Below are 115343 nucleotides of genomic sequence, written 5' to 3'. Positions count from 1 at the left end.
AGCTTCGGGCAACTGATGGAGGGGCTTCAGTGGCTTGATGGGATGTTGGCAGTTATTGATAATAGTAACGAACGCCCCGCTGAGTGGGATAGGTGCATGGAACTGTCCGAGTCAATGAAAGCTGAAATTGTGAGCCTCTCTGAAGCAGTAGAAAATAGTGATAATGTGCTCATCGCAGATATCATCCAATACGAGTTTATTCCAATATTTGAATCGGTGGAAATAGAAATCGGTAAAATCATAGATACTGTAGGAACTCGCCATAATCTTAGTTGATAATTCAAATGTATTAAGATCCGAAAATCATAAATTAGTAAAATGATGATTCTATTTTAGAAGAAATGCGGTGTAATAAACATGTTGAAAAATAAAACGATATTAGTAACTGGTGGGACCGGCTCATTCGGCAAGAAATTCATCCGAAAAGTACTCGAAGAAAATATTAAAAAAGTAATCGTCTTCAGTCGCGATGAACTAAAACAATATGAAATGGCGCAGGAATTCAAAGATTCACGCATTCGCTTTTTTATTGGGGATGTACGGGATAAAGAGCGCCTTAGTCGTGCATTTGATGGCGTTGACATTGTCATCCATGCAGCTGCGATGAAACATGTTGAGGCTTGTGAATACAATCCATTTGAAGCCGTGAAAACGAATATTTACGGAGCTCAAAATGTTATTGAAATGGCAATTGACCGTGGTGTTGAAAAAGTCATTGCATTAAGTACCGATAAAGCAGCCGCGCCGGTTAATCTTTATGGAGCAACCAAATTAGCATCCGATAAACTTTTCGTCGCAGCTAATTCGTATGTTGGAGAGAAACATACAAAGTTTTCCGTAGTACGCTATGGAAATGTTGTCGGCAGTCGTGGAAGTGTTATTCCCTTTTTCGCTAAGATGAAGGAAACAGGCAGACTGCCCGTGACAGATGAACGAATGACACGTTTTTGGATTACACTCGATAAAGGTGTAGACTTCGTCCTCGATAGCCTAGAGAGAATGCAGGGCGGAGAAATTTTCGTTCCTAAAATTCCAAGTATGAATATTATGGATCTAGCGAAAGCATTTGGATCCGAATGTGAAATTGACATTGTAGGAATTCGTCCGGGAGAAAAATTACATGAAGTGATGATCACACAGGATGATGCAAGACATACAATTGAGTTCGATGATTATTATACAATTGTTCCGGAATTTTCTTGGTGGGGAAATAAAATACAAAAGGGTGATAAAGTCTCGGAGGGATTTGTCTATTCGAGTGAGACGAACGAGCAATGGCTAACCGTACAACAATTAAAAAATATGATTCAAATCAAGTGATGGGGAAATATAAAGTGGAGGGTGTTATGAATTTCAAAGAAAATGCGAAGCGAATAGAAACTAAACTACAGCCGTTTATACAACAACTAGAACAGCAGCTTGGAAATGTAGATTTTCAAAACTATTTACTCGTAGATACGAGAATGGGTGTCCCTACGCTAGAAATTGAACAAGAAGGTAAGAATGTATTTTTACACAGTAAATACAATCCAATTCAAGAATCAGAAAAGGTTGCAAAAGACTATGAAAACTCAATTGCTGATAAAGAACATATTATCTTTTTTGGAGTAGGTTTAGGCTATCATATTGAAGAAATAATGTCGCAATACCCCGAAAAAAAGTTTACGCTAATCGAAACAAATCCAACTATTTTTGTTCGTTTTTTAGAGAGCCGTTCTTTAAATAAGTTCCCGTTCAATCAAATGAGTAGCCTCTATATACATAGTGAGGAAGTTTCATTAGGGAACTTTCTTACTTTACTTTCACTTCAATTAAAAGGGAATGCATCAGTAGTCGTATTCCCTGCATATGAGCGTCTTTTTGAAAAGGAAGTTAATCAATTTTATAAAGACTATAGAGAAGCTTTAAAAGTGATACAATCAAGTGTTGTAGCAACGGGAGCATTCGGAAAACGCTGGGTATTAAATAGTTTAATGAATGTACCAACGACATTATCGACACAGAATATCAAAGAAAAGGCTATATACTTTAGAGGAAAGCCAGTTATCATTGTTTCAGCAGGGCCTTCTCTATATGAAGATCTATCTCAACTTAAGCATATTAAAGACAATGGGCTTGCTTATCTATTTGCGGTAGGCTCGGCAAATAAAGCCTTATTGTCTTACGACATCACACCAGATGCTGTACTGACCTATGACCCGCAACCTCGAAACGTGAAAGTATTCAAAGAACTTATCGCTTCAGGCCGTACAGATATTCCAATGATTTATGGAACGAGTGTCGGGTTTGAAACAATTGAAGTATATCAAGGCCCTAAATTTCACCTTGTAAACTCATCTGATTCTGTTACGAATTATTACTTAAACAAACAGGCGAATGAATATGACGTGTATGACTCAACAACTATTGCATTAATCGCTATTCAAGTTGCAGAATTATTAGAGGCTGAAATAATTCTCTTAGCGGGACAAAACTTGGCATTTAAAGAAAATCGTTATTATGCAGAAGGAATTGAACATGGGCAGTGGAAGGGTCAAGTTCGCGAAGACAAAGAGGGGCAAGTAATCCAGACGACAAAGGATGTCTATGGTAATCTTATCGATACAAATGCAAGCCTCATTAATATGAAAAAAGATATTGAGTTTCACTTAGAAATGAATTCTCAAATACAAGTAATTAACACAACAAAAGGTGGAGCAGCTATTAAAGGAGCACCTTTTGAACCGATTGAGCAAGTTATAAAAGAACGGCTCAAATCGGCAAAAGTTAATGAGAATTGGTTTGTAAGCGAACAAAAAGATCCTACCGACAATACGGTGAAACAAGTTCTGAAATTGGAGCTTTCCATTGATAAAATGTATGCATTATTTGATGCATGTCGGACGATCTTGCAGCGTTTAGATGGTTTAAAGAGAACGGATAAAGCACAAAAAATTAATAAGCTGTTCATAGATTTTGATAAACAGTTTGACCGCCTCATCAAAAACGATTTTTATTCATGTTTTATTGCTTCAATTCTACAGCGAGAATTCGAACAACTAAATAAAACGATTCGTAAAAGTTATGTAGAAGAGCAAGTAAAGAAAATCGATATTATTACTTCATCAAACATGCTCTATTTAAGAATGGTTCAAGAGACTTTTAGTGAAATGGTTGTGCATGTAAAAGAAACAATGCACCCAAAACTTTTGGAGCAGTCAACAGACTGGAAAGTGTATAAACATAATGATGGCGTCTTTCATTATGAAGGAGATTGGGAATGTGAAACAATGACATTTGACGACTTCAGTAGTGGCAAAGCGATTCGGGAAATTAATAAAACAATTAGCACAATGAGTAAAACAAGCGCATCGAAAGTCTCTTTTAGGTTCCAGGGAACAAAACTCCAACTACTTGCGGCAACTCATGCGGATTTCGCAAGTAAAATAAAAATCACCATCGATGGAATCGAAAGAATGTTCACAACAAAGAATAGACAAATTAAAAATGGTACACCACCGAATCTTCATCAAACTGTCTTTGAAATAAATGCACTATCTAATACAATCCATGATGTTTCAATTGTGCTTACAACAGATGAAAAGATTGCATTTCAAGGTATAAAGATTAACCCAGATGGCCGAATTTATCATGTTGATGAAGTTACGTCTGTCGATGAATTAGAAGTTGGGAAACGAATTCGTTGTCATATACCTAATGTTGTTAATGATGAGATGGTACCAATAATAAATATCGGAGAAGAAACAGTTCATCCTATGTCTTTTCAAACAACTTTTAGGAATACAGATTTTTTTTTAATAAAAGTATTTGAAGAACATAGTGGTAATTCAAAGTTTGTTTGTAATAAAAATTTGGGAATCAGTCAGGTTGACTTGATGATAAATCAAGTTAGGAAGCGGATTACACTGAATGTTATACCTTTAATGGAAGCTAATGAATCAGCAAATGGAAGAGCTTCATGTAGTTCGTATCATGTTAATCATAATAATTGTTGGTCTGCTAACAAGGCATTTAATAAAAAGACAACTGGACTGGTAAATGCGTGGGCAACAGAGAAAGGTATAACACATGGTTGGATTGGATTTGAGTTTACATCACCGACTATATTAAACTCTTATACCATGGTAAACCAAGAAAGATACGGTAACGTCGATACTTTGAAAAGAATGCCAAAAGATTGGGTTTTCCAAGGCTGGAATGGAGAGAATTGGATTGTCTTGGATGAAAGAACTGAGGTAACTGATTGGATAAACAATAGGAAGAAACACTTTACTATATCTAATGAGATTGCCTATAAAGAATATAGGATTTCAATTTCAAGTAATAATGGAGATCCTGAGTTTTTGGCTATTGGCGAAATAGAAATGTTCTAATCTACTTACTAGATACCTTGAAACCTAATAAGTAAATTTAATCATAGGGTAGTGGGAAAAATATGATTTTAGATAGAATAATTACTACGATAATGGATTATGGAAAATCTCTTTTAAATAATAACATCGTAATATTTGGTTCAGGTAAAGGGGGGAAGCTTACCTATTTTGCGCTCACACAAATGGGCTATAAATCCATAAAAATTGTGGATAAAAATAAAGATAAATGGGGAACTTTTTTTGGAACTAGCCCGATTGAAAATCCGACAAAGGTTTTATTACCAAAAAAACACGATGTTAAAATACTTATTGCAAGTGATTATTATAAAGAAATATCTGGGCAACTGAAAAAAATGGGCTATATTGAAATGGTGGACTTTTTCCCGAGCTTAAATACCATTCAAGAAATTAATAAGAAGTATGAATCGCAACTTTTAACAAAACAAAACAAAGTGATTAACGGTGTTGAAGTCGGAAAATATACTTATGGGTATAAAAAGTTCTGTTATTCGGGAAGTTTGGTTAAGAGTATTGGGGCATTTACTTCAATAAACCGCACTGCTGAAATAAGCAACATTAATCATCCGACGGAATATATATCGACTCATGCATTTCTCTACCGAAAAAAGAATCAATTGTCAGGTGCGGAAAAAATCACTGGGATTTTAGATGATGAAGATGTAATGGATCCTACCAAGATTGCTAACAATGGAAAGGTGAAGATAGGTAATGACGTTTGGATTGGATCGGGTGCTATTATACTTCCATCAGTAAATATTGGAAATGGGGCAATTATCGGTGCAGGTGCGGTTGTAACAAAAGATGTCCCTGACTATGCAATCGTAGTTGGGGTGCCCGCAAAAGTTTTGCGTTATAGGTTTTCTAATGAACAAATCACTTTGTTGAATAAAATACAGTGGTGGGATTGGAATGATGAGACTATTAAAAAGAATGCTAAGCTTTTTATTAATAACGATAAGTTTTTTCTGGAACACGCAGATTATTAGGGGGGTAATTGAAAAGGATAAAGTATAAAGAATAAATTGTTCATCTATAAGTAACATGAAAAAGCTATTGAGCAGTTGCGTTAGATAGACAGTCTAGCGATATATGACATATCGGGCATCTGAATATAGAATATATAATAAATTTAATACTTTAGTGGGTATTTAGAGAGGTTTGATATAAATGGAAAAAGAAAAAGTGATTGTTTTTGGTGCTAGTGAAGGAGGGAGAAATTACAAAGAAAAACAAATAGACTATGAGATTCTTGCTTTTGTTGATAATGATAAGAATAAACAAGGTACCACTTTGGAGCAAATTTCAATCATAGCTCCCGAATATATGGTGGAATATGATTATGATTATATTGTAATTGCAAGTGTATTTTACAAAGAAATAAAGCATCAGTTATTGAATGAAGTGGGAATTAACCCGTCTAAAGTAAAGATGGCTCCCAAAGGGCTATTGAAATCCTCTTATAGACCTTTTGAAGATGAAGAAACAATGAAGTTTGCTAGGAAAAGTTTATTGAGAGTAACAAAAGTTTTTTCGGGAAATAACATTAAATATTTTGCTGATTTTGGTACTCTCTTAGGGATTGTTAGAGAAGGGGATTTAATATCTTGGGATGATGATATTGATCTTTCTATATTAATGAATGATTATGATGAAGTAGTTTCTTTGTTTAGGAATAATATTAAGGATTTTGAAATCGATAAAGATATAGAATGTAAAGTTCATGTTACGCATGATAAAATCAGAAAAGAACCAATAAATATAGGAATATCTTTTGCAACTAATGGCAATAAAGTGATTAGGAAATTTCAGATTAATATTGGTGTCGTAACAATAAAAGATGAATTTGCAGTGCAATCTATGAATTGTTCGCCTAAATATCATTTCGAGCAACAACAGAAAATAGATTTTTGGGGAGAAAAAATAAGTGTTCCTTTTGAGTATGAATCTTATTTAGAATTTACTTACGGAGATTGGAAAACTCCTAAAATAAATACAAGTTTTGAAGATTATCCACTAGCTTTTAAAGATAAGGTTGTATCTTTTAGAGAAATAATTTGTTAACCTATCACAGTAAAAATTTCTCGATACTGTAAGCTAAAAGGTTTTTATTTCCTGTGAAACATTTTAGCTGTCCGTGATAACTGGAAATTCCAATGTGAAGAACTCATACTACTAAAACACGAGGAGCAAAAATGATGAAAAAAACAACACAACTAAAACAAATGATTCAATCTGGAAATTTAGAATTTCTAATGGAGGCTCATAATGGGCTTTCGGCGAAAATTGTCGAAAATGCAGGTTTTAAAGGGATATGGGGAAGTGGATTATCCATTTCTGCAGCATTAGGGGTACGCGATAATAATGAGGCTTCTTGGACGCAGGTTCTGGAAGTAATAGAATTTATGAGTGATGCAACAACCATTCCTATTTTGCTTGATGGTGATACAGGGTACGGTAACTTTAATAATATGAGACGCCTTGTTAGAAAGCTTGAGCAACGGGGAATCGCCGGTGTATGTATTGAAGATAAATTATTCCCGAAAACTAACTCTTTCATTGGTGGAGAGACACAACCACTTGCAGATGTCGATGAGTTTTGTGGGAAAATAAAAGCAGCAAAAGACGCGCAACAGGATCCAGACTTTGTCATAGTTGCACGGGTAGAAGCTTTCATTGCAGGCTGGGGATTAGATGAGGCGCTTAGAAGAGCCGAAGCTTATCGTCAAGCCGGTGCGGATGCTATTTTAATGCATAGTAAGAAATCTAATGCTTCGGAAATAAAAGCATTTATGGAAGCATGGAATGATCGCCATCCTGTAATCATTGTTCCAACGAAGTATTATTCAACGCCTACAGATCAATTTAAGGAATGGGGTGTTAGTACAGTTATATGGGCGAATCACAATGTGAGAGCAGCTATCACTGCAATGGAAAGTGTATCAAAAGAAATCTATGAGAATCAAAGTTTAGTGAATGTTGAAGGAAAAGTATCCACCGTAGGACATATTTTTGAATTGCAAGGCGCAGATGAGTTAAAAGAAGCAGAGAAAAAGTATTTACCTACTTATGGACAAAACGTAAATGCAATAATTTTAGCTGCATCACAAGGAAAAGAGTTTGGGAAGTTAACGGAGCATTTGCCTAAAACGATGTTGAAAGTAAATGGAAAACCAATTCTTCATTCGTTGATTGATGAGTTCAATCAAATGGGTATTAAAGATATATCTGTCGTTAGAGGACATGGAAAAGAATTGATTAATCCCGAAAACACGAAATTTATTGACAATGACATTCATGATAAATCAAAAGAATTATATTCACTTTCTTTAGCTTTGGATAAAGTCGGGGATGAAACTGTTATTTCCTATGGGGATATATTATTTAAAACATATGTGTTAAATGAATTGCTAAATAATAAAAATGATATTGTTTTAATAGTTGATTGTGATGTTGAACAAACAGGTGAGTATACTGACTTCGTATCAACTGACTCTGCTTATGATAGAAAACAATTTGAGCAAATATCTCACTTAAATACAATGTCTACAAATTTAAGTACTTCAGAAATTCATGGAGAATTTATTGGTCTATGGAAAGTAAATAAAAAGGGTGCAGAGATTGTTCGAAATGCAATTCATGAACTTGCTAAGAATAATGAGTTCCATAACTTAAGATTGAGTGATCTATTTAATTATTTAACAGAGAATCATGCTGTACATGTGAATTATATTAGAGGCTCATGGTTGGATATTGATAATATAATGGATCTCCAAAAAGCAGGTGAACTGTAAGATGTTAAGTATGGATACATTCGGTAAAGAATTGGATGCTTTAGGCTTTAACTTTTATAGTGGCGTTCCTTGTTCATTTTTAAAAAGTATGATTAATTATGCGATTAATAAAGAACAATTTGTTATGAGTGCAAATGAAGGAGATGCGGTTGCCATTTGTGCGGGGGCTCAATTAGGCGGAAAGAAAACAGTTTTTCTTTGCCAAAACTCCGGTATCACAAATGCGGTATCCCCTTTGACGTCTTTAAATCAAATTTTTGAAATTCCTGTCTTAGGTTTTGTGAGTTTACGTGGTGAAGAAGGAATTGCAGATGAGCCACAACATGAACTAATGGGGAAGATAACCAATGATTTATTAGATACGATGAAGATTGCTAATGAAGTATTATCGACAGATTTAGAGGAAGCTAAACAGCAATTAAAAAGAGCGAATAACCTAATTGAACAAGGTGAATCTTTTTTCTTTATTGTAAAAAAGAATACGCTAGGACCTGTAAAGTTATTATCTAAATCAAAAGAAACCGAAGTGATTTCCGTAACAGTAAAAAGTGAATTTCCTTCAGCTTTTCCGAAGCGAATCGAGGCTTTAAAACAAGTTCAAGACGCATCAGATTCTGACATACTTATTCTTGCCACAACAGGTGTTACAGGCAGAGAACTTTATGAATTGGAAGATAAAGTGAATCAGTTGTACATGGTAGGGTCAATGGGATGTATTAGTTCGTTAGGATTGGGCTTAGCTTTAGCCCGTCCTGATAAGAAGGTAATTGCTATTGATGGAGATGGTGCATTTTTGATGCGTATGGGTTCGATTACAACAAATGCGTACTATTCACCCGATAATCTGTATCATTTATTGTTGGACAATGGCATGCATGAATCGACTGGCGGACAAGAAACTGTTTCAGCAAATGTCGACTTTATAAAAATTGTGGAAGGTGCACGCTATCAGCGGATAGATGCTTTAAGCACTCTGCAAGATTTACAATTATCTTTGAAACAATGGAAACAAAACGCTGGATTAACATTTGGTTACCTAAAAACTAGCCCTGGGATAAAAGAAGATTTGGCACGTCCTAAAGTGAAACCTTTTGAAGTAAAGAATCGGTTTATTAATTATATAAGTGGTGATCAAAATTGATTAAAAAAGCGGTTATTGTTGCAGCTGGATTATCAAGTAGACTTTATCCCTTAACATTAGAAACACCCAAAACGCTTTTAAAAGTAAACGAGGAAGAAATATTGATGAGAAATATTTCTTTGTTAAAAGAACATGGTGTGGAAGAAATATTTATAGTTGTTGGTTATCGGAAAGAAGATATAATGAATAAAGCAAAAGGACAGGCTCAGTTTATTTTTAACCCTTTTTACAAGTATTGCAACAATATGGGTTCTCTCTGGTTTGCCAAATCAGCAGTTAATGATGACCCATTTTATTACTTGCATGGAGATATCATTTTTTCAGAGGAACTATTAAAAGACTTTATTGAGCAAACGAAAGATTCCTTGGCTGTAATTGACTTATCTGTTGATTTTAAAGAAACAAATGAAGAGGCTATGAAGGTACGCGTAACAGATAAAAATACATTAATCGAATCGAATAAAGAAATCGTGCTTGAACAGAGTGATGGTGAATGGATTGGTATTGCAGCGATTAAAAATCCTGACATCGTATTTACTTATATTGAGAAGGCTTTAACTGAAGAACATTATAATGTATATGATACATTTGCTTTTACAAACATGGCTCAAGATGGATTAAGATTATATTGTGTGTCTACTAATAATGAACCGTGGATTGAGGTAGACTTCCTTGAAGATTACGAAAAAGCGAAGGAGATATTTAAGTGAATTTTAAATATTATAATCCGGTTAAGATTGACTTCGGCATAGGTTCATTGGAAAGATTGTCACAATGGATTGGAAATCGAAAAGCACTTTTGATTACTTCCAATGGATTCGAAGAACGGGGTGTCGTTGCTTCGGTAAAAGAGAAAAATCCAATGATTACCCGAGTAATTAACAATATCCAACCAAATCCAACACTTGAGCAATTAGAAGTTTTATATAAGGAGCTAGAATTCGAGTCATTCGATGTAATTGTCGCATTAGGCGGTGGAAGTGTTATTGACATCGCTAAGGCTCTTTCAATTTATAAAGAAAAGTCAAGTGATGAGCCGTTTAAACTCATTGAAAACATGCTATTCAATGGTTACCAATCTGATGAAATTTTATATAAACCAATTATTGCGATTCCAACGACTGCAGGAACAGGTAGTGAAGTGACGCCATGGGGAACAATTTGGGATGATGTGAATAAAAAGAAGTATTCGATTCATACGGATAAACTTTGGTGTGAAGTAGCTATATGTGATCCAGCATTGACGCTGACTTTACCAAAAGAGTTGACGATACAAACAGGATTAGATGCTTTATCACATTGTCTTGAATCTTTATGGAACGTTAATGCAAGTCCTTTAACATCAAATTATGCGACTAATGCGATACTAAAAATAGTGGATGTTCTACCAAGGTTAGTGAACAATTTAGATGATATAAATCTAAGATCTGAAATGATGTTAGCCTCCTTAAAAGCAGGTCTAGCATTTTCAAATACACAAACTGCAATTGCCCATGCAATGTCCTATTATATGACATTGCACAAGGATATTCCGCATGGGATAGCAGCGAGTATTACGCTGCCAGATATATTGAATGTCGCGTTAACTAATGCTGAATTGAAGTTGGATTTGCAAAAATGCTTCGGAGAAAATCCAGTAGAAATTTTAAATAAACTCTTTGGGGCACTCCATGTTACGACAAGTTATACGGAATATGGTCTTACAGAGTTGGATTTTTCTTTGATAAAAGAATCATTATCTCAAACAAGTCGTGCAAAAAATAGTTTGATTGATAGTAATATACTATTTGAGAATATTTCCAACAAGATTCGTAATTAAATATTAAAGGGAATTGATGCAATGAAAATCATAGCAATCATTCAAGCTCGTATGGATTCAACTAGACTACCAGGGAAAGTATTGAAAACTGTCATGAACAAAACATTACTAGAGTATCAGCTAGAGCGCGTGAAGCGCTCTTTACTGATAGATGAAATTGTTGTAGCAACTACGGTAAAAGAAAGTGACAACCCTATCGTAGTGTTATGTGAGCAACTTGGTGTCCATGTATATAGAGGTTCAGAAAATGATGTGCTCTCCCGCTACTACGGAGCTGCTGTAGAATGTAGAGCGGATATCATTGTACGCCTGACATCAGATTGTCCATTGATTGATCCAGCAGTGATAGATGAAGTTATTCAAATCTATTTGGAGAAGCAAGGAACAATCGATTACGCATCGAATGCATTGGAAAGGACTTTTCCACGCGGGTTGGACACTGAAGTATTTTCTTTTGAAGCTTTACAGAAGGCGCACGAACATGCCTCATTAGAAAAGGACCGTGAGCATGTAACGGCATTTTTTTATACGAATCCGGAACAGTTTCAGTATGTTAATCTAAGGTTAGCCAATGATTTGAGCAGTTATCGCTGGACTGTCGATACAGAAGAAGATTTTGAATTAGTTAAAAAAATACTAAAAGCCCTTTATCCAAGCAATCCTCAGTTTACAATGCAAGGTGTCCTCAATCTGCTTGAAGAAAAACCTACTTGGTCTCAAATTAATGCACATATTGAACAAAAGAAATTGTAGGATGTGATTCGAAATGAACATAGTCATTCGCACAGATGCCTCAATTGAAATAGGTACGGGTCATGTCATGCGATGTTTGACATTGGCCAACCAATTCAAACGTCACGGAGCAGAAGTGACGTTTGTTTGTCGTAACCTTGAAGGAAATAGTATCTCTTACTTACAAAGTCAAGGGATGCAGGTGGCTATACTGCCGTCTGTTAAAAATGATGTCCAGTGGAAGAGTGATGCTGAAGCAACCAGAGCGATTATAGAAGACTTGAACATCGAAGTTGATTTAATCATTGTGGATCATTATGAATTAGATAATCGTTGGGAAAGTATACTCCGCCTTTGCACGAAGCAGATAATGGTTATTGATGATTTGGCGAATAGATCGCATGATTGTGATTTGCTTCTGGATCAAAATTATTATTTGAATATGAGGGAACGATATAGAGGGCTTGCTCCGGACCATTGTGTACAGATGCTTGGACCCGATCATGTGCTACTTCGTGATGAATTTTTGCAAGTAGCCAATAAACCACGAGAAAGAACCGGAGAAGTTCATAATATTCTTATCTTTTTTGGTGGAACAGATCCTACTGGTGAAACAATCAAAACATTAGAAGCGATTAGAGAGATAAACATACCTGAAATTGAAATCAATGTCGTTGTTGGAGCATCGAACCCGAAGCGTCATGAAATTGAACAGATGTGCAATAAGATGCAAAATACAAATTTTTATTGTCAAGTCAGTAATATGGCTGAAATGATGTGGAAAGCAGATCTTGCGATTGGTGCAGGTGGGGCGACGACATGGGAGCGATGTTTTTTAGGCCTCCCTACTTTAACGACTGTGATTGCAGATAATCAGTTGGAAGCGACGACCTTTTTAAATGATCAAGAGGTCACTGTGTATGTTGGTGAAAGTAAAGATACTTCCAGTGAAATGATTAAACAGCCACTCATAAAATTATTAAATTGCAGTAAAGAGGTAAGAAAACTATCCCGAAATAGTTTGAGGATTATCGACTCGGTCAGAGTACAAGAGTATATTGTTCTAAATATGATTAAGCAGGTTTTAGGAGGTCTCAAATGATTCGATTCAAAAAGTTAAGAGAAGAACATCTCAAACAAGTTCTTGATTGGAGAACACAAGAAGACGTTACACGGTTTATGAATACGGATATTGAAAAAGATATCAATAAACAACAAGATTGGTTCACTAAAGTTTCGGTATCTTCAACAGATCGATATTGGATCATTGAAATGAAGAACCAGCCTGTTGGGTTAATTTATTTAAGTGATATAGACTTTGTTAATCAAAGAACAAGCTGGGGCTTTTATATTGGGGAAGAAAATTACAGATTATATGGGGGAATAGTTCCTCTTTACTTATATAACTATGTATTCCTAAAGCTTGGCTTTCATAAAATTACGGCTGAAGTGATGAGTGGTAATGAGAATGTTATTAAGCTGAACAAAATGCATGGGTGTCGTGAGGTAGGAATTTATAGAGAGCATATTTATAAAAAGGGAATATTTAATGATTTAGTTGTCATGGAACTCTTGAAGGATGAGTGGATTGCAATAACTAAATATCAAAAATACATAAGTGAATTTGAAGAGTAACTATAGGAGGAGAGACTATGAGTCTGTTACAAATTATTAATGAAATGCGTGAAGAAGCAAGCTATGAGGTGCTTAAAAATCTAGATCCATCTATGCACTTGAAAGATGATTTGGGGTTGGATTCTTTAATGCTGGCAGAATTGACGGTTCGAATTGAAGATGAGTTTGACATTGATATTTTTGAGGATAGCATTGTTCAAACGATTGGTGAAATACAAAGTAAAATTGTTGGTAAATAATATGGAGAAAATATTTCTTGTACATGATGGAACACTCTATACATATGACACGCTGCTAAAAGATTTGAGTGAATTAGATAAATACTCTCCTTTTTTATACATTAAAGACAACGAACCGTATATGATATTTTCAAAGATTATTCACAGCCTAGTTTATGACTTTCCTATTGAAATTCTAGATGGTGATTTTTCTGAAGAAGAACTAAGGGAATTAAATATTGATATAAGAGATTTAACTAAGGTACATACAATAGAGAATCAACTTACCTTTCAAAATATCGATAAAGTAATTAGTAGAATTAATGAAGTAGAAAACTGGCGGTTAACTTTATACACATCAGGAACTACAGGGAAGCCTAAGAAAGTAAGTCATTCTTTTAGTATGCTTGCTAGAAATGTAAAGAAACATGAAAAGTTTGGTTGTGACGTATGGGCATTTGCTTTCAATCCAACTCATATGGCCGGATTACAAGTATTCTTACAAGCATTATTAAATCAAAATACAATTGTCTATGTGTTTGGACAAGCCCTGAAGAAACTGCCTAAATTAATTGATAGCTATCAGGTAACAAGTATTTCCGCAACACCAACATTCTATCGGAACGCAATGCCTTATCTACAAACAGGCGTGTATCCATCTGTTAAGCAGGTTACATTTGGTGGAGAGAAATATGACAGTTCATTGGAAGCGAAGATTCAAAGAGTTTTTAAAAACGCTAAAATAAATAATATCTATGCGTCTACTGAAGCTGGAAGTTTGTTTACGGCTCAAGGCGGTATTTTTAACATTAAGCAAGAACACCAAAACCTCATTAAAATCACCAAGCGAAACGAGTTATATGTTCACCATTCTTTATTAGGGAACTCGTCCTCATTTTTATTGGAAGATGAATGGTTTAATACGGGGGATCTTGTAGAGGTTATTGATGACTCTCACTTCAAATTTGTCTCACGCCAGTCAGATATGATCAATATAGGTGGCTATAAAGTAAATCCATTGGAAGTTGAAAAGGTTTTAATTCAAGTACCTGGCATTAAGGATATTTTAGTAAAAGGTAAAAAGAATAGTGTAACAGGTGAAATTGTTATTGCTGATGTTATTAAAGATGAAGAAGTGGATGATAAAGAACTTAAAAAACTAATTAAACAATTTGCATCTGCCCAACTACAGGAATGGAAAGTGCCACGCATTATTAAGTTTGTAGATGAATTGCCTATGACCCGAACTGGAAAGAAGGTAAGAACATGAAATGGATTATTGTTACTGGCGATTCGAAAGGTGTAGGTAGAGAAATTGTCCAACAAATTTTGAGCGAAACAGACTATGGTGTTATTGGAATTAGTCGTACGAGTAAAGAGTCAGCTCAGGATTTATTAATGGCATACCCAGAACGTTTTAAACCATTATCCTTTGATTTGGAAAATGTAAAGGATATAAAACGGCTATATATAGATGAAATCAAGAAAATAGGGCCAGTGTATGGCATAGTTAATAATGCAGCGCTTGCTTATGATGATATTATTTCAAATCTGAATATAGATCGATTAGAAGCGATGTTTCAAGTGAATGTATTTTCGGCAATGCACCTAACAAAATATGCGATTAGAGATATGTTGTTGCATAAAACGCAAGGTTCAATTGTTCATATTTCATCAATCAGTGCGCATACGGGCTATAAAGGATTAAGCATGTATGCAGCAACTAAGGGAGCGATAGAAGCCTTTTCGAAAAATACAGCCCGTGAATGGGGAAGTAAGGGCATTCGTTCAAATTGTGTTGTTCCAGGCTTCATGGAGACTTCTATGAGTGAGACATTAACAGAAAATCAAAAAGAACGTATTTATCAAAGAACGTCATTAAAAAAAGAAACGGATATCTCAAGCGTAGCGAGCACAGTTCTTTTTTTACTTTCTGAGAAAGCGAATTCGATTACGGGAACTGTAGTACATGTGGATAATGGAACGATCTAATTGAGTGTTAGGAACAGGAGGCTATATGTGAATATTATTATTGCCTACAGTAAACCGGGCTATGAGAATATTGTGTTAGATTTAACACGGAAATATCCAGACATTTGTATTCATGCTATAGAAACTCCAGAAAACCTTACCGTATCTATTTTAGAAGAAATAAGACCTGATTATATTTTTTTCCCTCACTGGTCTTTTCTTGTGAGTGAAAGTATTTATAAAAAGTATAACTGTATTATTTTTCATATGACGGATTTACCATTCGGACGTGGTGGTAGTCCACTTCAAAATTTAATTGCACGTGGGATTTATGAAACGAAAATTTCAGCTATTCAATGTGTGGAAGAGTTAGATGCTGGTCCAGTTTATTTAAAAGCACCTCTTTCTTTATATGGAAATGCAGAAGAAATTTATTTGAGAGCTGCCTCAACTGTTACAGAAATGATTGTCCATATTATTGAAACTAATCCCGAACCGGTACCTCAAGTGGGGGATATAGTTGAATTTAAAAGACGGCAACCGCATGAAGGCAATATATCCGAGCTAGAGACTCTTGAACAAGTTTATGATTATATTCGGATGTTAGATGCTGAGGGATATCCAAAAGCATTTATTGAGATAGGGAAATTTGTTTTTGAATTTGAACGTTCAGCATTAAAAGAAGGCGAGATTTGTGCGGATGTCAGAATCAAACTGAAAGAAGTGGATAAGTAATGAAGACGATACTTGTTATAGCAGCACATCCAGATGATGAGGTACTTGGCTGTGGAGGAACAATGGCGCGACATGCGGCAATGGGGGATAACATTCACTCTGCAATCTTGGCTGAAGGCCTTACTAGCAGGGATAAAGAAAGAAATAGAGAGTTTCATAGTGAAGAGTTTATGATTCTTCAGAGTGCTGCTCAAAAGGCAAATGATATACTTGGTGTGAAGCAGTTAAAGTTATTTGATTTTCCGGATAATCGAATGGATTCAATGGATCGCTTGGATATTGTAAAGGTAGTTGAGGGGCTTATAAATGAGCTTAAACCAGATATTATTTACACGCATCATATTGGAGATGTAAATATCGATCATCGAAGAATTCATGAAGCGGTATTAACGGCAGTACGTCCAATTCCAGGAAATCATCATGTAGAAGAATTACTATATTTTGAAACGGCATCAAGTACAGAATGGATGACAGCGGGATCTGCGCCTCCATTTATACCAAACTGGTACGTTGATATTGAAAAGACCTTGGAACTAAAGCTCAAGGCGCTTGAAGCCTATGCGTATGAGATGAGAGAATGGCCTCATGCCCGATCAATTAAAGCTCTCGACTACTTAGCAAAATGGCGTGGTGCTAATATTGGCGTGGAAGCAGCAGAAGCCTTTATGCTTGGCAGAAAAATTATTAAGTAATAGGGAGGTTATCATGTGGTTGAAATAAATATTGTAAATAGGAAAATTGGAAGTGCACATCCACCGTTTGTGATTGCTGAGATGTCAGGAAATCATAATCAATCTTTAGAGCGAGCATTAGAAATAGTGGAAGCTGCTGCAAAAACAGGAGCTCATGCACTTAAAATTCAAACATATACGGCAGACACTATGACATTGAATATTGAAAGTCCTGATTTTCAAATTAATGATGAGAATAGTTTATGGAATGGTCAAAATTTATATCAGCTCTATCAGCAAGCTTATACACCTTGGGAATGGCATAAGCCGATTTTTGACAGGGCACGTGAACTTGGGATGATCCCATTCAGTACGCCATTCGATGAAACAGCTGTCGATTTTCTTGAAGAGCTGGATGTCCAACTTTATAAGATTGCTTCATTTGAAAATAATGATATTCCTTTGATTAGAAAAGTTGCAGCAACAGGAAAACCGATGATTATTTCAACGGGGATGGCAACGGTTGCGGAACTGGATGAAACAGTACGTGTAGCACGAGAAGCTGGATGTAAAGATTTAATTTTACTGAAATGTACAAGCACTTATCCTGCAACAGCTGATAACACGAATATCTCAACGATTCCACATATGCTTGAATTATTTGATGTGCAGGTAGGGTTATCCGATCATACGATGGGGACTGGCGTTGCGGTTGCAAGCGTTGCATTGGGCGCGACGGTCATTGAGAAGCATTTTACATTATCACGTGCGGATGGTGGTGTGGATTCAGCGTTTTCAATGGAGCCTGATGAGATGGGTGCCCTTGTATTAGAAACAGAACGGGCATGGCAGGCGGTTGGGAATGTTACATATGGTCCGACTGAGGTGGAAAAAGCATCACTGAAATTTAGGCGATCAATTTATGTGGCAAAGGATATGAAGGTTGGTGAAGTGTTAACGAAGGATAATATTAAAGTCATCCGTCCAGGACATGGGCTGGCACCTAAGCATTTAGAGCTGATATTAGGAAAAACCATTAAAGCAGATGCAGCAAAGGGGACTCCTTTGAGTTGGGAGCTATTGCTATGAAAAAAAGAGAGACATTTCTATCCTATGGTCAACAAACCATTAACGAGGATGATATCGCGGCGGTCGTGGAAACATTACGGTCGCCTTTTTTAACACAAGGACCTAAAGTGGAAGAGTTTGAACAAGCTGTTGCAGGCTATGTAGGAGCAAAGTATGCAGTTGCCTTTTCCAATGGAACTACGGCATTACACGGGGCTTGCTATGCTGCGGGAATTAGTGAAGGGGATGAAGTGATTACAACGCCCATTACGTTTGTAGCGACATCAAATGCGGTGTTATATTGCGGTGGCACGCCAGTTTTTGCAGATATTAATGAGCAAACATATAATATTGATCCACTAGAAATAGAGAAGCAAATAACATCTAAAACAAAAGCGATTATGCCAGTGGATTTTACGGGGCAACCGGTTAATCTTGATGCTATCATGGAAATTGCTAGTCGCCATAATTTAATTGTTATTGAAGATGGGGCTCATTCACTGGGGGCCAATTATAAAGATCGTAAAATTGGGTCACAGGCTGATATGGTGATGTTTAGTTTTCACCCAGTAAAACCGATTACGACAGGTGAAGGCGGAATTATTACTACTAATTCAGAAGTGTTTTATGAAAAACTAAAATTGTTCCGTAGTCATGGTATTAGTAAGACACCTTATGCCATTGAGCAGGGGGATTGGTATTACGAAATGACTGAGTTAGGGACTAATTATCGCATGTGTGATATCCAGGCGGCACTAGGCGTGTCCCAGATGCATAAAATTGATGGATTTATTGAACGGCGTCGTGAAATTGCGGCTTTGTATAATGAGAAGCTAGCAACGATTCCAGGTATTATTTTGCCAGAGCAATTGGAAGAAACAGAATCAGGTTGGCATTTGTATATGATCCAATTGGATAGTCAATTGCTTAAAAAGTCTCGCAAGGAAATTTTTCATGAAATGCGTGAACAAAATATTGGTGTCCATGTTCATTATATACCTGTGTATTGGCAGCCTTATTATCGGGAATTGGGTTATGGAAAAGGGCTTTGTCCGGTTGCAGAGAAATGGTATGAACAGGCATTGACTTTGCCGGTTTATCCGGGGATGACGGATGAGGATGTGGAGGATGTTGTAGGGGCATTGTGGGCTGTAGTTAGGTAATTAATCAATATGGTAGTTTGAGGAGAGATTGATATGGAAAAATTGTCGATGTTAAACCGAATCAAAGAAATATACGATAAGAATGAAAATATGATTGCCTATTTGAAGAAAATATATAACAACAAAGAAAATAGTTTGGAAGATATTTTAATTAGCTACGATTTCCAGGCAGGGGCTTATACGAAGGGCTATAAAAATAATCCAGCGAATAAAGATTTATACTGCAGTTATTTAGCAGAGATTATTAATGATATTGGCGAATATACTTCAATTCTTGAAGTAGGTGTCGGGGAGGCAACGACTTTTGCAGTGATGCTGTCAAAGTTAAATCGCCTACCTGAAAAGTCTTATGGATTTGATATTTCATGGTCTAGAATTAAATATGCAAGGAAGTTCATTGACGAATTAGGCATAAAGGATACTGAACTATTTACAGGAGATCTATTTAATATGCCTTTAAAAGACAACTCGATTGATATCGTTTATACATCTCACTCAGTCGAACCGAACGGTGGACGCGAGGAAGAAGCGTTACAAGAATTATACCGTGTAGCAAATAAATACTTGATCTTGTTAGAGCCAGCTTATGAATTAGCAAATGATGAGGCAAGAACTCGTATGAAAGAGCACGGTTATGTTACGAACTTATTTCAAACGGCTCAAAATCTTGGATATGACATTATTGAACATAAGTTATTCGGTATAAGTACGAATCCTTTGAATCCAACTGGTGTGATGATTATAAAAAAAGCGGGTACTCACGATGTAATCAATCCGATTTGCTGTCCAGTGACGAAAACTGATTTTATCATAAAGAATAATACGTATTACTCTCCAGAAAGTTTGCTTGCGTATCCTGTTATTGAAGAAGTTCCTTGTTTGCTCGCGCAGAATGCTGTTGTTGCTACTAAGTTTATGGATTAAATACTGTGAAATCCAAGGTGTATGATAATCCCCGCTGAAGATTTGTTAAAACTGATAAACTTTTAATTGCTTTGACAAATAAAGTGCTATAGTCAAATGAAATTTATAGACATACAGGGTTATCAGTGTATAAAGATGGGTATTTTTTGTTAGGTCTACGATCGATTATGCAATAGAAGTAATCAAGTATAAGTTTTCGTGTCGAGTCAAAAACTATATCAATAGGGGGCATAAATTTAGTGAACCAATCTTACCTTAAACAAACCTCAGTTTTCATTTCAGATAACCTCTCTTTGCGTAAACCCCAAAGGGAGGCACATAAACGATTGGTATCTTCTATTGAAAAAGATGACTCTACACATAAAATTATCGTCCTCCCGACAGGTGCTGGAAAGACGGGGGTCATGGGGATAACACCATTTGGAATTAGCGATGGTAGAGTGCTGATAATAACTCCAAGTCTTGTTGCAAAAACGGTATTTCCGAACAGTCCGCCCCTATATTTCGCAGGAGGATTATTATGAAGCCGTCATTACTCAAAAAAAGCAAGATTATGAGGAGCTTAAGGGGTATCAGCAAACAACCAAATGTTTAATGCGATATTTGACGGTGGCCCTTGATGATACAGATAGTCATTCTTGGATAGGTTACACTTAGTTGGACAATTAAATTAAGGGCTAGTAGAATAATACACAAGAAGTGAGGAGATCTACTATGTCCGTAAAAAGAAGAACGTTTTCTACAGATTTCAAAAAACAAGTGGTAGCCCTATATGAAAACGGAAAAAGCCGACAAGATATTGTCAAAGAATATGAATTAACCGCATCTGCTCTTGATAGGTGGATTACACAATTTAGGCAGTCTGGTTCTTTCTTAGAGAAAGATAATCAATCTCCGGAGGAACAGGAATTGATTGCCTTACGGAAGAGAAATAAGCAACTAGAAATGGAAGTAGATATTTTAAAGCAAGCAGCGCTGATCATGGGACGAAAATAGATGTGATTCAACAAAACCGTCACAACTATTCGGTATCAGCAATGTGCAAAGTCCTAAAAATTGCGCGTAGCACCTTCTATTATGACACTGAAGTATCCGCTCAAAAAGAACAAGTAAAGCAGGAAGAAGAACGCGTATTAAAAGAAAAGATCGCTAAGGTTTTCAATGAAAACCGACACGTTTATGGTACTCGGAAACTAAAAATAGAACTAGATAAAGAGACAGAAGGCCTTACAATCTCGAGACGCCGAATTGGAAGATTGATGAGCGAACTTGGACTTCAATCAAAATACACCAAACCTTCCTATAAACCAATGGCGACAAGACCAAATGAAGAATCTGTTCGAAACGTATTAAATCGAGAATTTGAAGTGGACAAAGAGATGTCCGTGTTAGTAAGCGACTTAACATACGTAAAAGTAGGATACCGCTGGAGTTACGTTTGTTTCTTAATCGATCTATACAATCGTGAAATTGTAGGGTGGAGCGTCGGAGCACAAAAAGACGCTGCTCTTGTTCAGCGTGCCTTCGATTCCGTTAAATCCCCATTGGGAAATGTGAACTTATTTCATACAGATCGTGGTTCTGAATTTAAAAACGTTGGTATTGATGAATTATTAAGTGGATACAAAATTAAAAGATCACTTAGCCATAAGGGGAATCCTTATGATAATGCGGTGGCAGAGGCAACATTTAAGATTTTAAAAACAGAATTAATCAACGGAACGCACTACCAAACCCTTGACCAGCTGTCTCTTGAACTATTCGATTATGTCAATTGGTACAATAATATCCGTACGCACAGTAAATTAGGCTACCTAAGTCCAGTTGCTTATAAAAAAATAGCCCTTAATAATATCGTTTGATTTAGTGTTGACATACCATTATACAGATGATGTCGTAATTAACCAAGATATACAGAATATACAGGAATATTTTTCAGAAACCTTTAATAAATTGAAAGTCAAGATAAGAAGTTCTATTACTAATCGTAATTTGCCATATCGATGTACGGAAGGATTTGCTCTAAGTTATTATCATGAAATTCTTGGACAAGAAGCAAGAAAGGGAAAGTATCAGGATATCGTATTTTCAGATCGTTTAGTGGCAGAATCAATTGATAAAATTAAACGTTATTTAGAAGAAATCAATATTCCAACGAATCAGTTTGTAGTGGTACCTATACCTTCGAATCGTCGACCTGGACTAGTATCATCATTTGCGGAAAAGGTAGCGCGAGGAATCGGGGCAGGGTATGTCGAGATACTTGCCAAAAAAATGAACGAACCAGAGCAAAAAACAATGATAAATAGTAGATTACAAGAACAAAATGTCAGAGATTATTTATATATTCAACAAGATCCGCTTATTGAGTTGTCTAATTACCATATATTATTGGTTGATGACTTTGTTGATTCAGGGTGGACTTTTGCGGTAGCCGCAGATATAATAGGTAGCCGTTATCAGTGCCTATCTATCATCCCATTTGCCCTATCTATCATCCCATTTGCCCTATCCATAACAGGCAAGTGATCAATGAAAGGAGAAGGGTGTTCATGAAGTTTAATGAAAACCAAATCGCTACTTACTTATTATGTGCACAATTACCGAAAACAAAAACTATTCCTCTGACTATCATAGAATGGAATACACTTGTTTTGGGGCTTACAAAAAATAAACTTGAACCACAAATCGTCACAACGATTACATCAAGTGAACTATCTCATATATTAATAGAGGCTAAACCAGTCCAAAGAACTAATATAATAAAAAAGATAGAGGCCAGAAGACAATTAGGGTTGTCAATGTTCGAAATGGAAAATGTGATAAATCAAGGTGTGAAAATTCTATTTCGAAGCCATATGCCAAAAAGCTTAAAAAGATTGACTTCAAAATATTTGCCTCCATTCTTCTACTGTACCGGGGATTTATCTATTTTTGAATATCCAATTCTTGGCGTGGTTGGAGCGAGGAATGCAACTGAAGAAGAGCTAAAAGCTACTATAAAGATTGGTGAAGATGCCGCGGCCCAGGGCGTTGTTATAGCATCAGGTGGTGCGAGAGGAATTGATTCTTCAGCCGTAGAAGCGTACTTGCGTCAAGGTGGAAAGGCAATTGTATTCCCTGCGGATGGTCTTCAAAAATGGTTGAAAAAGAAAGAAATACGAAACTTTATTGAAAGCGAACAATTACTTCTACTTTCCGCACAACGAATTGAAGCGCCATTCTCGGGAGCATATGCAATGCAACGTAATAAATATATACATGTGTCTGGTCATGCGGTATTGGTGGCCTCATCCAGTATTTCAAGAAAAGAAAAGAGAAGCGGGACATGGGAAGGTGTAATTGAAAATGTTCAGGGGAATTGGACACCTATATTTACAATTGGTCAAAGTGAAGGCGTTCAGAAACTAATTAGTGAAGAAAAAGCGCAGGCTTTTGAGTCGATAGTTACATTTCTAAATAGCTGTAATGAGAAAGAAGTAGTGAATTATGACTTTGAAGAGCATTGTGAGCAGCTAATTTTTAATGCATTAAAAAATAATATTGAACCTGGTTATATAAAGAAATATGTGGAACAGCTTATAGAAAAGTCTGTTTCCTCTTCAACGATAGGACAAAATAATAAAACCAAAGAGATGGAGCAACTACGCCTTTTATAACGAATTCCATAATCACTATTTTAAAAAATATGTGGGTCAATCTAATGGTGAGTCCTAAATATAATATTGATGCCTGTTACCATTTTTCGAATAGAAAACAGAACCGGAAATCCATTGCCAAATATCGGCGGGTTTCTGGTGTTTTTTTATTTGATCAAACAATTTAGGCTTTAATTATTTATAAGAAAATTGGCAGGCATACGTAAGGGAAATAAAGCAGTAGTGAGAGGTGAACTATTTACTACGCGGCCAAGTAAATTCGTGACTTTTAAAAGAGTATAGTGGGCTCTCCCGACAGAACCAATGAAAAGTATCGGTGATGGGTGCCAGGTTGTGACACAATTACTTACAAAAGAATAATTAACTTGAACATAATCTTTAATCCTAGCCACATTCATATCACTAGGGAGCTAAAATTTAGTTGAAATAGACGTGATATGGATTTCCAAGACTAAACTGAACAAAAGTTATATGGTCTGTATTCCATACCATATACGTCAACTTAAGCTTTTGGCAAGCTTCATTTTCTAATTTTGTTTCAATAGAAAGTTAAAAAGTTATTGAAGCAGGTTTCATTTTAAGTGAATATGGGGATAACATTTACAAACATTCTAATTGAAGGCACGTTTAATAAGCCTCATTTCATCCCTTTTTAAAACAGTGTGTGTTTGTTTTTTCTATTGGCCAGCGAATTGGAGTGTGTTTTTTCGACCAATCCTGGCCAACATTTTGATTAGATTATTGATTGTCTCGTGCCAATCCAAGGCATCTCTTGCTTGACAAATCTTCCACATCCTCTTGCTTACTTCCCTCATTGCGATTTGTTCGCTAAGAATGATCTTTTTTTCTTCCCAAAAATAGATTCGAAGCTGATAAGTAATCAACATACTAAGGAGTAATAGAATCAATTCCGCATAAAAGTGGCACCCCCATCTTTCCAGTTTCATTTCTCGATAATAATCTACACCCATATCTGTTTTCCATGACTTGAAAACAAGCTCAATCTGCCAACGATAGCGATATAATTCGGCAATTTCTTCCACTGGGACTTCAGACGAAATATTTGTAACGTACGTAGATATACTTGATAGATCATGTGACTTTTGCTTAATCTTTCCTGGCTTTGTTTGTTTACGCCTTTTAATACGTTCTTTTTGCCGCTTTTGTTCCTCGTGAGTCATTCGATAAACCGCTAAACGAGTCGGAAAACGCTCATGTTTTCCTAAGTATACTCTAGGATATTCACGAGTTTCTCCTCGCTTCATCGTTTTCAATTCTTCTTCAAGATAAAGCCTTTCATGGGCATATTTTTTCATAATCTCCCCATTTTTATGGTAGCGTGGATTCGGATGATCTACATAGAACATTGTATCTGACCTGCCGCGCGACACATAAAAAGCTTCTTTTGCGTTCACTTCTTTGAATAAGTCAAATTGGAAATAGCCAAGGTCTTGAAGGATTAAATCATTTTTCTGTACAGTTTCCAATCGTTTCATTCCGGAAGCAGTATCACCAGCTTTTCCAGCTTGAATTTCTACATACATAAATTGTCCCGTAAGATAATCAAATTCCAATTGGCATTTAACACCTGAACCAACAGTGCTCGGATAAACGTGTTGGAAAGCTTGAGGCAGCTTGATTGAGGTGCCATCCAAAATACGAAGGCTCCTAAAATTAATTGTACTTTTGATTTGAGCTTTGTTGAATGATTGTTTAGATTGCCCTTCAAATAAAAGAAGGTAGATTTGTTTTAAAAAAGCGACTATATTTTCATTGATTTTTTTATCAAGTGCTTGTTTAGAGATAACTAAACCTGAATCTTCAAGTATTGAACATAAGCTGGTTAAAGAGTTTTTGGCGATATTCGCTGGCTGACTAAAAAGAAGTTCAAGAAACTTAACAGCTCCCATTTTTCGATTTCTTTGAATGAACTTTGTTTCTAATGCAAGTTTATTAAGGTCAATTGGGAGACAGAATTACAAACAGCTGTTTCAATGCAAAAACAGGATGCTTGCTCTTCATGGTAGATTCCTCCTCACGATTAATAGTATTTATCTATACCATTTTATGAGAAATATTAATCATTTCCCGTTAATTATTTCTTAAGTTGACGTATATGGTCGCCGCTCTCCACTATAATCAACTAGTTCTTACTATAAAAAAGAACTACTTCAGTTGCTTGTTGCAGACAGTCAGGCGTCCAAAATCTATCGTAAATCAAAGAAACGACAGTTATTTTTATTTTTCTTCATAACAATTAACAAAGATGAAATTGTCAATTTAAAACTAAGGGAGTGTGTTGAAAATGATGAAAACTAAATTTGAGGAAATCGCTGATGTTTCAAGGATAGGAAGTGAGAATGCGAAGGAATTCAATGAATTAATGGTCCTTGCGAATGCGGAGAAAATGACACCTTCAAGAGAAGATGTTGAAAAATAAAGGAGGAAAATGAAATGACTAAAAAATATCAAGATGATGGGCATGCACTACACACGGATTTGTATCAAATTAATATGGCGGAAACGTATTGGGAAGATAATATGCACAACAAACGAGCTGTGTTTGAACTCTATTTCCGCAAGTTGCCTTTTGAAACAGGTTACGGTATTTTTGCAGGATTAGAACGAATCATTGAATTTATTCAAGAGTACCGTTTTACGGATAGTGATCTTGCTTATTTACGTGAAGAATTGGGTTATGAAGAAGATTTCCTAGCCTATTTGCAAACGGTGCGCTTTAATGGAACGATTCGAGCAATGAAAGAAGGAGAATTGGTTTTTGCGAATGAACCGATTCTACAAGTCGAAGCAAGTTTGGCAGAGGCTCAGTTGATCAAGACAGCTCTCTTGAATACTGTAAATTACCAAATACTCATTGCGACGAAAGCAGCACGTATCAAACAAGTGGCAGGCGAACAAACGGTAATGGAATTTGGAACGCGACGTGCACATGAGTTTGATGCGGCAGTATCGGGAACAAGAGCAGCGTATATTGCTGGATTTTCCGCAACGAGTAATGTGAGAGCCGATAAGATGTTTGGCATCCCTGTGGCTGGAACACACGCACATTCGATGGTTCAAGCGTATAAAGATGAATACAAAGCATTCCAAAAATACGCTCGTCGTCATAAAGAGTGTACGTTTTTAGTAGATACCTATGATACGCTGCGGTCTGGTGTGCCGATTGCGATTCAAGTAGCGAAAGAACTGGGAGATAGCATTCATTTTAACGCGATTCGTTTAGACAGTGGAGACTTGGCTTATTTATCAAAAGAAGCTCGAAAAATGTTGGATAAAGCAGGATTTAGAAAAACGAAAATCATTGCTTCAAACTACTTGGATGAAAAAACCATTATGAACTTGAAGGCTCAAGGAGCGAAAATTGATGCGTGGGGTGTCGGAACAAAAGTGATTACTGCATTTGACCAACCTGCTCTGGGTGCTGTTTATAAATTGGTGGCGATTGAGGATGATAACGGGAATATGGTTGACACCATTAAAATATCTGGAAATCCAGAGAAAGTAACAACGCCTGGATTGAAAAGAGTGTATAGTATTGTGAATACGGTGAATAATCGTGCTGAAGGTGATTATATTGCTATGATGGATGAGAATCCGCAAGCGGAAGAAAAATTAAAAATGTTTCACCCGACTCATACGTTTATCTCGAAGTTTGTGACGAACTTTGAAGCTATCGAATTACACCAGGACATTTTTGTAGGGGGAGAGCTTGTGTATATGTCCCCAACTATACAGGAAATTCAAGCGTATGCTAAAAACAATTTAAACCTCCTGTGGGATGAATATAAGCGTACCTTGAATCCAGAACAGTATCCTGTGGATTTAAGTCAGAAATGTTGGGATAATAAAATGAGAAATATTCGTGAGGAACAAGAAAAAGTACAGGAGCTAAATAGCTGATGAAGAAATACAAAAATTACACGTTGGAGGAATAAATTATGATGAAAAAAACAGAAAAACTAAAAGCACATCTTCAAGAACTAAATCCTGGGAAAGACATCGAGAAAATGTTTGAAAAAGGCATGAAAATAGGTGTTTACGGTTCTTCTTTCGACCCTGTGACCAACGTTCATTTATGGACAGCCTCAACAGTGGCACATCGTAAAAGATTGGACTATGTTATATTTCTACCTTCATCAAACAAACGGTTAGATAAACAAGTACAAACGCAAAACAAGCATCGAGTGGAAATGGTCAAGTTAGCAATTGACAATAATCCTAAATTTATCTTGGATGATTACGAACTGGAAGTATTACCAGGTGATCACTATACGTATTACACAATGGAGTATTTCAAAGAAACGTTCCCTGATGCAGATTTTTATTTCATTATGGGTGCTGATTTGCTGGTGGATATCGGCAAGGGAGAATGGCGATTGGCGGAAGAGTTAATTAGTCGAAATAAATTTATCGTGATGGCTAGAAATGGGATTGATATTCTGAGCACGATTTCAAAATCACCTATTCTGCGTAATCATGATGATGGTAGATTCCAATTGTTAGATAAAGGATTAGCGATGGAAATAAGTTCGACGTATATTCGACAAGAATTTGCAATGGGGGGAGAACCGCAGTATTTATTGCCAGGCTCCTGCTATGAATACATTAAAAATAATGGTCTTTATCAAAAAGTCGTCTACTAAAAATGGAGGAGTAATTTCGCGTAAACGCTGTGCATTGACAAAGTCTCTTAGTATTTTATTCACATGTATGAACTTTTCGTCATTGTGTCATGCACAGATATTGGTTTTAAGGAGGAAACAACATACATGGGTCAAGACCAACAAGAACAGAAGCAACACCTTGAACAACAGCTTCAATGGACCAAGGAACGGGTTTGTATTTTGGATGAGATGAATGTAAAGCTTAATGAAATGAAAAGGATAGCAGAGTACGCTGTAGAACATACACTTTCAGCAATTGAAATTGATAGGTTGAATGGTGAACTGGATACATTGAAGAATGAATTCAGTACTCTGGAACGACAGCTCTATCCTATACTTCACTAGGAGATCAGCTCATTTCTGTGGAAGTATAAAAATGAGTACGCTGTGCACCGCACAAGTGCGAGTTTCCAAGTTCAAACGTAATTCGGAAAACAAATATGTGATGATAAAATCCGTCAAACGCGCCACTCCTCAAACGGATTATATAGAGGTGAATATGTAGTTTATTCTTTGAATGAAAGATATAGCGGCAAAGCCAACCAACAATCACGAGGCCTACTTCATCTTCTACGCTAATCAGGATAACAAAACACGGCCCGGAAATACCAGACCGCGTTTTGATTAAAGATGTCTGAAAAATGCTAGTACACCACTTATTAATCAAATCACTGTGCACTCAAAACCAAAGCTTTACTTTCTTTCTCAAATATACCTGTCAAATGTTCAAGGACCGTTAAATAAACGAGTCCGTTACCTTCAAGCTTTGGCGACAACCCTAATGGAACGGTCCTTTTAATTAGCTGGGCGTAGAGCTCTGGTTCTGAAAGTTCTCGGCCGAAACTGTTGTTGACGAACCCTTTGATGAGGGCAAGCGCTCCGGAAACATGGGGGGCAGCCATTGACGTTCCACTTAATGTTGCAAATTTCCCGTTTAAATAAGTAGAGAGGATCTTTTCACCTGGAGCAACTAAATCGATTTCATTATGAGAGTTGGTAAAATCAGAAGGGCGACGTTCAAGATTTATGGCCCCTACACTAATGACTTCGTTATAATAGCCTGGGAAGGCGAATTCGTCTGTTGAATCGTCGCCGTCACCTTCGTTCCCAGCCGCACAAACTACGAGTATATTATTAGTTACGGCTTTTTGAATCGCTTCATGAAGTTCAGGCAAATCAGTTGGTCCGCCTAGTGACATAGAAATAATATCCACTTTCTGTTCAATAGCATAATTAATACCGTTGATAATCCAACCATATTGCCCTGAGCCTTTTCTATTCAATACCTTTACGATCAGCAAACTCGCTTCAGGAGCTACTCCAACTACGCCTATATCGTTCTGTTGTGCAGCAATCGTTCCGGCAACGTGAGTACCATGACCATTGTAATCGAGGTAAATATCAGGATTGCTTCCATCATCGTCCGTAAAGTTCCGACCGCCTATAATCTGTTCTTGTAAATCGGGGTGTGTACGATCGCATCCTGTATCCAGGATCGCTACCGTGATTCCTTTTCCTTTTGTATCTTTCCAAATTGCGGGTGCTTGAATTAATGCCACACCCGGTGGAACTTCATTGGCCTCATTTACTTGGAAAACCACTTCATATGGGATTACATGTGCAAAATTATCCACTATATACCTCCTCGTATGATTAAAAATCTAGTTAAAAAGAGATTTCACCAGCATTTAGTCACAGTGGCAGTAAAGATAGTAAACTATTTGTTTCTATTAGTAGTGCTTGCTACATACTATAATTAAATGGAACGTACTTAGTGAGTCGTAGCAGGTCCTATATACGTAACCGTAATCTAGTATTAATAACTAAGTACGAAGAAATATAGATTTGGCTATGAGTCTAGCAGAAAGGTATTGCACTTCCGACGGCAATTCATCATAATATAGAAAATGAGACATAGAATAAAAAAGGACTGGGCGTTTTAGCACTCAGTCCTACACTAGTAAACTGTAAGACAAAATCATGATCGACGTTGCGCATCGTACGATGGTGTAACTGGTTGGGCAGAAAAAGTATTTGGCCGAGAAGAAAGAAGTAATTGTCCACACGTCTGCCGATGGGGGGCGATTACTCCTTTCTTGATAAGAAAAAGATAACTGACAACGACACCGACATAAAAGCAATCCATCCACCAGATAGTGTCATGAGTAAACTTAGTATTTCGTATGTTGTCATTGGTTTTCACCTCCTTTCAATTGGAAGTGCTCAACAATCGGTTATGCATTTTCCGTAAATGAACTGAAATCTAGATGCAATTTCTGTAGGGATAAAAAGTTATATGATTAGCCCTACTATTATGTATATGTACAGTCAGTATGTATATGCTTAATTTTTACAAGAAATGACGGAAAGTTTCTGGGGACTAGCCTTCATACTTTGTGAAGGGAAGATTTACCGCGTTTTTTGATAGCTACCAAAATTTCAGTTATATCATTTGAGCGACATAAAGAAAATCTCCGCTTTATATGTAATACCTTTACACTAAGTAAACTTGCTTCCGTAAATGAGTATTGAATATCCATTAAAAACCAAGGATAATTTTAGGTTACCCTCTTGTGCATTATATCACGGACTGATTATTCAGTCTAATCAATAATGAATAGATTAAATAATCGATTCGGAAGCCTTATAAAAGAGGAATTCTCTTTAGCGCATAATCACTAGAGCGGCTGAGATAATAAGAGGGATTTTTCCGTTAGTAGTACATGTTACATATCATGAGTGAATGTTTCTTAACTATTGAGTTGTAGCAAGTCCTAAATACGCATGCTACTGAAAAAAAATGAGTTAAGTTTAATCACAAGTAAATGTCTAGGTATGAAGGTATATAGGTCAACAAATGCGTGTAGGAGTGAGTTATTGCGCTCTATTTGGCAATCTTTATATATATATATAAGAAGTGTTTGAACATTCAGTCCTATAATGGTAGAATAGGAGATGTACTAATGGTCGATATTGCATATCGTTCGACTGTGTAAATAGTTGGATAGAAAATGCCATTTGACCGAGAAGAAAGAGTAATTGTCCACACGTCTGCCGATGGGGGGGCAGTTACTTCTTTCTTGTTAAGAACACAAATTATGAAATGAAGATCCAGCTCATATAGATAGAAAAATGAAAAACGTATTGGACATAAAAATGTCCAATACGTTTTTTTGAATTACTTAAACCTTAAATCGATTAATCCCCTTTATCACTCTTAAGAACCGGATAAAAGCAATGAAAACAGGTTCCGAATGGCTAAAGTAATATAGTGGATTATTATTGGTTTAAAAATTTCTTGAAAACCACTGATAAAGTAACTTTTAAAAAAATGCACTTAGTGTTAGAATAATCACAACTATTAGAATGTGTTCATTTGGACTTGTGAATACATGTATAAATTTAGCGTAGGCGCCTTACCAGGGAGAGTCGAATCAGATTCAAAATAAATCTTCACTTCAATTTGTATAGCTTGATTTACTAATTTAGGGAGGGTAAACATGTCTATTAAACGACTGGATAAGTTTCAAAGTCTCCATGTGGATCTTGTAGATTTGCACCAACAACAAGCATTAAAGCGTTACATCGCTCGTTCTAGTGAACGTGAACGAATTGCTAGTGAACTGCAAACTAAAAATCCTTTTGAAGTAGATACGCCTGAGCGAGTCGCAACTCGTAAAGCGATTATTGATCCACGTGATGGACTTGCTATAGAACGTATTATTGGGCGAGATGATTTATTTCCTGTTTCTTATCTTGAAGCAGGACAACAAGCAGCCACTCCTGTTTGTAGAATCGAGATTCGTGATCGTTTAGGCAGAGTTCTCGGACATGCTACAGGATTTCTTGTCTCACCTTCCTTATTGCTTACAAATAATCATGTTTTGGAGAATTACAATTCGGCTCAGTTCAGTGTCGCACAATTTAACTATGAAGTTGATCTTGACTTAAATGAAAGGCCGATGAAAAGCTTCCGTTTTACACCTGAACGTTTCTTTATAACGGATAAGAAGCTTGATTTTACATTAGTGGCGATAGAGGAAGTGTCAGCTGATGGTACAAAAGTAAGTGATTTTGGGTTCTTGCCACTCATCTCGCAAACTGGAAAAGGGTTGGTTGGCGAATGTGTATCAATTATTCAACATCCTTCGGGCGCCCCCAAAGCTGTAGCAATCAGAGAAAATCAGATTATGGATGTATTTGAGGATTATATTCACTACTCAACTGATACCATGCCCGGATCATCCGGTTCACCAGTCTATAATGACGAATGGATCGTAATCTCTCTCCACCATGCAGGCGTTCCAGATCCAAAGAACCGAACCGAATTTATCGCCAATGAAGGGATTCGTATAAGCAGTATTGTCCAGTTTGTCGCGGAGCAAGGCAGCAGCTTGAGTAATGATCAAAAGTTGTTATTGTATGACATCGTGAAGGGGTGGGATGTTCCCGATTATACCCCTGAAGAGATGGAAGTCGAGAAGTTAAGCGATTCATGGTATGAATCATCGAGGGGGTATGACACTCAATTTCTTGGTGTTGATTATGAAATCCCACATCCGATATTCCCGTCTGATCTTGAACAGGATATTGCCCAGTTAAAAGACGGGAGTAATGTGCTCCATTATACGCATTTTTCAATTGTCATGAGCAAGTCACGCCGTTTAGCCTATTATACGGTGGTGAATATTGACGGCAATCAATTGATGAAGATTGGTCGTAAGGACAAATGGTATCTAGATTCGCGCATCGAAATAGAATACCAGTGCGGCCCTGAATTATATAAAAATAATTCGCTTGATCGGGGGCATCTTGTCCGCCGGCTAGATCCTGTTTGGGGAGATTCAGCAAAAAAGGCAAATGAGGATACGTTCCATTTTACAAATTGTGCTCCTCAGGAGAGTAAGCTGAATCAAAAAAGCTGGCTGGATCTGGAGAATTATATTTTGCACAATGCCGAAAACTTAAATCTTAAAGTGACAGTGTTTACTGGGCCGGTTTTTCGGATGGATGACATTATTTACAGGGGAGTTCAGATACCAGCAGAGTTTTGGAAAATAGCTGTCATTGTGAAGAAAGATGGAAATCTATCTGCAACCGCTTATTTGCAAACTCAAAAGAATCTGATTGAGGATTTGGAATTTGTTTATGGTGAATATAAAACATATCAAGTACCCATTTCAAAAATTGAAGTGATTACGGGTCTTGATTTTAAAGAATTACGTAATTTTGATCCGCTCAATCAATTAGAATCGACAATAGGATATGTCATTGATGCACCCGGGGATGTAAAACTCTGAGGTTATTAATAAAAGTCCGCTGGGAAATTAGTGGAAATGAAAACCACTTAGGAAAAAGTATCCTAAGTGGTTTTCCAATACTTACACCTTAAACCGATTAACCGCCAAACTCAATTCCTCACTCAACTCCGTCAGCGTTTCTGCAACATCAATTACGGATTGAATCGCGCGAAGTTGTTCGTCTGTTGAAGCACAGGCTGCAGCTGTTTCTTGTGACGTTGCAGCCACTGTTTGGATTGAGTATAACGTTTGGTTACTCTATAATTAAGTTTGAAGTACAGAATTATTTGACTTAGAATAGGTGGAATAGTATATGACAACTAATCATGATTTTATGAATTACTGGTTATCCATAGACTCAATACAAAATAAAGTGAAGAAAGAATTGGAAAACGTTCTGCAGGCTGAGTACAGTCTATCTCTAAAAGAATTCTACGTGCTTTATTATCTTTCCATGGCGCCTGACAAGAAATTGAGATTACAGCAATTGCAAGAGATGATTGGATTGAGTCAGAGTGCACTTTCCAGATTAGTGGGGAAGATGGAAGCGAAGAACTGCGGTGCTTTAGAAAAGCATGATTGTACAGATGACCGTAGAGGAACCTATACGCATCTTACAAACCTAGGTGAGCAAAAGCTACAAAAAAGTCTAGTCTCTTTCCGTGAAATACTTAGATTACACCTCTCTGCTATTGATGTTGAAGGATTGATAAAACAATTAGTAGAAAAGCTATAAACTGCAATGTTCTATCGAAGTGCTTAATAGAAGCACTTTGATTTGACAAGGAGAATAGATAGCACTAATATATATGTATGTGTAATGCATATATATTTTAACGAGGGAGTTTTTGCAATGAAAGATTTGTTTAGTCCATTCAAAATAAAGAATTTGGAGTTGAAAAACCGAGTTGTCATGCCGCCGATGTGTCAATATTCCGTTGAACAGAAAGATGGCATTGCCACTGACTGGCATTATCTGCACTATGTCAACAGAGCAATCGGTGGAGCAGGTTTTATCGTGATTGAAATGACGGATGTCGAGCCTGACGGAAGAATTTCGGATTATGATTTGGGTTTATGGTCTGACGATCAAATCCCTGCGTTGGTGAAGATAGTGGAAGCTTGTCATCGCTATGGAGCTAAGGTTGGGATTCAGATTGCACATGCGGGTCGTAAAGCAGAAGATGCAGCTGTTCCTGTTGCGCCTTCTGCAATCGCATTCGACGAGAAGTCTAAAACACCAAGAGCGCTTTCAACAGTTGAAGTAAAAGATATGGTGGAGAAGTTCCGTAAAGCAGTAAGACGCGCGGTTGAGGCTGGATTTGATTCAATCGAAATCCACGGCGCTCATGGTTACTTAATCCATCAATTTCATTCTCCACTTACAAATAAAAGGGAAGATGAATATGGACAGGATCTGACCAAGTTTGGCCGCGAAATCATTCAAGCAGCTAAAGCTGAAATGCCTGCTGAAATGCCACTATTGATGCGTATCTCTGCAAAGGAATATGTAGAAGGTGGTTATGGAATAAACGAAAGTATAGCGTTCTCTCGCGTTTATCAGGAAGCTGGAGTGGATATGTTTGACGTCTCTTCTGGTGGAGAGGGTCAAATCGCAGCTTGGGGGAGACCAGGCACACATGTAGCTTACCAAGTACCGTTAGCTAGACAAATCAAAGAAGCGCTTCAGATACCAGTCATGGCCGTTGGTAGATTGGATGATCCAAATCTAGCCAATGCGATCATCGGAAATGAAGAAGCAGACCTTATTGCTGTTGGAAGAGGCATGCTGAGAAATCCTTATTGGACATTGGAAGCTGCTAAGCAATTGAAAAAAGAAACTACAGTGCCGAGACAGTACTTAGCAGGATTTTAATGATTTTAATTTTCAACACTTATTTATGATGCTATTCCGTGAATTCACTACAATTGTAAACTAATAAAATGAGGATCGGACATTTAGCTGGATGTCCGATTTTTTTTGTGTTTTTGTTTGCGTGTGTGAATGGTTTGTCAACGGGACATGCACAGGTACGGACTTTAAGTGAACTAGTGTTAGATATTTGAGCGCTAATTAATCTTAAAATATACTGCAATTATATGAAGTGAAAATGGAAGCTAACCAAGTTCGCAAATGGATGGTTATTTCCTGTCTATTCGAGATGAGATATAAACTGTCATCTTATTATCTTCCACAGGCGTTTTTGAGAAAGTATATACGAACACGTGGTATGATTGGAGAAATAAAAAGACTTTTGACATGCATATACACGAAGAAAAGGGGGCATGGATATGTTTCAAGAAGCTGATCGTAAAAAACAATTGCTGGACGGAAAACGTCCTTTGCCGACCTATACATTGAAGAGTTTAAGGGAGAAGTTGCTACTTGAGTGGACATACAACTCGAATGCGATAGAAGGGAATACTTTGACGCTAAAAGAGACAAAAGTCGTTCTTGAAGGGATTACGGTTGGTGGTAAAACCATGCGGGAGCATCTCGAAGTGATCAACCATCGGGATGCGATACTGTATGTAGAAGAAATCGTAGCGAATAATGAGTTGCTAACCGAATGGCAAATTAAGAACTTGCATAGACTCATTTTAAAAGGAATTGACGATGGATACGCAGGAAGGTACCGCGACCAGCGAGTCTTTATTGCAGGTGCAGAGCATGTCCCGCCTGAACCATTTCTCATAAGAGAGAAGATGGAAGAACTGATTTCTTGGCATGATGGCAAGGCACAGTCTTTGCATCCGATTGAGCGTGCTGCTATGCTGCATATTATTTTCGTTGGCATTCATCCGTTCATCGATGGAAACGGCCGGGCATCTAGATTATTACTCAATTTAGACTTAATGAAAGCAGGATATCCTCCAATTATTATCAAGACGGAAAATCGCCTTTCTTACTATGATGCACTAGACAAAGCGCATACTACGAATATATACGGTGATTTCATTGAATTGGTTAATAGTGAAGTAAATCATACGTTGGATTGGTATTTATCGTTGGTGTAAATAGATTGTGTGCGTAGCAAAAAAAGGTGGTAGGGAAATTATTCAGCATTGTGTTATACACAGACACGGGTAATTAGTTAAACAAAAAGCGCTCGAGACAGTAACTGTCTCGAGCGCTTTTGCAGTGTTCTAAACCTTAAATCGATTAACCGCCAAACTCAATTCCTCACTCAACTCCGTCAACGTCTCCGCTGCATCAGTTACAGATTGAATGGCATGAAGCTGTTCGTCTGTTGAAGCACTGACTTCTTCGCATGCTGCGGCAGTTTCTTGTGAAGTTGCAGCCGTTGTTTGGATAGTTTCAGCAACGTCGTCTTTGTGTGTTGCGACTTTCTGAATTTCTTCATACACTGCATCGATTGAATCTTGCATATCAGACATCAATGTTGAAATTTCTCCGAAAGTGATTTCAGTGTCATGTACGACGGTACCTTGACGTTGGAAGTTTTCGCGTGTTTCGTTCATTTGTTGTGAGACGAGTCTTGATTCTGTTTGAAGTTCATGAACTGTCACTTTTACTTCTTCCGTTGAGCGGGCCGATTGCTCTGCAAGTTTCCTTACTTCATCTGCAACGACTGCGAATCCTTTGCCGTGTTCACCTGCACGTGCAGCCTCGATGCTTGCATTTAATGCAAGAAGATTCGTTTGCGATGAAATTTGAGTGATCGTTTCCATGACTCCGCCGATCGCATTTACTTTACCTTCAAGTGTACCGATCACTTCGGACATGGACTGTAAATTGGTTTCCCAGTCATTGAAAGATAGTTTCAGTTCTTGCATTTGACCTTGACCACTTGTATTCATTTCACCGGCTTTGATTGCGATGTCAGACATGACGCTGGCTTTCGTTGTGATTTCGTTAATTTGTTGGCCAAGAAGATAGGCTTTTTCTGTAACGATTTCCGCATCTTCAGCAGATTTTGAAGCGCCATGTGCAATCTCAGTTACTGCATGTGCAACTTCTTCCACTGATGCATTCGTTTCTTCCGCGACAGCGCTTAAACTTTCGGAACTTGCCCGGACGTTCGCTGCAGAACCGTTGACGACAGTAATGATAGCGTTCATATTGTCAATCATTGTATTAAAGTTATCTCCGAGTTCAGCGATTTCGTCATTTGTTTTGATATCAGAGTTGACCGTCAAATCACCTTGAGATACAGAATGCATCAGTGAATTTAATTTCCTAATAGGTTTGATGGTACGGCTAATCATGAAATAGAGAGCAGTGAAGATGACGAGCAAAGTTGCTAGTGCAACAATCAGCATTGAATTACGTAAGTCAGTTGCGATTGCGTTAATATTTTTTTCGTCATAGATTGCTCCAATTTTCCAGCCGAACTTTGGAATTGTGGAGTAGATATTCGCTTTAGTGTTGCCTTCATATTCATAATAAATTTCGCCTTGCTCGTTACCTTCTTCGTACATTTCTGCGATGAACGGAAGATTCATCAAATTTTCCCCGCGTAATGTCGGATGAGCAATTGCTGTCCCTTCCACATCAAATATGACTGGATAGCCATTATAACCAATTTCACTAGCTGAAATCTTGTCTGTTAATGCAGCGAGTTGGATGTCCAGTCCAACTACACCGATAAGTTTACCATTTGCCAGCACAGCTTTTGAAGCACTGATAACAAACTCTCCAGTTGCTTGGTCAACATAGGGTTTCGTCCATTGGACTGTACCGGAATCAGCGACTGCTTGTGAATACCATTCACGTGTCGTTGGATCGAAATCAGCGCCTAAATCGGCAGCAGGCATAATGAATGTTTCTTTAGTAGGGAGTGAAAAATAGATTGCTGATGAATCGTCGTATAATTCCATGAAGTTTTCGAATGCTTTATTAAGCTTAGGAAGAGAATCGTCTGCTGGTTCATTTTCCTTGGCAGTAGAAAATTCCGTTACTAAGGGTGATGTCGACAATTGTGCAAGACCTTTGTCGTATTGATTGAGGTAGTTTTCAATCGCAAAGTTCATCTCGTTAATGAGTGAACCGCTTGACGTCAACACACTTTCTTCAGTCCTATTTTTTACTTGCGTACTGCTGATAGCAGTCATGATGGAAATGCCGATAAGGAAAAGCACCATGACAGTCATGATGATTTTTGTTTTGATGGACCTGAACATTTATGGAGCACCTTCGCCTTCTATTGAAATGTGATTACTATGAATACTTCGGTCTATTCGTTCGTTTCTTTAGAGATAGATGAACAATAGTAAAGTTTCTACTTTTTATTAACTTTACCTTATCAAATCAATTCGATAAATATACTAGATATTATTATAAAACCCGCCCCGGGAACTTGATCCGGGGCGGGTTTTACTAATTCTTACACCTTGAATCTATTAACTGCATTACTCAATTCCTCACTCAACTCCGTCAATGTTTCTGCGGCATCTGTTACAGATTGAATCGCGCGAAGTTGTTCGTCTGTTGAAGCACTTACTTCTTCGCAAGCAGCAGCTGTTTCTTGTGAAGTTGCTGCCATCGTTTGGATTGTTACGGCAACATTGTCTTTATGAGTCGCTACTTTCTGTATTTCTTCATACACTGCGTCGATTGAGTCTTGCATGTCAGACATCAATGTTGAAATTTCACCGAAAGTGATTTCCGTGTCGGTTACGACAGTACCTTGACGTTGGAAGTTCTCGCGTGTTTCGTTCATTTGCCCAGAGACGAGTCTGGATTCTGTTTGAAGTTCCTGGACTGTCACTTTTACTTCTTCTGTTGAACGGGCAGATTGTTCTGCGAGTTTCCTTACTTCATCCGCAACGACTGCGAATCCTTTGCCATGTTCACCTGCACGGGCAGCTTCGACGCTTGCGTTTAATGCAAGAAGATTCGTTTGTGCTGAAATTTGGGTGATCGTTTCCATGACCCCGCCAATTGCTTTTACTTTATCCTCCAGTGTACCAATAACTTCGGACATCGCCTGCAAATTGGTTTCCCAGTCGTTGAAGGACAGTTTCAGTTCTTGCATTTGACCTTGACCACTTGTATTCATTTCACCGGCTTTGGTTGCGATGTCAGACATGACGCCGGCTTTCGTTGTGATTTCGTTAATTTGTTGGCCAAGAAGATACGCTTTTTCCGTAACGATTTCTGCATCCTCAGCAGATTTTGAAGCGCCATGTGCAATCTCAGTTACTGCGTTTGCAACTTCTTCGCCCGATGCATTCGTCTCTTCCGCGACAGCACTTAAACTATCGGAACTTGCCCTAACATTCGATGCGGAGCCGTTAACGACAGTAATGATAGCATTCATGTTTTCAATCATAGTATTGAAGTTAGCACCTAGTTCGCCGATTTCGTCTTTTGTCTTGATATCAGAACGAACGGTTAAGTCGCCTTTTGAGACGGAATCCATCAAAGATTTCAAAATTCCAAGGGGCTTGATTGTATGGCTGATCATGAAGTAGAGGACGACGAAGAATAATAGCAGTGTCGCAATTGCTACAACCATCATCGAGTTTCTGAGATTGATTGCGATTTCGTTAATATCTTTTTTAAGATAAATTGCTGAGATTTTCCAATCGAAATCGGGAATGGATGAGAATACATTCACTCTGTCGCTGCCTTCGTGTGTGTAATGGATGGCCCCTTCATCTAAACCTCCTATGTACATTTCTTCAATATAAGGGAGCGTCATCAGATTTTCACCACTTAACGATGGGTGCACCATTGCAGCCCCAGTGGCATCAAAGAGAACCGGATAGCCATTGTAGCCAATATCACTACCGGAAATAGATTCGGCCAATGAAGCCAATTGAATATCTAGTCCAAGAATACCGATAAGTTTTCCATTTTTCAGAACGGCCTTCATGGCACTGATAACATACTCGCCTGTCGCACGATCGATATGCGGTTCCGTCCAGTAGACGCTATCAGGATTTGCAGCTGCTTCTTGATACCACTCAAAGCTGGTTGGGTCATAATCGTTTCCAAGGTCAGCATGCGGAACGAGGGTCATGTGTTTTGATGGAAGTGCTAAGTAGATTTGCGAAGCTTCATCGTATAAATTTTGAAACTCCTTAAATTCTTTCTCTAATGTAGCATTGCTGTTTTCAATGTCATCGCCGACATTGGTATAATCCGTTAAGGCTTTGGAGTATGACATTTGGATTAAGCCTTTTTTGTATTGCTCTAAAAAGTTCGTAATCGAAGCACCCATCTCGTCGACGAGTACAACACTCTGATCGATGAGGTTTTTCTCTGTTTTATATTGTACTTGCAAACTGGAAATTGCGGTCATTGCAGTCACACCAATGAGGAAAAGAACCATCACTGTTACTATAATTTTTGTTTTTATTGATTTGAACATAGCGCACCTTCGCTTTCTCTATCTGTCTAGTTGAATTGACTCACAAAGTAATATTCGGTCTAATTACTTATTTGTTTAGAGATAGATAAATTAAACAATAAGTGATAATAATCATTCTATATTTATCGTTTTAAAATCAATACAAAGAGCACCTAGAATCATTAATAGGATCCTAGGTGCTCTTGAAGTTTCATCAATTATCAATACGGAAAAGGTGTGCTAAGCAGTGTTTCAAATCTTAAACTTTAAATCGATTAACCGCCAAACTCAATTCCTCACTCAACTCTGTTAGCGTTTCTGCCGCATCAGTTACAGATTGAATGGCACGAAGCTGTTCGTCTGTTGAAGCACTGACTTCTTCGCATGCCGCGGCTGTTTCTTGTGAAGTTGCTGCCATTGTTTGGATAGTTTCAGCAACATCGTCTTTGTGTGTTGCGACTTTCTGAATTTCTTCATACACTGCATCGATTGAATCTTGCATATCGGACATCAATGTTGAAATTTCTCCGAAAGTGATTTCAGTGTCATGTACGACGGTACCTTGACGTTGGAAGTTTTCGCGTGTTTCGTTCATTTGTTGTGAGACGAGTCTTGATTCCATTTGGAGTTCCTGGACTGTCACTTTTACTTCTTCCGTTGAACGGGCAGATTGTTCTGCGAGTTTCCTTACTTCATCCGCAACGACTGCGAATCCTTTGCCGTGTTCACCTGCACGGGCTGCCTCGATGCTTGCATTTAATGCAAGAAGATTCGTTTGCGATGAAATCTGAGTGATCGTTTCCATGACTCCGCCGATCGCATTTACTTTACCTTCAAGTGTACCGATCACTTCGGACATTGCCAGTAAATTGGTTTCCCAGTCATTGAAGGATAGTTTCAGCTCTTGCATTTGACCTTGACCGTTTGTGTTCATTTCTCCAGCTTTAGTTGCGATGTCAGACATGACGACGGCTTTCGTTGTGATTTCATTAATTTGTTGGCCAAGTAGGTAGGCTTTTTCCGTAACGATTTCAGCATCTTCAGCAGATTTTGAAGCGCCATACGCAATTTCAGTTACTGCGTGAGCAACTTCTTCCCCTGATGCATTCGTTTCTTCCGCAACTGCGCTTAAACTTTCGGAACTTGCCCGGACGTTAGATGCAGAACCGTTGACGACAGTAATAATAGCGTTCATGTTGTCGATCATTATATTAAAGTTATCTCCAAGTTCTCCGATTTCGTCATTTGTTTTGACCTCGGAACGAACTGTCAAATCACCTTGGGATACGGAATCCATGAGTGACTTTAGCTGGCCAAGTGGTTTGATGGTGTGACTGATGATGAAATAGAGCGCTGAGAAGATTACAAGCAACGTGACAAGTGCGACGACAATCATTGAAGTACGTAAGTTATTTGCCGCGGCATTGATATTTTTTTCATCATAGACGGCGGCAATTTTCCAACCGAACTTCGGTATTGTGGAATAAACGTTTATATAGGAGTTACTTTCATAATCGTAGTGGATGGCACCCTTTTCATTTCCACCTTTGTACATGTCTGCGATGAAAGGCTGGTCCATATAGTCAGCCCCTTGGCTTTCGGGGTGTGCGAGCACGATGCCTTCTTTATCGAGTAACATTGGGTAGCCTTTATAGCCGACATCACTGGAAGCTATTTTATCAGTCAATGCACCGAGTTGAATATCAAGGCCCATAACGCCAATTAATTTGCCATTTGATTGCACAGCTTTTGAGGCAGCGATGACCAATTCTCCAGTAGCGGAGTCAATGAAAGGACTAGACCATTGGACAACGTCTGGATGTTCAACCGCATTTTTATACCAATCCCGAGTGGTCGGGTCAAAATCTGCTCCGAGATCTGCATTCGGCATGATCATTATTTCTTTAGTCGGAAGGGTTAAATAGACGGAAGTTGTATCTTCGTAAAAGCCGAGGAAGCTCTCTAGTTCAGCTTCCAGTACAGAAATCGAATTGGTTGCTGTAGCATCTTCTTCAGGAAGTGTAAATCCCGTCACTGTAGGAGAGGTGGATAATTGTGCTATGCCTTTCTCGTACTGACCAAGAAAATTTTCGATTGCATAACCCATTTCATTGGTGAGTGCACCACTCGATTCGATAATACTTTCTTCGGTATTATTTTTCACTATCGTATTGCTAATGAAAGTCATAGTGGATACGCCTATGAGGAATAGCACCATTACTGTCATAATTATTTTTGTTCGGATGGATTTGAACATTTATCTTGCACCTTCGCTTTCTCTTACATTAAATGAACTACTTTATATGCTTCGGCAATTATTCTTGTTTATTTAGATAGTAGATGAAATAAATAAGAGAGAATAGTAGTGTTGAACTATTTTCATTCAAACGGGCAAACATGACTTTGGGGGAAATCCAATACTTTTTATTGCCAATTTGCTTAACTTCCTTTTTGGTTTGCCGATATAAATCATAATGGAAGTTCTCAGGAACAGGGAGGTTTGAGGAATGGTAAGTCGTATGGATGGGGGAACTACGATGCATCATGCAAGCGTTTCAGTTGAAAAAGTAGCATCGAACAAGGAAGTTACGGTGGTACCAGTGCAAGCCGTTGTAGAGAAAGTGCAACAGCAAGCTGACCAAGAACAACAATTACCTGCTGATAAAGCAAAGCAAATGACGGACAGCATGAACACATTTTTGGAAAGTGCGAATACGCAATTACGTTTCAAGTTTCATGAAAAGCTCAATGAATACTATGTAACAATTGTAGATTCGAAAACTGACGAAGTTATCCGTGAGATCCCATCAAAAAAATTGATGGACATACATGCGGCAATGCGCGAGTTTGTAGGTTTGTTAGTAGATCGAAAAATATAAGTAGAAGGTGTGAAGGATTATGAGGATAAGTGGACTAGCGTCAGGAATGGATATAGATAAGATTATTAGTGATTTAATGAAAGCAAATCGCATACCGCTTGATAAAATCACACAGAAGAAATCTTATTTAGAATATCAATTGAATGATTACCGTAGCATTAACCGTGAATTGAAAGAAACAAGTAATAAAATAGGAGATACAATGCTACTTCAAAAGACATTTTTGGCGAAAAATGTAACTATTTCTAACCCAGATGCAGTTAGCATAAAGAGCACTAGTTCGATTTCGGAATTTTCGGGGACGATTTCTGTTGAGCAATTGGCTACGCAGTCGACTTGGAATAGTAATAAAGACGCATATACTAAAGGGCTGAGTGATAATGCAACTTTGAAGGCGTTGGGTGTTACTGGAAACTCTATTACGATTACATCACCGGGTGAGACGGTAGGAAAGCCAGTAACTTTCAATCCAGAAACAGATACAATTAAATCCTTTATGGAAAAAATCAATAAAGTGAAGGACGTCAATGCATTTTACGATTCGTTTAGTGGACAAATTGTGTTTACGGCGAAAAATAGTGGTACGGATGTAATTAAAGTAGAAGGACTTGATGGAACGGGCAAACCAGGTCAAAATGCAATGTTTACATTTAACGGACTTAAAACGGAACGTCCTTCCAATTCATTTGAAATAAGTGGTTTTGAGGTAACCTTAAAACAAGCAACGGGCACACCGACAGCACCTGGTCCTGCTATAACATTCAGCTCAACTCCAGATACCGATAAAGTGGCAGAAGCAGTCATCGGGTTCGTGAATGACTATAACAAGATGATAGAAGAATTGAATGCGAAGATTCGCGAGCCTAAATACCGTGATTATCAACCCCTTACTGCTGAACAAATGAAAGACATGAAGGAAAATGAAATTAAACTATGGGAAGAAAAGTCGATGAGTGGAACGCTTCGCAACGATCCAACGATTTCAAGCATGCTGACGAACATGCGAGCTGCATTGAACAGTGAGGTTACTGGGACGGATGGTAAGATTCGTCTAAGTGATATTGGAATCACAACTTCTAACAACTATAGGGATAATGGAAAACTTGTGATTGATGAGACAAAACTTCGTGAAATGATTGCAGAAAATCCAAACAAAGTTTCCGAGCTTTTCACAAAAACGGACGTAGGGCTTGCAACAAAATTCCGTAAAGCTGTTGATGTAGGACAGGCGGCGATTGCGAAACAGGCTGGCAGTGTTGGGGCAGGAAATGATACATTTACGCTTGGAAGCACGATGAAAAGTATGAACGAACAAATTGTTCGTTTCGAAGAACGTATGAAAACGGTTGAAAATCGACTTTGGAAGCAGTTCACCGCAATGGAAATGGCGATTAACCGTGCAAATGCACAATCCGCACAGTTGCAAAGTACACTTGGCGGCGGCATGTAATAATAGTAAGATATTAAAGGAGACAGATCATAAATGGTTATAAAAAATCCATATGCAACTTATCAGAACAACTCGGTGAATACGTCGACACCTGGTGAACTGACACTCATGCTTTATAACGGTTGTTTGAAATTCATAGTCCAAGCAAAAAGAGCGATAGCAGATAACAACATCGAAGAGAAAAACAAGTCGGTTCAAAAAGCGCAGGCTATCATTTCAGAACTGATGCTAACGTTGGACAAGTCATACCCGGTTGCCGCAAACATGCTTGTGCTGTATGAGTTTGTAAATAGCCGGTTAGTAGACGGCAATATTAAAAACGATAGTGCGATGTTGGATGAAGCCTCTTCTATCATTACGGAATTTCGCGATACATGGAAGCAGGTTATTCAAATTAACCGCCAGAAACAGTATGCGAATGTGGATGAAATATGATTCGGCCTGCGCTGATAGCGTGGCGTGATGTGACGGAAAAGTTAGTGAGGTTGTCGCAAGAAACAGCGGTAGATAAGCGGGATGAGACGATTGCGGGTATCGAATCACTTCTCGATGATCGTGATAAGTTGCAACCACATATTACTGCCCCGTTCACGGTCGAAGAGGAAGTGTTCGGCAAAGTTCTTGTCGCGGCAGAAGAGGATGTTCAAAAGAAACTTGCTCAATTTTCACAACTGATTCGTACAGACATCGTGGAATCACAAGCGAAGAAAGACAATATGAAAAACTACGTCAATCCTTACAGCAATGTAGCGCGAGATGGTACATTTTACGATACGAAGCAATAACTACTACCCGGTTGGAGATTAATTCTCTGACTGGGTTTTTTATTGAATAATTAGTTAATTATGCCCGTATGAATGGCGGTTCATTAATGGTACATTTTACATAGAGTGTTTAATGTAAATTTTAGTATGAGAAAAATTGATGGTAAAGGGGAAATATAGGATGAATATTACTCAATTAAAGCGGGAAGATTGGCTTCGGAAAAACTCGATTATGATGATTGGATTTGCACTTGCTGCAGGGCTGGGTTTACTAGCCCAACTTATACAGCGCTCACCGATAGCTATTCAATTGTCTGTTGCCATACCTTTTGCACTCGCAATTCTATTCTATTTTCTCAGTAAAAAAGTTGAGGTATTGTCACTTCTTCTGCCTTATCTATTACTCGTTATGAATTTTGCAATTGCGATGGGTGTCATCTTTTTTTCAGAAGCGAATCTAGGGACAATAGGTATCATCATTCTTATTTTGGTGATAGGTTCAATTCACGGCAAGATGGCCATTATGGCGTTTGGTTTTGCACTGAGTTTCATTGCCATGATAATAAATAATCAATTTTTCATTGCTCCAGAACTCGTCGGAGGAAGCGGGACAAATCTATTACTACTTCATTTCCTAGCAGGGCTTGTCTTATTCTTGCTTGTCCGTCAAAATGGGCGGATGTTCATGCATGTGGAGGAGCTTGTCGAACTAACAGAACTTAAGGTGCGCGAAGAAGGGGCACTTGCTGCAAAGCTTGACGAGGCGGTTGGAAAGATTACATCGAACCTTGCGTATCTTCGTTCAAATTCGGAGACATCTGCCACATCGCAGCTTGAAATGCTTGCAGCTGTTAATGAAGTAAGTGTTGGTAGTCAACATCAAGCGGATCATATTTCAGATATCGCGGAAAATGCGGAACACACTTACGAATCGGTTCAAGTCATTGCAGAAGGCTTAGGTCAGGTCGTGATTCAGGCGAATGAAGCAGGTCGAAAAGCCGAAGATGGAACTATGAAAATTGCACAATTAAAAGAAAGCATTGACTCTTTCAACACTTTTTTTACTGATTTAAATGAAACGTTTGGTATATTATCACGTAAAATTGACGAAACGAACGTTTTCGCAAGTGCAATTAAAGCCATCACAGAACAGACAAATTTACTTGCGCTCAACGCCTCGATTGAAGCTGCACGTGCTGGAGAACAAGGAAAAGGATTTGCAGTAGTTGCGGAAGAAATTCGGAAATTGGCCGGACTCACAAGAGAGACTTTAACTAAAATTGATACAAACTTGATAGAAGTAAACAATTACAACGAAATAGCCGTTAAAAAACTTGGAGATGGATTAGAACAAGTAACGATGCAGACTGCAGTAGCAGACGAGTCTAGTGCGTCTTTTATAGATTTGTTTGAAACGATGACGAAGTTGCAGAAGGTATTATCGATTTTCATCCAAGACTTCGGCAAAATTACGGAAGACAGTGCATTAATTCAGGAACGAACGATGGATTTTGCGGCGATTGTCGAGCAAAGTACCGCGGCTGTGGAAGAACTGAATGCTACGTTGACCGAACTGACTGAAGAACAACAACAAATCGCCACGTATATCAATGAAACGCATGAGGAAGCAGTTCGGATAAGAAACTAATGCGATGTTGCCCCGTTTTTTGGGGAATTATTTGCCGGTCGTGTATTGTATACGATTGATTAGGGTGATATATACTCGGTGTGTGCTGTTTATGATTGGTTGGCGTGTAATATTATCGATTGTGCGTTGTTTATGCTTGGTTGGGATGATATATGATCGGTTGTGCGTTGTATATGCTTGGTTAGGAAGATATATGCTCGGTCGTGCGGGGTTTATGCTTGGTTAGGATGATATATGGTCGGTTGTGCGTTGTATATGATTGGTTAGGATGATATATGATCGGTTGTGCGTTGCTTATGATTGGTTAGCGTGCTATATGATCGGTTGTGCGTTGCTTATGATTGGTTAGCGTGCTATATGCTCGGTCGTACGTTGCTTATGATTGATTAGGGTGATATATACTCGGTTGTGCGTTGTTTATGCTTGGTTGGGATGATATATGATCGGTTGTGCGGGGTTTTTGATTGGTAAGGAAGATATATGCTCGGTCGTGCGTTGCTTATGATCGGTTAGCGTGTTATATGCTCGGTCATGCGTTGCTTATGATCGGTTTACAGTAATATGTTGGATAATTCAATTAACGGCAAGTGAGATAGGTATATAGATAGGAACTTCTAAGGGGGATTATGAATGCACACTGTGGATACCATGCGGCAGAAGGAATTTTCGAATAAGAACTTCATTCTATTTGTGACACTTGGTGGTTCTAGTTTCATCGGTTTGATTTTTTATTTTGTTACGGGGCAAGGTATGCTGAAGACTGTGAGTATGGCGATACCGGTTGTTGTTACGTTATTGTTTTATGCATTGGCGAAAAAGGTCGCTATTTTTGAACGCATGTTTCCATGGATTGTCCTAGGCATGACGGGATTTGCCGCGATATTGAATGGGGTTATAGGGGAACCGTCTGTTGCGACAGCTGGAATCGCGTTTTTCATAGCAGGTATTGCAAGTGTTCATTTATCCATGCGGATTATGACCTATGGTTTTGCGCTGTCCCTTGCTGTTCTGGTCGTATTTTTAATGAACTATCCGTATCAAGAGCAAATTGCAGCGAGCAAAGGAAGTTTGGCGCTTGTGCTGATCTTGATGTCAGTGGGGCTGTTCATCCAAATAAAGCAGACGAAAAAGCTGGAAATGCAAGTCGATTTGTTCACGACTGAGCAGGCAGCACACACGCTTTTAGAAGAGAGCAAGCATCGTTCGTTGAATGAAGGGATTGAACAGGTTGCAGCTGATTTGACGGCGATTGGTGAGACGGCTGGACGACATTTGGAAGCACAGAAGGAACTGTTGACAATTATGGATGGCGTTTCAGCAAGTGTTGAACAGGAAGCATTTCAAATTGCGAACATCGCAAAAAATGCACAACGCACGCAAGATGATGTAGCTGATATGCATAAGGAAACGCATCTTATGAATGAAGACACAGCTAGTCTTCGCGCTGAATCTGCTGACATGGTGGAAGTCATGCAAAACTTGCGTACAGGTATGGAAGAAGTGGAAATTTATCTCACTGATTTGAACGGATCATTTGATGCGCTTACTGAGAATATCGAGAAGACGAATGCGCTTGCCAAGTCGATTGAGACGATTACGGGACAAACGAATCTTCTTGCATTGAACGCGTCGATTGAAGCGGCTCGCGCGGGAGAGCACGGCAAAGGGTTTGCGGTTGTCGCGGATGAAATCAGGAAACTTGCTGGATTAACGGCGGTGACATTGGTTGAAATAAATGGAAATTTGGAAAATGTCAACACGATGAATGATCGCTCGCGTGCCAATTTGACGAACAGTACAGGAAAACTTGTTACACAGGCAGCATTGTCGGTGGACGCTGAAATGAAAATCGGACTCATGCACAACACATTGAGTGACCTTCACCGGAAGTTTGGCATGTTTGACGACAAGATGGCTTCAATTACAAAGGAGACGACGGACATCGGGCGTATGACAAGCTCATTTGCTGACTTACTGACCGAATCGAGTGCATCACTGGAAGAAGTGAACGCTACGATTCATGGAACGGTTGTAGACAATGAGCAGATTGTGACGACGCTGGACGGGACAATGCGAAGAACGGCAAGCTTGGCTGAAGTTCGTTGAAAGTTAAGTAGTCTGCTATAATGAGAGAAACAAATCTTGGTGCGTTAGAACGGAGTGGAGAAGATGCTTTATAAACGGACTGAATATTTTAGGTATACATTTGGGGAACCGCTTGTAGCTGAATTCCGGATTGTCGTTGAAAATGGAACGGATATAGAATCGAGCCCGGGCGAATGTCATTTCTTAGACATCAGTCCAGGTGGTGCAAAGCTTTTTGCGAAGTTCGATATTCCACTTGAACGTGAATCTGTCCGCTTGCATATCAAATTCACACTTTATGAAAAATTAATCGACCTGCAAGGCGTAATTGTGTGGAAGAAGCCATATAGTGGGGGATACATGTACGGTTATGATTTTGATGAAAACGTAGAAATTGAACATTTAATCGTCGAAGAGCTTAAACTTCGAAGACGCTCTGAAAGTGCATTGGGTAGCGCTATAAAGGACGAAAAAAAGTAATTTTTGAACGTATTCGTCACAAATCGACAATATATTTAATTTTCTAAATGTTTTTAGAAGGACTTTATGGGGAATGTGTAGAAGTGTACTGTATAGGTTAACTTAAAGGAGGAGTTCATATGTTAGATTTTAATATTCGCGGTGAAAATATCGAGGTAACTCCGGCAATTCGTGAACATGTCGAGAAGAAATTGCAAAAAATCGAAAGATACTTCGATGAAAATGCGAACGCAACTGCACATGTGAATTTGAAAGTTTACAATGATAAGCAAACTAAAGTGGAAGTAACAATTCCTATGAAAAACTTAACGCTTCGTGCAGAGGAACGTCATAACGATTTATATGCAGCTATCGACTTGATCGTTGACAAGTTAGAGCGTCAAATTCGAAAATATAAAACAAAAGTAAACCGTAAGTTCCGTGAACGTGAAGGCGTTGCAGCATTCTTCGCATCAGTCAATAAAAGCGAAGAGAAAAACAGTGATGCAAATGGGGAAGAAGATCAGGCATTTGCGATCGTCCGAACTAAGAATTTTGATCTAAAACCGATGGACCAAGAAGAAGCAATTCTTCAAATGAACATGCTTGGCCACGATTTCTTCGTCTTCACAGATTCCGATTCTGATGGAACAAACATCGTTTATAAACGTAGCGATGGTAAATATGGCTTAATTGAAACAAGCTGAATAGATAATGGAGTTTGGAAGACCCCTAAGCGGGAATACTGCTTAGGGGTCTTATTTTGATTTCCAATAGTGGGGGACGAGCGGAAAAACCTATTATACCCGCGTATTATGGTCCTCCCATCACGCAATACAAAATTTCCTTAATGTGTTTTGGCTAGACCATTTGCACCGTGCAATTCACAGTGTTAAAATGAAGGGTGAACCTAATGAGGATGTGACCTAAATGCTTAGCGTATTGAATAAAATGTTTGATATGAATAAACGAGATTTGAAGCGTCTTGACAAGATTGCGGACAAGGTCGAAGCGCTTGCAACACAAATGGAACAGCTTACGGATGAACAACTGACAGCAAAAACAACTGAATTCAAAGAACGTTTCTTAAAAGGAGAAACGCTTGATGATCTTCAGGCTGAGGCTTTTGCAGTCGTTCGCGAAGCGTCGAAACGTGTTCTTGGCATGTATCCATTCCGTGTGCAAATTATTGGGGCTGCTGCTTTACACGAGGGCAATATCGCGGAGATGAAAACCGGTGAAGGCAAGACGTTGACGTCAACGCTTTCGGTTTATTTGAACGCACTTGCGGGTCAAGGCGTACACGTTGTAACCGTGAACGAATACCTTGCAAGTCGTGATGCGACGGAAATGGCGCTACTTTATGAGTTTCTCGGATTCTCAGTTGGTCTGAACTTAAATAGTTTATCGAAAGAAGAGAAACGGGAAGCGTACAGTGCGGATATTACGTATAGCACAAACAACGAACTCGGTTTCGATTACTTACGTGATAACATGGTGCTTTATAATGAACATAAAGTGCAGCGTCCGCTGTTCTACGCAGTTATAGATGAGGTTGACTCGATCTTAATTGACGAAGCGCGTACACCACTAATCATTTCAGGGCAAGCTGCGAAAGCGGCAGAATTGTATCGCTTGGCAAATAAATTTACACAATCACTCAAAAATGAAGAAGATTATTCATATGATGAGTCGACGAAAGGTGTCGTCTTGACAGAAAGTGGTATCGAGAAATCGGAAGCTGCATTCAGTATTGATAACTTATTCGATTTGGAACATACGACACTTAACCATGCGATTAACCAATCGTTGAAAGCACATGCGAGTATGCATATTGATGTTGATTACGTCGTTCAAGAAGGCGAAGTCGTCATTGTCGATTCATTTACAGGACGTCTTATGAAAGGTCGTCGCTACAGTGATGGACTTCACCAAGCGATTGAAGCAAAAGAAGGCCTAGAAGTTCAGAATGAAACGATGACTCTTGCAACAATTACATTCCAAAACTACTTCCGTATGTATGACAAACTGTCTGGTATGACTGGGACAGCGAAAACGGAAGAAGAAGAATTCCGTAATATTTACAACATGAACGTCATTGCTATACCGACGAATCGTCCGCTAATCCGTGATGACCGTGCAGATCTTATTTATTCTTCAATGGAAGGTAAATACCAGGCAGTTGCGGAGGACATCAAAGAACGGAATGACAAAGGGCAACCAGTTCTTGTTGGTACAGTTGCGATTGAAACGTCTGAGATTATTTCTAAGCATTTGACAAAATACGGTGTGAAGCATAATGTTTTAAATGCGAAAAACCACAGTCGTGAAGCGGAAATCATTTTGGAAGCCGGTCACAAAGGTGCTGTTACAATTGCGACGAATATGGCGGGCCGTGGTACGGATATTAAACTTGAAGAAGGCGTGCAGGAACTTGGCGGTCTAGCGGTTCTTGGTACAGAACGACATGAGTCGCGTCGAATTGACAACCAGCTACGTGGACGTTCTGGTCGTCAAGGGGATCCGGGTGTGACGCAGTTCTATTTATCGCTTGAAGATGAATTAATGCGCCGTTTCGGTTCGGACCAAATGAAGTCGATGATGACGAAACTTGGTATGGACGACACGACGCCAATTCAGTCGAAAATGGTATCGCGTTCGGTTGAATCTGCTCAGAAACGGGTAGAGGGAAATAACTTTGATGCACGGAAACGTTTGCTGCAGTATGATGATGTATTACGCCTGCAGCGTGAAATCATCTACAAAGAACGTAATGAAATTCTAGAGTCAGAAAACATTCGTGGCGTACTAGAGAAAATGCTGTCGAATGTAATTGCAAATGCTGTGTCAATTCATACGACGGAAGAAAAAGAAAGCGATTGGAATCTAAAAGGACTCGAAGATTTCTTGGGCGCAAATATACTCCCAGATGGTCGTATAACAACTGTAGCTATGGAAGAGAAATCGGTTGAGGAATTGACGTCGTTGATCCAAGAAGCTGTTACTGAACGGTACGATGAGAAGGAAGAAGAAATGTCGGAAGAGCGCATGCGTGAATTCGAAAAAGTCGTCTTGCTTCGTGCCATTGACTCGAAATGGACAGATCATATAGACGCGATGGATCAATTGCGTCACGGTATCCATTTACGTGCATATGGTCAAACTGATCCGCTTCGTGAGTATCAGGCGGAAGGATTTGCAATGTTTGAGGAAATGGTCGCATCGATTGAAGCCGATTCAGCGAAGTATGTGATGAAAGCTGAAATCCGCAACAACCTTGAACGTGAAGAAGTTGTTAAAGCACAGGCCGTTAATCCGAAAGAGGATGGCGAGCAAGTGCGTAAGAAACCAGTGCGTCGCGCAGTAAACATCGGTCGTAACGATCCATGCCCATGCGGCAGCGGGAAGAAATATAAAAACTGCCACGGTAATGCATAAGTTACCGGGCAACCCAAATTCAGGAGGAAACTATTATGATGGAATTATCCGATGTACGCAACGAGCTCGACAAATCAGCTAAGAAATTAGCGGACTTTAGGGGGTCTCTTTGACTTAGAAAACAAAGAGGCACGAATTCAAGAGTTAGATGAAGCAATGCTAGAGCCAGGTTTCTGGGATAGCCAGGAAGGTGCACAAAAAGTAATCTCCGAGTCGAATGCGTTGAAAGACGTTGTCGGCGAGTACACGGAGTTGACTGATGAACAGGAAAACCTTGAAATGACGCTTGAACTATTACGCGAGGAAAACGATGCAGAGATGCAAGAAGATCTTGGCGTAGAGTTGAAGGGATTCAAGAAGAAGCTCGATGAATTCGAACTGCAAATGCTACTCAGTGATGAATTTGATGCGAATAGTGCGGTTCTTGAACTTCATTCGGGTGCAGGCGGTACGGAATCCCAGGACTGGGCTTCTATGTTGCTTCGCATGTACACACGTTGGGCTGAACATCGCGGCTTCAAAGTCGAAACACTCGACTACCAAGCCGGAGACGAAGCTGGCGTGAAATCCGTAACATTGGCAATTAAAGGCCATAACGCATATGGTTATTTAAAAGCAGAAAAAGGCGTTCACCGTCTTGTTCGGATTTCTCCGTTTGACTCATCAGGCCGACGCCATACGTCATTCTCTTCAATAGAAGTAATGCCGGAGTTTGAAGGCGAAGTTGACATTGACCTTAAAATGGAAGATGTTAAAATCGATACGTACCGTTCAAGCGGTGCGGGTGGACAGCACGTCAATACGACAGATTCAGCAGTTCGTATGACGCATCTTCCAACTGGCGCAATTGTTACATGTCAGACAGAACGTTCACAAATTAAAAACCGTGATCGCGCAATCAATTTATTGAAAGCGAAAATTTACCAGATCAGAGTCGAAGAAGAAGAAGCACGTCTTCTTGAAATTCGAGGAGATCAAAAAGAAATCGGTTGGGGAAGCCAGATCCGTTCATACGTTTTCCACCCGTATTCCATGGTAAAAGATCACCGGACGAGTGCAGAAACAGGAAACGTCAGTGCGGTAATGGATGGCGATATCGACCTGTTCATCAATGCTTACTTACGTTCACGGATATCTTAATAAAACGAAATGAAAAGGAGTGCACTTCGGTGCGCTTTTTCATTTGCCCACATCTTTAATGAAAAAAATGGATAGTCCTATAAAGAGGTTTTGGAAGCATGGATTATGTGTATATTAACTAATACAGACGTAATTTTAATGTTATTAGTCGTTTGGCACGTCTAATAATGGAGTTCACAAAGTTGAGACAAACTGTAGTGGAGGTTGAGAAGACGCTATTTGTCGACGGTTTGATGAATTTAGGGTAATCCCTAGGTGATTTTAATGCACGTTGTTTTGGTATACTTAGGTAGGCAGTACAATAATTCATAAATGGAGGTAAGAAAATGAAAACTAAGTTTTTAGCAATTATGTTGGGAGCTGTTCTTGTCCTTGGGGCATGTGGCGGCGACAAAGCAAAAGAAGAAGATAAGGGTACAACAGGTACTGGTAATGAAACAGCTTCAGTAGACGTTGAAAAAGTGGTTAGCACGAGCTGTATCGCTTGTCACGGCGGTAACCTTGAACTTAAAGGCGGCGTGGGTCCCGATCTATCAAAAGTTGGTGACCATATGTCTGAAACAGAAATCCATGACGTAATCATCAATGGTCGCGGAAGTATGCCACCTGGTCTTATCAAAGGTGAAGAAGCAGACGCAGTTGCAAAATGGCTTGCTGAGAAAAAATAATATTTACAATGAAACCGCAACTGGGTGATATGCCTGGTGCGGTTTATTTGTTTATTGGCGGGATGGGTGGGGTTTGGTAGTAGAGTATGTCGGCTTGCCGTGACAGTTCTGCGGTTAGTCCTCAGAGTTTGCAGAAATACCCTGACAGTTTGGCGTTGCCCTTAGAGTATGTCGACTTGCCGTGACAGTTCGAAAGTAAGCCCTCACAGTTAGCAGAAAAGCCATGACAGTGTGGCGCTGCCCTTAGAGTATGCTGGCTTGCCGTGACAGTTCTGCGGTTAGTCCTCACAGTTAGCAGAAAAGCCATGACAGTTTTGTGTTGCCCTTAGAGTATGTCGAAATGCCATGACAGTTCGACAGTAAGCCCTCACAGTTAGCAGAAATACCCTGACAGTTTGGCGTTGCCCTTAGAGTATGTCGACTTGCCGTGACAATTTGGCAGTAAGCCCTCAGAGTTAGCAGGAAAGCCATGACAGTTAGACGTTGCCCTTAGAGTATGTCGACTTGCGGTGACAGTTCGACAGTAAGCCCTCACAGTTAACAGAAAAGCCATGACAGTTTGGCGTTGCCCTTAGAGTATGTCGAAATGCGGTGACAGTTCGACAGTAAGCCCTCACAGTTAATAGAAATACCATGACAGTTAGACATAGCTCCCGCATTTCCCCCACAGTTCAACGGCACTCTTCATCATTCGATAAAACCATCCGCTAGTTCAAACATTATTGCCAATAAAAAGAGGAGTTACCTCCTAAAGGTCGAATACAAACAAGTGAGTTGGTCTTTTGGTCTACTAGTTCTACTTTATAATAGTACTACGTTCTATGTTTATCGACGTTATATTCAAGTTTTAATTGAAACACAACTGTAATACTTAGAAGGGTGAATCATGTTATAATGGGGCTGTTGGAAAAAAAGAGAGACAAAAATATTCAGGTGGTTTTAGAATGATTGTGATGAAAAATGTCTACAAAAAGTATCCAAACGGTGTCGTAGCAGCAAATGGCATTAACATCGAAATCGACCGGGGAGAATTTGTTTACGTGGTCGGTCCGAGTGGTGCAGGTAAATCGACATTTATTAAAATGATGTATCGTGAAGAAAGACCAACAAGTGGAGAAATTCTTATTAATGGTATAAATCTTGCAACATTGCGTAACAAACGTGTACCCCAATTGCGCAGGCAGATTGGTGTCGTTTTTCAGGACTTTAAATTATTACCTAAATTGAATGTTTACGAGAATGTGGCGTTTGCGCTCGAAGTCATTGAAGCACCGCCAGCAGAAATACGAAAAAAAGTGAACGATGTTCTTGCGCTTGTCGGACTTACGCAAAAAGCGCGGATGTTCCCGAACGAATTATCAGGTGGAGAAGAGCAACGTGTTTCCATCGCGAGGTCAATCGTCAATGTACCGAAAGTTGTCATTGCAGATGAACCGACAGGAAATCTTGACCCTGAAACATCATGGGAGATCATGAGGATCTTCGAACAGATTAATGCTCGTGGAACGACGATTGTCATGGCCACCCATAATAGGGAGATTGTTAACGCTATAAAACACCGTGTTATCGCAATAGAAGGCGGGCTCATTACCCGTGACGAATACGGAGGTGAGTACTATGAAGGCTAGAACACTCGGTCGGCATGTACGAGAAAGCTTCAAAAGTATTCGCCGTAACAGCTGGATGACATTTGCGTCAGTCAGTGCTGTTACTGTCACCCTCCTGCTTGTCGGTGTATTCATCGTGATTATGATGAATTTTAATCATCTCGCGCAAAGTATCGAGAATGACGTGGAAATTAAAGTGGTTGCGGATCCAGCTGCAGATAAGTTGATAATTAAAGAGCTGGTAGAAAAAGTTCGTTCGACAGAAGGCGTTCTCGAAGTGGTCTATTCGTCGAGAGATGCTGAGCTAGACAAGATGATTAAATCATTTGGTGACGAACTTAGTTTATATAAACAGAGTAATCCGCTTGGCGATGCACTTTATGTAAAAGCGAAGGATCCACAACAGACTGCTACTATTGCTAAGAAAATTGATACATACGACTATACATATGAGGTCGTGTATGGCGAAGAAAAAGTGGAGAAACTCTTCAATGTACTTAACCTGAGCCGGAATATCGGTATTGTTTTGATATTGGCACTGTTATTCACGGCGATGTTCCTTATTTCGAACACGATCCGAATAACTATCGTTGCTAGAAGAACTGAAATTGAAATTATGAAATTAGTCGGAGCGACGAATAACTTCGTGCGTATTCCGTTTTTGTTGGAAGGAATGTGGCTTGGCATTTTGGGGGCATTAGCTCCAATGCTCATCATTTCTATATCCTATTACAAACTATTCGAGCTTTTGGAACCGAAGCTACAAGGAGAATTGTTCCAATTACTAAACACGACACCATTTATAATCCAACTGAACGGACTGATTCTGTTTATGGGGATCTTTATTGGTATTTGGGGCAGCTTTATGTCTGTGCGTAAATTTCTTAAAGTGTAATTGATAGATAGAGTGTGAGAGGGGAACTGGGAAGTTGAATAGATATAAAAAGCTGTTGTCAGGTACAATTGCAATCGTTTTCCTGTCCACTATTATTAGTGGAGCGGGAGTTTTAGCGAGTCCTTTGGATGACCTGAAAAAAGAACAGAAATTACTTGATAAGAAGAAAAGTGAATTGAATACGGGAATTAGTAAAAAGAATACTGAAATTAAAAGCAAAAAAACGACTATCGAAAAAATTACGGATCAAATTTTAGCACTTAACGCTAAAATAAACGAATCCAATGAACAGATTAACCGTGTTATCGGACAAATAAATAAAACAACCGAAGAAATTGATGCGTTACGCATTTCAATTGCTGATCTTGAAAAGAAAATTGAAGAGCGTGACGTGGTATTGCGTGAACGTGTTCGTGCTATGCAAGTAAAAGGCGGACAAGTTAGCTATCTTGACGTTCTTCTCGGAGCCAATAGTTTTGCAGATTTCATAGACCGTTTTTCGGCTGTCAATTCTTTAATGGATGCAGATCGAAGTATTATGGAGCAACAAGCGAGTGATATTGCGCAGCTTGAAGAAGAAAAAGCACTTGTCGAGTCAAAACTTGCCAAGCAGGAAGCCGCTAAAAAAGAACTTCAAAACTTGAGAGCATCTCTTTTAGCACAGAAAAGTGATAAGAATAAGTTAATCGATAAACTAGAAGCAGAACAACAGAAATTAGCCAACGAAAAAGAAAAGCTAGAAGTTGATTTGCATGAAACTTATGAAGTTAGTAAGGATGTTGAAAAGAAAATTATAACAGAACAAAAACGTATTGCTGAAATTGCGCGTCAAGCTGAAATTGCACGTAAAGCAGCGGCAGCTCAAGCCGCGAAAGACAGACAAAATAGTAGTGGTAGTGGGGGTTCATCTTCTTATCTTCCACCCGTCTCAAATGGGACATGGACGAAACCTGCTTCCGGAACTTACACGTCGTCATTCGGTTGGAGAACGCATCCAATTTACGGCACTCAAAGGCAGCACCGTGGAGCCGATATTGCGAATAGCACTGGAACATCTGTTGTATCGGCGGGTGACGGTGTTGTTTCCCACGCCGGACCAATGGGAACTTACGGCAATGTAATCATGGTGACACATTCAATTGATGGGCAGATTTTCACAACAGTTTATGCACATTTGTCCAGCATTAATACAAGCGCTGGTCAGCAAGTTGCGAAAGGCCAGTTCATCGGGAAGATTGGAACCACAGGCGCATCGACCGGGCCTCACCTCCATTTTGAAATGCATATCGGAAACTGGTCTGCATCTGGACCAAGTGCCGTGAATCCATTACGTTATGTATCATTCTAACTAATTGTGTCCGCCTCAAGACTGAGGCGGATTTTTTTTGTTTCTTTCAACTAGAATGATGGCTTTCGATGCTATTTTTGGATACGATTATGGTATTAGGTGTTGAAGGGGGCAAATGCGAATGCCAGTCACTTCATTTTTCACGATAGGAAGCCTTAGTGTTCCCTCATCTTGGATTGCCCTCATGGTAGCATTTGTTGTTGCATATAGTGCAGTTCGGATACGATTTGGGAAGAAGCAGGCGGAAATTATAGGGGATGCGTTCTTTTCCTTGGTGATAGTTTGGAAATTGAGTATAGTACTCACTGATTTCAATTCGGTTCTTCGGTCACCTCTTGCGATTGTTTATTTCCACGGTGGGGCAGTTGGTTTTTACTTGGGGCTGCTATTTATTGCCGGGAAGACCTTATGGGACATGAAGAAGGGAAGGCTTGATGCTAATGGATTTCGGGCACTTTTTACGGGTGCAGTTTTAGTTCAAGTTGTGTATCAGGTGATAATGGTTTTATTGAATGAAGGCGAAATGATTGCGCAAGTAGTAACGGTAGTTGTATTTGGGTTATTCGCGGTATTTTTCTGGATGAATAGTGGGAAAGCGGATAATTGGCCGGTTCAACTTGCCCTTGTGTTTATGGCGGTTCATGTTTTTGTGGCTGCCGTCCAACCAGATGAATTTATTCAGACACCGCTTATTACGACTGTAGTCATGGGATTGTTTTTTGTGATTGTGTTTATGCGAAAGTTAGATTGGAGGGATATCTATGAATAAGAAAACACTCGGATTCATCATAGCTGTACTGCTTATCGGATCGATGGTGGTCATTATGGTGAAATCGAATTTGGATAAACCAAAACCAATTGATGAATTTCTGATTGGTGCCGACTTTAGTGCATTAGACGATGAGCCTGGTTTGGAAAAAGGTTCGGTTCCGCCTGACTTTGAACTGTCTACGATGTCTGGTGATGTGGTGAAGTTATCGGATTTGAAGGGCAAAAAAGTAATATTAAATTTCTGGGCTTCGTGGTGTGGTCCATGTAAGGCGGAAATGCCGCATATGCAGAAATACTATAAGAAATATAAGGATACCGATAATGTGGAAATTATTGCGGTCAATTTGACGACGGAGGAAAGGCGGGGCCTTAAGGGCGTTGAGGAATTCATCAAACTCTATGGATTAACGTTCCCGATTCCGCTGGATAAAGAAGGTACCGTTATCGATGATTACCGGATTATTCCAATTCCGACAACGTTTATGATTGGCACGGACGGTAAGATCAGTCAGAAAATCGTTGGGCCGATGGATGAAAAAGCATTGAGGAGCCTTGTTAAGAATTTAGATTGAAGAAAGCCGGTTTTCTGCTGTCGTAATGTTCCTTTATCGTTCATATAGTGGACGGAGGAGGGGACATTGCATTATGCAGAGAAGCCGGTTTATGTTATTCGTCATACTGGCCGCTTTGGCGACGGTCGTCTTTCTTCTGTTGGATGGTTGTGCAGGAGAAGGAAGTGCTAAGAAGGAAGAGGGGACGCTAAGTGCGTCGTTTCCGGTAATCGATGAAGCGTTCAACGTCATCAAGAAACAAGGCGTATACCCAGTGGATAAGGACAGGTTGATTGAAGGGGCGCTGCGCGGAATGGCGGATGTCATCGGCGATCCGTATTCGACGTATCTGTCGCAGGAAGAGGCGGCCGCCCATAAGGAATCGCTGGCAGGAGAGCGAATCGGGATCGGCGCTGAAATTACGCGCTCGAATGGGAAATACATCATTGTGGCTCCGGTGAAAGGGTCTCCAGCTGAAAAAGCGGGTTTGCAGCCGTATGACGAAATCGTTCGTATTGACGACGAGCGAATTGAAGGGGAATCACTGCAAGACGTTGTACAGCGAATCCGCGGTAAGAAAGGGACAACGGTTTCCATGACGATTTTCAGGCCTGATTTGGATAAGCATATCGAAGTGTCGGTCGTGAGGGACAGTATTCCTGTAAAAACTGTATCCACTGAAATGATTGAAGAGCGTGGACAGAAGATCGGTTACATATCGATTACGATGTTCGGCAATGAGAGCCGCCAAGAGTGGCTGGATGGAACAAACAAGCTCATTAAGGACGGGGCACAGTCACTGATAATCGATGTGCGCGGCAACCCCGGCGGTTACCTGCATACTGTTGGCGGTATCGTGGGCAGTTTAGTGAAGAAAGATACGACTTTTGCCTATATGCAAGATGCGGCTGGAACGCTGGAACCGCTCGTTACGGAAAAGACCGACAAGTTTCCATATGATGAAAAGCTGCAAAAAATGCCGATTGTTTTACTGCAGGATAAAGGCAGTGCCTCCGCAAGTGAAGTGATGAGCGCTGCATTGAAAGATTTAAAAAGAGGCTACATCATTGGTGCAACGAGTTTCGGAAAAGGAACGGTTCAAGAAACATTGGACTTGTCAAACGGTGGAGAGATGAAGTTGTCGACTCATAAATGGCTCACACCAAAAGAAAAGTGGATTCACGGAAAAGGTGTGAAAGAAGACCTTGAAGTTGTTCAAAGTGAATTGTTTGGCGAGCATATCCGACTCGTCACAGAAGTCTATACGGAAGGCGATTATCACGACGATATCGCTTATGGCCAGAAGTTGCTGACGGGCCTAGGATATAGTGTCGCTCGAAACGACGGATTTTTTGATGAATCAACTTCCCGGGCAGTTAATGCTTTTCGTGAAGATGCTGAAGTAGAAGTAGGGTCAACCATGGATCGATTATTTTTCTCAACTGTAAAACTTAAAGTGGAAGAATTCCGAAACGACCGTAAAAATGACGATCAGCTGCAAATGGCAATTGGCTATATCCATCATATAGTAGCTGGAAAGTAAAAGATGACTCCCGACGTAACGATGTCGGGAGTTTTTTGGTTTTATTTTTTTTATTGGATGAGGTGGATGGCAGGTGGCCATGACTTTGGCGGGGATAGCCATGACTTCAAGGAGACTAGCCATGACAAAGTCGGTATTTGCCCTTACTAACTTTGTCGGCCATGACTTCGCGTGGGATAGCCATGACCTCAAGGAGACTAGCCATGACAAAGTCGGAATTTGCCCTTACTAACACGTGCGGCCATGACTTCGCGAGGGATGGCCGTGACTTCAAGGAGACTAGCCATGACAAAGTCGATATTTGCCCTTACTAACAGGTGCGGCCATGACTTCGCGGGGGATAGCCATGACTTCAAGGAGACTAGCCATGACAAAGTCGGTATTTGCCCTTACTAACTTTGTCGGCCATGACTTCGCGGGGGATAGCCATGACTTCAAGGGGACTAGCCATGACAAAGTCGGTATTTGCCCTTACTAACTTTGGTGGCCATGACTTCGCGGGGGATGGCCATGACTTCAAGGGTAAGAGCCATGACAAAGTCGGTATTTGCCCTTACTAACTTTGGTGGCCATGACTTCGCGGGGGATGGCCGTGACTTCAAGGAGACTAGCCATGACAAAGTCGGAATTTGCTCTTACTAACAGGTGCGGCCATGACTTCGCGAGGGATTGCCGTGACTTCAAGGAGACTAGCCATGACAAAGTCGGTATTTGCCCTTACTAACTTTTGTTGCCATGACTTCGGGGGGGATTGCCGTGACTTCAAGGGGAAGAGCCATGACAAAGTCGATATTTGCCCTTACTAACTTTTGCAGTCATGACTTCGCGGGGGATAGCCATGACTATCGCCTACACCACACCAAAACTATAAGCGGTTTTTCCCATTTAATGAATAATTCAATACCGTTTCACATAGAGCAGGATTCTTTTGTTACAATGTAGAAACATGATAGTGTAAACGAAGATTGGATGGTGACGGTTCGTGTCCGAGAAAACGATGTTTGACATAGTAGAAGCGGTTGCGCTGTTTTTCCTGAATCCATTATTCATAGCGGTTCTTTTTACAGCAGTTGGAGTTGGGTATTTCCGTGTGAAAAAAGAGCGTCGGAGTTTTAAAGTCCGATTGTTGCCGGGGTTAACAGAATTGAAGCGGCTTTTGGCTGAGTCATGGCCCTATGCGCTCGTACTCTCCGTTTTGATTTCCGGGGCAGGTTTGCTAGCAGATCCGGGTTGGCTTGTGCTATTTTCTGCGTCAGCACTTATTGCACTGCTGACATTCTATTATAAAGTGACTTCACCGATTTATTTTGCGGCTGCAGCTTTTTTCGCTCTTTATTTCATAGAAAAGTATATGGGGAATTTCTCGTTTCGTGGTTGGACCCCAGGGCAGGCGGATTTACTTGGCGATTTTGCGGTAACGATTCCAGTCATCGCTGGGTTATTCTTAATTGTTGAAGGACTTCTTATTAGACGTCATACGATCCGGTATGCGTCGCCGTCCTTGATGCATACAAACCGTGGACTGCGTGCTGCAGCCTTCAAGACGAAGCGGCTATGGCTGTTGCCGGTTGTATTTCTGGTGCCAGGGGATATGATTTCGGCTTTCGTACCATATTGGCCGCAATTCACATTTGGAGAGAGTGCATTCAGTTTTGTTCCGGTTCCTGTTATAATCGGATTTTCACAAGTGGCTCGCTCGCTGTATCCAGATGTTTTATTCCCGAAAATTGGCCGCGCTATCGTTTGGACAGGCGGTATTGTCGTTATCGTAGGGCTTGCTGCATTATGGCTTCCGATTTTAGGATGGGTAGCTTTACTACTAGGGGTAGTGTGTCGCGCCGCCATTTCCATTACGGCTTCGGTACGTGACAGGCAAGGTGGGTTCGCTGTTGCACCACGTCCAGCGGGGGTTGTCATCGCGGGCGTTGTACCAGGATCTCCAGGAGAAAAAATGGGGCTTCTGCCGGGTGAATACATTCGTGCTGTAAATGGTCTTCAAGTAAGCAACGAGAAAGAACTATACGACGCGATTCAGCTTAATGCTGCACATTGTCGCTTGCAAGTGATTGATCGTAACGGGGAAGTTCGGCTTATGCAACAGGTTATTTATCGACATGACCACCATCGCCTAGGACTTCTCGTCGTTCGGTAAACATCGAGTGAACGATTACTCTGGAAGGAATGTTGAAAATGGATTCATTCGATACTAAACTGTTACTTGCCTTGCTTTTGCCGGGATTACTTGTTATTTTATTCACCCGTGTGACATTTCACCACGTCGTCGGCCTTATTTTGACGGTTGCGTTGATTGCAGCTTCAGTATATGCCGGTTATACGCATAACTGGCTACTTTACGGGGCGGATGCGCTATCGCTCACGGTCGGGTTTTGGTATGCGACACGTATGATGAAGATTGCAAGGCAGCATGAACAAGAGGATTAACGAATGGAGCCGCTCGCTGTTAAAGGAGCGGTTTTGTTGTGGGATGAAATGGGGATTTTCCTTTTGAGCGAGCATACCGCGTGCCAGCCGAGCATATCGCGTGCCAACCGAGCATATCGCGTGCCAACCGAGCGTATCGCGCGTCAACCAAGCATATCGCGCGCCAACCGAGCATATCGCGCGTCAACCAAGCATATCGCGCGCCAACCGAGCATATCCCATGCCAACCGATCATATCGCGAGTCAACCGAGCATACCGCGAGTCAACCGATCATATCGCGTGCCAACCGAGCATATGCCCATGCCCAATCGAGCATATCCCGTGCCAACCGAGCATATCCGCCGTCGCCCGATCATAAGACGTGGCCAACCGAGCATATCCGCCGCCGCCCAATCATAAGACGTTGCCAACCGAGCATATCCGCCGCCCGATCATAAGACGTTGCCAACCGAGCATATCTGCCGCCGCCCGATCATAAGACGTTGCCAACCGAACATATCCGCCGCGAGCCGATCATAACCCGCGACTAACCGATCATATCCACCGCCGCCCGATCAAAACCCGCGACTAACCGAGCATATCAACCGCTGTCAACCAACCAACCAATCATCCTAAAACAAAAAAAGACCGCAACCCCGCGGCCCTTACATAAACAAACTATAAACAGCCAACACTGCAATCGTACCAAGAACAACGGACATCACCCCGCCGCCAAAAATCGCGATTAAAAACGCGGCCCCTGCTCCAAGCACCCCAAACAATATATTCCCTTCCTGTACAAACAAAATTGCTGGGAAGATGAGTGCACCTAGGACAGCATAGGGAATATTACGCAAGACACCTGACACAACCGGCGGTAGCTCTTTACCGTCTAAAACAGTCAGCGGAATCATACGCGGAATGTACGTCACAAGTGCCATACCAAGAAGCATCCACCAATAACTAGGCCCCATTAAATTTCCTCCTCTCGTTTGAACATCGCTTCAGCCGTTTTACCGCGCCGCGAATAAACAATCTCCACTAGGATCGAGGACGCAAGCGTTGCGACAAGAATGGACCAGCCCGTCGACAAGGCTTCTGTTACATACAGGACACAATGGATGACCGCCGCAAGTGCAGCGAGCATGACGACTTTGCGGTTGCCCTTCATCGAAGGAACGAGTAATCCGATGAACATTGCGTAGAGTGCAATCGACATTGCGGCTTGTAAAAACTGTGGAAGATTTGCGCCGATAATGTGACCGATAACGGTGAAGATGACCCAACTGCCATACGCAATTAACGATACGCCGAATGCGAATGCGGTCGAAATCTTTCCTTTCTTCCCTGTTGCTAGTACTGTAAATGATTCGTCTGTAATGCCAAACGCATAGATCGCTTTGACCCATTTTCGGGCAGGCTGCATCTTTTCATTGAGCGAAGCCGTCATAAGAAAGTGTCGAATATTGACGACGAATGTATTCATGACGATCAAAAGCGGGTCGATGCCTAATGTAATTAGGCTGAGCGACATGTATTGTGCGGCACCGGCGTAAACGAATATACTCATCGCAGTAGCTTCTATAATGGACAGGCCCGCAGTTTTAGCGAGCAGTCCAAATGTGAGTGCCACGGGGAAATACCCGATTGCAATGCTCGTCCCTGCTTTTAGACCAGCTGAGAATTGGTTATTCTTCATTGTATTCACATCTTCCCAAAGTATATTTAAGCGATTATACTATACTTCAGGGTTTAAATGTTCATATTTAAAGGAAAACTCTAAATACGGGGTATTTTTATGTAATCAAAAAGTAGAAAGCCTGACGAAAAAAGTTTTTGAATTGAGGTTGTTACTAATGAATGAGTGGATGAATCCTGATAAAATAATCGAATTAGCACAACACTATAAATCACTTGGGCCGTTTCTTGGGCTATTACTGCCATTTATCGAGTCATTTCTACCGTTTCTTCCGCTCTTTGCATTTGTTCTGGCGAATGCAGGCGCTTACGGTCTATGGTATGGATTCCTTCTATCATGGGCGGGAACTGTAGTGGGTTCTTATGCTGTATTTTTGATCATCCGAAAATATGGACGCAATCGGTTACTTAATTTCTTGACAAAAAGCGCACGTATCCAAAAATTAATCAAGTGGGTGGAGAGAAACGGTTTCGGACCCTTATTTTTATTCCTATGTTTCCCGTTTACACCGTCCGCACTCGTCAATCTTGTTGCAGGCCTATCTGATATGAAGAAAAAGAATTATTTAATCACGCTTATGGCTGGAAAGTTTGTCATGATTTTCATGATTAGTTATATCGGCTATGACATAAAAGCGTTATTCACGAATCCAATTCGAACTGCGATTGTCGTAGTCGTCATCTTTTTACTATGGCTCGTGGGCAAATATTTTGAGCGCAGGCTGAATTCAAAAGTGGAGGCCGATTTCCGTGCATCTGCCACCCAGCGTAATGATAAGTAATCGTACCCTATTATGTGAAATGGTTCCTGTCATCCCTAACTTTCTGTACAATGGAAAGTAAGGATGACAGGTTTTTATTATTGGAACAAATTACATATAGCCAAATAGCAAGGGAGGAAACCATATGTCACTACGTTTCATTACCGGAAGATCTGGATCTGGAAAAACGACGTTCATTGAGCGGGAGATGGCTGCTGAATTGGAACGAGATCCAATGGGAGCGCCTGTTATTGTCATTGTGCCTGACCAGATGTCGTTTTCGATGGAGCATAGCTTGTCCGTTAACTTCGGGTTAAAAGGGATTATCCGTGCACAAGTGTTGACGTTCAAACGGTTGGCGTGGCGTGTGCTGCAGGAAACAGGCGGCATTACGCGTAAGGAAATAGATGGTTTCGGGTATCGGATGCTTGTACGAAGCGTCCTGGAAGACAATCGGGACCAGTTCAAATTGTTCCGACAAGCGGCTAATAAACGTGGATTCACGGAACAAATTGGGGACTTGCTGAAGGAGTTTAGTCGCTATTGCCTCGACCATCAAACGATGAGTAATCTCCATGATGCGCTAGCTTCAACAGGTGCGCCGCGCACATTGCTCGACAAAGCGGAAGACTTGTCATTATTGCTGACAAAAATTGAAGAAAAGCTGGGTACAACTTATGTCGATAGTGAAGGACATTTGGCTCTACTTGCTTCACAAATTACCCATTCAGACCTGTTAAAAGGGTCAGATATTTATATCGACGGGTTCGAAAATTTCACGACGCGGGAATATGAAATCGTCACGGAACTGATGAAACACGCCAATCGACTGACAGTTGTGTTGCCGATGGAAGGCGCTCTCACGGGGTTTGCGGACCATGAATTATTTTTCAATCCTGTACGGACCTCCCTCAAATTGCGTGAACTGGCACGTGCTGAATCGGTGGAAGTAGAGGACGATATCCATTTGTCGAATTCACCACGTTATCAAAATGAAGATTTAAAACATTTTGAAGCGGAATTCGACCACTATCCTGCGAAGCAACAAGCGTCAGTTGGCAATGTGGTCTTGATTGAAGCGGCGGACCGTCGTGCGGAAATCCACTCAGTGGCGCGTACAATCCGTGAGTTAATGATTGCAGGCAAGCGCTACAAAGACGTTTCAATTTTGTACAGGCAGCCTGAAAAATATGATGAACTCATTGAGACCATTTTTCCACATTATGATATTCCGGTGTTCATCAGCCAGAAGAAACCGATGTTGCATCATCCGCTTATCGAGTTTTCACGTTCGGTGTTAGAAGCGGTGACAACGGGTTGGTCGTATGAATCGGTGTTCCGCGCAGTAAAAACAGATCTCTTTTTCCCACACCGAGAAACCAAGTTATTATGGCGTGATCGAGCAGATAGACTCGAAAACTATGTTCTTGCACATGGGATTTACGGACAGCGTTGGTTCGATGACAGCCGTTGGCGCGTGAAAAAATACCGCGGTCTTGAATTGCATTCAAATGTGCAAACCGACGAAGAAATCGCGATGGAGCAAGAACTGCATGTGATTCGTGATGAAATTCGGGATCCGCTTACTGATTTTGAAAAACGTTTGAAACGGTCCAAAACGGGACGTGATGTCGCGGAAACGCTGTTTTTATTCATGGAAAACTTAAATGTCTATGATAAAATCATCGATCTGCGCGCGGAAGAAGAGCGTGCGGGACGATTACTTGGTGCAACGGAACATGAACAAGCTTGGAACGGCTGGATTAATGTGCTGGATCAGTTTGTCCTTATGTTCGGCGATAAAAAAATGGATGCTGTAGAAGCAGCTCGGATTTTGGATGAAGGATTTGATTCACTCGAATTTGCTCGCATTCCGCCGTCGCTCGACCAAGTGACGGTGTCGACTGTCGAAGTTTCAAGTTTAATGGATATTGACGCTGTATTTGTCCTTGGGGTGAACGATGGCGTCATGCCGAAGCGGGTTGACAATGAAGGGCTTCTGTCAGATGCCGACCGTGAATGGTTCTCGGAAATCGGCTTTGAACTAGCTCCTACGTCGAAGATGAAATTGATGGATGAAACGTATATGGCCTATCGTGCATTTACGGCACCGCGAGAAAAATTATATGTGTCGTATCCAGTTGCAGACGAGGAAGGGAAAGCACTTATTCCGTCGTTGTATATTACGAGAATTGCGCAAATGCTGCCAGGAACTGAAACTAAACTAGCGGTCACGGATCCGTCTGAATTGCCGCTAGAAGCCAATCAATTCGATTACATAAGCCACCCGCGTTCGGCACTTCCTTATGTGTCAATGAAGTTGAAAGAGGCGGAACAGTCTGGTTTGTTGGAACGTGAATGGCGTGCAGTGATGGCGTATTACGACGAGGATCCGTATTGGTCGTCTGTCATCAGTCATATCATTCGCCCGATGAACGCGGAAAATGGGGCGGAACGACTGCGTCCAGAGATAACGGAAGGGTTGTACGGGGAGTCATTTGTTTCCAGTGTGTCACGAATTGAATCCTATTACAGCTGCCCGTTCCAGCATTATGCGTCGTTTGGACTTGGCTTGCGCGAACGGACGGAATTTACGCTGGAAGCACCGGCTATCGGGGATTTATTTCACGCGGCTCTAAAATGGGTGTCAGATGAAACAATGCGTCTTGATAAGTCGTGGGCAGAGCTGACGCGCGAAGAATGTTGGAAGCTTGCGAGAGCAGCGGTGGAAGATATTTCTCCTTACTTCTTTAATCGAATACTATTATCAACGAATCGTTATGTTTATATTAAACGCAAGCTCATGCATATTATTCAGCGAACAATTTATTCACTTAGTACACAGGCGAAATCGACGGTATTCAAACCGGTTGCCATTGAGGCAGGGTTTGGACCTGGCGAAGAACTGCCAGCGCTTGAAATTCCATTGCGTCGTGGTGATTCGATGAAACTACGTGGCCGGATTGACCGTGTCGATGCGACCGAAATTGGCGGCAAAAACTATGTCCGTGTTGTCGATTACAAATCATCCGCCAAAAGCCTTGATTTAACAGAAGTCTATTACGGCTTGTCCTTGCAAATGATGACCTATCTTGACGTAGCGCTAGAAAACGCAGACGAATGGCTCGGCATACATGCGGATCCAGCGGGAATTTTGTATATGCATATTCATAACCCGATGATCCGCTCCGGTTCCGAATTAACACCTGCACTCCTTGAAGCGGAAATCGCGAAATCCTATAAGATGAGAGGCTATTTGCTCGATAATCAGGAAGTTGTCATCGGCATGGATGCTGATATTGGCAGAACCTCTTCAATCGTGCCAGCCTCGATTAAAACGGATGGAACATTTGCGAAAACGTCGAAAGTATTGTCATCCGATGATTTGCAGATGATGCGGTCGTTTGTCAGAACGCGCCATCAAAAAGCCGGAGATGCCATGCTTGCGGGCGATACCCGCGTCTATCCCTATAAATTAAAAAATAAAATGCCATGCGAGTTTTGTTCGTATCGATCCGTTTGTCAGTTCGATCAAACAGATCCGTCAGCAGAGCATCGGTCTTATGCCGAAATGGACCCAGAATTGTCTCTCGATAAAATGCGTAAGGAGGTGGGGGATGATGCACATACCCGTGAAACCTGAGGGACTAACATTTACGGACGCCCAGTGGAAAGCAATTTGGGCGACAGGGAAAGATATTCTCGTTTCCGCTGCCGCTGGTTCGGGGAAAACGAAAGTGTTAATCACACGAATGATTGAAAAAGTACTGGATGAAAATAATCCAATCGATGTCGATGAACTGCTCGTTGTGACATTTACCAATGCCTCTGCTGCAGAGATGCGACACAGGATGGCGGAAGCGTTGGAAGAAGCGATTGCTGCAAGGCCGGAATCTGTCCACTTGCGCAGGCAGTTGAATTTATTGAACAAAGCACAGATTTCTACACTGCACTCATTTTGTATGAATGTCGTTCGACAATATGCTTATTTAATCGATATCGACCCGGGATTCCGGATTGCGGATAGTACGGAAGCGGCGCTTTTAAGTGACGATACAATTGGGGCTGTACTTGAGGATGCCTATAGTGCGGAAAATCCGGAAGCAATGTACCGGCTGGCAGATAGTTTTACGTCTGACCGCAATGATCAGTCCATCGAAACACTGATTGATCGTTTGTATGATTATTCCCGCGTTCACCCGGTACCCGAACAATGGCTGCGTGAAATTCCCATGCAATATGAGATTAGTGACCAAGCTTCTATCGATGATCTTGAATTTATCGAACCGCTCAAAACGGCCATTCTCCATACGCTTGAAGAAGCGGCGGCGTTAACTGTCGATATGCGAAATATTGCGCTGATGGTGGACGGACCGGAACCACTTGCTGCTACGGCTGAAGCAGATTTGATGTGGATTAATGAAGCAATTCGACGCATCACGGATGGTACATGGGAAGAAATGTACGCATTTTTTGGCTCTCTCAAATGGGCAAAGGCGGGGACAATCCGCAAAGATTCGTGTGATGAAGAACTTGCAAAACGAGCGAAAGCGCTGCGTGATGCGGTGAAGAAAATTATTAATACGTTGAAAGAATCTTATTTCACGAGAACACCAGCCCGTTTATTGGATGAAATTCGCTTGATGGCGCCGACCATGCATACGCTCATTGACTTAGTGATCGACTTTGGCAGGCGTTTTGAACAAGTGAAAATTGACCGAGGGATTGTCGATTTCTCAGATTTAGAGCATTATGCGCTACGGATTTTATCGAATGTTCAAGATGGAGAACTGGTGCCTTCTGATATCGCAGTTGACTACAAAAATCGCTTTTCAGAAGTTCTTGTCGATGAATACCAGGATGTCAATATGTTGCAGGAGTCGATTATCCAGCTCGTTAAGCGCGGCGGGGAAGAGGATGGCAATCTGTTCATGGTTGGCGATGTAAAACAGTCAATTTACCGCTTCCGTCTTGCTGAACCGATGCTATTTCTTGGCAAATACAATCGATTTACGGCAACGGATGGCCATCAAGGCTTGAAAATCGATTTGAATGCCAACTTCAGAAGTCGTAAAGAAGTGCTCGATGCGACAAATTTCGTTTTTTCACAAGTGATGGGCGCGCGTGTCGGAGAAATCGAATACGATGATGCGGCGGCGTTGAAATATGGCGCTAACTATCCTGAAAAAACCGTAACAGCTGGTTTAACATTACTTTATGAAGAAGAGGAAGATGAGCTAGAGCTAGACGATGCGACGGAATTAGCAGGCCAAAGCTTGAAGAGTTCGCAGGCGGAAGCACGATTCATGATAAAAAAAATCCAGGATATGATTGCATCAGGCGCTGAAGTAGCTGATGCATTCAGCGATAAAAAGCGTCCACTTGAATATAGAGATATTGTTATTTTGATGCGTTCAATGACATGGTCAGGTGAAATCGCAGAGGAATTTAAACTAGCGGAAATTCCAATCTATGCTGAACTAAAACGCGGTTATTTCGATGCGTTAGAAGTGATGATTATGTTGAATACATTGCGTGTCATAGATAATCCCTATCAGGATATTCCACTTGCATCCGTCCTACGTGCTCCGTTTATCGGCATGACGGAAAATGAATTGGCACAAATTCGTCTTGCCGGAAAAAGCGAACCGTTCTTTGAAGCGTTGAAGCGTTTCGTTACAACAGGCGGAGCAGGTGTTGCAACAGCGACACAGGAAAAACTGCAACGGTTTTTCAATCAGTTCGAGGATTGGCGTAACTTGGCACGACGCGGTTCGTTGTCCGAACTAATTTGGCAAGTCTATTCCGATACACATTACTACGAAATGGTCGGTGCAATGGCGAATGGAAAACAGCGCCAGGCCAATCTACGAGCGCTGCATGACCGTGCAATCGATTATGAAAAAACGTCGTTCCGTGGGCTGTTCCGTTTTCTACGTTTCGTTGACCGTATGCGAAAACGGGGCGATGATCTCGGTGCCGCACGTTCGCTAACAGAAAAGGAAAACGTTGTCCGTATCATGACCGTCCATTCATCAAAAGGATTGGAGTTTCCTTTCGTTTTCATCGCAGGGGCGGGTCGGAAATTCAATAAGATGGATTTCAATGAACCGTATTTGTTCGACCAGCATTTTGGTCTGGCAGTGAAGGCAATCGATCCGGATAATAGGATTACGTATACATCATTGCCGTTTCTTGCAATGAAGGAAAAGAAAGAACTTGAAATGCGTGCGGAAGAAATGCGTGTGTTATATGTCGCTATGACGAGGGCGAAAGAACATCTTGAAATTATTGCTTCCGTAAAAGATATCGAAAAGTCGATTGTCAAATGGCAGGATGCCCAGCTGGTCGACCCTGAACTGATGTTGCCTGAGTATACGAGGTCACGTGCAAACGGTTATTTAGACTGGATTGGCCCAGCAGTCGCGAGACATCCGGCATTTGCGAAATTCGGTAGCATTCCGGGAGGTCAGTCTGTAATCGATGCTTCAGTTTGGCAGATAGATGCGCTACCTGTTTCGGCATTATTTACGAAGCTTGGAGATAGCGATGAGGAACCAGTGAAATCATTGGATGTCGTTCCAATTGAAGAAGTCGACGAGGGGATGTTGCTGGAAGTGAAACGCAGATTTGACGCGACATATCCGCATCTTTCATCGGTGACGAAACGGTCTAAGCAGACGGTCAGTGAATTGAAACGGCTGTCGATTCTAGAACAGCAGGCAGACGATGATTTAATTGTGTCTACGAATGCGGATGTCAGTACGGCATATCTCCATAATCGACCAGCCTTCATGCAATCACGGGCACTATCTGCAGCGGAAGTCGGGACGGCGATGCATACGATTATGCAGCATATCGATATCCAGAAAGAAAGTAGTGTCACTGATGTTGAGAAGCTCCTAACAGATTTGACGGTCCGCCAGTTGCTGACTACAGAAGAAGCGATTGCAGTCGATGCCAATACAGTTTCTCAGTTTTTCAAAACGCCGATTGCGAAACGGCTTATGAAAGCTGAGAAAGTGGAGCGGGAATTGCCGTTTACGTACGCTTTTGATGATAGCGACGGGGATTACCAAATCTTGCAAGGAATCGCGGATTGTTTATTCGAAGAGCAAGATGGTTGGGTACTGCTAGATTATAAAACTGACGGAGTTCGCGGACGCTTTGGTTCCGACGAGGAAGTTGACGCAGAAATGCAGGTCCGGTATGGCATCCAGTTGAATTTGTACAAGAAAGCGATTGAAGAAATTGTGAAAATCGACATTAAAGAGATGGTCCTTTATTTATTTGACGGACAGAGGACTATAAATATTCAGGGGGAATAAAATTGAAATTAACACCAACAACGCTTGGAAATCGTATTGAGGCGCTCGATATGCTGCGCGGGTTTGCATTACTCGGGATATTCATCGCGAATATGCTCGTATTCCATTCACCGTATTTGTATATGGATCCGTATTCATGGTTTAGTGCATCGAGTGATATGGCGGTCTTTAAATGGGTTGATATCTTCGTAGAAGCGAGTTTTTACCCAATTTTCGCCATGCTGTTCGGTTATGGTTTAAATATGCAATATGAAAAATCAATTGCAAATAAGATGTCATTTGCGCCAGTTATGGCACGTCGTATGGGCGTTTTGCTCGTCTTCGGTTTGCTTCATGTATTGTTCATCTGGATGGGTGACATTTTGTTCACATACGCGTTAATGGGCTTTATGATGATTGCGTGTGTTAGGATTCCGAAGAAGTGGATGTTACCGATTGCTGCTTTCGTCTATATTGTGCCTTCGGGAATCATTTATGGAATCACTTATTTTCTCAATAAATTGGATTCGAATGCAATAATGGAAGGCTACGCAGATATTCATCAAATTGAACGCTCGCTTGAAGCGTATGCCTACGGTAGTTATGGCGAAATCTTTAGCTTCCGTTTTACTGAATGGCTAACTTTGGGATTGACGAGTTCGTTACTGGGTATCTTCGTCGTATTGCCACTCATTATGATTGGGGCAGGGTTGTCTAAATGGAAAGTAATTGAGCGCGCCGCGGAATTGAAAGTGGGCATCGCAGTCGTGACTGTTGTTTCACTTGCTGCGGGCATATGGATGAAAGCTATACCACATACTAGTGGTCCTTCAATGGATGCACTTGTATTGCAAGAGCAATTCGGCGGTCCTGTTTTAGCAATTGGTTATATAGGTTTGTTGCTCTTACTCTATCAACTACCATTTTTCCGCGCGATATTCCGTCCTATTTCAAAAGTAGGTAGGATGTCGTTGACGACGTATATTACGCAATCGATTGTGGCGACAATTATTTTTTACGCCTACGGTTTTGGCATGTATGGCAAAGTAGACTTGGCAACGGGAGTGGGTATTGCAGTTGGTGTGTTCATCATTCAAGTTCTAATTGCTGAACTTTGGCTGTCGAAATTCCGCATGGGTCCATTAGAGTGGTTGTGGCGCAAAGGAACATACGGAAAGAATTTGCCGAATAAAGAGGAAAAGGATCGGCCTTTGTCGTAGTAATCAGAATAAGGGTTTTACTAATGAAGGGATGGGCTGACAGATGAAATTATTATCGTTCCGTTACGAAGGCAGGACGTTATTTGGACCTAAAGTGAAGAAGGAAGATGCAGTATGGGATATGTTAGCGATTGCAGAAGCATTTGAGGATACTGATTTTCCACAAACAATCACGGAAGGTATTGCATCTGGTCTGGATTTCGTTGAAAAAGTACGGAAACTTGCTGAACAGGCGCGGTCGGATGAGAATTCGGACCGATTCAAATATGCATTCACTGCTATAGAATGGCTTTCGCCAATTCCGAGAACACCTAAAAATATCCTATGTGTAGGCAAAAACTACGCTGACCATGCGGCGGAAATGGGCGCAGATGCACCACCTGAAAAGTTGATGATTTTCACGAAATCACCAACCGCTATTGCAGCGGATGAACAAGACGTTTCAGTCCATGCCGATGTGACGGATAGCCTTGATTATGAAGGAGAACTTGCGGTTGTCATTAGCAAGGGAGGACGTAATATCCCGAAACAATTGGCCTATGATTATATTTTCGGTTACACCATTGCAAACGATGTGACGGCGCGTGACGTGCAAGCGGCACATGGCCAGTTCTTCTTAGGAAAAAGTCTCGATGGATCGTGTCCAATGGGACCTTATATTGTGACGAAAAATGAAATACCGAATCCACATAATTTATCAGTTGTGACAAAAGTGAACGATGAAGTGAGACAAAATGGCAATACAGCGTCGATGATTTTCAAAATCGACGAACTGATTGCTGAAATATCACGTTATGTGACACTTGAACCAGGCGATGTCATTTTGACGGGTACACCTGCTGGCGTCGGTAAAGGCATGACACCTCCGACATTTTTAAAACAAGGCGATACTGTAAAAGTGTCCATTGAAAGCATCGGAACTCTCGTAAATAAGTTTGTTTGAGCAGTTTCCCTTTTGCGAATTAGTCAATTGTGATACGATTATTTAGTATTACTAATTAAATGAGGTGACTAATTTGGACGTATTAACAAACGCTACACATCTTCATATTTTCACATGGGTTGTTGGAATTATTTTATTCCTTGTTGCTGCAAGTATGGACACAGAGTCAAAAGGCAGAAAGATTCTTCATATGATTGCACGTCTATTCTACGTGCTGATTGTAATTACAGGCGCGGCGCTATTCTTTGAATATTCATCGCTTGATGGCGCGTTGTATGGCGTCAAATTCTTATTGGGTCTTCTGACAATTGGTATGATGGAAATGGTACTCGTCCGTTCTGCGAAGAATAAGAGTGTCAAAGTAGTATGGATCCTATTTTTCGTCTTCGTATTGGCGACGATGTTCCTAGGATTTAAATTGCCATTTGGCATTACTTGGTTCGCTTAATCTTTACGGGAATGATTACTGAAAATGCGTTGTTTACGCAAACGGGGGATGGAGATGGGATCTAGTATCGGACCGATATTACTTGTCGTTGTTTTGATGTTAATGGCGTTCTTTGCTGTTTCCGTCATCCTGTTTTCCCGCAAAAAGCGGTCATCTACTGATGACGATGAACTGTTTGATGAATGAGACACCTGCTGGCGATTGTGCTGGCGGGTGTTTTTTATTGTTTTGAGACCAGACATAAAAGATAACACATGTGTTGATTAACCAAACAACTAGTAAATAACTTAATCAAACACTAGGCGCTTCGTGTGCAGTATATTTGGATTGCTTTGGATTGAACTACCTCTATACGATTACCGAGATGTCTTGATGTGTAGGGATGCGACTTCGTCGCATCCCTACACATTTTTTCGGTAATCGTATGGTGCTTATTCATCCGTCGCGCTCCAAATGCATTAGTACACAAAGGAGGCCACTGAAAAAGTCCAATTTCCTTCAATCCCGTTGATTTCCGTTCCGAGCGGACGCTTTCCGCGGGCACGGCTTCAGCCTCCTCGTCACTGCGTTCCTGCGGGGTCTTCAGCTCGCGCTGTTCCCGCTGGAGTCGCCGCTCTCCACTACAATCAACTATTTCTTACTATAAAAAGAACTTTTTCAGTGGCCTCACACAAAGTGCAAAAGCTTTTTTGTACGAAAGAATAGAGGGGCATCTACCTAGTTGAAACTTTCTTTAGGGTTTTCTCTTTTTTTACTAGTAAAGAAGTGTTACTTTCTACAAACTATAACATGATTACATACATAATATTTTCTAGAAGTAAGCAAGGAACGCATTGTACAAAGTGCAAGAGTGCCCGAAATTGCATCTACGGGCACTTACAATCTCTATAAAAAGTCATCTATTTTTTTCATTCAAACATAACTGCATTTTTCACTTGAACATTGAAGGTACGCGATAGGCAACTATTCACAACAGAATGACCGAAAAAAGTGTGGCTAGAAGTGACTCCGTCACTTCTAGCCACACATGCCTCTCGGAAAATGTGTCGTGATTATTTCGCCGAAAGCGAACCGCAAATGACCCAGTAAAAATGGATATTAACCATTTACCTGCTTTATACGCAAGTAAATGGTTAATAAAACAGACGTGAAAAGTTAATAATGTATAAGCTTATTCAATTTAGGTTGCTGTCTAGACTTCAGGTGCCAGCCCCTGGTCCCACACGAAGTGGGGCATGCAGTCGGTGCGACAGGACGTCGCGACTTTAGACTGCCTTCCTTTAAATTCAGTCTTGTTGAAAAGGCAAAGGGCGCCTTTATCATCAAGCCTTTCGACGTACAGGACGTACTAGTGCCGACGTTGCCACAGGACGTGGCGAATTTAGTCGGCCAGCGCTTTTCGGGGCTAAACGGCACCTTGCGCTTTTCCTTATTCACAATATCGACCTATTTCATTGGGAAGGATGAGGTTTTTGGCGTAAACAATGGCGACATGTGGCGGCGTTTGGTAAAATGACGAGTGACAGCTCGTATTGAGGAGGCAATTTTGTGAAAGCGAATAAATGGTTTGGACTTATTGCAACTTTTCTATTACTGGTATCTACCCTATCTCCAGCAGGGGTGTTTGCAGAAACGGAAAGAACAATAGAGGATGAAAGTATATATGATTTGCTTGTGGACCGGTTTAATAACGCCGATGGCAAGAACGACTTTGACGTAAATACGAAAGATTTGACGGCATTCAGTGGAGGAGACTTCACAGGTGTCGCTACGAGACTTGAGCATATTGTCCGAATGGGCTTCACGCTTATTTCACTTGGACCCGTCTTTGAAACGGAAACGTATGATGGAAGTAAAGTGCTTGATTATGCGAAACTTGACCCGCATTTTGGGACTTCAGAAGAATTTAGCAAGATGATTAAAGCAATTCATAAGCAGGATATGTCCGTGATTGCTGACTTCCCACTTGCGGGAGTGAGTTCGAATCATGTTTGGGCAAAAGAGGGAACTGTCAAAGCACTTCCTATTGCTGACGGAACAATCGATTGGGATACTTCGGATGCAGCAACACAAAAAGCATTGAAGGAAGCCATCGTTGATTTCATGGAAACGTATAAGTTGGATGGAATCCGTTTAACGAAGATTGATAAAATCGATACGGCGTTTTTGAATGAAATCATTCAAGCTGTAAAAACGGTTAAACCAAAAGCATATGTACTGACGAATGAAGAAAGTGACGCTGACTTCGATTCTGCTCCGAATAACGAAAAAATGAACGCAATGAGAAATTCATTCGTTAAATATGACGTAGATTCTTCACCGCTATCGATAGTGTCAAATGCAACCGAAAAGGAATTAATCCAGTTCGATGAATTAACAGGACCACGTTTTACATACGATATCGTGGAAGCAAGAATGTTCCCGCCGACACGGTGGAAGCTAGCCATTACGGCACTATTTTCAATGCCAGGCGTACCGATTATGCCTTATGGTACCGAAATTGCGGTAAATGGAGAATCTGCTCCTGAAAGTCATCAGATCATGAATTTCAAGATCGATGAGGAGTTAATTGACCATATCGGTGACCTTAACCAGTTGCGCAACCAATCAGAAGCTTTCCGTAACGGTGACTTTGAGATGTTACACAATGAGAATGGATTTACAGTGTATAAGCTTTCAAATGATAAAGAGACATGGATTGTTGCACTTAATAATACGACTGAGACAGCCAATGTAGAAATTCCGAAAGAAGTAATCGGGGACAATAAAAAATTACGTGGTCTACTTGATGGTGATTCGGTAAGGGAAGGTAAGGATGGAATTTACCGCGTCGTACTAGAACGTGAAGTTGCAGAGATTTATATCGCTGATGAAGACAAAGGATTCAATACGCCTTATCTAATCGCATCAATTTTAATCTATGTCCTGTTCTTTGGATTCCTATTCATGGCTTGGAGAAAAGGACGTCAAGGCAGAAAAGATAGAAAAGCTGAAACGAAGGCGAAGTAAGACAGAAAACACCAGCATCGGCAAAGTTGCCGATGCTGGTGTTTTTTGATGTCTAGCTTCAGTCTTGCCGAAAAGGCAAAGAGCGCCTTTGTCGTCAAGCCCTTCGACATACAGGACGTACTAGTGCCGACGTTGCCACAGGACGTGGCGAATTTAGTCGGCCAGCGCTTTTCGGGGCTAAACGGCGCCTTACGCTTTTCTTGTTATCGCGCTTTATAACCAATCATATTTACGGGATCTTTCGGCGATGAATAGGGTGGGGAGTAGCCGAGTTCAAGGGCTGCAAGGTCATCGACAGTCATTTTGCCCATGATTGCGGTTGCAATGACGTCAATTCGTTTGTCGACTCCTTTGTCACCGACCGCTTGTGCACCCAAGATGAGCCGGGATTGTTCATCATAATGAACACGCAGTAAAATCCGCCCATGGTCAGGGTAATAGCCTGCATTCGTTCGGCCTTCATAGACTGCCGTGCCAAACTTGATACCTTCATCTGTTAAACTTTTCGCCGAATGGCCTGTCATAGCTGCAGTCAGTGCAAACAATTTTGTAATCGTCGTGCCGAGGAGCCCATTCATTTCGATTGGATTGCCGGCCAGATGGCGTGCGACGATGAATGATTGCCTATGCGCTGGCCAAGCGAGTTTCACGTTTTTCGGTTTACCGGTGAACCAGTCTTTGCATTCTGCCGCGTCACCAATTGCATAAATGTCAGGATCATTTGTCTGCATATAGCTGTTGACGACGATCCCTTTCGTCGGCCCGATATGTAAATCAGCTTCAATCGCGAGTTGCGTATCAAGATCGATTCCAATACTGGACGCGATAAAGTCAACGTCAAAGTTCATCCCATTTTTCATAATCAAGCGCTTGCCTTCAATGCGTTCGATGGCATCTTCAAAGTAGAAGTCGACCTTATTATCTTGCATTTCCTTGCCAAGCACTTGTGAAATTTCAGGATCCATTAATGTCATGACGCGTTCATTGCGATCAATAAGAGCCGTTTGTAAGCCTCTATGGATGAAGTTCTCAATAAGTTCAATCCCGATGAATCCGCCTCCAATAACAGCGCACGACTTCGGTTTTTCACGCTCTATATAGTCGATGATTTGTTCCATATCCCCGAAGCTCTTCAGCGTAAATAATGGCAAATCACCGAGACCTTTTAAGTCAGGTATACGGGCGATTCCGCCGGGCGATAAAATAAGTTTGTCGTAGGATTCTGTAAAGACATGATCTGTTTCCATATTACGTACTTCAACCGTTTTCTGTTCCCGATTAATGGCCAGTACATCATGCCCTAACTTGACGGTTATATCTCGTTGCTCGCTGAACTTTTCGGGAGACGAGCCGACTAGCTGCCATTTATCTTCAATTAATCCTCCGATGACATATGGCATACCGCATGTCCCATAGCCAAGTACCGGATCACGTCCAAATAATATGATTTCAGAATCTGGAACTGCGCGTCTAATTTGTGCGGCGACAGTGGAACCACCCGCGATTGCACCGACAATGAGTATTTTCATCAACAAATCCTCCTTTAAATCAAATTCGCCTTGGCGTATTTGCGTCCAGATTTAAGTAATGAAGTTAGCCAAAGAACGTCGCATCCTTGCGACAATGGCCAACTGACCTGCATCACGCAGGCCCGAGCTTGCTCAATTAACTTCCTTCAAAATCTGTGACATCCGCGGGCCTACAGAAGGTAGGTCATGCAACCGTTGCCGCAGGACGCGGCGGACTTAGGTTGCCTTCCTTCATTCAACAGAAGGGGAAGACTTCTGTTGAGTGAAGTTACTGATTAAATTTATTCAGGAAAAAGACGCCTACTGTACCAGGACCAACATGTGCACCGATAACAGAGCCAATCATATGGATTTCGATATTTTTTGGATGAAATAACTCTTCTATTATGGCTTTTAATTCGAGTGCTATTCCTTCGTCGTCGCTATGGCAAATTGCAATCGTCTGTTCAGCTAAATTATCGCCGCGCTCCGCCATAAGATCAGCCATACGGCGCAATACTTTTTTGCGGCCACGGTGCTTTTCGATAGGAACGAGTTTGCCGTTTTCGACATGGAGTAATGGCTTAATGTTGAGCAGCCCGCCGATGAATGCACTCGTTTTAGATACGCGACCGCCGCGTGCCATATAATCAAGGTCTTGCACGGTGAAGAGGTGCTCCATATGTGCCGCCATGTATCGGATTTTACGCTCAATCGTTCGAACATCGTCTTCTCCCGCATCGCGTAGCCGAACTGCTTCTTTTACAAGAAGACCGTAACCAAGCGAAGCGCATCTTGAATCGATAATAATAAGGTTCATTTTTGGATTCGTTTCTTTTGCTTGGTCTCCGGTCATGATTGCGGTGTCAAATGTACCGGATAACTCTGAAGAAAAAGCGATGTAAATCCCACTTTCACCTGATGATGCGAGTTCCTTCCACTTTCGAAGGAACAGTTCAGGTGATACTTGTGATGTTTTAGGTTGCTTGCCGTTGCGAATTGCTTGGTAGACTTCTTTTGAATCGATCGTCATTATATCGTCGTACTCTTTGTCATCGATGAGGACGCGTAATGGGAAGAGCGTTACATCGTTGTCTTCGAAAAATGACTTTGGTAAATCACTGGCACTGTCCGCAAATATTTTCATATAGACCCCTCCGTTGGATAATTGTAGTTATACCAAGTGTAACCTTTCGCGGAGCACTCGTGCAATGCCATCCTCATTATTCGTGTCTGTCACTTCATTCGCAATTGATTTCAATCTGTCAATTCCATTTCCCATTGCCACTCCGATGCCGGCATAGTCTATCATTTCAAGGTCGTTGTCTTCGTCACCAAAAGCAATAATTCGATCTTTTGGAATATCCATCCACTTCGAGACGTGTGAAAGTCCGACAGCCTTATTCAAGCCATGCCGAACGATTTCAATGACTTTCCACGGTGCTCCCCATTGACGATGATCAATGACTTCCGCGTGTACATCACCAAGATGGCGTCTGATTGCATCAACTTTATCGTCAGGTGCATGGATCAGTAAACTTGTAGGATCGACTTGCAAAAATTCACGAATGTCTCCCTGCGTTATTTTAGGCTCACCAAATCCAAAAATGTCGAGCAGTTTTTCATCGTGATGGTGCATGTATACATCATCCATCACTTCTGCAACAATATTATGGAATGTAAATTGCTGCATAGCATCAATGACATCTTTCACCACGGGAAGAGAGATCGTTTCATGGATTGTTTTCCAAGAACGATTATCAGGATGATGAACGAACGCACCGTTGAAGTTGACAATCGGTGTTTTAAGCCCGAGTTGACGGTAATACACTTCGCTTGCTCGGTATGGTCTTCCGGTCGCAATCATAATGTGATGACCTTTTTCTTCTGCCTTTTTCAATGTAAGCTTGGTTTTATCTGAAATTACTTTTTCGTCTGTAAGTAATGTCCCATCAAGATCGAGGACGATTAAATGTGGCTTCAAAAAAACGCCTCCTTCTATAAATAGTCTATCGTTAACATATGAATCAAGTCAAAAAATCCAGTCATGAAATCGTGCCTTTTGTTTTTTTAGAAAAACTTTGGTACGCTCAAGTGAAAAGGAAAAGGTGTGATTTCAATGAATGTTACTGAAGAGTTATGGGGCGATATCCCCTTATTACATATAGTTGAGGATGAGTTTAAAGACAAACAAGTTCCAGTTGTTATTTTTATTCATGGATTCATGAGTGCGAAAGAACATAATTTGCATTATGCCTATAATATGGCGAAGAAAGGTATACGAGTTCTCTTACCTGACGCGCATCTACACGGTGCTCGGGAAGATAATCTTGATGAAGTCCAACTGAGTCTACGTTTTTGGGAAATCGTTTTGACGTCAATTGAAGAAGTGAGTGTCATTCGTGAAGAGCTCGTGCAACGCGGACTTCTTACTACAGGTAAAATTGGTTTAGGAGGCACATCGATGGGTGGCATTACGACGCTCGGCTGTCTTGCTGTCTATGATTGGGTCGATGCTGCCGCTGTTATGATGGGAGCTCCAGGCTTTGTCCAGTTAGCGAAAGCACAAATGTCTGAGTTCGAACGTCGCGGTTTTACATTGCCTGTTACTGAAGATGAAAAGAAAAAATTACTCGCCACATTATCTACGTTTGATTTAACGAAACATCCATCGGCATTGAACAATAGACCTGTCTACTTTTGGCATGGTAAGCAGGATGCGGTTGTGCCATACGAACCGACACACAACTTCTATCAGGCCATCAAGAAGGAGTATGCTACTGAACCGGAGCGAATTGAATTTGTTTCAAGCGCTACCTCGGGGCATGCCGTTTCTAGAGCTGGAATGCTTCAGGCGGCTGATTGGCTTGCCTGCCATTTGAAATGAACAGCCGAACTCTGCTATGATGAAGCTAGTAAAAACAAGGAATGAGGGATGAAGATGAGCCAGGATATGAAAGATAGCATGATGGGGGCACTTGAAAACGTAATTGACCCGGAACTTGGAGTCGATATCGTCAACTTAGGTCTAGTTTATGATGTAGAGCTGGACGAAGAAGGCACGTCAAAAGTGACAATGACACTAACATCGATGGGTTGTCCAATGGGACCACAAATCGTTGCTAACGTTACACAAGAACTGATGGAACTTCCAGAAGTGAAAAACGTAGATGTTAATATCATTTGGAGTCCACCATGGTCAAGAGATAATATGTCTCGTTATGCTAAAATAGCGTTAGGCGTAAGATAATAGAAAACAATTAGGCCGTGTGACTTAGAGATAAGTTGTGCGGTTTTTTTGTGGTTTTTACGGGTAATCTCCACTCCCGCTACCGCGAAGCCGCGCCTTCGCTGGATAGTCTATGCGAGAAAGCGCATTTCGTTATCTATAATTGCAGAGGAGAATAGTGATTATTCCATTATAATGGATAGATTCAGAAGTCCTGCTAATACCGCTTCTGCGCTTTGTGGATGCCTCCTTCGATAAGCCAGAAAGGAGACCGCTTTCAGTCTTATCGCTCCGGCTACCACGAAGTCGCGCTTGCGCTGGATGGTCTATGTAGAAAGCACATTGCATTGTCGGGGATAAGACCTGCAGCTCGTAGAGTGTCTTTCTTCAATGAAATTAGTATCGAATAGTAATTACATAATAATCTCAGTCTATACATCTCAAAATCACTTTCAATAATGTACACTCCAGCGCCGGCGCGGCAAAGGGGTAGCCGAAGCTATGAGACTGGATGCGCAGCGTTAATCCTGGCTCGTGGCGAGAGGCATCCCCAAAGCGCCAAGCGGTCTAAAAACCACGCACCAAATCATAGTATTTGATTCACGTTAATATTTTGACATGGATTTAAAAATATACGTTTTTCAGTGGCCTCTCTTATAGTATTTTCTCAAAAGTGAGCCGAAAATGTACAACTGCAAATGTAGAATTTTATACTATTCAAAACAGGTGCTTCATGTCAAAAATGGTTAAACAACTGACGTGATATTTCTCACTTAAAAAGGAATATCGAAATAATGTCGAATGGTATAGATATGAGAAAGAATTCCAATAAGGGAGAGTGTTCAAATGTCGATTAAAACTGCGGATGTATGTGATGATTTTTCAAACGAATTGCAAGTGTGTTCAACGGTGTTTAAATCGTATGGAAAAAACAAACGATTCTCAGGCCCAATTTATACTGTGAAAGTATTTGAGGATAACGTTCTTGTGAAAGAAGCACTGCAAACTATTCAGGAAGGTAGTGTTCTTGTTGTCGATGGCGGAGGTTCAAAAAGATGTGCGTTAATGGGCGGCAATTTAGGTGTTATTGCTGAAACCCGTAAACTCGCCGGCATTATTATCTACGGTTGTGTCCGTGATACGGCAGAATTGATCGAACAAAATATCGGTGTGCTGGCACTGGGCAGTAATCCGAAGAAGAGTATAAAAGAAGGGAAAGGGGAACAGGGTTGTAAGCTGAATTTCGGAGATGTAGAGTGGAATCCCAATCACTATGTTTATGCGGATGAAGACGGCGTAGTCGTAGCTGCTCGTAATCTTTTCGGCTAATGACAATCCCTAAGGGGGTTCTTTGCGGGGTCTAGTTTCATCATTAATCGCCGTGCAAATCGCTTTACTTTCCATCAAATTCATCTTATAATTTAATTAATCAAAGATAGTCAAAGTCAGACGTTGACTTATAGAAAGGCGGATGTATATGCGAATGGACGGACAGCAAGAAGACCAGCGTACACCTCTTGAACAATTTGGACGGAATCTCGTTGAAGAAGTTAAAAAAGGGAAAATGGATCCTGTTATTGGTCGTGATGAGGAAATACGTAACGTCATTCGGATTTTATCAAGAAAGACTAAAAATAATCCTGTTTTAATCGGGGAACCGGGTGTCGGCAAGACGGCAATCGTTGAAGGACTTGCGCAACGAATTGTGAAGGGCGATGTGCCAGAAGGATTGAAAGATCGCCAAATTTTTGAACTTGATATGAGTTCACTTATCGCGGGTGCAAAATACCGTGGTGAATTTGAAGAGCGTTTAAAAGGCGTACTGAAACAGGTGAAAGATAGTGCAGGGGAGATCATTCTATTCATTGATGAAATCCATACAATTGTCGGCGCGGGGAAAACTGAAGGCGCAATGGACGCTGGCAACATGCTGAAACCAATGCTAGCACGCGGTGAATTATACTGTATCGGAGCAACGACACTTGACGAGTACCGGTTATATATCGAAAAAGATCCTGCGCTTGAACGCCGTTTCCAGCAAGTACTCGTGCGTGAACCGTCCGTCGAGGATACAGTGTCGATTTTACGGGGATTGAAAGAACGCTATGAACTTCACCATGGTGTGCGCATCCATGACCGTGCAATTGTTGCGGCGGCAACATTATCAGACCGCTATTTAACAGAGCGTTTCTTGCCGGATAAAGCAATTGACTTAATAGATGAAGCGAGCGCGATGATACGGACTGAAATCGATTCAATGCCATCCGAATTGGATGCGGTGACACGCCGGATTATGCAGCTTGAAATTGAAGAGCAAGCGTTACGTAAAGAAAAAGACGCGGTCAGTAAAAATCGTCTTGAAGTACTTCGTGATGAACTGACAGAGCTGAAAGAATCGTCTGCAGGCATGCGGGAGCAATGGGATTCTGAAAAAGAAACATTGCGTGGAATCCAGGATAAGCGAGAAAAGCTAGACCGTTTCCGACGTGAACTGGAAGAAGCTGAAAATCGGTTTGACTTGAATAAAGCTGCAGAACTTACTTATGGGAAAATCCCGAATCTAGAGGAGGAGTTGCATGAACTTGAGGCCGCGCTTGTAGAGGGACAGGAAAATCGACTGCTCCGTGAAGAAGTGACGGAAGAAGAAATTGCGACAATTGTCGCGCGTTGGACGGGTATTCCGGTAACGAAACTTGTTGAAGGTGAACGTGAAAAACTACTTCGTCTGCGTGAAACACTTGAAGAGCGTGTAATTGGGCAGGATGATGCTGTACAACTTGTGACGGAAGCCGTGTGGCGCGCACGTGCGGGCATTAAAGATCCAGACAAACCAATCGGCTCATTCCTATTTTTGGGACCAACTGGGGTCGGGAAGACAGAGCTGGCGAAAACGCTCGCTGCGACATTGTTTGATTCGGAAGATCATTTCATCCGCATCGACATGTCGGAATATATGGAGAAGCATAGTATATCGCGGCTTGTTGGCGCACCTCCAGGCTACATCGGTTACGAAGAAGGTGGTCAATTGACGGAAGCAGTACGACGCAATCCGTATTCAGTGGTGCTGTTAGATGAAATCGAGAAAGCGCATCCGGATGTCGCAAACATTTTATTGCAAGTATTAGATGATGGCCGAATCACAGATAGCCAAGGCAGACTCGTCAACTTTACCAATACTGTCGTCATTATGACTTCGAATATCGGCTCTGCCTACTTGCTTCATGGACTAGACGATACAGAAAACCATGCAGCAGAAGATCTAGTCATGGCCGAATTAAAAAATCATTTCAAACCGGAGCTATTAAATCGAATGGATGACATCATTATTTTCCATTCACTGACAGGCGATTCATTCCGCAAGATTGCACGTAAAATGATTGAAGACCTAGTTAAACGATTACGTGGACAAGAAATCAGTATGGAATATAGTGAAGATGTGCTCGATTGGATTGTCAATGAAGGAACAGATGCTGATTTCGGAGCTCGTCCATTGAAACGCTTTATCCAACGACATGTTGAAACGATGGTTGCAAAAGAAATTATTAAAGGCGATCTTAAACTAAATGATAAACTCGTTCTAGCTATGGAAAACGGGAAATTAGTTATTCAAACAGATTAAAATAGAAAAAGCCGCAGGAAGTTTGAACTTCCTGCGGCTTTTTCTATAGTATCCAATCACGTCTATTGATTAACTATTTTTTTACATAAAGAGCAGGTAAGAAAGGCTTAAAAAACGCCATTTTCACTGGATCATTCCCGATCCGCTTTCAGAGAATTATTCACGACAACCTTACCGAGGGGCAAGTGTGGCTAGAAACGACTTCGTCATTCCTAGCCACACCCTTTTCAGTAACCCTGTTGCGAATTGTTTCCTATCGCGTTCCTATAACGGTCAAGTGAAAAATACAGCTGCTTTAGAATAAAAGAATAGATGACTTTTTATACATGTTGTAAGTGCCCGAAGATACAATTTCGGGCACTTTAGTACTTTGTACAAGGTGTTCCTTGTTTACCTTTAGTAAAGGGTATGCATCTTATCATGCGATGGACTATAAGAAAGTGACTCTTTCTTAACTAAAAAAGACAAGACTATGGAGAAGGCTTCAGCCGACAAAATTGTATCTTTGGCGGCTATTATCTAGATAAGAAGCCCCGTTATTCTTTCGTCCCGAAAAATTTTAGTACTTTGTGTACTTAGGAATTTGGAGCGCGACGGATGAATAAGCACCATACGATTACCGAAAAAATGTGTAGGGATGCGACAAAGTCGCATCCCTACACATCAAGACATCTCGGTAATCGTATAGAGGGCATTCAATTCAAAGCAATCCAAACAACCTGTACACGAAGCGCTTAGTGTTTGATTCAGTTAATTACTGGTTGTTTTTGGTTAATCAACACAAGTAGTATCCAATATAAAAACCATCCCCAGCGAGGGAGATGGTTTTTTGTTGATTAATGATCTGCAATTTCGCCTTCTGGGAAAGATTCAGCCAGTAAGATAACGATTACAGAAACGACAAGCGAAACATATACGCCTGGCATGAAGTCAAATGGCAAGTTAGCAATTGCTCCAGAAACATAGTTCAACATAGTGATTAAACAGAAAGACCAGAAAAATGTCATTACGTATTTCATTGAATTCACCTCTACATTACTATTTCATATTTAATCATATCACAGTGGTTACATTGGAGAAACTAATTTCCATGCAAACGGAACTTTATTTGGCGAAAAAGTGTCAACAGGTTGAAAAGTGAGCCCATTTCTTTTATGATTAAGAGCAGGTACTAATAATAGATGATAAAGAACGGGGGATGCGGAATGACTGCTGGATTTATCGGCATGGGTAAATACGTACCATCACACGTTTTGACGAACGCTGACCTTGAAAAGCGTTTGGATACATCGGATGAATGGATTCGTACAATGACAGGCATCGAAGAAAGACGCATCGCAGACGATTCAACGGATACGTCTCATATGGCATATAACGCTGCAGTGGAAGCGATCAACAACGCAGGGATCAAACCAGAAGAAATCGGACTTATTCTTGTAGCTACAGTCACACCTGATCGACCTTTTCCTTCAGTGTCGACAATGCTTCAACAACAGCTCGGCGCAACCAATGCGGCGGCTATGGACATTTCAGCGGCTTGTGCAGGGTTCATGTATGGCGTCGTAACGGCGAAACAGTTCGTCGAATCTGGCACATATGATTATGTACTAGTTGTCGGAGTTGAAAAATTATCTAAAATTACCAATTGGGAAGACCGCAATACCGCCATTCTTTTCGGAGATGGAGCGGGTGCAGCTATTATAGGAAAAGTAAGTGAAGGACGGGGAATCCTGTCATTCGAACTCGGTGCAGACGGTAGCGGTGGCAAACACCTTTATCAGGATGAAAAACTTGTTATGAATGGCCGTGAAGTATTCAAATTCGCAGTCCGTCAGATGGGCGAATCCGCAGAAAGCGTTATTAGAAAAGCGGGTCTAATGAAGGAAGACGTCGATTTTCTTATTCCGCACCAAGCGAATATACGAATTATGGAATCTTCTCGTGAACGACTAGGTTTACCAGTAGAAAAAATGTCCAAGACAATCCATAAATATGGCAATACATCTGCCGCGTCCATTCCAATTTCACTTGTCGATGATCTAGCTGAAGGCAGAGTGAAAGATGATGACGTTATTGTCATGGTTGGATTTGGCGGAGGTCTCACTTGGGGCGCAATATGCATTAAGTGGGGAAAATAAAAAAGCACACATTTTTTGTAGTGTATGAAAAGTGTCAAGAAGCGTCAGTCTTTATAGAATAGAAGGGAAGTTTTCACATATGGGAATAAAACGTGTAGTAGTAACAGGTATAGGGGCAATTTCTCCAGTCGGGAATTCAGCGGAGGAGTCTTGGAAAGCGGTCTTGGAAGGGAAATCTGGAATCGGACCACTAACAAGACTTGACAGTGATAAGTTTCCTGTAAAAGTGGCAGCAGAAGTGAAAGATTTTGATATAGAACAATATATCTCTCGTAAAGACGCGCGTAAAATGGATCGATTCACGCATTACGCACTTGCGGCATCGATTATGGCAATGAAAGATGCAAATCTTGAACTTGAAGGCGATTTAGCACTTCGCACGGGCGTCTGGATTGGTTCGGGCATCGGTGGTATGGAAACGCATGAGCAACAGTTTCTAACGTTCCAAGAGAAAGGCTATCGACGCGTTAGTCCATTTTTCGTTCCAATGATGATTCCCGATATGGCAGCTGGCCAAGTATCGATTTATCACGGAGCAAAAGGTATTAACTCTTGTACCGTAACAGCTTGTGCATCAGGCACGAACTCGATAGGAGATGCATTTGAAGTTATTCGCCGCGGTGATGCTGACGTTATGATTACTGGCGGAGCAGAAGCGCCAATCACAACAATGGCAGTTGCTGGTTTTTGTGCGAATACAGCATTGTCGTTAAACCCCGACCCTGCAACCGCATCACGTCCATTTGATAAAGAACGTGACGGTTTTGTAATTGGAGAAGGAGCTGGTATCTTAATCCTTGAAGAGTACGAGCATGCAATTGCACGCGGTGCGAAAATTTACGCTGAACTAACCGGCTATGGTGCAACAGGTGATGCGCACCATATTACAGCTCCAGCTCCTGGGGGCGAAGGTGGCGCACGCGCGATGCAACAGGCGATTGAGCAAAGTGGTATCAATCCAGATAAAATCGATTATATTAATGCTCACGGAACGAGCACGCCATATAATGACCAATTCGAAACAATGGCAGCGAAAACAGTTTTTGGTGAGCACGCATATAAACTCACGATGAGCTCAACAAAATCAATGACAGGCCATTTGCTCGGCGCAGCAGGCGGATTGGAAGCAATCTTCACGGTGAAGGCATTGCAAGAAGGAATCCTGCCACCGACAATGAATTTTGTGAATCCAGATCCTGAATGTGATCTTGACTACGTAACTGAAGGTGCGCGCAAAGCGGACATTACGTACGCTATGAGCAACTCACTCGGTTTCGGCGGACATAACGCATCACTCGTATTCAAAAAAGTATAAGTTTAAGTTAGCAGGACGTTCCAGTTTACTGGGGCGTCTTTTTGTTTATGTAGTTTTGGGCTTGTTCAGAAAGATTCGCGGCTTGCCCTGATAGTTTGGCGATTTGTCCTCCCAGTCTGGAAGTTTGCCCTCAGAGTTTCGCGATGCGCTCACAGTTTCGTGGCTTGCCCTGACAGTTTGGCGATTTGCCCTCAGAGTATGGAAGTTTGCCCTCAGAGTTTCGCGATGCGCTCCCAGTTTCATGGCTTGCCCTGACAGTTTGGCGATTTGCCCTCAGAGTATGGAAGTTTGCCCTCAGAGTTTCGCGATGCGCTCCCAGTTTCGTGGCTTGCCCTGACAGTTTGGCGATTTGCCCTCAGAGTATGGAAGTTTGCCCTCAGAGTTTCGCGATGCCATCACAGTTTCTTGGATTGCCCTGACAGTTTGGTAATTAGCCCTCACAGTACCGAAGTTTGTCCTCAGAGTTCCGCAATGCGCCAACCCATCCTGACACATTCAAAGTACTATCTTTTCAAATTAAATGGCCCCCTTCGTCTAAAAGGGGGCCATGCTGTCATATAATCAAAGAAAATCAAAAGGACGATGCTAATGACACGCATATTTTTATTTCTAATTAGTTATGGGCTAATTGTTGTTACTGTTTCACAAATAATTTTTTATTTTAATTACAGATCATTCGGCTACGACTGGTATCAAATCATTTATTTTATAATACATACGGCAGATTTTGCGTTATTCGTCGTAGCAACAATCATGATTATTCTTACCGTCTACGTCCGAGTCCCATCGCGACTTCCATCTTCCCGAGAGTGACAGCTGCAATCGCATTTGCTTTCACTGCGCCTTCATCCAAAATTTCATCTAGGACAGGCGAATCCAAAAGTTCGTAGTATCTCTCTTGGATAGGTGATAGATGGTTGATGACGGCTTCGGCTACGCCAGCTTTAAATGCGCCATATCCAAGTCCATCATATTTCACAACAAGATCTTCAATTGAAACATCACTTAACGCTGATTCAATTGTCAATAGATTCGATACACCTGGTTTATTTTCAACGTCGTATTTCACGATGCCTTCAGAATCTGTTACTGCGCTTTTAATCTTTTTCTCGATTTCTTTGGGTGTATCAAGTAGCGAGATAGTCCCTTTTTTATTAGGATCAGATTTACTCATTTTCTTTAACGGATCTTGGAGTGACTTAATGCGTGCACCATTCTTTGGAATTCTGACTTCTGGAATCGTCAAGATACCGCCGAACCTTTTATTGAACCGCTCTGCTAGATCACGCGTCAATTCAAGATGCTGCTTTTGGTCATCGCCAACCGGGACGATATTAGTGTTATATAGAAGGATGTCAGCAGCCATAAGTGGTGGATATGTCAGAAGCGCCGAAGAAACGCCCTCTTTCCCATCTGATTTATCTTTGAACTGCGTCATACGCTCAAGTTCACCGATATAAGCAATACATTGCATCATCCAGCCTGCTTGCGCGTGTGCAGGGACTTCTGATTGGATAAACAATACCGCTTTCTCTGGATCGATTCCACTTGCAATATAGATTGCAGCAAGAGAACGGATTGTTTTTGCCAATTCCACTGGATCTTGCTGAACTGTGATAGCATGCTGATCGACAATACAAAATAGGCATTGATAGTCGTTTTGTAACTCTGTAAATTGACGGAAGGCACCGATGTAGTTGCCAAGTGTTACTGTTCCTGTAGGCTGTACGCCTGAAAAAATGGTTTTCATTTTGAAAAACTCCTCCTGTTTGATGGATAAAATAAATTGTTAAGGCTACCTAATATGATGAAAAAGCTCCGATGGAAGACGGCTTAAGTTCACCACGATGGAAGGCAACCAAAGTTCGCCGATAACGGAAGGTAGTCTAAGAACGCGACGTCCTGTCGTACCGACTACATGATAAGCATCCTGCAGACCCCGGCAATGGTTGCACACCTACATGCTGTAGACGCAAAAAAACATCAGCCGTCCCCGTAAAAAAAGGGACGACTGATGTTTGATCAACCGTGGTACCACCCGAATTGCCCGAAGGCCACTCTGATTCCCATAACGCGGGGGACGTGACGAGCTTCTTTAGGGCTAATTCAAAAAGTCCATATACTTTGAATTAGCTCAAAAGGTTCGCTTATCAAGCTCGGGATCCCATTCTTTCGGTTCAGTCTACCTGTTTGCACCACCCACAGGCTCTCTGAAAGACTGATACTGAAATACTTTTTTCCGTCATTGCCATTCGCTCTAAATGTTTCTAATAATTATAAATCTTACACTGGAAAAATGCAATAGGCTTGCTCCTTAAATATAAAAAATAAGGAGCGCGATTCCCATCATAATAAGAATGAGTGTACCGCTTCCGAGCATTGGACTTACGTTTCCTGAAAAAACTTCTGAAGGCTTCCGCATCGCCATAACATCATCCATTCGACGTTTAGGTGTAACTACTTTTCTCATGCTAACGGTAAATACATCGAAAAATCCGGTTGAAAAAACGAAAGAGACCAGACCAAGAAATGTTAGTACGCCACCAACGATGAAAGATGCGTTTATATAAGAGAGTAAAGTGAGCTCTTTAAAATAGAGTAGAATAAGCAGAATAATTATTACATGTGCAATCAGAATATTCCTAACTATTTTCTTCATATTTCCACCCCGTTCCAAAGTAATAGTAAAGTATTGGTAAGAAAAAATCAATATAACAGAAGTATATCAATAAAAAATATGAATTAATTTATCGTTGTAAGCGTTGTCAATGCAGGCTTTGTCTATATAACGCTGTTCTATTACACTAGAAAATTTCAAAAAGGTATGTACAACTGTGAGAATCATTGTATAATATAAATGTACCTAGTTTTCAGACAATTTTGAGGAGGTCATCGATTTGAAAAACCACAAATTTATGTGGCTAATTAGTATCATGCTTGTACTTAGCGTGTTCTTAGCAGCGTGCGGCGACAAAGAAGAAGCAGGCACTACTGAACCGGTAAAAGACAAAGAAGAGGACAAAGGAACTACAGAAGAACCAGCTAATGAAGAAGTGGCGCAAGTTCTGAATCTGATTGAAACAGCAGAGATTCCTTCTATTGACTCATCAATTTCAGAAGATGCTGTAGGTTTCAACGTACTGAACAACATTATGGAAGGACTTTACCGTCTTGACCAAGACAGTCTTCCAGTACCTGCTATGGCAGATGGAGAACCTGAAATCAGTGAAGATGGATTGACATACACATTCAAAATCCGTGATGCACAATGGTCTGATGGAACACCTGTAACTGCGAATGACTTTGTATATGCTTGGCAGCGCGCAGTTGATCCGGATACTGGTTCACCTTACGGACCATATTTGATGGCAGGCATGATTAAAAACGCAACTGAAATCGGTGAAGGAACTGCAGAAATTGCAGATCTTGGAATTAAAGCAGAAGACGATAAAACACTTATCGTTGAACTTGAACGTCCAGTTGCTTACTTCCTATCACTTATGTCTTTCGGTACATTCTACCCACTTAACGAAGAATTCGTAACTGCTCAGGGTGATAAATATGCAACTAACTCTGAAGCAATGATCTATAACGGTCCATTCTCATTAGCTGATTGGGATGGTACTGGTAACTGGAAATATGTTAAAAATGACAAGTATTGGGATGCTGATACTGTAAAACTTGAAGAAATCATTGTTGACGTCGTTAAAGAAACTGCAACAGGTGTAAAATTATATGAACAAGGCAAGAAAGACCGTGTACTACTTTCTGCTGAATATGCAATGCAATTTGCTGATGATCCAAATATCATCAATGAGCTTGAAACATCTGTATTCTACTTTAAACTAAATCAAGAACGTAACGGTAAAGCTACGCCACTTGCAAATGCTGACATTCGTAAAGCATTCGCAAGAGCCTTCAACAAAGAAGAGTTAGCAGATGCAATACTTGCTAATGGATCTATTGCTGCTAACTTCCTAGTTGCAGATGACTTTACATTTGATGAAGACGGTAAAGATTTCCGTGATTACAGCGGTGAATTCTCTGCATATAACGTTGAAGAAGCACAAGAATATTGGAAAAAAGGTCTGGCAGCACTTGGAACAGACAAAGTGGAAATTGAAATTCTCGGTGGCGACACTGAAAACGCTAAAAAACAACAAGAATGGTTCAAATCGGAATTTGAAAGAAATCTTCCAGGTTTGACAATCAAGCTGAAAGAAGTTCCTTTTGCTGTTCGTCTTGAACTTGATGATACAAGTGATTATGATGTTCAATCAGCAGGATGGGGCCCTGACTTCCAGGATCCAATCTCGTTCATGGAATTGTTCGTAACGGGAAGTCCACAAAACAAAATGAATTACTCTAACCCAGAGTATGACAAGCTTATTGAATCTACAAAAACTACAATTGCAACTGATCCAGTAGCTCGTTTTGAAGCATTTGCAAAAGCTGAAAAAATTCTTCTTGAAGATGATGCAGGTCTTGTACCTCAGTATCAACGCGGAAGAATGGTTCTTATGAACCCTGCTGTAAAAGGTCTTGCTACACATCCATTCGGTGGCGACTATAGCTACAAATGGACGTATATGGAAGCTGCAGAAAAGTAAGAAGTATAACTTGTTAGCTTAAAATCTTATAGAAAAGAGAGTATATGGGCATTTATGACCATGTACTCTCTTTTTCACTGAGGTTAAACTAACTAAAAATTCGTTGTATTATTTGCTAGAATTAATAGTTTTTTAATTAAATTCATCTATGAAATATAGGAGGTGCGAAAATGGCAAAGTATATCACTAAACGTGTGATTTATATGTTCCTATCACTATTCTTGATAGCATCGTTTACATTTGTTCTAATGAAACTGCTTCCAGGGTCCCCGTTAGCTTCCGCAGCAAAATTATCCGTTGAGCAAAGGGAAGTCGTTTATGAGAAGTATGGATTGAACGATCCGATTCCCGTACAGTACGCCCGCTATATGGGGAACCTTGCAAAAGGTGACTTTGGTGTATCGTTTCAATATAAAAATGCAGATGTCACAACACTTATTGTGAAAAAACTGAAATACTCGGCGATTTTAGGATCTCAGGCACTTATTTTTGGGACCTTAATCGGAATTATTCTCGGAATGATTGCCGCGTTGAAACAAAATACAGTTTGGGATTATGGTAGTACCATTATCGCAATTCTCGGTATCTCCATACCGTCCTTTGTTTTTGCAGTATTGCTGCAATATGTCTTTGCAGTATGGCTTGGAGTGCTACCAGTTGGCCTGTGGGAAGGTTGGAAGTCCAGTATACTACCTTCAATCGCACTTGCGATGGGACCTATTGCTATTGCGGCAAGATTCATCCGAACAGAAATGATAGAAGTATTAAGCTCAGACTATATTTTGCTAGCAAAAGCGAAAGGCGCAAATTGGTTTGAAATCGCTTTCAAACACGCATTCCGTAATGCGCTTATTCCGCTAATCACAGTCCTTGGACCAGTTGCAGCAGGACTATTAACAGGATCACTTGTAGTTGAGCAGATTTTCGCAATCCCAGGTATAGGTGAACAGTTCGTTAAATCAATTAACTCGAACGACTTCGCTGTCATCATGGGTACAACAATGTTCTTCTCGGTATTCCTAATTGTGATTATATTAATAGTGGATATTCTTTATGGGGTCATTGATCCGCGTATCCGTTTGTCTGGAGGTTCCAAGTAATGACTACTAACATGAAGAAACTACCAAAAGATTCGTTTGAGCGGATTACAATCGATAGCTCGCATGCCGAAAAAATTTCGAAACCGAGTTTGAGTTTCTGGCAGGATGCTTGGCTTCGGATCCGTAAAAACAAAGCGGCTATCGTCAGTATGTTCATTCTTGTGTTTATTGTATTTATGGCATTTGCAGGTCCTTTCATGGTTGAACATGATCCAGAGGATGTAAAAGTTGCGCATGCAAGCTTACCGCCTAAAATTCCAGGGCTTGAAAAATTAGGTATTTTTGATGGCGAAGGTAAACTGGGTTCTAAAACAGTTAATCTGTATGAGTTAAAGAAAGTAGAAGTTAACTACTGGTTCGGCACGGATAGCCTAGGGCGCGATTTGTTTTCACGTCTCTGGAAAGGAACGCAAATCTCACTGTTAATCGCATTCGTAGCCGCTATCATTGATGTTGTGATAGGCGTCATCTACGGCGGGATTTCCGGTTATTACGGAGGTCGAACCGACGATGTCATGCAACGAATTGTCGAAGTGCTAATTGGAGTTCCGACACTGGTCATCGTTATTCTTATGATTATGATCATGGATCCGGGCATATTGTCCATTATCATAGCCATATCGATAACAGGATGGATTGGAATGTCCCGTATTGTACGCGGACAAGTTCTTAAATATAAAACTCAGGAATTCGTCTTGGCAGCTAAAACTTTAGGTGCAAGCGATACACGAATTATCAGCAAGCACTTATTGCCGAATATCATGGCGATTATTGTCATAAATATGATGTTCACAATTCCTACAGCAATTTTCTTTGAGGCATTTTTAAGCTTTATAGGACTTGGCCTTCAAGCGCCGAATGCTTCTCTTGGAACACTTATTAATGATGGTTATAAATTCATTGAGTATCAGCCACATATTTTGTTCTTCCCGGCGGTTGTCATAAGTTTACTTATGATTGCGTTCAACTTAATTGGGGATGGACTACGTGATGCACTTGATCCGAAAATGAAAGATTAAAGGAGGAAAGTGAAATGGAGAAAATTGTTGAAGTGAAAAACCTGGAGCTTTCCTTCCATACATTTGCAGGAGAAGTGAAAGCGATTCAAGGGGTTAATTTTGAAGTATTTAAAGGGGAGACGCTCGCTATAGTTGGTGAGTCAGGTTCAGGTAAATCGGTAACGACGAAATCGATTATGCGGCTCCTTCCGAAGTCTAGTACCGAGTACAAAAATGGTGAGATTTTATTCGGAGGAAGAGACCTTCTGAAGATTTCTGAAAAAGAAATGCAAAAAGTAAGAGGAAAAGACATTTCGATGATTTTCCAAGATCCGATGACTTCACTTAATCCGACAATGACGATTGGTAACCAGATTATGGAGCCACTGCTAAAACACCAAAAACTTAGTAAACCCGAAGCTCGGAAAAAGTCTATTGAATTGTTGACTCTGGTTGGGATGCCTAAACCAGAAATGCGATTGAAACAATACCCTCACCAATTTTCTGGTGGACAGCGTCAACGTATCGTCATTGCTGTTGCCTTGGCATGTAATCCAAAGCTTCTCATTGCGGATGAGCCGACGACAGCCTTGGATGTTACAATTCAAGCGCAAATCTTAGAATTGATGAAAGACTTGCAAAAGAAAATTGATACGGCAATCATTTTCATCACACATGATCTTGGAGTCGTAGCAAACGTTGCAGACCGTGTTGCGGTCATGTACGGCGGCCGAATCGTCGAGGTGGGAACGGTTGATGAAGTCTTTTATAATCCGCAGCATCCGTATACGTGGGGGCTTCTAAGTTCAATGCCGTCACTGGATACATCTGAAGAGAAACTATATGCGATTCCAGGCACGCCACCCGATTTGTTGGATCCTCCGAAAGGAGATGCATTTGCACTGCGTAGTGAATATGCGATGAAGATTGATTTGGAGCAAGTTCCGCCACTCTTTAAAGTAAGTGAAACACATTATGCGGCGACGTGGCTACTCCATCCGGATGCACCTCAAGTGGATCCGCCGATAGCGGTTATAGAGCGAATGAAGAGATTCCCTGGCAGCCGGTATTATGAAGGCAATGCAGGAGGTGTTCGATAATGGCTGAAAAATTACTTGAAATCAAAAACTTGAAACAGTATTTCAATGTGGGAACAAAGAATGAAGTGCGTGCTGTTGACGATATAACATTCGACATCTATAAAGGCGAAACGCTTGGTATTGTTGGTGAATCTGGTTGCGGTAAATCAACAACCGGTCGTACAATCATCCGTCTTTACGATGCGACAGGCGGGGAAGTCATTTATGATGGCGTCGATGTCCATGCGAAAAAATCGAAAAAAGAACTAAAAGCGTTCAACCGGAAAATGCAGATGATTTTCCAAGATCCATATGCATCATTAAATCCGCGTATGAAAGTGCTTGATATCATCGCTGAAGGCCTCGATATTCATGGTCTTGTGAAGAATACGAAAGAACGTACTGCACGTGTTCATGAGCTCCTTGAGACGGTAGGATTAAACCGTGAGCATGCCAATCGTTATCCGCATGAATTCTCTGGTGGTCAACGTCAGCGTCTTGGAATTGCACGTGCGCTTGCTGTAGAACCAGAATTCATTATCGCAGATGAACCGATTTCAGCTTTGGACGTATCTATTCAAGCGCAAGTCGTCAACTTGTTGAAAGAGCTTCAAGAAGAAAGAGGACTGACATATCTATTCATCGCACATGACTTGTCGATGGTGAAATATATCTCAGATCGAATTGGTGTTATGCATTTCGGTAAACTTGTCGAAATTGGACCAGCCGAAACGATCTATACGGCGCCTTTACATCCTTATACGCAATCGCTATTATCTGCGATTCCGTTGCCAGATCCAGCTTATGAGCGTAGCCGTGTACGAAAAAGCTACGATTCAACATCACATAAGTATCTTCAGGATGAAGAAGTAATCATGCGTGAAGTGACACCAGGGCATTTTGTCCTTTGCTCACAGCGCGAATTCGATTCTTTTGCAAAGTAAGTTTAAATAGAAGCAACTGGGCTGGTTTTCGATAAGAGAACCAGTCCTTTTGCGTGTTTGAATATAGATAATGGTAAGTATGCGGTGAAATTCATGGATTCAGGTAATAGGAATTCCCTAAATGTTAATTACAAACCAAAATAGATAAAGAATTTCAGTGGTGAGCCTTATGTTTCTGAATTTTTTTAAATTAATATGAAACCTTTGCCCGTATTTAGACGTACTATATAATGTAGACACTAAATTATTTTCAATTAGCAGCTACCCAAATGAGAAAGTTTTTTATTTGACAAAGCAGATGTTTAATTAATTCTTGCATCGGGTATAACAGTAGAGAGAACATGCACATACTGATGAAAGTCGCTTATGTTGCGGAACTGTGACAATAGTGTATGGGATAGCGAATAATTTTTAAAAAGTGTATTCATCGGTAATGAAAATGTGTATAATAGGGATTAGAAGCAGTTAGTTTAAAATAATTCTAATCTAAACGTAAAAATATAAATCAAAACATTCGAGCCGACTGAAAGGGAGTGTCAGCATATGATGGTCACATTATTTACTTCACCTAGCTGTACATCATGCAGAAAAGCGAAAGCATGGTTAGAGGAACACGAGATTCCGTATACTGAACGTAACATTTTTTCGGAACCATTGAATATTGATGAAATAAAAGAAATACTTCGTATGACTGAAGATGGAACAGATGAAATTATTTCAACTCGTTCGAAAATATTCCAAAAATTAAACGTTGATGTGGAAAGCCTTCCATTACAACGCCTATATGAATTAATTCAAGAACATCCGGGTCTTTTAAGAAGACCAATTATTCTTGATGAGAAAAGACTTCAAGTGGGATACAATGAAGATGAAATTCGTCGATTCCTACCTAGAAAAGTAAGAGCCTATCAGCTGCTTGAAGCGCGGCGCATGGTAAACTAATCCGTAAAATAGTGTGAAGCTGATAGGGGTTGACATTGCAAAATGCCGTACACCTATCGGCTTTTTGTGTTTCTCTTGCTTTCCGGGTGGATGTTCTCTACAATGCTATTACTATCAAAATTATACGTCCTAAGGCGGAACCCTTTCAAAACGTAGAGGACGGTCATATAGTAAGTATAAGCATTGCAGGATTTTTTCACACATCGAAGGGAACCGGACAAATCCTGTTCCATAGGAAGGGAGAGAAAAGGGATGGAAATAGAGCGTATTAATGAAAATACAGTTAAGTTTTTTCTTTCATATATTGATATCGAAGAGCGTGGCTTTACTCGTGAGGAAGTTTGGTATAATCGCGACAAGAGCGAGGAACTCTTCTGGGAGATGATGGACGAAGTCAGTGACGAGTCTGAGTTTGAAGTCGAGGGGCCATTATGGATTCAAGTACATGCGATGAGCGGCGGCATTGAAGTGACGGTCACACGTGCGCAAATGTCTGAGGATGGTGAACCACTTGAATCACCATTCACTAACGATGATCCAAGAAAACTGTTCCAGCATGGCAAAATGTATGACGACGATGATGATGATGATGATACTATGCCAGGTATAGGGGATGCAGCATTTGAATGGCTTGACAATATGTTTGTCTTTAGCGAATTTGATGAACTTATTCCTCTAGCAGGGAAGATGAAAGATTATGAAGTGAAGACATCTCTATATTCGTTTGAAAATAACTTTTATTTACACTTGTTATATGACGATGAAATTATGGATGATTCTCGCAAGACAGATCTGTTTAGCGTACTTTCAGAATTCGGTCAACCGTCAAACATGACGATTCATCGAATTGAAGAGTACGGCAAACTTATCATGGACTCAGATGTTTTCGTGACAATAGAGCGATACTTTGGGGCAAAATAAAGGACAGTAGAAACAGCTATCTTAAATGGTAGCTGTTTTTTTACTTGCTTTAGTATCTGAATATTTGTATTATTAATGCAGGGAGGAGCTGAATATTATTCTCACAGCAAAAACAGAGGAAGGAAAACTTGTTGTTCTTACACCGGAATTAGAAAGAGAACGGTTGCGCAAATGGCGAAAGTTGCGATCATTCTTTTGCCCACAATGTAATTTTCCGGTTCAGTTGAAAGTTGGAGATATTATCATCCCACATTTCGCACATTTGAAGGATTCTACCTGTCTTACTTTATTCTCGGAAGGTGAATCTTACAGCCATCTTCAAGGTAAGCAACAATTGTATGCTTTTTTTCAAAAACATGCCGAGCTTGTCGAACTTGAACCATTTTTAAGAATGTTATCTCAAAGACCTGATATCCTGATAACGACACAATCTGAATCGATAGCCGTTGAATTCCAGTGCAGTACGATTCCCATTACTGACGTAGAGGCTAGATCCGCAGGTTATCGTAGTATAGATATGAAATCCATCTGGATTTTGCATACCCCAGCAAAATTTAGTTCATTACCTGTAGGTGTCGGTACATTCGATTTTTCAAGATTCCACGAAAGCTTCTTGACACATACATCCCCTGAAGGCTATTTCTTACTCACATATAACCCCCAAACGGAACGATTCCATTATTTTACGAGTCTTATTCATGTCGCAGGTAAGCGCTATATTGGTATCCATCGTACTTTGCCATTATCGATGCAGATATTTCCATTTGCTCGGCCAAAAACCCCGACAGAGCAAGAAATTTACCGTTATGTAACCCTTTATTTATCCATACGCAATCAATTTATTCAATCCCGTATTTTATTGAATAAAAGGGGGGTGAACAATCCTTTTCTAAGAATGTGCTATGAACTGCGAGTGATACCAACGAATCTTCCAAAATGGATTGGATTACCCATCCTTTTCAGTGAGTCATTCCGCGAGCATGACTGTGAATGGCAATTAGCATTCCTTTATTATTTGAGAAGAAAGGGGATTAGTGTTAGAACTATATCCCGCAGTCAGGTTAGAAAATATGTCTCTCTGTTAGAAGAGCCATCGGAAGCAAAGGGAAAAGCGTGCATAGCATACCGCGATTTCCTTATTTCCGCGACTGTAGATTCTTGTCAAAACAGAACAGTTATTGACGAAGAAAAAATAATTCAACTAATTTCAGAAAGATTGCTTGCAAAGCGTTATGAAAATTGAGAAAATAGGATTGATTCGTTTCCCGAAGTAATGGGAGAAGGGGGATAAGTGACGATGGCTGAAACTAAGAACAAAGTATTAACTCGTGGTGAAGTAAAGGTAGAGGAGACTTGGCGTCTCGAAGACATATTTGCAACTGATGAAGCATGGGAAAAAGAATTCGCTGAAGTTGAGGAATTCTCCGGTAAAGCAGATTCTTACAAAGGGACACTTTCGGGTGGTGGAGATGCGCTTTACACTGCATTGACATACCGTGACACCCTCTCTGAAAGACTGCGCAGGCTTTACACGTATGCGCATTTGAAGACTGACCAGGATACGACAAACAGCTTCTATCAGGCGATGGATAGCCGTGTAAAATCACTTTACGTGAAAGTAGCAACTGCATTATCATTCTTCTTGCCAGAGCTTCTGGCTATTGATGAAACAGAATTGAACAAGCTGGTTACTGAGCATGAGGGACTAGCTCTTTATAAACAAGAATTCGAAGAAGTCAACACGCAGCGGCCACATGTGCTGCCTGCTGAACAAGAAGCTTTGCTTGCACAACTATCAGAAGTCACGGGCAATTCTTCAGAAACATTCAGTATGTTGAACAATGCTGATTTAACTTTCCCAATGGTGAAAGATGAAAAAGGTGAAGAAGTAGAATTATCACATGGCCGTTATGTAGGGTTTTTGGAAAGTGATGATCCGCGTGTTCGCGAGGATGCGTTCAAAGCAATGTATTCGAAATACAGCGAATTCCAAAATACTTTCGCATCCACGCTTTCAGGTAATGTAAAAGGCGATAACGTTAATGCACGTATCCGCAATTATTCATCTGCGCGCGAGGCTGCAATGTCAAATAATCATATCCCTGAACAGGTTTATGAAAATCTTGTTTCAACAATCAATAAAAACGTCCACTTGCTACAGCGCTATGTCGCGCTCCGTAAAAAAGTGTTCGGATTGGAAGAACTTCATATGTGGGATATGTATGCACCGCTTGTGAAAGATGCAGGCATGGAAGTTCCATATGACGAAGCTAAACAAACGATGCTTGATAGTTTCCACCCACTAGGTGAAGAGTATGTATCGATCGTAAAAGAGGGTCTTGAGAATCGTTGGGTAGACGTCCGTGAAAACAAAGGGAAGCGTTCAGGAGCTTATTCTTCAGGCGCCTATGGAACAAATCCATATGTCTTAATGAACTGGCAAGATAACGTCAGTAACTTGTTCACACTCGCGCATGAATTCGGCCATAGTGTTCATAGTTATTATTCACGGAAAAGCCAGCCATTCGTCTATAGCGGTTATTCCATTTTCGTAGCTGAAGTCGCGTCAACTGTGAATGAGGCTATTTTGAATGATCATCTTTTGAAAACGATTAATGATGAACAGAAACGAATTTATTTGCTGAATTATTGGCTTGACGGCTTCCGTGGTACTGTTTTCCGTCAAACCATGTTTGCTGAGTTCGAACACCTTATTCATCAGCTTGATCAGCAAGGTGTCGCGCTGACTGCTGAAAAATTGACAGAAGAGTACTATGCACTCAATAAGAAATATTTCGGTGAAGATCTAGTCGTCGACGAGGAAATAGGCTTGGAATGGGCAAGAATTCCACATTTCTACTATAACTATTATGTTTATCAGTATGCAACAGGTTATAGTGCAGCAGTCGCACTAAGCAATCAAATCTTGACAGAAGGAGAGCCGGCAGTTGAACGCTATGTGAATAACTTCTTGAAAGCCGGTTCTTCCGATTACCCAATCGAAGTACTGAAAAAAGCAGGCGTCGACATGACTAGTGCCGCTCCAATCGAAGAAGCATGCCGCGTCTTCGAAGAAAAACTGAACGAACTTGAATCACTTCTTTTGAAAAAATAAATTAAATTGACCTAGCAAAAAGCCTTATCCGCCATATTTCTGGTCGAGATAGGGCTTTTTCTTCTATACATATTACTATATAAATATAAAGTAAGGCGTATTGGTGAAATCATCATTGTGACAGTCATGTGAAAATCATTGTGAATTCTTGATGCTACTATTATTTTGTGATAAGGTAAGGATGTGAAATAAATCACATACCAAACATACACCCCTTTTGTTTGAACGTGAACATTTCTCCCATTCCCTTTGAATAAGAGCATTCCCTCCCCCCCAGGAGCGAATGCTCTTTTCTTTTGGTTTAACGGGGGAAAGCTGTGTGACGATTGTCATGGAAAAGTGCGGAACTGTAATGTCAAGTTGTGAAACTGTAAGGGGAACTGTGCGAACTGTGATGACAACGCGTGAAACTGTGAGTGCATCCGCCGACTGTCATGGCAAGTTGCGAAACTGTAAGGGGAAGCGTGCGAACTGTGATGGCAATGCGTGAAACTGTAAGTGCAATTCGTAACTGCCATTTCCAATGAGATAAAGGAAAGGTTAATAATAAAGCTATTGTCATATCTTCAACTATTCTGTATAATTAAATAGAATTATCAGATTAGTTGAAGGGGAGTGGAATCAAATACGCATTATTATTAATAGGAGTCAACCTGATTTGCTAGAGGGAATACCTCGTCTGATAGCCCGGTTACACCCTGACCATCGGAAATCACAGTTCTTAAAGGACTCTCTTTACCGAATAAGTGCTGGATATTCAGGTGAGTGTAATGTGGATACGTATATCGAGCGCACTCAAATAACCCATTTGACAAAGATATTTACCGATGTACATTTGCGAATTTCCCCGACATTCACATTTCAGATTGATACTTTGATTATTACGGAGCGCTATGTCTTAATTGTTGAAGTGAAAAATCTCAAAGATACAGTCCGTTTTGTGCAAAATCCCCCACATCTTGAGCAAATCTTTGAAACAGGTACAGAAGCAATCCTCGACTGCCCGATTCATCAAATTGAATCAAATAAATCGAATCTTGATGAATGGTTCCGTCAGCGTGGAATACATTTGAAGACATCTGGATTACTTGTTCTGGCTAACCAGAAGACAAAGGTGAAAGATGCACCTTCCGACTTTCCTATTATTTATAAGAAGCAAATCCCTTTCTATCTACAAAAACTACAGCCAGCTGAGACAATTCTTTCAACTGCACAAATACATGATTTAGCAAGAGAAATTCATGCTGAAAAGCAACACTTCAATCCATTTCCGTTATGTGCATACTATAATATCGATCACAGGGAGTTAAAGACAGGTTTGTTGTGCCGATATTGCAATAGGCAACTTCAGCGAGAAAATCGTGAGAAGTGGTCTTGTGAGCTTTGTGGGAAGAATACTGTTAACCCTTACAGCGATGGAATTAAAGATTGGTTCATGCTTGTTAAAAATTCAATTACAAACGAGGAATGCCGGAGTTTTTTAAAATTAAAAGGATCAAATGCAGCTCGTTACATTTTATCAAAATCGGGTCTTGTGAAAAAAGGAAGGTCCAAGGCGACGTTTTATATTTCGAGCAATAGAAAACAGAGATAATTCTGTGTTGGGTAGAGCCTTTCATAATAAGAAAGGCTCTTTTAATTGGAGTTTTAGGAAACTGTCATGGCAAGTTGCGAAACTGTAAGGGGAAGCGAGAGAACTGTGATGGCAACGCATGAAACTGTGAGTGCACCGGACAACTGTGATGGCAAGTTACAAAACTGTAAGGGGAAGTGTGTGAACTGTGATGGCAACGCGTGAAACTGTGAGTGCACCGGACAACTGTGATGGCAAGTTACAAAACTGTAAGGGGAAGTGTGTGAACTGTGATGGCAACGCGTGAAACTGTGAGTGAACCGTAAAACTGTCATGGCAAGTTGTGGAACTGTAAGGGGAAACGTGCAAACTGTCATGGTAAAACGCACAAAACTGTAAGTGCAAACTACTGAACTATCATGGCTACATATACAACCTAAACCCGCTCAACAAAAAAAACCACCTCACTCCCCGGAATCTCCAGGCAATGAAGTAGCTCACTTAATTCATATCATTTTTTTACGCCATAATGTCATGTCCTGGAAATGAATCCGTTCGACATGCTGTTGGAGAAGGCGTTTCTTGAGTTCGCGTTCTGCAGATTTTTCCGTGATATTGTAGATACTAGCAATCTCTGTTGTGGAGAGTGTATCGAAACGTTGGAACAAATCCTCAAGTGGAGGGGGGATGTCCGGCAGAATCGGCCCGCCGACTAACTCTTCTAAAATTTGTTCGTAGACATCGTAGTCGTATAAGCCGCTCACTTTTAATCCTTCATCTTCAATGTTTTCATTGAAAAAGACGAAAGTAGGTGCTTTGTCGACTTCCATTTCTTTGGCCATGTACAAATCGACTTGTAAAGAGCGCAAGACGTTTTTTGAAGAAAAGTCTCGGATAAATTCGTCTACATCAAGATTTAACTTTTTTGCGATTTCGACGAGTACGGAAAAAGACGATACATTCCTTGACTTCAAAAATGAATATTCAAGCATTTTTGATAAATATCGAAAACCGGCACGTTTGCCTTGAAACTCTGCAGTTTTAACAGCAATACTTGGGAAAGCTGGATGTGTTTTTTCACAAGCCAGCTCATCCTCATCTTTATGCAGACATTGAAGATTCATTTTAGGCAATGATGTGCGTAATGCAATGCGCAGTGTGAAATAGCGATCATATTCAACTTGTAATTTACGGAGTAAAGGCGGGAGCGACGAACAATCTCCGCATAAAGGATCGATGAAAACATATAGCTCGATTGGCCTTATGCATGCGGAAGTACTGATTGGGTTCTCCAGTAATGTTTGTCGATTCACGTTTTCTCCTCCCCAGCCCTGTTCACCATATGATTGGCGGTCAAGACGAGGCGCTTATAATAGATATCACGTATATTTCCTTCAAGTTCGACTTCGTCCATTGCTTCTGCCATGCACGCTAGCCATGCTTCCGCTTGAACTGGTGTAATTGGGAATGGCATATGACGAGCTTTCATCATCGGATGACCATGTTCTTCAGTATATAAATTGGGACCACCTAAATATTGTGTTTGAAATTGTTTTTGTTTGCGTACTGTTTCTGTCAGGTCATCTGGGAAAATCGGATATAGGTCCGGGTGTACGGCCACTTTAGCGTAAAACAGGTCGATGAGTTCCGACAACTTTGTAGCACCGATCTCCTCATAAGGGATCAAAGGTTTTCGCATCATTATGTCAATCTCCTTTGCTCTGACTGTATTGATATTCTATCAACCCTGCACTCTTTTCACAAATAAAGCGCTCCGTTTATGAAACAGTAGGTTAGATTATCAATCTTATGCATTGAAATAGCCGAGCACTTTTTTTACGTATTGCTGTGTCTCTTTGAATGGGGGAATCCCATCATGTTTTTTTACGTTTCCGGGACCTGCATTATAAGCAGCAAGGGCAAGCTCGATATTACCGCCAAACTGATTAAGCATTTGTCTTAAGTATTTGGCTCCGCCCATCACGTTCTGGACAGGGTCGAAACTATCTTTTACGCCTAGGAACTTTGCCGTTCCGGGCATTAGCTGCATAAGGCCTTGTGCACCCGCGTGGCTGACAACACCGTTGTTGAAGTTCGATTCTTGTTTGATAACGGCAGAAATCAGTTTATCGGGCAAGTTATATTTGTTTGCAGCTTGGCTAATAATATCGCGATAGCTGTCATCCCCAATGGATGTATTTTTCATGGGAACAGTTGAACTTTGTTGCACCGTGGAAAGGATAGCGCTGAGAGAAGAAGGTTCAAACACACCATTTTTTCCGTCATAGCGCAAGCTTTCTATATTATTGAGGCTTCCGAGTAGTGTAGATGAAACGGAAGATAAGGAATCCGTTATGGATGTGCCGCCTAACATCTCCTCTAATAGTGTGTTAAAGAGGGATGGGGATGTGTTATTTTGTTCAGTTTGTGTCTGAACAGCTCCGAGAGACTGGAGTGTATTTATTTCCATTAATGTACGAATTGTGTGCGTATCCATCATGATCTGTCCCTTCTGACGTTAAGCTGTTCGCTCGCGAAATAATAACTTAACATTAGTATACCAATTTATGTGGGGAAACGCATTTTCTAGACTGCAAGGCCGCGCAGCATATGATAGAATAAACGTAATGACGCATGAAGGGAAGAAGAAATTGTGAACATTAAAAATCGAATTGATAGTGGACTTCGAAATGATGAACAAATCCTCTTTTTAGTAGCAGAACAAGCAGAAAAGCCTCAAGGTATACCAGCTGGAAAGATGATAACAGATTCAGACAACTTGTCGTTTGTTTATCTTTTAGAAGTAGAAGCAGGGTACGAGCATCTTCATTTAACACAGGCTGTATGGCCACTTATGGTCGATGTATTGACGACGAATTTAGATCCGGTGCTTTCGTGGAAGGATGAAATAATTCCGCTTCCTGGATTCAAAGATGAACTGACAATGCTTATTTTTAATATTGAGGGTAATGATAATTACGGGGAAGCATTCTCCTCGGCAGTCGAGCAAGCATTCAGCTCGATACTTCAACATATGGAATAACAGCTGGGAGGGGTCCGGATGAGGCAGTGGAATCAATTTCTTGAACCTTATAAACAAGCAGTAGATGAACTGAAAGTGAAATTGAAGGGCTTGCGAGCTCAGTATGAATTGGAAGACGTACATACGCCCGTTGAATTCGTGACGGGCAGGGTGAAGCCGCTCGCGAGTATCTATGACAAAACACTTGAAAAAGGGATTCCATTCGAACCATCGGCAGAACTTGCCGCTGAACTGCCTGATATTGCGGGCCTTCGTCTGATGTGCCAGTTTGTCGATGATATTAGTACTGTCGTAGAAACGTTACGACAGCGGAATGACCTCGAAGTGATTGAAGAGCGCGACTATATCGCACATAATAAACCAAGTGGATACAGGTCTTATCACTTAATTATCAAATACCCTGTTCAGACGATACATGGGGAGCAGACGATTTTTGCCGAGATTCAAATCCGTACGTTAGCAATGAATTTCTGGGCGTCGATTGAACACTCATTGAATTATAAATACGAAGGCGAAATGCCGGATGAAATTAGGCATCGTCTAGAACGAGCAGCGGAAGCAGCCTTCCAGCTAGATGAAGAAATGTCGCAGATTCGTAATGAAATTCAGGATGCGCAACAATATTTCAGTGCATTCAAAGAAACAGCGACAAGACGCTATGGAGAGGCGAACGGGAAAGGAGGAGGGAAAATATGAAATTTGCAATACAGACACGAAACGATGCGTTGTCGAACAAACTTATGGATGAAGCGAAGGAATATTTGACAGATTTCGGGCTTTTTTTCGATGAAGAAGAACCGGACATCGTTTTGTCAATTGGAGGAGATGGTACTTTACTCCACGCTTTTCATAAGTATAAGTACCGATTGAAAGATACAGCGTTTGTCGGAATTCATACAGGCCATCTAGGGTTTTACGCAGACTGGAAGCCGGCTGAAATTGAAAAGCTTGTCATTTCTATTGCTCGTAAAGAATTCGAAGTTTTCGAATACCCACTTCTTGATGTGAAGATTAACTACCGAAACGATAAGGATAGCGCATTGTACCTTGCACTGAATGAGTCGACGGTGAAATCTCCTGATGTGACGCTCGTCATGGATGTTGAACTGAATGGCAACCATTTTGAACGTTTTCGTGGCGACGGGTTATGTATGTCAACGCCTTCTGGGTCTACTGCATACAATAAGGCATTGGGCGGAGCAATTATTCATCCTTCTCTACCGTCCATGCAATTGACAGAAATGGCATCTATTAACAATCGGGTGTTCCGTACAGTTGGCGCACCACTAGTGCTACCCGCGCATCATAAATGTGCACTAACACCTGTAAAAGGACCAGATTTCATGGTAACAGTCGACCATTTGCAACTTCTACATAAAGATGTGAAGTCGATTGAATATCAAGTTTCAAAGGAAAAAGTACGTTTCGGAAGGTTCAGGCCGTTTCCATTTTGGAGACGTGTGCATGATTCATTCATTGACAGCGATGTCTAAGGGGGATGAGCTGGATCGCAGGTTTCGCCTCGTATTTCAGGTGGATGAAGGCGGTATACTGCTACGCGAATTCTTGCACGCAAAAGGGATATCTAAAAGAACGTTAACTGCGACTAAATATGATGGCGGAGATATCCGCGTGAATGGCTTTGAACGCAATGTGCGACATCCGTTGCAGTCAGGTGATGAAGTACTTATTATTTTTCCATCAGAAGAGCCAAGCCCAGGTTTACTTCCAGAGACAGGTGATTTATCGATTGTCTATGAAGATGAAGCGCTAATTATTGTCGATAAGCCAGCAGGGCAAAGTACTATCCCGTCGCGAGATCACCCCAATGGAACGATGGCGAATGCCGTTGCCGGAAAGTTTGCTAAGGAAAGACTTCCAGCCACAGTACATGTCGTCACACGTCTTGACAAGGATACATCGGGTCTAATTTGTATTGCAAAAAACCGGCATATTCATCATCTGCTTAGTGAACAGATGACAAATTCCGGTTTTCATCGACAGTATATCGCCCTGGTTGAAGGACATGTTGAAAGGGACCAATTCAGCATTGTACAACCAATTGGTAGAAAAGATGGTAGCATTATCGAACGAATTGTACGTGAAGATGGCCAATTCGCTCGGACAGATGTAGAAGTACTGGGTCGTTCGGACATAAAAGGTCATCAGTTAACAAAAATTGCACTAACCCTTTATACGGGCAGGACGCATCAAATACGTGTCCATATGAGGTGGGCAGGCCATCCGCTACATGGTGATGATTTATATGGCGGCTCCCATGGGTTGATTGGTCGGCAGGCTTTACACTGTGCGATGATTGGGTTTTTGCATCCACTTACAAGTGAAAAAGTTGAGTTTAGATGCGATATTCCGTTAGATATAAAGCGTCTAACCAACACTGATATCAAACAAACACAGTAAATTTCTCTGGCACAAATGGTTGTAAAGAAGGAACTGATACAATTTCCATTTCGGGATAGCGTAGGGCTGTAAGTTTACCGCCGAATACGCAACCTGTATCAACATTCGCAGAGTTATTTACAAAGCGTACTTCCTTTACAGGCGTATGACCATAGACTATGAAGGGAGTACCTTTGTAGTGCTTAGCCCAATCACGTCTAAGAGGTCTACCATCGGGTAGCTTTTGGCCTGTGATATCTCCATAGAGAACGAATACCCGTATTTTTTCCGAATAGGGTGCACCAATCATTTCTTCACGGATGCCTGCGTGTGCAATGATAAGATTACCTTCATTAAGGGTATGGTATAACGGTAGCGCTTCGTAAAATTGACGGTATCTAGTTAAGAAATGTTTACGCGCATCACTTGATAATGCATCGAGTTCAGCTACTGTTGTTTCAAGACCATGTGTGGGTTGAACCTGGTTACCCTTGGAGAAGCGATACAACTTATTGCAATGATTTCCCGGGGAATAATAAAGTGTATGCTCATCTTGGATTTTGAAAAGAAGATTCAACATTTTAATCGACTGAGGCCCTCTATCCATCGTATCTCCGACAAATACCAGACTTCTGCCATCGGGATGTAGGGGGATACCTGTAATCATCTCGTATCCTAATTTGTCAATCAAATGCATGAATTCATCATAACAACCGTGAATATCACCGACAATATCGTACTTCATATTTTCATCACCCTTTTTCACAATATGTATTCGTATATAATACCCTTATTCACTTTATTAATCCACGATAGAAGTAGAAAGGAAGGTGTAGCTGTGAACATAAAAGAAGAGCATAAAGAAGAAATTATTTTCGATGAAGAGAAGTTGAAAGAGACGCTTATCCAGCACAACATTAAATCTTTCCGAAATGAGTACCTACGCCTTCATCCGTATGACAGAGCGATATTTTACGAGAAAATCGAACCGGAACTCCGGGAAATCATCTATCAATACTTATCACCAAAAGAACTTGCGGAAATATTTGAGACGAGTGAAATTAGCGACGATGAATACAAACAGTTCCTTCAGGAGATGGACACGACGTATGCAGCAGACATGATTTCGTTCATGTTTGTCGATAACGCGGTAGATGTCCTGAATGAACTCGACAAATCACAAGTTGTCAGCTATTTGACGCTAATGAATAAAGAAGCCGCTGCTGAGATCAAAGCATTACTTCATTATGAAGAATATACGGCCGGGTCGATCATGACAACGGAATTTGTTACAATTCCACAGAATTCGACAGTCCGTTCTGCGATGACAATTTTGCGCAATGAAGCACCGAAGGCAGAAACAATTTATTATATATTTGTCGTTGACGATAATAATCGCCTGACAGGTGTTATATCGCTACGCGATTTGATCATTGCACATGAAGATACACTGATTAGTTCTATAATGAGTGAACGAGTCGTAAGTGTTCTCGTTTCAGAAGATCAGGAAGATGTTGCCAAGATGATCAAGGACTATAATTTCCTTGCCGTCCCGGTTGTCGACTTCCAACAGCATATACTTGGGATTATTACAGTCGATGATATTATCGATGTACTCGATGAAGAAGCATCAGATGACTACTCCAAACTTGCTGGGGTTTCCAATATGGATACATTCGATAAAAACTCATTCTCAGCTATGAAAAAAAGACTTCCATGGTTGCTTATTTTATTAGTACTCGGAATGCTTACTGCTAATTTAATAGACTTATTTACAGAAACAATTTCGAAAGTGGCACTTCTAGCTGCGTTCATTCCTCTTATTGCGGGTACTGCAGGGAATAGTGGAACGCAAGCACTTGCTGTCGCAGTGCGCGGTATTGCGACAGGAGATGTTGAGGACGAAAGTAAATTCAAGCTACTTATCCGTGAAGCCGGAACAGGATTGATGACAGGTTTTATCTGTGCACTATTTGTAGTTGGTCTAATTTACGTGTGGAAGAATGAATTCGTAATTGGTCTATTAGTAGGTGCTGCCATTTTTGTCTCAATTTTTGTCGCAACGATTTCAGGATCATTCATCCCATTGCTTATGCATAAGTTGAAAATCGACCCTGCAGTTGCGTCCGGTCCTTTCATCACAACATTAAATGATGTTATTAGCGTTATTATTTATCTTGGTCTTGCAACGGTTTTCATCAGTGATCTTTAGATCACTGGTGAAAACCTTTTTTATTTGGGTGGATGTCTAGACTCCAGACGCCAGCCCCATGGGTCATAAGACGGTTTGCTGTAGAGGCTCTGTAGTACGCATCCTCGTGCCTGCAAGGATACAGGTAAGTAGTCGCTGCGACAGGACGTCGCGAATTTAGACTACCTTCCTTTTCATCTACGCCTGTCGGGGCTAATCAGCGTCATGCGCTTTTTTTTATGAACATCTGTAAAATGGGCGCATATACTGTGTTAAAAAGGATGTGCTTAACATTTATCAAAATAAACCGTTATTGTTTGTTGACGGGCCACCAGTCTT

The 115343-nt window shown here is 40.8% G+C and carries 98 protein-coding genes and 1 other annotated feature (2 of these 99 only partly in view); of the genes, 81 read left to right on the top strand and 17 right to left on the bottom strand.

Annotation, left to right across the window (positions count from 1 at the left end; translation table 11 throughout):
• From MKX62_RS02135 to MKX62_RS02020, 24 genes are all read left to right on the top strand, one after another.
• On the top strand, positions 1–276 hold the 3' portion of the coding sequence (locus tag MKX62_RS02135) for a hypothetical protein (RefSeq protein WP_340740543.1). It extends 327 nt beyond the left edge of the window; 276 of the gene's 603 nt are visible here — the last part of the coding sequence; its start codon lies beyond the left edge, outside the window; it ends in the stop codon at positions 274–276.
• A gap of 81 nt (positions 277–357) precedes the next feature.
• The gene (pseB, locus tag MKX62_RS02130; RefSeq protein WP_340740542.1) at positions 358–1320 is read left to right on the top strand and encodes a UDP-N-acetylglucosamine 4,6-dehydratase (inverting); all 963 of its coding nucleotides are present in this window, start codon (positions 358–360) and stop codon (positions 1318–1320) included.
• A gap of 26 nt (positions 1321–1346) precedes the next feature.
• Positions 1347–4373 (top strand): 6-hydroxymethylpterin diphosphokinase MptE-like protein, encoded by a 3027-nt coding sequence (locus MKX62_RS02125; protein WP_340740541.1) that lies wholly within the window; start codon positions 1347–1349, stop codon positions 4371–4373.
• A 62-nt stretch (positions 4374–4435) separates the two neighbouring features.
• Complete coding sequence (locus tag MKX62_RS02120; RefSeq protein WP_340740540.1) at positions 4436–5380, top strand: DapH/DapD/GlmU-related protein; 945 nt, start codon at positions 4436–4438, stop codon at positions 5378–5380.
• 181 nt (positions 5381–5561) lie between these two features.
• A complete protein-coding gene (locus MKX62_RS02115) occupies positions 5562–6455 on the top strand; it encodes a LicD family protein (protein ID WP_340740539.1) in 894 nt (297 codons plus the stop codon).
• Positions 6456–6589: 134 nt separating this feature from the next.
• A complete protein-coding gene (aepX, locus tag MKX62_RS02110) occupies positions 6590–8185 on the top strand; it encodes a phosphoenolpyruvate mutase (protein WP_340740538.1) in 1596 nt (531 codons plus the stop codon).
• A gap of 1 nt (position 8186) precedes the next feature.
• Positions 8187–9326, top strand: coding sequence for a phosphonopyruvate decarboxylase (gene aepY, locus MKX62_RS02105; RefSeq protein WP_340740537.1), 1140 nt, complete (start codon positions 8187–8189; stop codon positions 9324–9326).
• Positions 9323–10036 (top strand): phosphocholine cytidylyltransferase family protein, encoded by a 714-nt coding sequence (locus MKX62_RS02100; RefSeq protein ID WP_340740536.1) that lies wholly within the window; start codon positions 9323–9325, stop codon positions 10034–10036. The genes aepY and MKX62_RS02100 overlap by 4 nt, the downstream gene beginning before the upstream one ends.
• Positions 10033–11145, top strand: coding sequence for a phosphonoacetaldehyde reductase (locus MKX62_RS02095; RefSeq protein WP_340740535.1), 1113 nt, complete (start codon positions 10033–10035; stop codon positions 11143–11145). Before MKX62_RS02100 ends, MKX62_RS02095 begins: the two co-directional genes overlap by 4 nt.
• A gap of 21 nt (positions 11146–11166) precedes the next feature.
• Positions 11167–11898: a glycosyltransferase family protein gene (locus tag MKX62_RS02090; RefSeq protein ID WP_340740534.1), complete on the top strand. Its 732-nt coding sequence runs from the start codon at positions 11167–11169 to the stop codon at positions 11896–11898.
• 13 nt (positions 11899–11911) lie between these two features.
• The gene (gene pseG / locus MKX62_RS02085) at positions 11912–12979 is read left to right on the top strand and encodes a UDP-2,4-diacetamido-2,4,6-trideoxy-beta-L-altropyranose hydrolase (RefSeq protein ID WP_340740533.1); all 1068 of its coding nucleotides are present in this window, start codon (positions 11912–11914) and stop codon (positions 12977–12979) included.
• Complete coding sequence (gene pseH / locus MKX62_RS02080) at positions 12976–13512, top strand: UDP-4-amino-4,6-dideoxy-N-acetyl-beta-L-altrosamine N-acetyltransferase (RefSeq protein WP_340740532.1); 537 nt, start codon at positions 12976–12978, stop codon at positions 13510–13512. Before pseG ends, pseH begins: the two co-directional genes overlap by 4 nt.
• Before the next feature lie 17 nt (positions 13513–13529).
• Entirely contained in the window at positions 13530–13751 is a 222-nt protein-coding gene (locus MKX62_RS02075) for an acyl carrier protein (RefSeq protein ID WP_340740531.1), read from the top strand.
• A 1-nt stretch (position 13752) separates the two neighbouring features.
• On the top strand, positions 13753–15000 hold the full coding sequence (locus MKX62_RS02070) for an ANL family adenylate-forming protein (protein WP_340740530.1): 1248 nt from the start codon (positions 13753–13755) through the stop codon (positions 14998–15000).
• The gene (locus MKX62_RS02065; RefSeq protein ID WP_340740529.1) at positions 14997–15722 is read left to right on the top strand and encodes an SDR family NAD(P)-dependent oxidoreductase; all 726 of its coding nucleotides are present in this window, start codon (positions 14997–14999) and stop codon (positions 15720–15722) included. Before MKX62_RS02070 ends, MKX62_RS02065 begins: the two co-directional genes overlap by 4 nt.
• A gap of 27 nt (positions 15723–15749) precedes the next feature.
• A complete protein-coding gene (locus MKX62_RS02060) occupies positions 15750–16436 on the top strand; it encodes a methionyl-tRNA formyltransferase (protein ID WP_340740528.1) in 687 nt (228 codons plus the stop codon).
• A complete protein-coding gene (locus MKX62_RS02055; RefSeq protein ID WP_340740527.1) occupies positions 16436–17128 on the top strand; it encodes a PIG-L deacetylase family protein in 693 nt (230 codons plus the stop codon). Before MKX62_RS02060 ends, MKX62_RS02055 begins: the two co-directional genes overlap by 1 nt.
• Positions 17129–17143: 15 nt before the next feature.
• Positions 17144–18196: a pseudaminic acid synthase gene (gene pseI / locus MKX62_RS02050; protein ID WP_340740526.1), complete on the top strand. Its 1053-nt coding sequence runs from the start codon at positions 17144–17146 to the stop codon at positions 18194–18196.
• Positions 18193–19338 carry a UDP-4-amino-4,6-dideoxy-N-acetyl-beta-L-altrosamine transaminase gene (pseC, locus tag MKX62_RS02045; RefSeq protein WP_340740525.1) on the top strand — a complete coding sequence of 382 codons (1146 nt, stop codon included), beginning with the start codon at positions 18193–18195 and terminating at the stop codon, positions 19336–19338. Before pseI ends, pseC begins: the two co-directional genes overlap by 4 nt.
• Before the next feature lie 33 nt (positions 19339–19371).
• Positions 19372–20262, top strand: a complete 891-nt coding sequence (locus MKX62_RS02040; protein WP_340740524.1) for a class I SAM-dependent methyltransferase — start codon at positions 19372–19374, stop codon at positions 20260–20262.
• Positions 20263–20501: 239 nt separating this feature from the next.
• Complete coding sequence (locus MKX62_RS02035) at positions 20502–20786, top strand: DEAD/DEAH box helicase family protein (RefSeq protein ID WP_340740523.1); 285 nt, start codon at positions 20502–20504, stop codon at positions 20784–20786.
• Between the two features lie 190 nt (positions 20787–20976).
• A protein-coding gene (locus MKX62_RS02030) for an IS3 family transposase (protein WP_340740522.1) occupies positions 20977–22124 on the top strand; the annotation gives its coding sequence in 2 pieces (ribosomal slippage) (positions 20977–21223 and positions 21223–22124; 1149 coding nt in all).
• A gap of 91 nt (positions 22125–22215) precedes the next feature.
• On the top strand, positions 22216–22791 hold the full coding sequence (locus MKX62_RS02025; protein ID WP_340740521.1) for a phosphoribosyltransferase family protein: 576 nt from the start codon (positions 22216–22218) through the stop codon (positions 22789–22791).
• Positions 22792–22814: 23 nt separating this feature from the next.
• Positions 22815–23921 (top strand): DNA-processing protein DprA, encoded by a 1107-nt coding sequence (locus MKX62_RS02020; RefSeq protein ID WP_340740520.1) that lies wholly within the window; start codon positions 22815–22817, stop codon positions 23919–23921.
• Between the two features lie 677 nt (positions 23922–24598).
• On the opposite strand, the gene MKX62_RS02015 is transcribed toward MKX62_RS02020, so the two are convergent.
• On the bottom strand, positions 24599–25885 hold the full coding sequence (locus MKX62_RS02015) for an IS4 family transposase (RefSeq protein WP_340742531.1): 1287 nt from the start codon (positions 25883–25885) through the stop codon (positions 24599–24601).
• A gap of 341 nt (positions 25886–26226) precedes the next feature.
• On the opposite strand from MKX62_RS02015, the gene MKX62_RS02010 reads away from it, so the two are divergent.
• From MKX62_RS02010 to MKX62_RS01995, 4 genes are all read left to right on the top strand, one after another.
• Positions 26227–26361 (top strand): hypothetical protein, encoded by a 135-nt coding sequence (locus MKX62_RS02010; RefSeq protein ID WP_340740519.1) that lies wholly within the window; start codon positions 26227–26229, stop codon positions 26359–26361.
• A gap of 14 nt (positions 26362–26375) precedes the next feature.
• Positions 26376–27842 (top strand): nicotinate phosphoribosyltransferase, encoded by a 1467-nt coding sequence (locus MKX62_RS02005; protein WP_340740518.1) that lies wholly within the window; start codon positions 26376–26378, stop codon positions 27840–27842.
• A gap of 107 nt (positions 27843–27949) precedes the next feature.
• A complete protein-coding gene (gene nadD / locus MKX62_RS02000; RefSeq protein ID WP_340742530.1) occupies positions 27950–28585 on the top strand; it encodes a nicotinate (nicotinamide) nucleotide adenylyltransferase in 636 nt (211 codons plus the stop codon).
• A gap of 126 nt (positions 28586–28711) precedes the next feature.
• Complete coding sequence (locus MKX62_RS01995; protein WP_340740517.1) at positions 28712–28951, top strand: hypothetical protein; 240 nt, start codon at positions 28712–28714, stop codon at positions 28949–28951.
• 323 nt (positions 28952–29274) lie between these two features.
• Here MKX62_RS01995 and MKX62_RS01990 read toward each other — a convergent pair whose 3' ends face one another.
• The gene (locus MKX62_RS01990) at positions 29275–30240 is read right to left on the bottom strand and encodes a S8 family peptidase (RefSeq protein WP_340740516.1); all 966 of its coding nucleotides are present in this window, start codon (positions 30238–30240) and stop codon (positions 29275–29277) included.
• Positions 30241–32106: 1866 nt separating this feature from the next.
• Between MKX62_RS01990 and MKX62_RS01985 the strand changes: the two genes are divergently transcribed.
• The 4 genes from MKX62_RS01985 (at position 32107) to MKX62_RS01970 (ending at position 36924) form a co-directional block, all read left to right on the top strand.
• Complete coding sequence (locus MKX62_RS01985; protein ID WP_340740515.1) at positions 32107–33906, top strand: DNA/RNA non-specific endonuclease; 1800 nt, start codon at positions 32107–32109, stop codon at positions 33904–33906.
• Between the two features lie 313 nt (positions 33907–34219).
• Positions 34220–34642 carry a MarR family winged helix-turn-helix transcriptional regulator gene (locus MKX62_RS01980; protein ID WP_187045550.1) on the top strand — a complete coding sequence of 141 codons (423 nt, stop codon included), beginning with the start codon at positions 34220–34222 and terminating at the stop codon, positions 34640–34642.
• A gap of 117 nt (positions 34643–34759) precedes the next feature.
• The gene (locus tag MKX62_RS01975) at positions 34760–35782 is read left to right on the top strand and encodes an NADH:flavin oxidoreductase/NADH oxidase (protein ID WP_340740514.1); all 1023 of its coding nucleotides are present in this window, start codon (positions 34760–34762) and stop codon (positions 35780–35782) included.
• 416 nt (positions 35783–36198) lie between these two features.
• Positions 36199–36924 carry a Fic family protein gene (locus MKX62_RS01970; protein WP_340740513.1) on the top strand — a complete coding sequence of 242 codons (726 nt, stop codon included), beginning with the start codon at positions 36199–36201 and terminating at the stop codon, positions 36922–36924.
• A gap of 129 nt (positions 36925–37053) precedes the next feature.
• Here the strand turns inward: MKX62_RS01970 and MKX62_RS01965 are convergent, their stop codons facing one another.
• From MKX62_RS01965 to MKX62_RS01955, 3 genes are all read right to left on the bottom strand, one after another.
• Positions 37054–39051, bottom strand: a complete 1998-nt coding sequence (locus tag MKX62_RS01965; protein WP_340740512.1) for a methyl-accepting chemotaxis protein — start codon at positions 39049–39051, stop codon at positions 37054–37056.
• A gap of 203 nt (positions 39052–39254) precedes the next feature.
• A complete protein-coding gene (locus MKX62_RS01960; protein ID WP_340740511.1) occupies positions 39255–41246 on the bottom strand; it encodes a methyl-accepting chemotaxis protein in 1992 nt (663 codons plus the stop codon).
• Positions 41247–41484: 238 nt separating this feature from the next.
• On the bottom strand, positions 41485–43482 hold the full coding sequence (locus tag MKX62_RS01955; protein ID WP_340740510.1) for a methyl-accepting chemotaxis protein: 1998 nt from the start codon (positions 43480–43482) through the stop codon (positions 41485–41487).
• 250 nt (positions 43483–43732) lie between these two features.
• Between MKX62_RS01955 and flaG the strand changes: the two genes are divergently transcribed.
• The 19 genes from flaG to MKX62_RS01860 all read left to right on the top strand — a co-directional run bounded on the left by flaG (position 43733) and on the right by MKX62_RS01860 (position 64913).
• The gene (flaG, locus tag MKX62_RS01950) at positions 43733–44104 is read left to right on the top strand and encodes a flagellar protein FlaG (protein WP_340740509.1); all 372 of its coding nucleotides are present in this window, start codon (positions 43733–43735) and stop codon (positions 44102–44104) included.
• Positions 44105–44123: 19 nt separating this feature from the next.
• Entirely contained in the window at positions 44124–45554 is a 1431-nt protein-coding gene (gene fliD / locus MKX62_RS01945; RefSeq protein ID WP_340740508.1) for a flagellar filament capping protein FliD, read from the top strand.
• Positions 45555–45587: 33 nt separating this feature from the next.
• The gene (gene fliS, locus MKX62_RS01940; protein ID WP_340740507.1) at positions 45588–45989 is read left to right on the top strand and encodes a flagellar export chaperone FliS; all 402 of its coding nucleotides are present in this window, start codon (positions 45588–45590) and stop codon (positions 45987–45989) included.
• Positions 45986–46339, top strand: a complete 354-nt coding sequence (locus MKX62_RS01935; RefSeq protein WP_340740506.1) for a hypothetical protein — start codon at positions 45986–45988, stop codon at positions 46337–46339. The genes fliS and MKX62_RS01935 overlap by 4 nt, the downstream gene beginning before the upstream one ends.
• 160 nt (positions 46340–46499) lie before the next feature.
• Positions 46500–47966 (top strand): methyl-accepting chemotaxis protein, encoded by a 1467-nt coding sequence (locus tag MKX62_RS01930; RefSeq protein WP_340740505.1) that lies wholly within the window; start codon positions 46500–46502, stop codon positions 47964–47966.
• A gap of 630 nt (positions 47967–48596) precedes the next feature.
• Complete coding sequence (locus tag MKX62_RS01925; protein WP_340740504.1) at positions 48597–50072, top strand: methyl-accepting chemotaxis protein; 1476 nt, start codon at positions 48597–48599, stop codon at positions 50070–50072.
• A 63-nt stretch (positions 50073–50135) separates the two neighbouring features.
• Positions 50136–50531, top strand: a complete 396-nt coding sequence (locus MKX62_RS01920) for a PilZ domain-containing protein (RefSeq protein WP_067211970.1) — start codon at positions 50136–50138, stop codon at positions 50529–50531.
• Between the two features lie 119 nt (positions 50532–50650).
• Entirely contained in the window at positions 50651–51217 is a 567-nt protein-coding gene (hpf, locus tag MKX62_RS01915; protein ID WP_067211968.1) for a ribosome hibernation-promoting factor, HPF/YfiA family, read from the top strand.
• A 223-nt stretch (positions 51218–51440) separates the two neighbouring features.
• Positions 51441–53948 (top strand): preprotein translocase subunit SecA, encoded by a 2508-nt coding sequence (gene secA, locus MKX62_RS01910; RefSeq protein WP_340740503.1) that lies wholly within the window; start codon positions 51441–51443, stop codon positions 53946–53948.
• Positions 53949–53986: 38 nt separating this feature from the next.
• Positions 53987–55088 (top strand): peptide chain release factor 2 gene (gene prfB, locus MKX62_RS01905; protein ID WP_156476176.1). Its coding sequence is split into 2 segments (ribosomal slippage): positions 53987–54058 and positions 54060–55088, totalling 1101 coding nucleotides; the frame shifts between segments, so codons are not numbered across the junction.
• 326 nt (positions 55089–55414) lie between these two features.
• Complete coding sequence (cccB, locus tag MKX62_RS01900; protein WP_067211961.1) at positions 55415–55756, top strand: cytochrome c551; 342 nt, start codon at positions 55415–55417, stop codon at positions 55754–55756.
• A 944-nt stretch (positions 55757–56700) separates the two neighbouring features.
• Entirely contained in the window at positions 56701–57384 is a 684-nt protein-coding gene (gene ftsE / locus MKX62_RS01895) for a cell division ATP-binding protein FtsE (protein WP_067211958.1), read from the top strand.
• A complete protein-coding gene (gene ftsX, locus MKX62_RS01890) occupies positions 57374–58258 on the top strand; it encodes a permease-like cell division protein FtsX (RefSeq protein ID WP_340740502.1) in 885 nt (294 codons plus the stop codon). Before ftsE ends, ftsX begins: the two co-directional genes overlap by 11 nt.
• 34 nt (positions 58259–58292) lie before the next feature.
• Positions 58293–59606, top strand: a complete 1314-nt coding sequence (locus tag MKX62_RS01885; protein ID WP_231885703.1) for a murein hydrolase activator EnvC family protein — start codon at positions 58293–58295, stop codon at positions 59604–59606.
• Between the two features lie 121 nt (positions 59607–59727).
• The gene (locus MKX62_RS01880) at positions 59728–60375 is read left to right on the top strand and encodes a hypothetical protein (RefSeq protein WP_340740501.1); all 648 of its coding nucleotides are present in this window, start codon (positions 59728–59730) and stop codon (positions 60373–60375) included.
• The gene (locus MKX62_RS01875) at positions 60368–60949 is read left to right on the top strand and encodes a redoxin domain-containing protein (RefSeq protein ID WP_067211949.1); all 582 of its coding nucleotides are present in this window, start codon (positions 60368–60370) and stop codon (positions 60947–60949) included. Before MKX62_RS01880 ends, MKX62_RS01875 begins: the two co-directional genes overlap by 8 nt.
• A gap of 73 nt (positions 60950–61022) precedes the next feature.
• A complete protein-coding gene (locus MKX62_RS01870) occupies positions 61023–62471 on the top strand; it encodes a S41 family peptidase (RefSeq protein ID WP_340740500.1) in 1449 nt (482 codons plus the stop codon).
• A 982-nt stretch (positions 62472–63453) separates the two neighbouring features.
• Positions 63454–64623, top strand: coding sequence for a PDZ domain-containing protein (locus MKX62_RS01865; protein WP_340740499.1), 1170 nt, complete (start codon positions 63454–63456; stop codon positions 64621–64623).
• A gap of 38 nt (positions 64624–64661) precedes the next feature.
• Positions 64662–64913, top strand: coding sequence for a CsbA family protein (locus MKX62_RS01860; RefSeq protein WP_067211939.1), 252 nt, complete (start codon positions 64662–64664; stop codon positions 64911–64913).
• Between the two features lie 645 nt (positions 64914–65558).
• Here MKX62_RS01860 and MKX62_RS01855 read toward each other — a convergent pair.
• Together MKX62_RS01855 and MKX62_RS01850 are read right to left on the bottom strand one after the other, a co-directional pair.
• Positions 65559–65867: an AzlD domain-containing protein gene (locus tag MKX62_RS01855; RefSeq protein ID WP_067211936.1), complete on the bottom strand. Its 309-nt coding sequence runs from the start codon at positions 65865–65867 to the stop codon at positions 65559–65561.
• Entirely contained in the window at positions 65867–66592 is a 726-nt protein-coding gene (locus MKX62_RS01850) for an AzlC family ABC transporter permease (RefSeq protein ID WP_340740498.1), read from the bottom strand. Before MKX62_RS01850 ends, MKX62_RS01855 begins: the two co-directional genes overlap by 1 nt.
• A 157-nt stretch (positions 66593–66749) precedes the next feature.
• Between MKX62_RS01850 and MKX62_RS01845 the strand changes: the two genes are divergently transcribed.
• The 8 genes from MKX62_RS01845 to MKX62_RS01810 all read left to right on the top strand — a co-directional run bounded on the left by MKX62_RS01845 (position 66750) and on the right by MKX62_RS01810 (position 80279).
• Positions 66750–67373, top strand: a complete 624-nt coding sequence (locus tag MKX62_RS01845) for a TVP38/TMEM64 family protein (protein WP_187045536.1) — start codon at positions 66750–66752, stop codon at positions 67371–67373.
• A 124-nt stretch (positions 67374–67497) separates the two neighbouring features.
• Positions 67498–70995 carry a helicase-exonuclease AddAB subunit AddB gene (gene addB, locus MKX62_RS01840; protein WP_340740497.1) on the top strand — a complete coding sequence of 1166 codons (3498 nt, stop codon included), beginning with the start codon at positions 67498–67500 and terminating at the stop codon, positions 70993–70995.
• Positions 70973–74680: a helicase-exonuclease AddAB subunit AddA gene (gene addA / locus MKX62_RS01835; RefSeq protein ID WP_340742529.1), complete on the top strand. Its 3708-nt coding sequence runs from the start codon at positions 70973–70975 to the stop codon at positions 74678–74680. Before addB ends, addA begins: the two co-directional genes overlap by 23 nt.
• Before the next feature lie 2 nt (positions 74681–74682).
• Positions 74683–75879, top strand: coding sequence for a DUF418 domain-containing protein (locus MKX62_RS01830; protein ID WP_340740496.1), 1197 nt, complete (start codon positions 74683–74685; stop codon positions 75877–75879).
• A 43-nt stretch (positions 75880–75922) separates the two neighbouring features.
• On the top strand, positions 75923–76822 hold the full coding sequence (locus tag MKX62_RS01825) for a fumarylacetoacetate hydrolase family protein (RefSeq protein ID WP_067211921.1): 900 nt from the start codon (positions 75923–75925) through the stop codon (positions 76820–76822).
• A 73-nt stretch (positions 76823–76895) separates the two neighbouring features.
• A complete protein-coding gene (locus MKX62_RS01820; protein ID WP_067211918.1) occupies positions 76896–77270 on the top strand; it encodes a YisL family protein in 375 nt (124 codons plus the stop codon).
• A gap of 54 nt (positions 77271–77324) precedes the next feature.
• The gene (locus tag MKX62_RS01815) at positions 77325–77456 is read left to right on the top strand and encodes a hypothetical protein (RefSeq protein ID WP_257722487.1); all 132 of its coding nucleotides are present in this window, start codon (positions 77325–77327) and stop codon (positions 77454–77456) included.
• Between the two features lie 1362 nt (positions 77457–78818).
• The gene (locus MKX62_RS01810) at positions 78819–80279 is read left to right on the top strand and encodes an alpha-amylase family glycosyl hydrolase (protein WP_067211913.1); all 1461 of its coding nucleotides are present in this window, start codon (positions 78819–78821) and stop codon (positions 80277–80279) included.
• A 203-nt stretch (positions 80280–80482) separates the two neighbouring features.
• On the opposite strand, the gene MKX62_RS01805 is transcribed toward MKX62_RS01810, so the two are convergent.
• From MKX62_RS01805 to MKX62_RS01795, 3 genes are all read right to left on the bottom strand, one after another.
• Complete coding sequence (locus tag MKX62_RS01805) at positions 80483–81808, bottom strand: CoA-disulfide reductase (protein ID WP_340740495.1); 1326 nt, start codon at positions 81806–81808, stop codon at positions 80483–80485.
• A gap of 268 nt (positions 81809–82076) precedes the next feature.
• Positions 82077–82934 (bottom strand): DegV family protein, encoded by an 858-nt coding sequence (locus MKX62_RS01800; protein WP_067211908.1) that lies wholly within the window; start codon positions 82932–82934, stop codon positions 82077–82079.
• A 27-nt stretch (positions 82935–82961) separates the two neighbouring features.
• Positions 82962–83771 carry a Cof-type HAD-IIB family hydrolase gene (locus tag MKX62_RS01795; RefSeq protein WP_340740494.1) on the bottom strand — a complete coding sequence of 270 codons (810 nt, stop codon included), beginning with the start codon at positions 83769–83771 and terminating at the stop codon, positions 82962–82964.
• Positions 83772–83906: 135 nt separating this feature from the next.
• Between MKX62_RS01795 and MKX62_RS01790 the strand changes: the two genes are divergently transcribed.
• From MKX62_RS01790 to MKX62_RS01775, 4 genes are all read left to right on the top strand, one after another.
• Positions 83907–84674 (top strand): prolyl oligopeptidase family serine peptidase, encoded by a 768-nt coding sequence (locus MKX62_RS01790; protein WP_338655614.1) that lies wholly within the window; start codon positions 83907–83909, stop codon positions 84672–84674.
• Between the two features lie 54 nt (positions 84675–84728).
• Positions 84729–85037: a metal-sulfur cluster assembly factor gene (locus MKX62_RS01785; RefSeq protein WP_067211901.1), complete on the top strand. Its 309-nt coding sequence runs from the start codon at positions 84729–84731 to the stop codon at positions 85035–85037.
• 825 nt (positions 85038–85862) lie between these two features.
• Positions 85863–86345 carry a ribonuclease E activity regulator RraA gene (gene rraA, locus MKX62_RS01780; protein ID WP_340740493.1) on the top strand — a complete coding sequence of 161 codons (483 nt, stop codon included), beginning with the start codon at positions 85863–85865 and terminating at the stop codon, positions 86343–86345.
• A gap of 154 nt (positions 86346–86499) precedes the next feature.
• Positions 86500–88635: an ATP-dependent Clp protease ATP-binding subunit gene (locus MKX62_RS01775; RefSeq protein ID WP_340740492.1), complete on the top strand. Its 2136-nt coding sequence runs from the start codon at positions 86500–86502 to the stop codon at positions 88633–88635.
• Between the two features lie 836 nt (positions 88636–89471).
• Here MKX62_RS01775 and MKX62_RS01770 read toward each other — a convergent pair.
• A complete protein-coding gene (locus tag MKX62_RS01770) occupies positions 89472–89654 on the bottom strand; it encodes a DUF2929 family protein (RefSeq protein WP_067211898.1) in 183 nt (60 codons plus the stop codon).
• Positions 89655–89840: 186 nt separating this feature from the next.
• Here MKX62_RS01770 and MKX62_RS01765 point away from each other — a divergent pair, with 186 nt between their 5' ends.
• Positions 89841–90773 carry a beta-ketoacyl-ACP synthase III gene (locus tag MKX62_RS01765; RefSeq protein WP_067211895.1) on the top strand — a complete coding sequence of 311 codons (933 nt, stop codon included), beginning with the start codon at positions 89841–89843 and terminating at the stop codon, positions 90771–90773.
• A 79-nt stretch (positions 90774–90852) separates the two neighbouring features.
• Positions 90853–92088 (top strand): beta-ketoacyl-ACP synthase II, encoded by a 1236-nt coding sequence (gene fabF, locus MKX62_RS01760; RefSeq protein WP_340740491.1) that lies wholly within the window; start codon positions 90853–90855, stop codon positions 92086–92088.
• A gap of 763 nt (positions 92089–92851) precedes the next feature.
• Here the strand turns inward: fabF and trpS are convergent.
• Both trpS and MKX62_RS01750 read right to left on the bottom strand, forming a co-directional pair.
• Positions 92852–93838, bottom strand: coding sequence for a tryptophan--tRNA ligase (trpS, locus tag MKX62_RS01755; RefSeq protein ID WP_187045527.1), 987 nt, complete (start codon positions 93836–93838; stop codon positions 92852–92854).
• A gap of 250 nt (positions 93839–94088) precedes the next feature.
• Positions 94089–94343, bottom strand: a binding site (T-box leader).
• Positions 94344–94402: 59 nt separating this feature from the next.
• Complete coding sequence (locus MKX62_RS01750; RefSeq protein WP_067211888.1) at positions 94403–94747, bottom strand: DUF3899 domain-containing protein; 345 nt, start codon at positions 94745–94747, stop codon at positions 94403–94405.
• Between the two features lie 238 nt (positions 94748–94985).
• On the opposite strand from MKX62_RS01750, the gene MKX62_RS01745 reads away from it, so the two are divergent.
• The 10 genes from MKX62_RS01745 to MKX62_RS01700 all read left to right on the top strand — a co-directional run bounded on the left by MKX62_RS01745 (position 94986) and on the right by MKX62_RS01700 (position 107391).
• The gene (locus MKX62_RS01745; protein WP_340740490.1) at positions 94986–96698 is read left to right on the top strand and encodes a peptide ABC transporter substrate-binding protein; all 1713 of its coding nucleotides are present in this window, start codon (positions 94986–94988) and stop codon (positions 96696–96698) included.
• Positions 96699–96868: 170 nt separating this feature from the next.
• Positions 96869–97798: an oligopeptide ABC transporter permease gene (gene opp3b / locus MKX62_RS01740; protein WP_067211883.1), complete on the top strand. Its 930-nt coding sequence runs from the start codon at positions 96869–96871 to the stop codon at positions 97796–97798.
• Positions 97798–98817: an oligopeptide ABC transporter permease gene (opp3C, locus tag MKX62_RS01735; RefSeq protein WP_067211880.1), complete on the top strand. Its 1020-nt coding sequence runs from the start codon at positions 97798–97800 to the stop codon at positions 98815–98817. The genes opp3b and opp3C overlap by 1 nt, the downstream gene beginning before the upstream one ends.
• Before the next feature lie 14 nt (positions 98818–98831).
• On the top strand, positions 98832–99896 hold the full coding sequence (locus tag MKX62_RS01730; protein WP_340740489.1) for an ABC transporter ATP-binding protein: 1065 nt from the start codon (positions 98832–98834) through the stop codon (positions 99894–99896).
• Entirely contained in the window at positions 99896–100819 is a 924-nt protein-coding gene (locus MKX62_RS01725; protein ID WP_067211875.1) for an ABC transporter ATP-binding protein, read from the top strand. Before MKX62_RS01730 ends, MKX62_RS01725 begins: the two co-directional genes overlap by 1 nt.
• A 546-nt stretch (positions 100820–101365) precedes the next feature.
• Positions 101366–101761, top strand: a complete 396-nt coding sequence (gene spxA, locus MKX62_RS01720; protein WP_186669618.1) for a transcriptional regulator SpxA — start codon at positions 101366–101368, stop codon at positions 101759–101761.
• A 252-nt stretch (positions 101762–102013) separates the two neighbouring features.
• Positions 102014–102682, top strand: coding sequence for an adaptor protein MecA (gene mecA / locus MKX62_RS01715; RefSeq protein ID WP_340740488.1), 669 nt, complete (start codon positions 102014–102016; stop codon positions 102680–102682).
• Between the two features lie 88 nt (positions 102683–102770).
• Complete coding sequence (locus MKX62_RS01710) at positions 102771–103925, top strand: competence protein CoiA (RefSeq protein WP_340742528.1); 1155 nt, start codon at positions 102771–102773, stop codon at positions 103923–103925.
• A gap of 54 nt (positions 103926–103979) precedes the next feature.
• Positions 103980–105797 (top strand): oligoendopeptidase F, encoded by a 1818-nt coding sequence (gene pepF / locus MKX62_RS01705; protein WP_340740487.1) that lies wholly within the window; start codon positions 103980–103982, stop codon positions 105795–105797.
• A gap of 658 nt (positions 105798–106455) precedes the next feature.
• Positions 106456–107391: a nuclease-related domain-containing protein gene (locus tag MKX62_RS01700; RefSeq protein ID WP_340740486.1), complete on the top strand. Its 936-nt coding sequence runs from the start codon at positions 106456–106458 to the stop codon at positions 107389–107391.
• Between the two features lie 485 nt (positions 107392–107876).
• Here MKX62_RS01700 and MKX62_RS01695 read toward each other — a convergent pair whose 3' ends face one another.
• From MKX62_RS01695 to MKX62_RS01685, 3 genes are all read right to left on the bottom strand, one after another.
• Positions 107877–108683, bottom strand: a complete 807-nt coding sequence (locus tag MKX62_RS01695) for a DsbA family protein (RefSeq protein WP_338655632.1) — start codon at positions 108681–108683, stop codon at positions 107877–107879.
• Positions 108680–109072: a globin domain-containing protein gene (locus MKX62_RS01690; RefSeq protein ID WP_067211850.1), complete on the bottom strand. Its 393-nt coding sequence runs from the start codon at positions 109070–109072 to the stop codon at positions 108680–108682. Before MKX62_RS01690 ends, MKX62_RS01695 begins: the two co-directional genes overlap by 4 nt.
• Positions 109073–109177: 105 nt before the next feature.
• The gene (locus MKX62_RS01685) at positions 109178–109870 is read right to left on the bottom strand and encodes a lytic transglycosylase domain-containing protein (RefSeq protein WP_340740485.1); all 693 of its coding nucleotides are present in this window, start codon (positions 109868–109870) and stop codon (positions 109178–109180) included.
• 153 nt (positions 109871–110023) lie between these two features.
• On the opposite strand from MKX62_RS01685, the gene MKX62_RS01680 reads away from it, so the two are divergent.
• Genes MKX62_RS01680 through MKX62_RS01665 form a run of 4 tightly spaced genes read left to right on the top strand, consistent with a single transcriptional unit; the run spans position 110024 to position 112834 of the window.
• Complete coding sequence (locus MKX62_RS01680) at positions 110024–110413, top strand: UPF0738 family protein (RefSeq protein WP_187045522.1); 390 nt, start codon at positions 110024–110026, stop codon at positions 110411–110413.
• Between the two features lie 18 nt (positions 110414–110431).
• The gene (locus MKX62_RS01675) at positions 110432–111109 is read left to right on the top strand and encodes a GTP pyrophosphokinase (protein ID WP_338655637.1); all 678 of its coding nucleotides are present in this window, start codon (positions 110432–110434) and stop codon (positions 111107–111109) included.
• Positions 111106–111906, top strand: a complete 801-nt coding sequence (locus MKX62_RS01670) for an NAD kinase (RefSeq protein WP_067211841.1) — start codon at positions 111106–111108, stop codon at positions 111904–111906. The genes MKX62_RS01675 and MKX62_RS01670 overlap by 4 nt, the downstream gene beginning before the upstream one ends.
• Positions 111878–112834, top strand: a complete 957-nt coding sequence (locus tag MKX62_RS01665) for an RluA family pseudouridine synthase (RefSeq protein ID WP_340740484.1) — start codon at positions 111878–111880, stop codon at positions 112832–112834. Before MKX62_RS01670 ends, MKX62_RS01665 begins: the two co-directional genes overlap by 29 nt.
• On the opposite strand, the gene prpE is transcribed toward MKX62_RS01665, so the two are convergent.
• Entirely contained in the window at positions 112818–113558 is a 741-nt protein-coding gene (gene prpE, locus MKX62_RS01660; protein WP_338656793.1) for a bis(5'-nucleosyl)-tetraphosphatase PrpE, read from the bottom strand. The genes MKX62_RS01665 and prpE overlap by 17 nt on opposite strands.
• Positions 113559–113651: 93 nt before the next feature.
• Here prpE and mgtE point away from each other — a divergent pair, with 93 nt between their 5' ends.
• Both mgtE and MKX62_RS01650 read left to right on the top strand, forming a co-directional pair.
• Entirely contained in the window at positions 113652–115025 is a 1374-nt protein-coding gene (mgtE, locus tag MKX62_RS01655) for a magnesium transporter (protein WP_231885702.1), read from the top strand.
• 262 nt (positions 115026–115287) lie between these two features.
• Positions 115288–115343, top strand: the 5' end (the start) of a protein-coding gene (locus MKX62_RS01650; RefSeq protein ID WP_340740483.1) for a hypothetical protein. It continues 349 nt past the right edge of the window; only the first 56 of its 405 coding nucleotides appear in the window; the start codon lies at positions 115288–115290; the stop codon falls past the right edge of the window.

The sequence above is a fragment of the Sporosarcina sp. FSL K6-5500 genome (genome assembly GCF_038005665.1).
In the GTDB taxonomy this organism is placed as follows: domain Bacteria; phylum Bacillota; class Bacilli; order Bacillales_A; family Planococcaceae; genus Sporosarcina; species Sporosarcina psychrophila.
This window is presented reverse-complemented; position numbering and strand designations above follow the sequence as displayed.

Coding starts and splice junctions, on each gene's coding strand:
- pseB (WP_340740542.1), top strand. CDS start 358: ATGTTGAAAAATAAAACGATATTAGTAACTGGTGGGACCGGCTCATTC.
- MKX62_RS02125 (WP_340740541.1), top strand. CDS start 1,347: ATGAATTTCAAAGAAAATGCGAAGCGAATAGAAACTAAACTACAGCCG.
- MKX62_RS02120 (WP_340740540.1), top strand. CDS start 4,436: ATGATTTTAGATAGAATAATTACTACGATAATGGATTATGGAAAATCT.
- MKX62_RS02115 (WP_340740539.1), top strand. CDS start 5,562: ATGGAAAAAGAAAAAGTGATTGTTTTTGGTGCTAGTGAAGGAGGGAGA.
- aepX (WP_340740538.1), top strand. CDS start 6,590: ATGAAAAAAACAACACAACTAAAACAAATGATTCAATCTGGAAATTTA.
- aepY (WP_340740537.1), top strand. CDS start 8,187: ATGTTAAGTATGGATACATTCGGTAAAGAATTGGATGCTTTAGGCTTT.
- MKX62_RS02090 (WP_340740534.1), top strand. CDS start 11,167: ATGAAAATCATAGCAATCATTCAAGCTCGTATGGATTCAACTAGACTA.
- pseG (WP_340740533.1), top strand. CDS start 11,912: ATGAACATAGTCATTCGCACAGATGCCTCAATTGAAATAGGTACGGGT.
- pseH (WP_340740532.1), top strand. CDS start 12,976: ATGATTCGATTCAAAAAGTTAAGAGAAGAACATCTCAAACAAGTTCTT.
- MKX62_RS02075 (WP_340740531.1), top strand. CDS start 13,530: ATGAGTCTGTTACAAATTATTAATGAAATGCGTGAAGAAGCAAGCTAT.
- MKX62_RS02070 (WP_340740530.1), top strand. CDS start 13,753: ATGGAGAAAATATTTCTTGTACATGATGGAACACTCTATACATATGAC.
- MKX62_RS02065 (WP_340740529.1), top strand. CDS start 14,997: ATGAAATGGATTATTGTTACTGGCGATTCGAAAGGTGTAGGTAGAGAA.
- MKX62_RS02055 (WP_340740527.1), top strand. CDS start 16,436: ATGAAGACGATACTTGTTATAGCAGCACATCCAGATGATGAGGTACTT.
- pseC (WP_340740525.1), top strand. CDS start 18,193: ATGAAAAAAAGAGAGACATTTCTATCCTATGGTCAACAAACCATTAAC.
- MKX62_RS02040 (WP_340740524.1), top strand. CDS start 19,372: ATGGAAAAATTGTCGATGTTAAACCGAATCAAAGAAATATACGATAAG.
- MKX62_RS02020 (WP_340740520.1), top strand. CDS start 22,815: ATGAAGTTTAATGAAAACCAAATCGCTACTTACTTATTATGTGCACAA.
- MKX62_RS02010 (WP_340740519.1), top strand. CDS start 26,227: ATGATGAAAACTAAATTTGAGGAAATCGCTGATGTTTCAAGGATAGGA.
- MKX62_RS02005 (WP_340740518.1), top strand. CDS start 26,376: ATGACTAAAAAATATCAAGATGATGGGCATGCACTACACACGGATTTG.
- nadD (WP_340742530.1), top strand. CDS start 27,950: ATGTTTGAAAAAGGCATGAAAATAGGTGTTTACGGTTCTTCTTTCGAC.
- MKX62_RS01995 (WP_340740517.1), top strand. CDS start 28,712: ATGGGTCAAGACCAACAAGAACAGAAGCAACACCTTGAACAACAGCTT.
- MKX62_RS01985 (WP_340740515.1), top strand. CDS start 32,107: ATGTCTATTAAACGACTGGATAAGTTTCAAAGTCTCCATGTGGATCTT.
- MKX62_RS01980 (WP_187045550.1), top strand. CDS start 34,220: ATGACAACTAATCATGATTTTATGAATTACTGGTTATCCATAGACTCA.
- MKX62_RS01975 (WP_340740514.1), top strand. CDS start 34,760: ATGAAAGATTTGTTTAGTCCATTCAAAATAAAGAATTTGGAGTTGAAA.
- MKX62_RS01970 (WP_340740513.1), top strand. CDS start 36,199: ATGTTTCAAGAAGCTGATCGTAAAAAACAATTGCTGGACGGAAAACGT.
- MKX62_RS01965 (WP_340740512.1), bottom strand. CDS start 39,051: ATGTTCAGGTCCATCAAAACAAAAATCATCATGACTGTCATGGTGCTT.
- MKX62_RS01960 (WP_340740511.1), bottom strand. CDS start 41,246: ATGTTCAAATCAATAAAAACAAAAATTATAGTAACAGTGATGGTTCTT.
- MKX62_RS01955 (WP_340740510.1), bottom strand. CDS start 43,482: ATGTTCAAATCCATCCGAACAAAAATAATTATGACAGTAATGGTGCTA.
- flaG (WP_340740509.1), top strand. CDS start 43,733: ATGGTAAGTCGTATGGATGGGGGAACTACGATGCATCATGCAAGCGTT.
- fliD (WP_340740508.1), top strand. CDS start 44,124: ATGAGGATAAGTGGACTAGCGTCAGGAATGGATATAGATAAGATTATT.
- fliS (WP_340740507.1), top strand. CDS start 45,588: ATGGTTATAAAAAATCCATATGCAACTTATCAGAACAACTCGGTGAAT.
- MKX62_RS01935 (WP_340740506.1), top strand. CDS start 45,986: ATGATTCGGCCTGCGCTGATAGCGTGGCGTGATGTGACGGAAAAGTTA.
- MKX62_RS01930 (WP_340740505.1), top strand. CDS start 46,500: ATGAATATTACTCAATTAAAGCGGGAAGATTGGCTTCGGAAAAACTCG.
- MKX62_RS01925 (WP_340740504.1), top strand. CDS start 48,597: ATGCACACTGTGGATACCATGCGGCAGAAGGAATTTTCGAATAAGAAC.
- MKX62_RS01920 (WP_067211970.1), top strand. CDS start 50,136: ATGCTTTATAAACGGACTGAATATTTTAGGTATACATTTGGGGAACCG.
- hpf (WP_067211968.1), top strand. CDS start 50,651: ATGTTAGATTTTAATATTCGCGGTGAAAATATCGAGGTAACTCCGGCA.
- secA (WP_340740503.1), top strand. CDS start 51,441: ATGCTTAGCGTATTGAATAAAATGTTTGATATGAATAAACGAGATTTG.
- cccB (WP_067211961.1), top strand. CDS start 55,415: ATGAAAACTAAGTTTTTAGCAATTATGTTGGGAGCTGTTCTTGTCCTT.
- ftsE (WP_067211958.1), top strand. CDS start 56,701: ATGATTGTGATGAAAAATGTCTACAAAAAGTATCCAAACGGTGTCGTA.
- ftsX (WP_340740502.1), top strand. CDS start 57,374: ATGAAGGCTAGAACACTCGGTCGGCATGTACGAGAAAGCTTCAAAAGT.
- MKX62_RS01880 (WP_340740501.1), top strand. CDS start 59,728: ATGCCAGTCACTTCATTTTTCACGATAGGAAGCCTTAGTGTTCCCTCA.
- MKX62_RS01875 (WP_067211949.1), top strand. CDS start 60,368: ATGAATAAGAAAACACTCGGATTCATCATAGCTGTACTGCTTATCGGA.
- MKX62_RS01870 (WP_340740500.1), top strand. CDS start 61,023: ATGCAGAGAAGCCGGTTTATGTTATTCGTCATACTGGCCGCTTTGGCG.
- MKX62_RS01860 (WP_067211939.1), top strand. CDS start 64,662: ATGGATTCATTCGATACTAAACTGTTACTTGCCTTGCTTTTGCCGGGA.
- MKX62_RS01855 (WP_067211936.1), bottom strand. CDS start 65,867: ATGGGGCCTAGTTATTGGTGGATGCTTCTTGGTATGGCACTTGTGACG.
- MKX62_RS01850 (WP_340740498.1), bottom strand. CDS start 66,592: ATGAAGAATAACCAATTCTCAGCTGGTCTAAAAGCAGGGACGAGCATT.
- MKX62_RS01845 (WP_187045536.1), top strand. CDS start 66,750: ATGAATGAGTGGATGAATCCTGATAAAATAATCGAATTAGCACAACAC.
- addB (WP_340740497.1), top strand. CDS start 67,498: ATGTCACTACGTTTCATTACCGGAAGATCTGGATCTGGAAAAACGACG.
- addA (WP_340742529.1), top strand. CDS start 70,973: ATGCACATACCCGTGAAACCTGAGGGACTAACATTTACGGACGCCCAG.
- MKX62_RS01825 (WP_067211921.1), top strand. CDS start 75,923: ATGAAATTATTATCGTTCCGTTACGAAGGCAGGACGTTATTTGGACCT.
- MKX62_RS01815 (WP_257722487.1), top strand. CDS start 77,325: ATGGGATCTAGTATCGGACCGATATTACTTGTCGTTGTTTTGATGTTA.
- MKX62_RS01805 (WP_340740495.1), bottom strand. CDS start 81,808: ATGAAAATACTCATTGTCGGTGCAATCGCGGGTGGTTCCACTGTCGCC.
- MKX62_RS01800 (WP_067211908.1), bottom strand. CDS start 82,934: ATGAAAATATTTGCGGACAGTGCCAGTGATTTACCAAAGTCATTTTTC.
- MKX62_RS01790 (WP_338655614.1), top strand. CDS start 83,907: ATGAATGTTACTGAAGAGTTATGGGGCGATATCCCCTTATTACATATA.
- MKX62_RS01785 (WP_067211901.1), top strand. CDS start 84,729: ATGAGCCAGGATATGAAAGATAGCATGATGGGGGCACTTGAAAACGTA.
- rraA (WP_340740493.1), top strand. CDS start 85,863: ATGTCGATTAAAACTGCGGATGTATGTGATGATTTTTCAAACGAATTG.
- MKX62_RS01775 (WP_340740492.1), top strand. CDS start 86,500: ATGGACGGACAGCAAGAAGACCAGCGTACACCTCTTGAACAATTTGGA.
- MKX62_RS01770 (WP_067211898.1), bottom strand. CDS start 89,654: ATGAAATACGTAATGACATTTTTCTGGTCTTTCTGTTTAATCACTATG.
- MKX62_RS01765 (WP_067211895.1), top strand. CDS start 89,841: ATGACTGCTGGATTTATCGGCATGGGTAAATACGTACCATCACACGTT.
- fabF (WP_340740491.1), top strand. CDS start 90,853: ATGGGAATAAAACGTGTAGTAGTAACAGGTATAGGGGCAATTTCTCCA.
- trpS (WP_187045527.1), bottom strand. CDS start 93,838: ATGAAAACCATTTTTTCAGGCGTACAGCCTACAGGAACAGTAACACTT.
- MKX62_RS01750 (WP_067211888.1), bottom strand. CDS start 94,747: ATGAAGAAAATAGTTAGGAATATTCTGATTGCACATGTAATAATTATT.
- opp3b (WP_067211883.1), top strand. CDS start 96,869: ATGGCAAAGTATATCACTAAACGTGTGATTTATATGTTCCTATCACTA.
- opp3C (WP_067211880.1), top strand. CDS start 97,798: ATGACTACTAACATGAAGAAACTACCAAAAGATTCGTTTGAGCGGATT.
- MKX62_RS01730 (WP_340740489.1), top strand. CDS start 98,832: ATGGAGAAAATTGTTGAAGTGAAAAACCTGGAGCTTTCCTTCCATACA.
- MKX62_RS01725 (WP_067211875.1), top strand. CDS start 99,896: ATGGCTGAAAAATTACTTGAAATCAAAAACTTGAAACAGTATTTCAAT.
- spxA (WP_186669618.1), top strand. CDS start 101,366: ATGGTCACATTATTTACTTCACCTAGCTGTACATCATGCAGAAAAGCG.
- mecA (WP_340740488.1), top strand. CDS start 102,014: ATGGAAATAGAGCGTATTAATGAAAATACAGTTAAGTTTTTTCTTTCA.
- pepF (WP_340740487.1), top strand. CDS start 103,980: ATGGCTGAAACTAAGAACAAAGTATTAACTCGTGGTGAAGTAAAGGTA.
- MKX62_RS01690 (WP_067211850.1), bottom strand. CDS start 109,072: ATGATGCGAAAACCTTTGATCCCTTATGAGGAGATCGGTGCTACAAAG.
- MKX62_RS01685 (WP_340740485.1), bottom strand. CDS start 109,870: ATGATGGATACGCACACAATTCGTACATTAATGGAAATAAATACACTC.
- MKX62_RS01675 (WP_338655637.1), top strand. CDS start 110,432: ATGAGGCAGTGGAATCAATTTCTTGAACCTTATAAACAAGCAGTAGAT.
- MKX62_RS01670 (WP_067211841.1), top strand. CDS start 111,106: ATGAAATTTGCAATACAGACACGAAACGATGCGTTGTCGAACAAACTT.
- MKX62_RS01665 (WP_340740484.1), top strand. CDS start 111,878: ATGATTCATTCATTGACAGCGATGTCTAAGGGGGATGAGCTGGATCGC.
- prpE (WP_338656793.1), bottom strand. CDS start 113,558: ATGAAGTACGATATTGTCGGTGATATTCACGGTTGTTATGATGAATTC.